91 protein-coding genes and 3 pseudogenes (2 of these 94 cut by a window edge) are annotated in these 115,343 nt (G+C 72.7%); 51 read left to right on the forward strand and 43 right to left on the reverse strand.

Translation table 11 applies throughout. The features are described from left to right. Positions 1-421 carry the 5' portion of a flavodoxin family protein gene (locus ACZ499_RS12055; protein WP_468674174.1) on the reverse strand. Its footprint begins 296 nt before the window's first position, so the window shows 421 of its 717 coding nt (coding positions 1-421); the start codon lies at positions 419-421; the stop codon falls past the left edge of the window. Between the two features lie 109 nt (positions 422-530). After that, on the reverse strand, positions 531-1,031 hold the full coding sequence (locus ACZ499_RS12060; RefSeq protein ID WP_385537628.1) for an Asp23/Gls24 family envelope stress response protein: 501 nt from the start codon (positions 1,029-1,031) through the stop codon (positions 531-533). 281 nt (positions 1,032-1,312) lie between these two features. On the opposite strand from ACZ499_RS12060, the gene ACZ499_RS12065 reads away from it, so the two are divergent. From ACZ499_RS12065 to ACZ499_RS12075, 3 genes are all read left to right on the forward strand, one after another. Beyond that, entirely contained in the window at positions 1,313-2,863 is a 1,551-nt protein-coding gene (locus ACZ499_RS12065; protein WP_468674176.1) for an FG-GAP-like repeat-containing protein, read from the forward strand. 253 nt (positions 2,864-3,116) lie between these two features. Beyond that, complete coding sequence (locus ACZ499_RS12070; protein WP_468674543.1) at positions 3,117-4,283, forward strand: glycoside hydrolase family 64 protein; 1,167 nt, start codon at positions 3,117-3,119, stop codon at positions 4,281-4,283. Positions 4,284-4,414: 131 nt separating this feature from the next. Then, entirely contained in the window at positions 4,415-5,464 is a 1,050-nt protein-coding gene (locus tag ACZ499_RS12075) for a glutathione S-transferase family protein (protein ID WP_468674178.1), read from the forward strand. 16 nt (positions 5,465-5,480) lie between these two features. Here the strand turns inward: ACZ499_RS12075 and ACZ499_RS12080 are convergent. Continuing rightward, positions 5,481-5,957, reverse strand: a pseudogene (locus tag ACZ499_RS12080) (serine hydrolase); the annotation flags it as partial. 92 nt (positions 5,958-6,049) lie between these two features. On the opposite strand from ACZ499_RS12080, the gene ACZ499_RS12085 reads away from it, so the two are divergent. Then, positions 6,050-7,573 carry a beta-ketoacyl-[acyl-carrier-protein] synthase family protein gene (locus tag ACZ499_RS12085; protein WP_468674180.1) on the forward strand — a complete coding sequence of 508 codons (1,524 nt, stop codon included), beginning with the start codon at positions 6,050-6,052 and terminating at the stop codon, positions 7,571-7,573. On the opposite strand, the gene ACZ499_RS12090 is transcribed toward ACZ499_RS12085, so the two are convergent. Genes ACZ499_RS12090 through ACZ499_RS12100 form a run of 3 tightly spaced genes read right to left on the reverse strand, consistent with a single transcriptional unit; the run spans position 7,570 to position 9,272 of the window. Next, the gene (locus ACZ499_RS12090) at positions 7,570-7,905 is read right to left on the reverse strand and encodes a glycosyl hydrolase family 18 protein (protein WP_468674545.1); all 336 of its coding nucleotides are present in this window, start codon (positions 7,903-7,905) and stop codon (positions 7,570-7,572) included. The two genes, ACZ499_RS12085 and ACZ499_RS12090, sit on opposite strands and share 4 nt — an antisense overlap. Beyond that, positions 7,838-8,686, reverse strand: a complete 849-nt coding sequence (locus tag ACZ499_RS12095; protein ID WP_468674184.1) for an alpha/beta fold hydrolase — start codon at positions 8,684-8,686, stop codon at positions 7,838-7,840. The genes ACZ499_RS12090 and ACZ499_RS12095 overlap by 68 nt, the downstream gene beginning before the upstream one ends. Next, positions 8,679-9,272: a TetR/AcrR family transcriptional regulator gene (locus tag ACZ499_RS12100; RefSeq protein WP_468674187.1), complete on the reverse strand. Its 594-nt coding sequence runs from the start codon at positions 9,270-9,272 to the stop codon at positions 8,679-8,681. Before ACZ499_RS12100 ends, ACZ499_RS12095 begins: the two co-directional genes overlap by 8 nt. A gap of 191 nt (positions 9,273-9,463) precedes the next feature. Here ACZ499_RS12100 and ACZ499_RS12105 point away from each other — a divergent pair, with 191 nt between their 5' ends. From ACZ499_RS12105 to ACZ499_RS12120, 4 genes are all read left to right on the forward strand, one after another. Beyond that, positions 9,464-10,513, forward strand: coding sequence for a PP2C family protein-serine/threonine phosphatase (locus ACZ499_RS12105; RefSeq protein WP_468674190.1), 1,050 nt, complete (start codon positions 9,464-9,466; stop codon positions 10,511-10,513). A 223-nt stretch (positions 10,514-10,736) separates the two neighbouring features. Beyond that, entirely contained in the window at positions 10,737-11,093 is a 357-nt protein-coding gene (locus ACZ499_RS12110; protein ID WP_468674193.1) for a hypothetical protein, read from the forward strand. A gap of 34 nt (positions 11,094-11,127) precedes the next feature. Then, a complete protein-coding gene (locus tag ACZ499_RS12115) occupies positions 11,128-12,876 on the forward strand; it encodes a sodium/solute symporter (RefSeq protein ID WP_468674195.1) in 1,749 nt (582 codons plus the stop codon). Further along, on the forward strand, positions 12,873-14,093 hold the full coding sequence (locus ACZ499_RS12120; RefSeq protein ID WP_468674198.1) for a sensor histidine kinase: 1,221 nt from the start codon (positions 12,873-12,875) through the stop codon (positions 14,091-14,093). The genes ACZ499_RS12115 and ACZ499_RS12120 overlap by 4 nt, the downstream gene beginning before the upstream one ends. 40 nt (positions 14,094-14,133) lie before the next feature. On the opposite strand, the gene ACZ499_RS12125 is transcribed toward ACZ499_RS12120, so the two are convergent. Then, complete coding sequence (locus ACZ499_RS12125) at positions 14,134-14,667, reverse strand: GNAT family N-acetyltransferase (RefSeq protein ID WP_385537656.1); 534 nt, start codon at positions 14,665-14,667, stop codon at positions 14,134-14,136. A 67-nt stretch (positions 14,668-14,734) separates the two neighbouring features. Between ACZ499_RS12125 and ACZ499_RS12130 the strand changes: the two genes are divergently transcribed. The 3 genes from ACZ499_RS12130 (at position 14,735) to ACZ499_RS12140 (ending at position 19,002) form a co-directional block, all read left to right on the forward strand. Then, positions 14,735-15,685, forward strand: coding sequence for an SDR family oxidoreductase (locus ACZ499_RS12130; protein ID WP_468674201.1), 951 nt, complete (start codon positions 14,735-14,737; stop codon positions 15,683-15,685). Between the two features lie 225 nt (positions 15,686-15,910). Beyond that, positions 15,911-16,864 (forward strand): phosphatidylinositol-specific phospholipase C, encoded by a 954-nt coding sequence (locus ACZ499_RS12135; RefSeq protein ID WP_468674203.1) that lies wholly within the window; start codon positions 15,911-15,913, stop codon positions 16,862-16,864. A gap of 92 nt (positions 16,865-16,956) precedes the next feature. Beyond that, positions 16,957-19,002: a SpoIIE family protein phosphatase gene (locus ACZ499_RS12140; RefSeq protein WP_468674547.1), complete on the forward strand. Its 2,046-nt coding sequence runs from the start codon at positions 16,957-16,959 to the stop codon at positions 19,000-19,002. 46 nt (positions 19,003-19,048) lie between these two features. On the opposite strand, the gene ACZ499_RS12145 is transcribed toward ACZ499_RS12140, so the two are convergent. Next, a complete protein-coding gene (locus tag ACZ499_RS12145; protein ID WP_468674205.1) occupies positions 19,049-20,650 on the reverse strand; it encodes a phosphodiester glycosidase family protein in 1,602 nt (533 codons plus the stop codon). Between the two features lie 548 nt (positions 20,651-21,198). On the opposite strand from ACZ499_RS12145, the gene ACZ499_RS12150 reads away from it, so the two are divergent. Further along, on the forward strand, positions 21,199-23,250 hold the full coding sequence (locus ACZ499_RS12150) for a SpoIIE family protein phosphatase (protein ID WP_468674549.1): 2,052 nt from the start codon (positions 21,199-21,201) through the stop codon (positions 23,248-23,250). Here ACZ499_RS12150 and ACZ499_RS12155 read toward each other — a convergent pair. Then, positions 23,237-24,250, reverse strand: a complete 1,014-nt coding sequence (locus tag ACZ499_RS12155) for a LacI family DNA-binding transcriptional regulator (protein ID WP_468674550.1) — start codon at positions 24,248-24,250, stop codon at positions 23,237-23,239. The two genes, ACZ499_RS12150 and ACZ499_RS12155, sit on opposite strands and share 14 nt — an antisense overlap. 369 nt (positions 24,251-24,619) lie before the next feature. Here ACZ499_RS12155 and ACZ499_RS12160 point away from each other — a divergent pair, with 369 nt between their 5' ends. The 6 genes from ACZ499_RS12160 to ACZ499_RS12185 all read left to right on the forward strand — a co-directional run bounded on the left by ACZ499_RS12160 (position 24,620) and on the right by ACZ499_RS12185 (position 34,574). Then, positions 24,620-25,906, forward strand: a complete 1,287-nt coding sequence (locus tag ACZ499_RS12160; protein WP_468674207.1) for an extracellular solute-binding protein — start codon at positions 24,620-24,622, stop codon at positions 25,904-25,906. An 8-nt stretch (positions 25,907-25,914) separates the two neighbouring features. Next, positions 25,915-26,886: a carbohydrate ABC transporter permease gene (locus tag ACZ499_RS12165; protein ID WP_468674209.1), complete on the forward strand. Its 972-nt coding sequence runs from the start codon at positions 25,915-25,917 to the stop codon at positions 26,884-26,886. 56 nt (positions 26,887-26,942) lie between these two features. Beyond that, the gene (locus ACZ499_RS12170) at positions 26,943-27,809 is read left to right on the forward strand and encodes a carbohydrate ABC transporter permease (RefSeq protein WP_468674552.1); all 867 of its coding nucleotides are present in this window, start codon (positions 26,943-26,945) and stop codon (positions 27,807-27,809) included. Between the two features lie 75 nt (positions 27,810-27,884). Further along, complete coding sequence (locus ACZ499_RS12175) at positions 27,885-29,135, forward strand: glycoside hydrolase 5 family protein (protein ID WP_468674553.1); 1,251 nt, start codon at positions 27,885-27,887, stop codon at positions 29,133-29,135. Positions 29,136-29,425: 290 nt separating this feature from the next. Continuing rightward, complete coding sequence (locus ACZ499_RS12180; RefSeq protein ID WP_468674211.1) at positions 29,426-31,468, forward strand: endo-beta-N-acetylglucosaminidase; 2,043 nt, start codon at positions 29,426-29,428, stop codon at positions 31,466-31,468. Between the two features lie 58 nt (positions 31,469-31,526). Continuing rightward, positions 31,527-34,574 (forward strand): alpha-mannosidase, encoded by a 3,048-nt coding sequence (locus ACZ499_RS12185; RefSeq protein WP_468674213.1) that lies wholly within the window; start codon positions 31,527-31,529, stop codon positions 34,572-34,574. Here the strand turns inward: ACZ499_RS12185 and ACZ499_RS12190 are convergent. The 5 genes from ACZ499_RS12190 to ACZ499_RS12210 all read right to left on the reverse strand — a co-directional run bounded on the left by ACZ499_RS12190 (position 34,537) and on the right by ACZ499_RS12210 (position 38,315). After that, a complete protein-coding gene (locus tag ACZ499_RS12190; RefSeq protein ID WP_468674216.1) occupies positions 34,537-34,974 on the reverse strand; it encodes an STAS domain-containing protein in 438 nt (145 codons plus the stop codon). The two genes, ACZ499_RS12185 and ACZ499_RS12190, sit on opposite strands and share 38 nt — an antisense overlap. 116 nt (positions 34,975-35,090) lie before the next feature. Continuing rightward, a complete protein-coding gene (locus tag ACZ499_RS12195) occupies positions 35,091-35,816 on the reverse strand; it encodes a GNAT family N-acetyltransferase (protein ID WP_468674219.1) in 726 nt (241 codons plus the stop codon). After that, positions 35,813-36,736 carry an NADP-dependent oxidoreductase gene (locus ACZ499_RS12200; RefSeq protein ID WP_468674222.1) on the reverse strand — a complete coding sequence of 308 codons (924 nt, stop codon included), beginning with the start codon at positions 36,734-36,736 and terminating at the stop codon, positions 35,813-35,815. The genes ACZ499_RS12195 and ACZ499_RS12200 overlap by 4 nt, the downstream gene beginning before the upstream one ends. A 104-nt stretch (positions 36,737-36,840) precedes the next feature. Further along, positions 36,841-37,344, reverse strand: a complete 504-nt coding sequence (locus ACZ499_RS12205; RefSeq protein ID WP_468674223.1) for a hypothetical protein — start codon at positions 37,342-37,344, stop codon at positions 36,841-36,843. A 170-nt stretch (positions 37,345-37,514) separates the two neighbouring features. After that, positions 37,515-38,315, reverse strand: a complete 801-nt coding sequence (locus ACZ499_RS12210) for a uracil-DNA glycosylase (protein ID WP_468674225.1) — start codon at positions 38,313-38,315, stop codon at positions 37,515-37,517. A 303-nt stretch (positions 38,316-38,618) separates the two neighbouring features. Between ACZ499_RS12210 and ACZ499_RS12215 the strand changes: the two genes are divergently transcribed. Then, a complete protein-coding gene (locus ACZ499_RS12215; RefSeq protein ID WP_468674227.1) occupies positions 38,619-39,125 on the forward strand; it encodes a response regulator in 507 nt (168 codons plus the stop codon). Between the two features lie 40 nt (positions 39,126-39,165). Here ACZ499_RS12215 and ACZ499_RS12220 read toward each other — a convergent pair whose 3' ends face one another. Then, entirely contained in the window at positions 39,166-40,560 is a 1,395-nt protein-coding gene (locus tag ACZ499_RS12220; RefSeq protein WP_468674230.1) for a SufS family cysteine desulfurase, read from the reverse strand. Continuing rightward, positions 40,547-41,932 (reverse strand): family 2B encapsulin nanocompartment shell protein, encoded by a 1,386-nt coding sequence (locus ACZ499_RS12225; protein ID WP_468674232.1) that lies wholly within the window; start codon positions 41,930-41,932, stop codon positions 40,547-40,549. The genes ACZ499_RS12220 and ACZ499_RS12225 overlap by 14 nt, the downstream gene beginning before the upstream one ends. 514 nt (positions 41,933-42,446) lie before the next feature. Here ACZ499_RS12225 and ACZ499_RS12230 point away from each other — a divergent pair. Beyond that, positions 42,447-43,073, forward strand: a complete 627-nt coding sequence (locus ACZ499_RS12230) for an LAETG motif-containing sortase-dependent surface protein (protein WP_468674233.1) — start codon at positions 42,447-42,449, stop codon at positions 43,071-43,073. Between the two features lie 78 nt (positions 43,074-43,151). Here the strand turns inward: ACZ499_RS12230 and ACZ499_RS12235 are convergent, their stop codons facing one another. The 3 genes from ACZ499_RS12235 to ACZ499_RS12245 form a co-directional block, all read right to left on the reverse strand. Further along, positions 43,152-45,329 carry a discoidin domain-containing protein gene (locus ACZ499_RS12235; protein WP_468674235.1) on the reverse strand — a complete coding sequence of 726 codons (2,178 nt, stop codon included), beginning with the start codon at positions 45,327-45,329 and terminating at the stop codon, positions 43,152-43,154. A 216-nt stretch (positions 45,330-45,545) separates the two neighbouring features. Beyond that, the gene (locus ACZ499_RS12240) at positions 45,546-46,319 is read right to left on the reverse strand and encodes an ROK family protein (RefSeq protein WP_468674237.1); all 774 of its coding nucleotides are present in this window, start codon (positions 46,317-46,319) and stop codon (positions 45,546-45,548) included. A 123-nt stretch (positions 46,320-46,442) separates the two neighbouring features. Beyond that, on the reverse strand, positions 46,443-46,922 hold the full coding sequence (locus ACZ499_RS12245) for an NUDIX hydrolase (protein WP_468674239.1): 480 nt from the start codon (positions 46,920-46,922) through the stop codon (positions 46,443-46,445). 119 nt (positions 46,923-47,041) lie between these two features. On the opposite strand from ACZ499_RS12245, the gene ACZ499_RS12250 reads away from it, so the two are divergent. Beyond that, a complete protein-coding gene (locus ACZ499_RS12250) occupies positions 47,042-48,211 on the forward strand; it encodes a phosphodiester glycosidase family protein (RefSeq protein WP_468674241.1) in 1,170 nt (389 codons plus the stop codon). A gap of 18 nt (positions 48,212-48,229) precedes the next feature. Here ACZ499_RS12250 and ACZ499_RS12255 read toward each other — a convergent pair whose 3' ends face one another. Beyond that, positions 48,230-49,006 (reverse strand): GNAT family N-acetyltransferase, encoded by a 777-nt coding sequence (locus tag ACZ499_RS12255; protein WP_468674243.1) that lies wholly within the window; start codon positions 49,004-49,006, stop codon positions 48,230-48,232. 517 nt (positions 49,007-49,523) lie between these two features. Between ACZ499_RS12255 and ACZ499_RS12260 the strand changes: the two are divergent. Further along, positions 49,524-49,795, forward strand: a pseudogene (locus ACZ499_RS12260) (response regulator); the annotation flags it as partial. 8 nt (positions 49,796-49,803) lie between these two features. Here ACZ499_RS12260 and ACZ499_RS12265 read toward each other — a convergent pair. The 7 genes from ACZ499_RS12265 to ACZ499_RS12295 all read right to left on the reverse strand — a co-directional run bounded on the left by ACZ499_RS12265 (position 49,804) and on the right by ACZ499_RS12295 (position 56,512). Beyond that, a complete protein-coding gene (locus ACZ499_RS12265) occupies positions 49,804-50,238 on the reverse strand; it encodes a MarR family winged helix-turn-helix transcriptional regulator (protein ID WP_468674245.1) in 435 nt (144 codons plus the stop codon). A gap of 75 nt (positions 50,239-50,313) precedes the next feature. Further along, on the reverse strand, positions 50,314-50,850 hold the full coding sequence (locus tag ACZ499_RS12270; RefSeq protein WP_468674246.1) for a PadR family transcriptional regulator: 537 nt from the start codon (positions 50,848-50,850) through the stop codon (positions 50,314-50,316). A gap of 36 nt (positions 50,851-50,886) precedes the next feature. Then, entirely contained in the window at positions 50,887-52,908 is a 2,022-nt protein-coding gene (locus ACZ499_RS12275) for an oxidoreductase (RefSeq protein ID WP_468674247.1), read from the reverse strand. Positions 52,909-53,098: 190 nt separating this feature from the next. Next, positions 53,099-53,518, reverse strand: coding sequence for a PTS-dependent dihydroxyacetone kinase phosphotransferase subunit DhaM (locus ACZ499_RS12280; RefSeq protein WP_468674249.1), 420 nt, complete (start codon positions 53,516-53,518; stop codon positions 53,099-53,101). Then, positions 53,515-54,111, reverse strand: a complete 597-nt coding sequence (dhaL, locus tag ACZ499_RS12285; RefSeq protein WP_468674251.1) for a dihydroxyacetone kinase subunit DhaL — start codon at positions 54,109-54,111, stop codon at positions 53,515-53,517. The genes ACZ499_RS12280 and dhaL overlap by 4 nt, the downstream gene beginning before the upstream one ends. Before the next feature lie 89 nt (positions 54,112-54,200). Then, positions 54,201-55,193 (reverse strand): dihydroxyacetone kinase subunit DhaK, encoded by a 993-nt coding sequence (dhaK, locus tag ACZ499_RS12290; RefSeq protein WP_468674254.1) that lies wholly within the window; start codon positions 55,191-55,193, stop codon positions 54,201-54,203. A 53-nt stretch (positions 55,194-55,246) separates the two neighbouring features. Beyond that, entirely contained in the window at positions 55,247-56,512 is a 1,266-nt protein-coding gene (locus tag ACZ499_RS12295) for a lipase/acyltransferase domain-containing protein (protein ID WP_468674255.1), read from the reverse strand. A 187-nt stretch (positions 56,513-56,699) separates the two neighbouring features. On the opposite strand from ACZ499_RS12295, the gene ACZ499_RS12300 reads away from it, so the two are divergent. Beyond that, positions 56,700-58,601: an adenosine deaminase gene (locus ACZ499_RS12300; RefSeq protein ID WP_468674257.1), complete on the forward strand. Its 1,902-nt coding sequence runs from the start codon at positions 56,700-56,702 to the stop codon at positions 58,599-58,601. Positions 58,602-58,656: 55 nt separating this feature from the next. Next, positions 58,657-59,766, forward strand: coding sequence for a trypsin-like serine peptidase (locus tag ACZ499_RS12305; RefSeq protein WP_468674260.1), 1,110 nt, complete (start codon positions 58,657-58,659; stop codon positions 59,764-59,766). 219 nt (positions 59,767-59,985) lie between these two features. Here the strand turns inward: ACZ499_RS12305 and ACZ499_RS12310 are convergent, their stop codons facing one another. Beyond that, on the reverse strand, positions 59,986-61,437 hold the full coding sequence (locus tag ACZ499_RS12310) for a multicopper oxidase family protein (protein WP_468674263.1): 1,452 nt from the start codon (positions 61,435-61,437) through the stop codon (positions 59,986-59,988). Between the two features lie 509 nt (positions 61,438-61,946). Between ACZ499_RS12310 and ACZ499_RS12315 the strand changes: the two genes are divergently transcribed. The 5 genes from ACZ499_RS12315 (at position 61,947) to ACZ499_RS12335 (ending at position 65,615) form a co-directional block, all read left to right on the forward strand. After that, on the forward strand, positions 61,947-62,189 hold the full coding sequence (locus tag ACZ499_RS12315; protein WP_283144791.1) for a hypothetical protein: 243 nt from the start codon (positions 61,947-61,949) through the stop codon (positions 62,187-62,189). Between the two features lie 61 nt (positions 62,190-62,250). Continuing rightward, entirely contained in the window at positions 62,251-63,495 is a 1,245-nt protein-coding gene (locus ACZ499_RS12320; RefSeq protein WP_468674267.1) for a flotillin family protein, read from the forward strand. Positions 63,496-63,700: 205 nt separating this feature from the next. Next, complete coding sequence (locus tag ACZ499_RS12325; protein ID WP_468404640.1) at positions 63,701-64,072, forward strand: luciferase domain-containing protein; 372 nt, start codon at positions 63,701-63,703, stop codon at positions 64,070-64,072. A gap of 156 nt (positions 64,073-64,228) precedes the next feature. Then, entirely contained in the window at positions 64,229-64,864 is a 636-nt protein-coding gene (locus tag ACZ499_RS12330) for a hypothetical protein (protein ID WP_468674270.1), read from the forward strand. 145 nt (positions 64,865-65,009) lie between these two features. Beyond that, positions 65,010-65,615, forward strand: a complete 606-nt coding sequence (locus ACZ499_RS12335; protein WP_468674272.1) for a sigma-70 family RNA polymerase sigma factor — start codon at positions 65,010-65,012, stop codon at positions 65,613-65,615. Positions 65,616-65,673: 58 nt separating this feature from the next. Here the strand turns inward: ACZ499_RS12335 and meaB are convergent, their stop codons facing one another. Genes meaB through mutA form a run of 3 tightly spaced genes read right to left on the reverse strand, consistent with a single transcriptional unit; the run spans position 65,674 to position 70,718 of the window. Beyond that, on the reverse strand, positions 65,674-66,675 hold the full coding sequence (gene meaB, locus ACZ499_RS12340) for a methylmalonyl Co-A mutase-associated GTPase MeaB (RefSeq protein WP_468674275.1): 1,002 nt from the start codon (positions 66,673-66,675) through the stop codon (positions 65,674-65,676). Positions 66,676-66,681: 6 nt separating this feature from the next. After that, positions 66,682-68,871: a methylmalonyl-CoA mutase gene (scpA, locus tag ACZ499_RS12345; protein ID WP_468674278.1), complete on the reverse strand. Its 2,190-nt coding sequence runs from the start codon at positions 68,869-68,871 to the stop codon at positions 66,682-66,684. Beyond that, the gene (gene mutA / locus ACZ499_RS12350) at positions 68,868-70,718 is read right to left on the reverse strand and encodes a methylmalonyl-CoA mutase small subunit (RefSeq protein WP_468674280.1); all 1,851 of its coding nucleotides are present in this window, start codon (positions 70,716-70,718) and stop codon (positions 68,868-68,870) included. The genes scpA and mutA overlap by 4 nt, the downstream gene beginning before the upstream one ends. Before the next feature lie 271 nt (positions 70,719-70,989). Between mutA and ACZ499_RS12355 the strand changes: the two genes are divergently transcribed. From ACZ499_RS12355 to ACZ499_RS12365, 3 genes are read left to right on the forward strand one after another with little or no spacing between them, the layout of a single operon-like run. After that, positions 70,990-71,676 carry a FadR/GntR family transcriptional regulator gene (locus ACZ499_RS12355; protein WP_468404858.1) on the forward strand — a complete coding sequence of 229 codons (687 nt, stop codon included), beginning with the start codon at positions 70,990-70,992 and terminating at the stop codon, positions 71,674-71,676. Beyond that, positions 71,673-73,061 (forward strand): hypothetical protein, encoded by a 1,389-nt coding sequence (locus tag ACZ499_RS12360; protein ID WP_468674282.1) that lies wholly within the window; start codon positions 71,673-71,675, stop codon positions 73,059-73,061. Before ACZ499_RS12355 ends, ACZ499_RS12360 begins: the two co-directional genes overlap by 4 nt. Then, entirely contained in the window at positions 73,058-74,902 is a 1,845-nt protein-coding gene (locus ACZ499_RS12365; protein WP_468674284.1) for a GMC family oxidoreductase, read from the forward strand. The genes ACZ499_RS12360 and ACZ499_RS12365 overlap by 4 nt, the downstream gene beginning before the upstream one ends. Positions 74,903-75,082: 180 nt before the next feature. Here ACZ499_RS12365 and ACZ499_RS12370 read toward each other — a convergent pair whose 3' ends face one another. The 3 genes from ACZ499_RS12370 to melC1 form a co-directional block, all read right to left on the reverse strand. After that, positions 75,083-76,483, reverse strand: a complete 1,401-nt coding sequence (locus ACZ499_RS12370; RefSeq protein ID WP_468674286.1) for a pyridoxal-phosphate dependent enzyme — start codon at positions 76,481-76,483, stop codon at positions 75,083-75,085. An 86-nt stretch (positions 76,484-76,569) separates the two neighbouring features. Beyond that, the gene (gene melC2, locus ACZ499_RS12375) at positions 76,570-77,394 is read right to left on the reverse strand and encodes a tyrosinase MelC2 (protein WP_468674287.1); all 825 of its coding nucleotides are present in this window, start codon (positions 77,392-77,394) and stop codon (positions 76,570-76,572) included. A 48-nt stretch (positions 77,395-77,442) separates the two neighbouring features. Then, positions 77,443-77,871, reverse strand: a complete 429-nt coding sequence (gene melC1 / locus ACZ499_RS12380; RefSeq protein ID WP_468674288.1) for an apotyrosinase chaperone MelC1 — start codon at positions 77,869-77,871, stop codon at positions 77,443-77,445. An 860-nt stretch (positions 77,872-78,731) separates the two neighbouring features. Here melC1 and ACZ499_RS12385 point away from each other — a divergent pair. Then, a complete protein-coding gene (locus ACZ499_RS12385) occupies positions 78,732-79,382 on the forward strand; it encodes a TetR/AcrR family transcriptional regulator (RefSeq protein ID WP_468674290.1) in 651 nt (216 codons plus the stop codon). A 102-nt stretch (positions 79,383-79,484) separates the two neighbouring features. Here the strand turns inward: ACZ499_RS12385 and ACZ499_RS12390 are convergent, their stop codons facing one another. Further along, positions 79,485-80,825, reverse strand: a complete 1,341-nt coding sequence (locus ACZ499_RS12390) for a CAP domain-containing protein (RefSeq protein ID WP_468674292.1) — start codon at positions 80,823-80,825, stop codon at positions 79,485-79,487. 353 nt (positions 80,826-81,178) lie between these two features. On the opposite strand from ACZ499_RS12390, the gene ACZ499_RS12395 reads away from it, so the two are divergent. Continuing rightward, entirely contained in the window at positions 81,179-81,379 is a 201-nt protein-coding gene (locus ACZ499_RS12395; protein WP_371650344.1) for a hypothetical protein, read from the forward strand. A 35-nt stretch (positions 81,380-81,414) separates the two neighbouring features. On the opposite strand, the gene ACZ499_RS12400 is transcribed toward ACZ499_RS12395, so the two are convergent. Continuing rightward, positions 81,415-81,834 (reverse strand): CBS domain-containing protein, encoded by a 420-nt coding sequence (locus ACZ499_RS12400; protein WP_468674295.1) that lies wholly within the window; start codon positions 81,832-81,834, stop codon positions 81,415-81,417. A 265-nt stretch (positions 81,835-82,099) separates the two neighbouring features. On the opposite strand from ACZ499_RS12400, the gene ACZ499_RS12405 reads away from it, so the two are divergent. The 4 genes from ACZ499_RS12405 to ACZ499_RS12420 all read left to right on the forward strand — a co-directional run bounded on the left by ACZ499_RS12405 (position 82,100) and on the right by ACZ499_RS12420 (position 88,128). After that, a complete protein-coding gene (locus ACZ499_RS12405) occupies positions 82,100-83,323 on the forward strand; it encodes an acyl-CoA dehydrogenase family protein (protein ID WP_468674555.1) in 1,224 nt (407 codons plus the stop codon). Positions 83,324-83,349: 26 nt separating this feature from the next. Next, positions 83,350-84,261, forward strand: a complete 912-nt coding sequence (locus ACZ499_RS12410; RefSeq protein ID WP_468674298.1) for an oxygenase MpaB family protein — start codon at positions 83,350-83,352, stop codon at positions 84,259-84,261. A 23-nt stretch (positions 84,262-84,284) separates the two neighbouring features. Continuing rightward, entirely contained in the window at positions 84,285-86,498 is a 2,214-nt protein-coding gene (locus tag ACZ499_RS12415) for a serine/threonine-protein kinase (protein ID WP_468674300.1), read from the forward strand. Between the two features lie 70 nt (positions 86,499-86,568). Continuing rightward, positions 86,569-88,128 (forward strand): phytoene desaturase family protein, encoded by a 1,560-nt coding sequence (locus ACZ499_RS12420; RefSeq protein WP_468674301.1) that lies wholly within the window; start codon positions 86,569-86,571, stop codon positions 88,126-88,128. 13 nt (positions 88,129-88,141) lie between these two features. Here ACZ499_RS12420 and ACZ499_RS12425 read toward each other — a convergent pair. Further along, positions 88,142-89,332, reverse strand: a pseudogene (locus ACZ499_RS12425) (serine hydrolase domain-containing protein); the annotation flags it as partial. Positions 89,333-89,625: 293 nt separating this feature from the next. On the opposite strand from ACZ499_RS12425, the gene ACZ499_RS12430 reads away from it, so the two are divergent. Beyond that, positions 89,626-90,735 (forward strand): NAD(P)H-dependent flavin oxidoreductase, encoded by a 1,110-nt coding sequence (locus tag ACZ499_RS12430; RefSeq protein ID WP_468674304.1) that lies wholly within the window; start codon positions 89,626-89,628, stop codon positions 90,733-90,735. Beyond that, positions 90,732-92,291, forward strand: coding sequence for an acyl-CoA synthetase (locus ACZ499_RS12435; RefSeq protein WP_468674305.1), 1,560 nt, complete (start codon positions 90,732-90,734; stop codon positions 92,289-92,291). Before ACZ499_RS12430 ends, ACZ499_RS12435 begins: the two co-directional genes overlap by 4 nt. Before the next feature lie 274 nt (positions 92,292-92,565). Here the strand turns inward: ACZ499_RS12435 and ACZ499_RS12440 are convergent, their stop codons facing one another. Together ACZ499_RS12440 and paaK are read right to left on the reverse strand one after the other, a co-directional pair. After that, positions 92,566-94,935, reverse strand: coding sequence for a penicillin acylase family protein (locus ACZ499_RS12440; RefSeq protein ID WP_468674556.1), 2,370 nt, complete (start codon positions 94,933-94,935; stop codon positions 92,566-92,568). A gap of 180 nt (positions 94,936-95,115) precedes the next feature. Next, positions 95,116-96,417: a phenylacetate--CoA ligase PaaK gene (gene paaK / locus ACZ499_RS12445; RefSeq protein ID WP_468674308.1), complete on the reverse strand. Its 1,302-nt coding sequence runs from the start codon at positions 96,415-96,417 to the stop codon at positions 95,116-95,118. 209 nt (positions 96,418-96,626) lie between these two features. Here paaK and ACZ499_RS12450 point away from each other — a divergent pair, with 209 nt between their 5' ends. After that, positions 96,627-98,153, forward strand: coding sequence for an alpha/beta fold hydrolase (locus ACZ499_RS12450; RefSeq protein ID WP_468674310.1), 1,527 nt, complete (start codon positions 96,627-96,629; stop codon positions 98,151-98,153). Positions 98,154-98,155: 2 nt separating this feature from the next. On the opposite strand, the gene ACZ499_RS12455 is transcribed toward ACZ499_RS12450, so the two are convergent. Continuing rightward, entirely contained in the window at positions 98,156-99,781 is a 1,626-nt protein-coding gene (locus tag ACZ499_RS12455; RefSeq protein WP_468674312.1) for an acyl-CoA synthetase, read from the reverse strand. A 165-nt stretch (positions 99,782-99,946) separates the two neighbouring features. Between ACZ499_RS12455 and ACZ499_RS12460 the strand changes: the two genes are divergently transcribed. The 6 genes from ACZ499_RS12460 (at position 99,947) to ACZ499_RS12485 (ending at position 105,138) form a co-directional block, all read left to right on the forward strand. Beyond that, complete coding sequence (locus ACZ499_RS12460) at positions 99,947-100,747, forward strand: crotonase/enoyl-CoA hydratase family protein (protein WP_468404597.1); 801 nt, start codon at positions 99,947-99,949, stop codon at positions 100,745-100,747. A gap of 41 nt (positions 100,748-100,788) precedes the next feature. After that, positions 100,789-101,733: a Zn-ribbon domain-containing OB-fold protein gene (locus ACZ499_RS12465; protein ID WP_468674314.1), complete on the forward strand. Its 945-nt coding sequence runs from the start codon at positions 100,789-100,791 to the stop codon at positions 101,731-101,733. Next, positions 101,733-102,821 carry a thiolase domain-containing protein gene (locus tag ACZ499_RS12470; protein WP_468674316.1) on the forward strand — a complete coding sequence of 363 codons (1,089 nt, stop codon included), beginning with the start codon at positions 101,733-101,735 and terminating at the stop codon, positions 102,819-102,821. The genes ACZ499_RS12465 and ACZ499_RS12470 overlap by 1 nt, the downstream gene beginning before the upstream one ends. Beyond that, on the forward strand, positions 102,818-103,984 hold the full coding sequence (locus ACZ499_RS12475; RefSeq protein ID WP_468674318.1) for a thiolase domain-containing protein: 1,167 nt from the start codon (positions 102,818-102,820) through the stop codon (positions 103,982-103,984). Before ACZ499_RS12470 ends, ACZ499_RS12475 begins: the two co-directional genes overlap by 4 nt. Before the next feature lie 137 nt (positions 103,985-104,121). Beyond that, positions 104,122-104,361 carry a DUF397 domain-containing protein gene (locus ACZ499_RS12480; protein WP_468674320.1) on the forward strand — a complete coding sequence of 80 codons (240 nt, stop codon included), beginning with the start codon at positions 104,122-104,124 and terminating at the stop codon, positions 104,359-104,361. 159 nt (positions 104,362-104,520) lie between these two features. Beyond that, positions 104,521-105,138: a CGNR zinc finger domain-containing protein gene (locus ACZ499_RS12485; RefSeq protein ID WP_468674322.1), complete on the forward strand. Its 618-nt coding sequence runs from the start codon at positions 104,521-104,523 to the stop codon at positions 105,136-105,138. Positions 105,139-105,150: 12 nt separating this feature from the next. Here ACZ499_RS12485 and ACZ499_RS12490 read toward each other — a convergent pair whose 3' ends face one another. Continuing rightward, the gene (locus ACZ499_RS12490; RefSeq protein ID WP_468674323.1) at positions 105,151-106,212 is read right to left on the reverse strand and encodes an isoafricanol synthase; all 1,062 of its coding nucleotides are present in this window, start codon (positions 106,210-106,212) and stop codon (positions 105,151-105,153) included. Positions 106,213-106,472: 260 nt separating this feature from the next. Here ACZ499_RS12490 and ACZ499_RS12495 point away from each other — a divergent pair, with 260 nt between their 5' ends. The 3 genes from ACZ499_RS12495 (at position 106,473) to ACZ499_RS12505 (ending at position 111,433) form a co-directional block, all read left to right on the forward strand. Then, positions 106,473-109,394 carry an ATP-binding protein gene (locus ACZ499_RS12495; protein ID WP_468674558.1) on the forward strand — a complete coding sequence of 974 codons (2,922 nt, stop codon included), beginning with the start codon at positions 106,473-106,475 and terminating at the stop codon, positions 109,392-109,394. A gap of 57 nt (positions 109,395-109,451) precedes the next feature. Next, the gene (locus tag ACZ499_RS12500; RefSeq protein WP_371650314.1) at positions 109,452-109,952 is read left to right on the forward strand and encodes a hypothetical protein; all 501 of its coding nucleotides are present in this window, start codon (positions 109,452-109,454) and stop codon (positions 109,950-109,952) included. 149 nt (positions 109,953-110,101) lie between these two features. Beyond that, positions 110,102-111,433: an N-acetylmuramoyl-L-alanine amidase gene (locus ACZ499_RS12505; protein ID WP_468674324.1), complete on the forward strand. Its 1,332-nt coding sequence runs from the start codon at positions 110,102-110,104 to the stop codon at positions 111,431-111,433. A gap of 123 nt (positions 111,434-111,556) precedes the next feature. Here the strand turns inward: ACZ499_RS12505 and ACZ499_RS12510 are convergent, their stop codons facing one another. After that, positions 111,557-112,696 carry an aminoglycoside phosphotransferase family protein gene (locus ACZ499_RS12510; RefSeq protein ID WP_468674326.1) on the reverse strand — a complete coding sequence of 380 codons (1,140 nt, stop codon included), beginning with the start codon at positions 112,694-112,696 and terminating at the stop codon, positions 111,557-111,559. Between the two features lie 233 nt (positions 112,697-112,929). Between ACZ499_RS12510 and ACZ499_RS12515 the strand changes: the two genes are divergently transcribed. Next, positions 112,930-114,423 carry a DNA-binding protein NsdB gene (locus tag ACZ499_RS12515; protein WP_468674328.1) on the forward strand — a complete coding sequence of 498 codons (1,494 nt, stop codon included), beginning with the start codon at positions 112,930-112,932 and terminating at the stop codon, positions 114,421-114,423. Between the two features lie 86 nt (positions 114,424-114,509). On the opposite strand, the gene ACZ499_RS12520 is transcribed toward ACZ499_RS12515, so the two are convergent. Continuing rightward, on the reverse strand, positions 114,510-115,343 hold the 3' portion of the coding sequence (locus tag ACZ499_RS12520; protein WP_468674330.1) for a PP2C family protein-serine/threonine phosphatase. It continues 603 nt past the right edge of the window; the window shows 834 of its 1,437 coding nt (coding positions 604-1,437); its start codon lies beyond the right edge, outside the window; its stop codon occupies positions 114,510-114,512.

Below are 115,343 nucleotides of genomic sequence, written 5' to 3' on the forward strand. Positions count from 1 at the left end.
CGCCGTCCTCGTTGCCGGTGATCAGACAGCCGCCGACCCGGCCGTAATAGGCGTACTGGCCCTGCTCGTTGAGCAGGCTGGAGCAGGCGTAGAGCCGCTCCACCACCCCTTTGGCGACGGAGCTGTTGTCGCCCAGCCAGATGGGCCCGCAGAGCACCAGGATGTCGGCCGCCATCACCTTCTCGTACAGCTCGGGCCAGGCGTCGCTCGCCCAGCCGTGCGCGGTCATGTCGGGCCAGACACCGGTCGCGATGTCGTGGTCGACGGCGCGGATCACCTCCGTGGCCACCCCGTTCCCCTCCATCACCGCGCGGCTGCGGTCGATCAGACCTTCGGTGTTGCTGACCTCGGGGGAGCGCTTGAGCGTGCAGTTGACGTAGAGGGCGCGCAGGTCGTCGTAGCGGTACGGGGTCGGGGCCATCGGTTCTCCTCGGGGCGGTCGGAGTCCTCCCCAGCCTCCCGGGTCCGGGGCCGCCGGGCCACCTCGGCGGCCCCGAACGAATGAGCCGGGCCCCGGCGGCCCGGTCCCGCTACTGCACGCGGCCCTCGGAGGCCTCGGAGGCGCCGTCGTCCGGCAGGTGGACGTCGTCGACCGAGATGTTGACCTCCACGACCTCCAGACCGGTCATCCGCTCCACCGCCGCGATCACGTTCTCGCGCACCTCCGCCGCGACCGCCGTGATGCTCACGCCGTACTCCACCACCACGTCCAGGTCGATGGCGGTCTGCCGCTCGCCGACCTCGACCTTCACGCCCCGGCTGACGGCCGCGCCGCGCGCCCGCGGCACCCGGTCGCGCATCGCCCCGATGGTACGGGCGAATCCGCCGCCCAGCGCGTGGATGCCGGGCACCTCGCGCGCGGCGAGCCCGGCGATCTTCTCCACCACGCCCCCGGCGATCGTCGTCCGGCCCCGGGTCGCCGGTGGCTGACCCGCACCGCTCCGCGCGGACTGCAGGGTGGTGCCCGAAGTGCCGGTGCGGTATTCGTCGGTGTCGGGTTTCTCAACGGCCGGGCTGATCGGCTCCGTCATCCGAAGCCACCTCCTGGGTTGGGGGCTGGAGCGCGGAATCCGCGCGTTCTCGTCCTGCGAGTACCGTGCGCGCGGCTTGTCATGCGGGCAAGAGGGCGTTCCACGCCCGTTGTTCTTTGTCCCGCGCGCGTCAACACGGCGTCGTCCGCTGCTCCGGCCGGGTTCTCCTGCTGTACAAGCACGCGCGAGACGGTGGTCCGGAGTGATCCCATGACTGCCGTGACAACTGATGCCCCGTCAAGACAAGGCGTCACCGGCGCCTTTCCGGCTGGAGGAAGATCATGAGACGTATCCGGTTGACCCGCGGTCTCCTCGCCCTCGCGGGCGCGCTCTCCCTGGCGACGCTGCCCGCGAGCCCCTCGGCCGCCGACCACAAGGGCACCCCGGTGCTCCGGGTGATGCCGCTGGGTGACTCGATCACCTGGGGCGGCGGCAGCCCCACCCTCTCCTCCTACCGGCGCCCGCTGTGGCAGATCATGCGGCTCGAAAGCCGCTACACCGTACGGTTCGTGGGCTCCAAGGCCTCCGGCAGCTTCGCCGACTTCTCCAACGAGGGCCACAGCGGCTACGTCATCGACCAGCTGCGCGACGGCATCGACGGCTGGATGGCGGGTGCCCGGCCCGATGTCGTACTGCTCCACATCGGGATCAACGACATCGCCCGGGGCATCGATCTGCCGCACGCCCCCGACCGGCTGGCGGCCCTGGTCGACCGGATCTACGCGGACAAGCCGGGCGTCACCGTCCTCGTGATGGGCCTCATCCCCACGACGAGCGGCCTGGAGGAGCCCGCCAAGGCGTTCAACGTACGGGCCGAGGCGCTGGAGGAGACCGAGAGCCAGGCCGGGCGGAAGTTCCGCTATGTGGAGCCGCCCGCGCTCACCTCGGCCGAGTTCGTCGACCAACTCCACCCCAACGACGCCGGATTCCGGCGGATGGCCTGGTCCTTCTTCAAGCCGCTCGACGCGGTGTGGCGGCGCGGCTGGGAGAGCGGCGGCCCCGCGCTCGGCGCCGGTACCGAGGCGGGCGGGGCGAACTCCGTGCGCTGGGCGGACTTCGACGGCGACCGCCGCACGGACCAGTTCACGCTGGACGGGCACGGCGGTGTGTCCGTCCGCCTCAACCGGGGCGGCGCGGGGCACGGCGGCTGGAAGTCGCTCGGCCGGGTCGTCCAGGGCCTGCCCGCCGCCCCGGCCCGGGTGCGGTTCGCGGACTTCGACGGCGATGGCCGCGCCGACTGCTTGGCCCTGGACACGAACGGCGCCGTACGCGTCTACCTCAACCGGGGCGGCGCCCCGCAGGGCGGCTGGCAGGCACTGGGGCAGGTCACCGAGGGCACCACGGAGGACGCGAGCCATGTGGTGTTCGCGGACTTCGACGGCGACGGCCGGACCGACTACGTCACGCTCGGCGCCACCGGCGAGGTACGGGTGCGGCTCAACCGGGGCGGCGACGGGCACGGCGGCTGGACGGACTGGGGCCGGGTCGCCACCGGGGTGACCGCCGACGCGAGCCGGGTGCGGTTCGCCGACCTCGACGACGACGGCCGCCCCGACTACAGCGTGGTGGGAGCGAACGGCGCGGTCCGCGGCTTCCTCAACCGGGGCGGTGACGGCCGGGGCAGCTGGGTCGACCTCGGCACCACCACGACCGGCTTCACGACCGACGCCGCGCGGGTGTCGCTGGCGGACTTCAGCGGGGACGGCAACGCCGACTACATCCTGGCGGGCCCCTCGGCCACGGCGGCGTCCGTGCACTCCTGGGCGGGCGGCGACGGACACGGCGGCTGGGTGGACCGGGGCCGGGTGGTCTCGGTGGCACCGAGGCCGTAGCCCTGAGGTGACGGGGGCCGCGGCATCGGACAGGGGCGGGGCCGCGACAGCAAGTGAACGATCCGGCCCCGCCAACACCCTTGTTCCTCAAGTTAATTGACGCACACTCATTGACACGGCTCCTTCCGGCCACGATTCTGAGAGCGCTCTCACGAGGTGGAAGAAGTGGTTCCCCCTCGCGGCGCCCCCCACGTACGTCGCCGATCTGATGAGGAGTTGGAGCGTGTCCGCTCTAGGAAAACCGCTGGCGCCCCTGGTCGCCGCGTTGCTCGTCGCAGCGGGATTCACGGCCACCGGCGCGGCATCCCCGGCCACCGCCGCCGTGCCCTCGACCATCCCGCTCACCGTGACCAACAACTCCGGCCGCGGTGAGCCGGTCTACATCTACAACCTCGGAACGCAGCTCTCGACCGGCCGGCAGGGCTGGGCCGACGCCAACGGCACCTTCCACCCCTGGCCGGCCGGGGGCAACCCGCCCACCCCGGCGCCCGACGCCTCGATCGCCGGGCCGGCGAGCGGGCAGTCGACGACCATCCGGATACCCAAGTTCTCCGGCCGCGTCTACTTCTCGTACGGCCAGAAGCTCGTCTTCAAGCTCACCACGGGCGGTCTGGTGCAGCCGGCGGTGCAGAATCCGAGCGACCCGAACCGGGACATCCTCTTCAACTGGTCCGAGTACACGCTCAACGACGCCGGACTGTGGATCAACAGCACCCAGGTCGACATGGTCTCGGCCCCGTACGCGGTCGGTGTGAAGACGGCCGACGGCACCACCAAGTCGACCGGGCATCTGAAGCCCGGCGGCTACAACGGCATCTTCACCGCGCTCAAGGGCAAGCCGGGCGGCTGGGCCGACCTGATCCAGACCCGGCCCGACGGAACGGTTCTGCGCGCGCTCGCCCCCGGCCACGGCATCGAGTCGGGGGCGCCGGCGAAGACCGTCCTCGACGACTACATCAACCGGGTCTGGCAGAAGTACAGCACCTCGACGCTGACCGTCACGCCCTTCGCCGACCAGCCGAACACCAAGTACTTCGGCCGGGTCTCCGGCTCCACGATGAACTTCACCAACAGCGCGGGCGCGGTCGTCACCAGCTTCCAGAAGCCCGACTCCGCCAGCGTCTTCGGCTGCTACAAGCTGCTCGACGCCCCGAACGACCTGGTGCGCGGCCCGATCTCGCGCACCCTCTGCGCGGGCTACAACCGCTCCACGCTGCTGGTCAACCCCAACCAGCCCGACACCGGGTCCGCCGCCTTCTACCAGGACGCGGTGACCAACCAGTACGCCCGCGAGATCCATTCCCGGATGGCCGACGGCAAGGCGTACGCCTTCGCCTTCGACGACGTCGGCAACCACGAGTCGCTGGTGAACGACGGGGATCCGAGGCAGGCGTATCTGACGCTCGACCCGTTCAGTTAGGGCAGGCCCCAGCCCTGGGCCCGCCCCGACGGGGGACACAGGCTCGACCGGGCGGCTCATCCCGTGGGAGATCTCCCGCTTCGGGGGAAGGCTCGCAGAAAGTACGCGAGTCCAGCGGGAAGGAGACGGCGATGAGCCGCCCCGACGACAGCGACACGGCGGGCATGGAGGGCACGGACGGCAACGCGGGATACGGGAACAAGCCGTTCAAGCGCTCCCGCAGCCACTTCGTGGACCGCATCACGCGGGACGGGCGCGACGGCTGGCCCGTCGAGTACGGCCGCTACCGGCTGGTCGTCAGCCGGGCCTGCCCCTGGGCGAGCCGTGCCCTGGTCTCCCGACGGCTCCTCGGCCTGGACGACGCGCTCTCGCTCGCGGTGGCCGACCCGATCCAGGACGACCGCAGCTGGCGCTTCACCCTCCATCCGGACGGCCGGGACCCGGTGCTCGGCATCCGCTACCTCGGCGAGGCGTACGAGGCGCGCGAACCCGGCTACTCGGGCGGCGTCAGCGTCCCGGCGATCGTGGACGTGCCCAGCGGGGAGCTGGTCACCAACGACTTCCAGCGGATCACCCTGGACCTCGCCACCGAGTGGCGCGAGCTGCACCGGGCGGGCGCACCCGACCTGTACCCCGAGGAGCTGCGCGACGAGATCGACGAGGTGATGGACGGTGTCTACCGCGACCTCAACAACGGGGTGTACCGGGCCGGTTTCGCGACCGGGCAGCGCGAGTACGAGGACGCCCACCGCGATGTGTTCCGCAGGCTCGACCTGCTCTCCGGGCGCCTCGCGGACCGCCGCTATCTGGTCGGGGACACCATCACCGAGGCGGACATCCGTCTGTTCACCACGCTGGTGCGCTTCGACGCCGTCTACCACGGGCACTTCAAGTGCAACCGGAACAAGCTGATCGAGGACCCGGTGCTCTGGGCCTACGCCCGGGACCTCTTCCAGACCCCGGGCTTCGGCGACACCGTCGACTTCGACCACATCAAACGGCACTACTACATCGTGCAGTCCGGCATCAACCCGACCGGAATCGTGCCCGTCGGCCCCGATCTGTCCGGCTGGCTGACACCCCATCACCGGGAGCAGCTGGGTGGCCGGCCCTTCGGGGACGGCACCCCGCCGGAGCCGGTGCGGCGCGGCGAGGCGGTCCCGGAGGCGGGCCGCCCCTGAGCGCCGCGCCCGGGGTTCACAGTGCGCTGCAGACGGCCTCGACCAGCGCCATCGTGCGCGGGTCGTCCGCGATGTGGGACCCCATGCGGTTCATGACGCAGCCGAGGGAGATCCCCGCCTCCGGGTCGGCCAGGCCGCCGTAGCCGTCGTGGCCGACCGCGCGCGGACTGGGGCCGCTCAGCCACAGGCCGAGGCCGAGCTCGGTCCCGTGCGCGAAGCCCGCGCCGACCACCCGGTCGCGGCAGGCGCCCTGGCCCTCGCGGACCCGCTCGGCGGCCTCGGGCGCCAGGATGCGGCGGTCGCCGCAGCGGCCCCGCCGGACGAAGATCCCGTGGAGCGCGGCGACCGCGCGGGCGTCGCAGTGGCCGTGGACTGGCGGAACGTGTTCGGTCACGGCGGGCATGGCGGGACCGTACCGACTGGTCGGACTGTACGGAAGCGGGTCGGATGCCTGATGGGGTGCCCGGCCCGCCGAGGTGCTGGTGCGAGGTGGGACGGGCAAGATGTTCCCAGATCGCTTTATCGACTTCTTAGGGTTGAAGTGATGCCCTGGAGCCGTTCACACGTGCGAACCAGGAAGCGGCGATGAGCGAAGAGTCGGTCATGGGCGGGGAGTGCTGCCTCCTCACCACCGGAGAACTCGTACCGGGCGACGTGGTCGCGACCGGCGTGGACAGCTGGCACGTCGTGACGCGCACCGCGCCCGCGAGCGAGGCCCGGACCCGGCTCGTCCTGCGCCCGGTGGGCGGCGGCCCCGACCAGGAGCGCCTCCTGGACCGGCGCGAGCGCCAGGTGGTGCGGGTGGGCCGGGTCGACCCGGCCGACGTGACCGAGCCCGAGGGCCCCGGCACCGGCAGACGGCGGGTCGTGGTGACCGGCCTCGGCGCGCTCACCCCGCTCGCAGCGGACGTGCCCGGGCTCTGGCAGGGGCTGCTCTCGGGGCGGTCGGCGGTGCGGCTGCTGGAGGACGAGGATTTCGACGCGCTGCCGGTACGGCTTGCCGCCCGGGCCGCGGTGGACCCGGCCGACCTGCTGCCCAGGCCCCTGGCGCGGCGGATGAACCGGTCCGCGCAACTGGCCGTGCTCGCCGCGCGCGAGGCCTGGCGGGACGCCGGCCTGGACCTGGAGGGCGCCCGCGAGAGCGGGCTGCTGCCCGCCCGGACCGGGGTGTCGCTGGGGACGATCATCGGCGGCGCGCCGGTGCTCGTCGAGGCCCAGCGGCGGCTTGAGCAGCGGGGCCCGCGCGCGGTCTCGCCGCACACCGCGCCGATGCTGGTGCCGTCCTCGGCCGCCGCCCAGATCTCCATCGACCTCGGCATCCTGGGCGAGGCGAGCACCCTGGTGTCGGCCTGCGCCTCCGGCACCGAAGCCATCGGGCACGCCATGGACCGTATCCGTGACGGACACGTCGACCTGGTGGTGGCGGGCGGCACCGAAGCCGTGATCACCCCGGCGATCCTGGCGTCCTTCGCCGCGATGAGAGCCGTTTCCACCAGCAACGATGAACCGGAGTCCGCGTCCCGCCCGTTCGACAAGAAGCGGGACGGATTCGTCCTCGGCGAGGGCGCGGGCGTGCTGGTCCTGGAGGCCGAGGAGCACGCCCGGGCGCGGGGCGCGCGCATCTACTGCGAGGCCGCCGGAAGGGGTCTCTCGGCCGACGCCTTCCACATGGCGGCCCCCGAGCCGAGCGGACGTGGCATCGAGGTGGCGCTGCGGGCGGCCCTGGCGGACGCGGACGCCACGGCGGCGGACGTGGTCCACGTCAACGCCCACGCCACCGCCACGGTCGAGGGCGACCGGGCCGAGGCGCGGGCCCTGCGCCGGGTCCTGGGCGCCCACACCCCGGACGTCCCGGTCACCGCCAACAAGGGCGCTCTCGGCCATCTCCAGGGCGGCGCGGGCGGCGTGGAGGCCGTCGCCACGGTCCTGGCGCTGCGGGACGGACTGGTCCCGCCCACGGCCGGGTGCGACGACGTCGAGGACGGGATCGCCCTCGACGTCGTACGCCACAGCCCGCGCTCACTGCCGCTGGACGGCGACATCGCGCTCAGCGACTCGTTCGGCTTCGGCGGCCACAACGCGGTGCTCGCGTTCCGGACCATCGGCTAGGGCCTGGCTGCCGGAGCCGCGCCGGGCCCCTCAGCCGAGCCCCCGGCCAGCGCGCTCATCAGGGTGCCGCCAGGTGTGTCGCCGGACATCTCCCAGACCATGGCGCCGAGCAGCCCCTTCGACTTGAGGTAGGCCGTCTTCCTGCCGATCGACCAGGTGTCGTCGAAGGTCCACCACTGCCCGTCGGCCCTGGTGTGGCCGTACGTGGAGGACCAGTCGGTCAACCATCTGGTCCAGACCTTTTTCGTGAGCCCGTCCCAGCCGCTACACCACGTCCTCGGCCATGGCCGCCGCCAGCGTCCGCCGCAGCACCTTCGCGAAACGGACCGGATGCGTGCTCAGACCGACGTGGCCGCCCGGGAATTCGACCAGCCCGGTGCCGAACCGCTCGGCCAGCACCGCCGCCGGGCGGGCGAGCAGCAGATCCCGGGAAGCGCGCCCGCACGCCGGGACCAGCCGCCCGGAGTGCGCCGCCAGCGCGTCCATGTCCGGCATGTGCCCGCTGAACCGGCGCAGTTCGCGCTCCAGGAACTGCGGCATGTTCTCCCGCATCCGCCGGAACCGCTCGGCGCTCGCGCTCACCGAAGTGCCTACGTCCCGCTCGTCGTCCGGCTCGTCGGCGCCCTCCTGACCCGCCGCCGCGCCGAGCGCGGTCATCGCCGCCTCCAGGCCGTCGCGGCCGAACGCCTCGACGACGTCCGCGAAGGCCGCCCGCCACCGGTCCGCGTCGGGCAGCAGCCCCAGCGTCGGCGGCTCGTGGGCCACGACGAGCCGCAGCCGCTCCGGGTGCCGGGCCAGCAGGTCGAGCGCGATGATCGCGCCCGAGCTGCTGCCGAAGACGAAGGCGGGCTCGCCCGGCGAGACTTCGGCGAGCAGCCGGTGCATGTCGTCGCTGTGCACCTCCACCCGCTGGTCCCGGCCCCGCTCACCGGCGGCGCTGCGGGACTTGCCACGCGGGTCGACGGCGACGACGGTGAACCGGTCGGCCAGGTCGGCCCCCACCAGGTCGAAGGAGGCGGCGTCCCCGCCCCCGCCGGGGATCATCAGCAGCACCGGACCGGTGCCGCGCTTCTCGTAGTACAGGGTCGCGCCGGGTACGCGCAGTTCAGGCATGGTTCGCTTCCTCTGTGGGTGAGGCCGGCCAGTGTTCGAGAAGGACGTGCAGGGCCGCGACGGCCCGCCGCCACGAGGTGTCCACGTCGCGTACGTGGTGGAAGCCGCCCTGGGCCTCGATGCTGATGTAGCCGTGGAAGGTGCTGCGCAGCAGCCGTACCGCGTCGGTCAGATCCGGCTCGGCGAGCCCGTAGCCGCGCAGCATCCCGTAGGTGATCTCCACGGTCCGCCGCATCGCGGGCGAGTCGGCGACGGCCGCCGGGTCCACCCGGATCTGGGTCGCCGCGTACCGGCCGGGGTGGGCCAGTGCGTACGCCCGGTACGCGTCGGCGTACGCCATCAGGGAGTCCCGCCCCGACCGGCCCGCCACCGCGACGGCGATCTCGTCGATGAGCTCGCCGCCGGCCAGCAGCGCGACCCGGGTGCGCAGGTCCCGCACGTTCTTGACGTGGGAGTACAGGCTCGCGTCCTTCACGCCGAAGTGCCGTGCCAGGGCCGACAGGGTGACGTTGTCGAACCCGATCTCGTCCGCCAGATCGGCGGCCGCCGCCGTGACCCGGTCGGCTGTGAGTCCCGCACGTGCCATGTGCCCCGTACCCCCGTCGTCGCTGTCTTCCGCCCTGGAACCGACGTTCCTAGGCTTCCTAGGTTAAAACCTAGGATACATAGGCACGTTTGTGTGTGCCATCCATATCGTGGGCGGGGTGATTCGGAACGCCTGTCACCGGGGACGGGGAGGGCACGGCGGCACTCCGTACCGGAAGGGGTGGGACGGCCATGGCGCGAAGAACGGGCACCGGCGTGCTCTACGTCCTCCCGTACGCGGTCATGACCGTGGTCGCCGTCGTCGACGTGGCCGCCGGTCCCGGCGTCGGACTGCTCGCCCTCGTCTCGCTCGGCCCCGCCTTCGCGGGCCTGGTCGGAAGCCGGCGGCGGCCCGTGGCCGTGGGCGCCGTGGCCCTGCTCGCCGGCTGCGGACTCGGCATCCACAACGGCCTGTTCCAGGAGCGCCGCGGCTTCGCCGCGCTCGCCTCCGTCGTCGGGGTGACCGTCGCGGGCGTTGCCGCCGCCGTGATGCGGGCGCGCCGCGAGGCCGAGCTCGCCGGGGTGCGCTCGATCGCCGAGTTCGCCCAGCGCGTCCTGCTGCGCCCCGTGCCGCGCAGCGCCGGACATCTGCGGGCGGCCGTCTCGTACACCTCCGCCGTCGCCCAGGCGAGGATCGGCGGCGATCTGTACGAAGTGGTCGCGGCGCCCGAGGGTGTGCGGGTCATCATCGGGGACGTGCAGGGCAAGGGCCTGGAGGCGGTGGAGACCGCGGCCGCCGTCCTCGGCGCGTTCCGGGAGGCCGCGCATGACGAGCTGGACCTCAAGGGCGTCGGCGCGCGCGTCGAGCGGGCGGCCGAACGGGCCCTGCGCGACGAGAAGTTCGTCACCGCCCTCATCGCCGAACTCGTCCCCGACGGGGGAGCGGTGTTCCTCGACTACGGGCACCCGCTGCCCGCCCTGCTGCGCGCGGACGGCGCGGTCCACTTCCCCGAGCCGCCGCAGTACGCCCCGCCGCTCGGCCTCGGCCTGTCCCCGGGCGACGGACCCGAGCCGCGCCAGGTGGACTTCGGCCCCGGCGACCAGCTGCTGCTCTACACCGACGGGGTCACCGAGGCCCGCGACCGCGCGGGCGCCTTCTACCCGCTGTCCCGGCGCCTCCACCTGCTGACCGGCCCCGACCCGCAAGCCGCGCTCGAAGCACTGCGCGGCGATCTGATGCGCCACGCCGGCAGCCCGCTCCACGACGACGCGGCCATGCTCCTCCTGCGCCACCGGGACTAGGGCCTGTCCGGCGGATCTTGTCTGGGACGCGGGGTCCTGGCACGCCCTCCCCCAAGGCCTCAAGGGCCAGGGGGGACCTGGGACCCCAGTGGCGTTGTCGTAGGTTGCCGACTCCCACCAGGACCCCGCTCACCAGGACCGAAAGACGCAGGCACCTCGCAGGCGACCAGATCCGCCGGACAGGCCCTAGTCTCTGGCGACACAGAGCCTTGGGGAGGCAGCCGTGCCGCAGGATCCGACGGAACGCCGTGTCGTCGTCACCGGGGTGCCCCGGAGGACCCGCGGGTTCACCGGCTACCGCCCCCGGACCGAGATCGACGAGCAGACCACCCTGGGCCACACCTATGTGCGCTCCCTCATGCGCAGCCAACTGCTCGCCGGGCTCACCGTCTTCGCCGTCCTCGTGCTGCTGGTCGGTCCGCTGCCGCTGGTGTTCGCGGTGCGGCCGCAGAACCCCGGGCTCGTCTGGGGCGTGCTCGGCTTCGGCGTCTACCCGCCACTCGTGCTGCTCGCCCGCTGGTACGTGAAGCGCGCCGAGCGCAACGAACAGGACTTCGCCCGCCTCGTCGAGGACCGCTGACCGCCCGCCCGGCGCCGCCGAGGAACGTGAGAACGTGAACCAGAACTATGCCGTACCGGCCGTGGCCCTCGTGGTCCTCGCCACGGTCCTCGTGGGCGCGCTCGGCCTGCGCATATCCCGGACCACCTCCGACTTCTACGTGGCCTCGCGCACCGTGGGCCCCCGGCTCAACGCGGCCGCGATCAGCGGCGAGTACCTCTCCGCCGCCTCCTTCCTCGGCATCGCCGGACTCGTCCTCGTCCAGGGCCCGGACATGCTCTGGTACCCGGTCGGCTACGCCGCCGGCTATCTCGTCCTGCTGGTGTTCGTGGCGGCCCCGCTGCGCCGCTCCGGCGCGTACACCCTGCCCGACTTCGCCGAGGCCCGGCTCGAATCCCGCTCCGTGCGACGGCTCGCGGCCGCCCTGGTCGTCGGGGTGGGCTGGCTCTATCTGCTGCCGCAGCTCCAGGGCGCGGGCCTCACCCTCCACGTGCTCACCGGGGCGCCGCGCTGGTTCGGCGGCGTTCTGGTCGCGGTGGTCGTCGTCGCGACCGTCGCCGCGGGCGGTATGCGCAGCATCACCTTCGTCCAGGCCTTCCAGTACTGGCTGAAGCTCATCGCCCTCCTCGTGCCCGCGCTCTTCCTGCTGCTCGCCTGGCAGGGCGACGGCACCCCGCGCGTCGCCTTCGACGAGCCCGCCGCCTTCCGCGAGCAGCGGGCCGTACGCGTCGACGACACCCTCGACATCAAGCTCGCCGCCCCGCTCACGGTCACCGCCACCGGCACCGTCGACGGCGCCCGCCACCACGCCGAACGCGTCCTCCTGCCCACCGGCACCCACCGCGTCGAGCGCGGCACCCGGCTCGTGTTCGCCCCCGGCGACCCCGTCCCCAGCAGCGACGCGGGCAGCGCGGGCATGTCCACCCCGCTCGCCCACGCCCGCAAGGAACGCCCGCTGTACGCCACGTACGGCCTGATCGTCGCCACCTTCCTCGGCACCATGGGCCTGCCGCACGTGGTGGTCCGCTTCTACACCAGCCCGCACGGTGTCGCCGCCCGCCGCACCACGGTCGTCGTCCTCGGCCTGATCGGCGCCTTCTATCTGCTGCCGCCCGTCTACGGCGCCCTGGGCAGGCTGTACGCGCCCGAACTCGCCCTCACCGGACAGGCCGACGCGGCCGTGCTCGTCCTGCCGCACCTGGTGATCGGCGGGGTCGGCGGGAACCTGCTCGGGGCGCTGCTCGCGGGCGGCGCCTTCGCGGCGTTCCTGTCCACCGCCTCGGGCCTGACCCTGGCGGTCGCGGGCGTCCTCACCCAGGACGTGCTGCCGACCCGGGGCGTACGGCACTTCCGCCTCGCCACCCTGCTCGCGGTCGCGGTGCCGCTGGCGGCCAGCGCCCTGGTCGGCGGCCTTCCGGTGGCCGACGCGGTGGGCCTGGCGTTCGCGGTCTCCGCGTCCTCGTTCTGCCCGCTCCTGGTGCTCGGCATCTGGTGGCGCGGGCTCACCCCGCCGGGCGCGGTGGCCGGGATGGTGGCGGGCGGCGGCTCGGCGCTGCTCGCGGTCACCGCCACCATGGCGGGCCTGCCCGGCGGCGGACCGCTGCACGCACTGCTCGCCTGGCCCGCCCTCTGGTCGGTGCCGCTCGGCTTCCTGACGATGATCCTGGTGTCCCTCGCGACGGCGGCCCGGATCCCGGCGGGCACGGCCTCGATACTGGCCCGCTTCCACCTGCCGGAGGCGCTGTACGCGGGCCGGCGCGGCGGACCTGCCCGAGGCGCCGCACCCCGTCAGGCCCAGGCGTGAACGGCTTCCTGGCCGGGATGTTCGCGGCGGCCCTTCCACTGGTCGCGGCCGGGTTCTGGGCCGGGCGGCGCACCGCCCGCCCGCAGGGGCTCGGCGATCTGGGCACGCCCGTCGAGCACGCCACCTTCCAGACCCTGCACACCGCGTCCCTGGCCGCGCCCCCGCTGCGGGCCGGACTCACCCCCGACACCGCGCGCCGCGCCGCCCGCGGGCTGCGCACCCTGCTCGGCACCGACGCGCTGTGCCTGACCGACGGGTCATCGGTGCTGACCTGGGACGGGGCGGGAGAGCACCACAGCGCGGAGATCCTGGAGCGGCTCGGCCGCATCCGCGAGACCGGCCGGGGCGAGGCGTTCCGCATCCGCTGCGACGACGACGGCTGCGCCCTGCACTGGGCGGTGGTGGCCCCGCTCACCGTCGACGACCGGGTGCACGGCGCCCTGGTCGCCTGCGCGCCGCGCGAGTCGGCGGTCCTCGTACGGGCGGCGGGCGAGGTGGCCCGCTGGGTCTCGGTCCAGCTGGAGCTCGCCGACCTCGACCGGTCCCGCACCCGGCTGATCGAGGCCGAGATCAAGGCGCTGCGGGCGCAGATCTCCCCGCACTTCGTCTTCAACTCGCTGGCCGTGATCGCCTCGTTCGTACGGACCGACCCGGACCGGGCCCGCGAACTGCTCCTGGAGTTCGCGGACTTCACCCGCTACTCGTTCCGCCGGCACGGCGACTTCACCACCCTGGCCGACGAACTGCACGCCATCGACCAGTACTTGGCGCTGGTCCGCGCCCGCTTCGGGGAGCGGCTCTCGGTGACCCTGCAGATAGCCCCCGAAGTGCTGCCGGTGGCCCTGCCCTTCCTCTGCCTCCAGCCGCTCGTCGAGAACGCCGTCAAACACGGCCTGGAGGGCAAGACCGACAAGAGCCACATCAGCATCACCGCGCAGGACGCCGGGTCCGAGGCGCTGGTCGTCATCGAGGACAACGGCGTCGGCATGGAGCCCGACCGGCTGCGCCGCATCCTCGCGGGCGAGGCCGGCCCGTCCGCCGGCATCGGTCTGTCCAACGTGGACGACCGACTGCGCCAGGTGTACGGGGACGGCCACGGCCTGGTCATCGAGACGGCGGTGGGCGCCGGAATGAAGATCACGGTCCGGCTGCCCAAGTACCAGCCCGGCGTCCACTCGGCGCCGGGCCGGCTGGACGCGGGCCGGGCACCGAAATAGGCGCCCCGGGCCGAAGCCGACCAGATCCGCCGGACAGGCCCTAACCCGCGTACTCGGTGAGGTCGATGGAGTGGACCGCCACCTGGTTGCCGTACCGGCGGTCGGTCGTGACCTTCTCGGGGACCATGCCCAGCTTGCGGATCACGTTCTCGGAGGCGCTGTCGCCCACGCGCGCGATGGCGAGGACCCGGTCGAGGCCGCGGTCCTGGAGGGCGAACTCCAGCGCCGCGTGCGCGGCCTCCGAGGCGTACCCCTGCCCCCAGAACTGCCGTCCCAGGCGCCAGCTGATCTCCACGGCGGGCAGCACCTCGGGCAGATAGGTGGGGACGGAGAGCCCGGTGAACCCGGCCAGCTCGCCCGAGCCGAGGAGTTCGACGGCGAAGAGCCCGAAGCCCTCCTCGTCCCAGTCCTCCTCCCAGCGCTCCATCTCGTCGGCCGTCTCCTCCAGATCGAGGACCGAGCCGTCCCCGGTCCAGCGCATGACGTCCGGATCGGCGTTGATGTCGGCCAGGGCGGGCAGGTCGTCCTCGTCCCAGCGGCGCAGGAGCAGACGGGGGGTGTGGATCTCGGTCATGCGCCCATCCTGTCGAATACGGGGCCGAACCGGTAATCCGAGGCCCCGGCGCGGGCAGACTCGGACCGTGGACGGACCTCGGGCCGAACCGGCCGGGCGGGCGCTGCACGGCCGCGTGGCCGTGGTGGCCGGGGCCACCCGGGGCGCGGGCCGGGGCATCGCCGCCGCCCTGGGCGAGGCCGGCGCGACCGTGGTGTGCACCGGCCGCAGCAGCCGTACGCATCCGATCCCGTCCGACTACGACCGCGGCGAGACCGTCGAGGAGACCGCCGAACTGGTCACCCGGCTCGGCGGCACCGGCATCGCGGCCGCCGCCGACCACCTCGACCCCGGCCAGGTGAAGGCGCTGGCCGAGCGGATCGCCGACGAGCACGGCGCCGTGGACGTCCTGGTCAACGACATCTGGGGCGCCGAGCTCCTCAAGGGCGGCCCCGCCGACTGGAACACGCCCGTCTGGGAGCACGACCTCGACGACGGACTGCGCATCCTGCGGCTCGCCGTCGACACCCATCTGATCACCTCCCATCATCTGCTGCCGCTGCTCATCGCCCGGCCGGGCGGTCTGCTGGTCGAGGTGACCGACGGCACCGCCGCCTACAACGCGGCGCACTACCGGCTCTCCGTCTTCTACGACCTGGCCAAGGTCGCCGTGAACCGGCTGGCGTTCTCGCAGGGGCACGAGCTCGGGCCGTACGGCGGCACGGCCGTCTCCCTCACGCCCGGCTGGCTGCGCTCGGAGATGATGCTCGACGCCTTCGGCGTCACCGAGGAGAACTGGCGGGGGGCGGCGGCCACGCCGGACTTCGCGCTCTCGGAGTCGCCGCGGTTCGTGGGACGCGCGGTCGCCGCCCTGGCGGCCGACGTCGGCCGGTCCCGCTGGAACCAGAGGTCGGTCAGCTCCGGCGAACTCGCCCGCGTCTACGGCTTCACCGACGTCGACGGCTCCCGCCCCGACATCTGGCGCTTCCTGGAGGACCGCGAGCGCGGGCTGGAAGCGGACCCCGGCGACTACCGGTGACACGTACGGACAGGCCTTGATGTACTTGATGGGGTTGCCGAAGGTGGTGCGCCCCTGCGACACCCTGCTCCAGGACCGTGAGGTGCTTTTCCGGGCGGTCCCGGACCACCGAGCGGTAATCGGTGCTGCGCGACGCCTGTTCTCCTGCGGCCCGCTGTGCTTCCATGCCACAGCGATGACCGGGTGGGCCCTGAGGGGCCGCCGAGCGGCAGGGGGAGCGTGGGCATGGACCGGCGTGGCTTTCTCAAAGGAGCGGCCGTGCTTCCGGCCGTCGGACTCCTCACGTACGCGGGCGCCGCGCCCGCCCGGGCCCGCACCCTGGGCACCGGCGACTGGATGGCGGGCCTCGGCGGCGCGACCGCGCTGCGGCAGCTGACGATCCCCGGCACGCACGACACCGGCGCCCGGTTCGGCGGCCTGTGGGTGAAGTGCCAGAACGCGGTCGTCGCCGCGCAGCTGAACGCCGGCATCCGCTTCCTGGACGTACGCTGCCGGGCCACCGGCGACGCCTTCGCCATCCACCACGCCGCCTTCTACCAGAACCTGATGTTCGGCGATGTGCTGATCGCCTGCCGGGACTTCCTCGCCGCCCACCCGGGCGAAACCGTGCTGATGCGCCTCAAGCAGGAGTACTCGACGGTCAGCGACGCGGAGTTCCGCCGGATCTTCGACCTCTACCTCGACCAGAAGGGCTGGCGCTCGCTGTTCCGCCTCGACGGCGCGCTGCCCACGCTGGGCGAGGCCCGGGGCAAGGTGGTGCTGCTCGCCGACAACGGCGGCCTGCCGGGCGTGCGCTACGGCGACCCGGCGCTCTTCGACATCCAGGACGACTACAACGCCGAGCCCTTCGGCAAGTACCCCAAGATCGAGGCCCAGTTCCGCAAGGCCGCCGACCAGCCCGGCAAGCTCTGCATCAACTATGTGAGCACGGCCGCCGCTCTGCCGCCCGAATGGAACGCCGCCCGGCTCAACCCGCAGGTGCGCGACTTCCTGAACGGTTCGGCGCTGCCGGGCCGGACCGGGCTGGGCATCGTCCCCATGGACTTCCCCGAAGCGACCTCGGGGCTGATCGACGCGGTGCTGCGGCACAATCCCGCCCCCGGCGCCTCCGGGGCGCGGCCGAACGGGTGGCTGTGGGCCGACCGCACCACGACGGGCCCTTTGGGTGCGGCTCCGTGATGCGGAGGAAAAACCCCCGAAGTTAAGCTGACGCAGTGGCTGGACGCGACCGACGGGAGATCGGGCCGGGCGAGAGGCTGGCCCTCAACCGCATGGGCAGCTTCGACTGGGACCTGGCGAACAACACCCTTGCGTTCGATGACGCAGGTCTGGCCGTCTTCGACCTGAAGCCCGAGGAATACGACGGGAACCCCGACTCGCTGGTCTCCCGGGTGCCCCCCGAGGAGGGCGCGCGGGTCAACGCGGTGATCGACGAGGCCATGCAGACCGGCCGCTCCTCCTACGGCGCCTACTTCCAGCTGCGGCGGCGCAACGGACACCGGCAGTGGACCCATGTGCGCGGGCGGATCCTGCGCGACCAGCGGGGCAGCGCGTACCGCGTCCTCGGGATCGTCCGCAACGCCTCCACCGAGCTCACCGAGTTCACGCTGATCAGCCCGCTGGAGGCGGGCCGAAGACGCATCACCGGCATGGTCCAGGGCACCACCGAGGCCCTCTCCAAGGCGGTGACCGTCGAGGACGTCGCCGCCGTCCTCACCGGCACCGACGGGATGGAACGGTTCGGCGCCGACGGGCTCGTCCTCGGCCTGGTCGACGGCGGCGCGCTCAAGGTCATCGCGACGGCCGGCGATTCGATGGACGCGCTCGACGAGCTGAAGCTGCACCGCCTGGACGACTCGCTGCCGCTCGCCGAGGCCGTGCTGACCGGCCGGCCCCGGTTCGTCACCTCGCTCGGCGAGCTCGGCCGCACCTTCCCCCGGCTCGCCCCGTACATCCAGCACCTCGAACTGGACGCGGCGGCCTTCCTGCCGCTGATCGCCCAGGCCCGCCCGGTCGGCGGGCTCGCGCTGTTCTTCCGGGGGCGCAGCGACTTCTCGGCCGAGGACCGCAACCTCTGCCTGGGCCTCGCGGGCATCCTCGCCCAGTCGCTCCAGCGGGCGATCCTCTTCGACCAGGAGCGCGAGTTCGCGACCGGCCTCCAGGCGTCGATGCTGCCGCGGCACGTGCCCGTGGTCCCCGGCGCCGAGATCGCTGTGCGCTACCACGCGGCCTGGGGCGGCCGGGAGGTCGGCGGCGACTGGTACGACGTGATCGCGCTGCCCCGGGGCCGGGTCGGGGTCGTGGTCGGCGACGTCCAGGGCCACGACACCCACGCCGCCGCGATCATGGGCCAGCTGAGGATCGCGATCCGCGCGTACGCGGGGGAGGGGCACCCGCCCGCGACCGTACTCGCCCGCGCCTCGCGCTTCCTGGCCGAACTCGACACCGAACGCTTCGCGACCTGTACGTACGCCCAGGTGGACCTCTCCTCCGGCGGTGTACGGGCCGTCCGCGCGGGCCACCTGGGGCCGTTCATCCGGCACACCGACGGCCGGGTGGGCCGCCCCAAACTGCGCGGCGGACTCCCGCTCGGGCTGGCCACCGAGTTCGAGGACGAGGAGTTCCCCGAGACCCGGCTCGACCTGGTGCCCGGCGAGACGATGGTGATGTGCACCGACGGGCTCGTCGAGGAGCCCGGCCTGGACATCGCGGCCGGCCTGGACGCCCTGGAGGGAGCCGTCAGGACGGGCCCCGAGGGGGCCGACGCGCTCGCGGACCACCTCTCCGCCACCCTCTGGGAGCGCTGGGGCACCGGTGACGACGTCGCCCTGCTCGTGCTGCGGCGCGCCCCCGACCCGGGCACCCCGCAGGCCCCCCGCATCCACCAGTACATCCACCAGGCCGACCCCGAGGGCCTCGCGGAGTCCCGGGTGGCCCTGCGCCGGGCCCTGGAGGACTGGGGCTTCGGGGAGCTCGTCGACGACGTGGAGCTGGCCGCGGGCGAGCTCCTGGGCAATGTGCTGCTGCACACCGAGGGCGGCGCCGTCCTCACGCTGGAGGTGCTGCCCGAGCCGGTGCGGCGCGTACGGCTGTGGGTCAAGGACCGCTCCAGCGTCCGCCCGCGCCGCCGCACCCCCGGCGAGGCGGCCACCTCCGGGCGCGGTCTGATGCTCATCGAGGCGGTGTCGGCCCGCTGGGGCATCGAGCCCAGGGGCGACGGCAAGGCGGTGTGGTGCGAGTTCGTGCCGGACGGCGCGGAGGCGGACCTGTCGGCCGAGCGGCCGGTGGTGCCGCCGGAGGAGCCCCCGGAGGACTGACCGGCCCGCTGAACCGGTCAGTCCTTCGCGTACGGGACGTACGGGCTCAGGGCTTGATGACCCAGGCGTCGCCGAGCGAGCGCTCGCCCGAGGAGTCCGACGGGTGATTGATGACGCCGTCGGCCGCCGTGGCCATCACGCTGGAGCCGCCGCCGTCGAGGTTGAGCGCCTCACGGGCGCCGAGCTGGCGCATCAGCTCCGCGGTGCGCGCGACGCTCAGCCCCTCGCTGTAGCCCGCCTGGCGGCCGTCGACGACGGCCAGCATCAGCCGGCCGCGGTCGTCCACGCCCATCATCGAGCGCGGATTGGCCCGGTTGGTCCAGTCGTACGTGAACGACTGGTCGGCGCCGAACCGGATGATCCCGTCCGCCAGCGCGTTCACCGACACCTTGCCGTGCCGCACCAGGGTCGGGCCGACCTGCATGATCGTGGTGTCACTGCTGAGCGGGACCGGGCGGCCATAGCTGTCGCTGACGCGGGTGCGGATGCCGAGGCTGTCGCCCACGTGCACATGGCCGAGCAGCCACTCGGCCCTGTCCCCGATGGCCTGGATGGTGGACCCGCCGTCCGGGACGGCCGCCCCGCGCGAGGAGTTCACCGCCACCACCTCGTTGTCGTCGTCGAGGACGGCCTCGGCGCCCGCACCCTTCGGCGCGGCGCCCCACTCGGGGGTGAACTGCACCAGCTCGCTGGGGTCCGTGCACTCGAAGTCGTGCTGCGGCTTCTCGGTCGGGGTGTCGCCGCCGACTCCGCCGCAGTTCCAGACGTCGCCGGGGAAGCGGTTGACGCCGTCGATCTCCTCGATGGCGCCGCCCGGCGTCTGCAGCGAGATGTGCGCCTTGATGGCGTCGACGCGGACGTCCCGCCCGCCCTTGGTGATGAGGATCGCGCCCCGGCCCTGGGTCGCCGAGGCGAGCACCTTGCCGTCCTTGACGTAGAACCCGCCGGGGGCGTCGTTGTAGAACCACTGGCCGTTGATGCCCGCGATCGCGTGCGCGCGGGCGACGAGGTCGGTCGCGGGCTCGGTGCCGTGCAGGGTGGGCCCGAACTCGGTGTCCACCTTGCCCTGGAACTCCCGGAAGTCGACTCTTATGACGTTGACCTTCTGCGGGGCCTGGAGGTCGGTGCCGTCCTGCGCGGTGTAGCGCGTGTCGCCGGTGAACCCGGCGGCCTTCACCTTGGCCAGCTCCGCGGTCGCGTCGGGCCGCTCGGCGAAGCCGCCCACCCGGACCGTCCAGCCCAGCGTGCCGGCCGCGAGGTCGGCGTACGCGGGCGAGCGGACCTCTTCGACCCGCGGTGCGAAGCCCTTCTCGCGCAGGGTCTGTGCGACCTGGTCCGCCGTGTCCTTGGGGCCCAGCTCGGTCGTGGCCTTGTTGACCGGACCGCCGGGCTCGGCGGGCAGGTACACGTGCACGGTCCAGAAGTCGTCCGCGTTCTTCTTCCCGAAGGTGTACGTGGTGAGGGTGACACCGGGGCTCAGGGTCCGGGTCACCGGGGGCGCGGTGGCCGTCAGGGGCGGCTGGAACGGCTTGGCGTCGAGGGCGGGCCGGAGGGCGCCGTGGGGGGCGGCCTCGGCAGTCGGCATGGTGACCGCGGCGGTCAGGGCGACGGCGGCTGACAGCGCGGCGGCGAGGGTGGTTCGGCGCATGTGGCTTCCTTCATGGGTGGGAAGGTGCGTCGAAAATTAGATGGTGTGGACATGACTTGCGCTGATACGTCACACGCTGCCCACATGAAGTGACTCTCACTGATGGGTGAACGAGGCAGCAGGCCAGAAGTAGTTGGCTCCGTCGAAGTTCAACTGCCTTTCACATAAGGGCCGCTGGGGCCCCCACCGGGGCATTTGCCGCACTCGGAGCACTCTCTTCCGATCAGACGATCCGTCAGTTATTTCGTCCGATTTATAACGGAGGCGGAGGGATCTTCCACGCGAATCGCCATCACCCCGGCGGCACTGTCCCCCGGTCGGCTCCCCCGCACGGTCGGCTCCCCCGCTCGGACGCCGCCCCCCCCGGTCGGCTCCCCCGCCCGGACGCCGCCCCCGCTCGCCGTGCAGGGACGGCCGCGAGCGGGCAGCCTGGATCTTCCAGAGGTGTCCACGCGTGGCCGTGGAGGAGGTGGTCCGCCGTGCCCGACCGGGATGCGCCCGGGCCCCCGCCCGACCGCGCGCTCCCGCACCAGGCGGTCCTGTCCCGGGTGCTGACCGGGCTGCTGGACGACGTCCAGGCGCACTCCGGTGCCGTCTATGTGCTCGATCCCGGGGAGAACGTCCTGGTCATGGCCGCGATCGCGGGGCTGCCCAGGGTGTTCGCCGCGCCCTGGGAGCGGGTCGGGCTCGCCGCCCCCATCCCGGTCGCCGACGCGGCCCGCGAGCGGCGTCTGGTCTGGGTCGGCGGCGAGGAGGAGATGGCGGGCCGCTACCCCCGGATCGCGGTCGTGCTGCCCTACCCCTTCGCGCTGGCCGCGCTCCCCGTGGCCACCGCCGACACCGTCTACGGGGCCGTCTACACGACCTGGCCCGGCTCGCACCCGGCGGACCTCTCCCGCCACGAGCGCGAGCGGCTCGGTGCCGCCTGCGACCGGCTCGCCGAATACATGGAGTGGGCCGCTGGCCAGGGCAGACCGGTGCTGCCGGAGCCCGGCGTGCGCCCCGTGGAGCCGCCCCCAGGGGAGACCCGCGCCGCCGAGGCCGCCCGGATGGCCGCGCGCCTGCCGTACGGACTGTGCGCGCTCGATCTCGACGGGCGGGTCGAGTACGCCAACCAGGCGGCGGCCGACCTGCTCGGCATCCCGGTCGAGAGCCTGCTCGGCACCCCGCCGTGGGTGACCCTGCCGTGGCTGAACGACCCGATGTACGAGGACCGCTACCGGGCGGCCCTGCTCAGCCAGCGGATCACCTCGTTCGTGGCGCTGCGCCCGCCCGGCGACTGGCTCTCCTTCCGGCTCTACCCCAGCACCACCGGGCTCAGCGTGCGCATCACCCGGGCCCGCGCCACACCCCGGGGCGGCCGTCCGCCGCGCGACGCGGGGGAGGGGCCGGGGCGGCTGGTGACCATCTCGCACGTCCTGAGCCTGGCCAGCGCCCTGACCGAGGCCGTGGGCGTACAGGACGTGATCGATCTGGTGGCCGACGAGATCATGCCGGCCGTGGGCAGCCGGACCCTGGTCATGCTCGGCTCCTCCGGCGGGCGCCTGCACGTACTGGGACAGCGCGGATACGAGGACCCCGCGGTGGTGGACAGGTTCGACGGGATGCCGCTGACCGCCCAGACGCCGGGCGTGCGCGCCCTGCTCACCGGCGTACCGGGGTTCTTCGAGTCGCGCGGGCAGCTGGAACGCCTCTATCCGGTCCGGCACGCCACCCCCGACGGCATGGCCGCCTGGGCCTATCTGCCGCTGATCGCCTCCGGCCGCGCCGTGGGGACCTGTGTGCTGGGCTACGCCGAGGAGCGCGCCTTCACGGCCGAGGAGCGCGCGGTGCTGACCAGCGTGGGCGGCCTCATCGCGCAGGCCCTGGAGCGGGCGCAGCTGTACGACACCAAGCACCAGCTCGCCCACGGCCTCCAGGAGGCCCTGCTGCCGGACACCCTGCCGGCCCTGCCCGGCCTTGAGGTGGCCGCGCGCTATCTGCCGGCGACCCAGGGGATGGACATCGGCGGCGACTTCTACGACCTGCTGCCCGTCGGCACCGCGGCCGCCGCCGTGATCGGCGACGTCCAGGGCCACGACGTCACCGCGGCGGGCCTGATGGGCCAGGTCCGCACCGCCGTACGCGCCTACACCGCCGTCGGCCAGACCCCCGGCCGGGTCATGGAGTCCACCAACCGGCTCCTGGTCGACCTCGCCACCGAGCGCTTCGCCAGCTGCATCTATCTCCAGCTGGACCCCGCGCGCGGACGCGCCCTGCTGGCCCGCGCCGGGCATCCCCAGCCGCTGCTCAGGGACCCGGACGGCCGAGTGCGCACGCTGGATCTGGCCGGTGGCCCGCTGCTCGGCATCGAGGCCGACGCCGTCTACCCGACCACGGAGGTGCCGCTGCCGCCCGGATCGGTCCTCGCGCTGTACACCGACGGCCTCGTCGAGATCGCGGGCGTCGACCTCGACGAGTCGCTGGCCGCCGTCGCCGACCGGCTCGCCGCCGAGGGCGGGCGCCCCCTGGAGGAGGTCGCCGACAGCCTCGTACGCCATGTCCAGGAGACCCAGGGGCGCAGCGACGACGTGGCGCTCCTGCTGCTCAGGCCCGAGTGAGCGGCGGGGGAGCGGTGCTCTCGCGCTCGATCAGCCGGGGCAGCGGCATCGGGACCGACCGGGCGGCGGCGCCGTCGAGCAGCGCGGTCAGCTCCCGCGCGGCGAGCCGCCCGAATGCGATGGTGTCCCGGGAGAGCGCGGTGAGCCACGGGTGGACCATCCGGCACAGCACCGAGTCCTCCCACGACACGATCGAGACGTCGCCCGGCACCGAGAGGCCGAGCCCCGCCACCACGGCCGCGCCGGCGGCCGCCATCACGTCGTTGTCGTAGACCAGCGCGGTCGGCGCCGCCTCCCCGCCGAGCACCCGGCGGGTCACCGCCGCGCCCTCGGTGTCCGAGTAGTCCGTGGTCACCGAGCGCACCCCGGTCAGGCCGCGCCGTTCGGCCTCGGTGCGCAGGGAGCGGATGCGGCGGTCGGTGTGGGCCAGTGAGTCGAGGCCCGCGATGTGCACGACCCTGCGGTGCCCCAGCTCGTACAGCCTGCCGACGACCGCCGCCATCGCCCCGGTGTCGTCGGCGCGCACCTGTGACAGGTTCGGGTGCGCGTCCGGCAGCCCGCCGATGACGACCCCCGGCAGCCCGAGTTCGTCGAGCAGCTCCGGGCGCGGGTCGTCGGTGCGCGGGTCGACCACCAGGACGCCGTCCACACGGTGCTCGGCCCACCACCGCCGGTACACCGCGCACTCGGCGTTCACATCCTCCACCACCTGGAAGAGCAGGCCGAGTTGACGCTCCGCCAGGACCTCCTGGATGCCGGAGATCAGCTGCAGGAAGAACGAGTCCACCCCGAGGGTCGCCGCCGGGCGCGCCACCACCAGGCCGACCGTGGCCGAGCCCTCGCCGGAGAGCGCCCGGGCCGCCGTGCTCGGGCGCCAGCCCAGCTGTTCGGCGACCCGGCGGACCCGGTCCCGGGTGACCTCGGAGACGCCGGGGCGGTCGTTGAGCGCGAACGACACCGCGCTCTCCGACACCCCGGCCCGCTGGGCGATGTCCTTCATCGTCGGGCGGCGCGCCACAGTGCGCCGGGCCGCCCGGGTGTCCTTGCCGGATGGCGGGCTGTCCGTCACCCGTGCCCCTTTCCCGCTGGATCCGGCCGGTCTGCGGCCGGTGAATGCCCCAGCGTACTAAAGCGCTTGAGCCCTATGACTCTAAAGCGCATTAGTAGATCGCCGCAACTACCCCACCACACGCCGATGACCTGCACATACAGCATCCAAGTAGGGCTACCTATTGACTTTTTGAAGAATCGCACCGCAAAGTCTGCCGATGTGAGCGTCCGGTACCGCGTCTTTCCGGGGGGCCCGGGTCCCCCGCGAGGCCGGCCTCCGCCGTCCGCACGTCTGGTCCGAGCAAAGGAGCCGTACACCGTGCGCATCTCCCGCAGGGCATTCGCCGCTGCCGCCGTCCTCGCCACCGTCCTTCCGCTGAGCGCCTGCTCCAGCGACTCCGACTCCGGTTCGTCCGACGCGTCCGGCAAGGTCGAAGGGAAGATCACCTTCCAGACCTGGAACCTCCAGGCGAACTTCAAGGACTACTTCAACGGCGTGATCGCGGACTTCCAGAAGAAGTACCCCGGCACCGAGGTGAAGTGGGTCGACCGGCCCGCCGAGGGCTATGCCGACAAGATCAGCGCCGACGCCGCCGGCGGCACCCTGCCCGACGTCGTCAACGTCTCGCCCGACCTGGTGGCCCCCCTCGCGAAGGCCGGTCTGGCGCTCGACCTCGACAAGGCGGCGTCCGAGTACCGCAAGGAGTATCTGCCCGGCGCCTGGCAGAGCCACCAGATACCCGGCATGCAGGGCACCTACGCCTTCCCCTGGTACCTCAACACCGGCCCGCTGTTCTACAACAAGCGCCTGTTCTCCGATGCCGGGCTCGACGCGGCGAAGCCGCCCAGGACGTACGAGGAGGTCTTCGCCGACGGGCTGGCGATGGCCCGCAAGAGCAACGGGAAGATCGCGACCTTCGCGAACGTGCCGACCATCGAGGACTTCGGCCGCTACGGCGTCGAGCCGATGAACAAGAGCGGCGACGGCTTCGCGTTCAACGACGCGAAGGGGACCGAACTCCTCACCAAGTACAAGGAGTTGTACGACGCCAAGGCGCTCGACCCGCAGGCGCTGACCGCCACCCCAGAGTCGGCCGGCCACAAGTTCCTCACCGAGTCGGTGTCCATGAACCCCGGCAGCGCCCTGGACCTCGCCAACTTCAGGAAGCAGGCCCCGACGCTCTACAAGAACATCGGGATCACCGACCAGATCACCAGCACCGGCAAGGCGAACATGTACGTCATGGGCGTCATGGTGAACTCCAAGACCAAGCAGAAGCCCGCGGCCGTCGCCTTCGCGCACTTCGTGACCGACGCGACCCGCCAGATGGAGTTCGCCAAGAAGGTCGCCATCTTCCCGAGCACCGCGGGCTCGCTCGACGACCCGTACTTCACCAAGGAGGACGGCACCGACGACACCCGGGTGCGGATCGCCGCCGCCAAGTCCCTGAAGACGGCGGTCAATTACACGCCGGTGCTGTTCAGCGAGCAGATGAAGACCGCGCTGCGCAACGAGGTGGCCAAGGCGCTCCAGGGCAAGCAGAGCCCCAAGGAAGCACTTGACAACGCTGTCAAGGCCTGTGACCAGCTGCTGAAGCAGAGCTGAGCCGTTCGATGAACAGCCCCACCGCCTCCGCGGCGGACCCGTCCGGCGCCCTCGCCGCGGCCCCGGCGGCCCGGAGCACCCGCTCCGGGCCGCTCCGGGCCGGCCGCCGCATCCGGCGCCATCTGCCGTCCAGCCCCTGGCTGTTCGCGGCGCCCGGACTGCTCGTCGTCGGCGTGTTCAGCCTGTACCCGTTCGTCAGCACCGTGGTGAACTCCTTCACCGACCGCCGCACCCTGGTGCCCGGCCACTACGTGGGCCTCGCCAACTTCCGCGAGCTGTGGCACGACGACATGTTCTGGACCGGACTGCGCAACAGCACGCTGTACGTCCTCGGCGTGGTCCCGGCCCTGGTGATCCTGCCGCTGCTCCTGGCGCTGCTCGTCCAGCGGCACATCCCCGGCATCGCCTTCTTCCGGGCGGCGTTCTACACCCCGGTCGTGGCCTCCATCGTCGTGGTCGGCCTCATCTGGGTGTGGATGCTCGACGACCGGGGGCTGATCAACTCGGTCCTTGAGGCGGTCGGTGTCGGCAAGGTCGGCTTCCTCAGCGACCAGTGGCTGCTGCTGGGCAGCGCGATGGCGGTCACGGTCTGGAAGGGCCTCGGCTACTACATGATCATTTACTTGGCGGCGCTGGCCAACGTACCGCGCGAACTGCACGAGGCCGCCGCGGTCGACGGCGCCGGGGCGGTGCGCCGCTTCTTCACCGTCACCGTGCCGGCGCTGCGCTCCACCATGGTCCTGGTCGCCGCGCTCTCCTCGGTCTCGGCCTTCAAGGTCTTCTCCGAGGTCTATCTGATGGCGGGGCCCAGCGGCGGCCCCGCGGGTGAGGACACCACCTTGGTGATGCTCGTCCAGCGCGTCGGCACCGGCCTCACCGGCCGGGTCGGCTACGCCTCGGCGATCTCCGTGGTCGTCTTCGCCGTCACCGTCGTACTGATGCTGCTCGTGCTGCGGGCGGACCGGAGGGAGGACGCGTGAAGGCCGACGCCGACACCGAGACCGGAACCGAGACCCGTCCGGGCCCGGCGCCCGCCGTGCGCCGCCGCAGGGCGGGCGTCACCGACGCCGAAGGGCGACGCGTCCCCCTCTGGCAGCTCGTGCTGCGCTACGCCCTGCTCCTGATGGTCCTGGCCCTCACCGTGGGCCCCTTCCTCTGGCAGCTCTCCACCTCGCTCAAGAGCCCGCACGAGGACATCTTCAGCTCCCCGCCCAAGTTCCTGCCGGGGAAGCCGACCCTCGACAACTACGCGCGCGTGGCCGACACCATCCCGGTCTGGGACTACGCCCTGAACTCGCTGAAGGTCGCCGCCGCCAACGTCGTCACCAACTGCGTCGGCGCCTCGCTCGCCGGATACGCACTGGCCCGGATGCGCTTCCGGGGCCGCCGGGCGGCCACCCTCGCGTTCATCCTCGCCATGCTGGTTCCCGTCGAGGGCATCATCATCGCCCAGTTCACCACCATGCGGGACCTCGGCCTCAACAACACCCTCATCGCGGTCGTCCTGCCCGGCTCCATCGGCGCGATGAACGTCCTGCTGATGCGCAACGCCTTCCTCAACCTGCCGTACGAGGTGGAGGAGGCGGCGTACGTCGACGGCGCCAACGCCTGGCAGCGCTATCTGAGGATCGCCCTGCCCGCCGTGAAGGGCACCCTCGCCGTGGTCGCCATCTTCGCCTTCATGGGCGCCTGGGACGACTTCCTGTGGCCGCTGATCGTCCTCAGCGACCCGGACCGCTTCACCCTCACCATCGGCCTGAACTATCTGCACGGCACCTTCGCCAACGACGAACGGCTCGTCGCGGCGGGCACGGTCATCGCCGTCGCCCCGCTCATCGCGCTCTTCGCCTGCCTGCAGCGGTACTTCTTCCGCGGCGTCGGCGAGGGAGCCGTCAAGGGCTGAGCCCCTGCGGCCACGCCCCTCCGCCCCCGCGGCACGCCCACAGAACGGATCCGCATGCCTTCAGAACAGGCCCGCATGCCTGCCGCCGTACGCTTCGGCGCCAACTACACGCCCGGCCAGGGGTGGTTCCACCACTGGCTCGACTTCGACCTCGACGCCGTACGCGCCGACCTCGACGCGATCGCGGCGCTCGGCCTCGACCACATCCGGGTCTTCCCGGTGTGGCCGTACTTCCAGCCCAACCGCACCCTGATCCGGCCCCGTGCGGTCGAGCAGCTGGTCCAGCTCGCCGACGCGGCGGGCGAACGCGGCCTCGACGTCAACGTCGACGGGCTCCAGGGCCATCTGTCGAGCTTCGACTTCCTGCCCGCCTGGACGCAGACCTGGCACCGGCGCAGCATCTTCACCGACCCCGAAGTGCTCGACGGGCAGGCGGCGCTGCTGCGTACCCTCGCGGAGGCGCTCGCGGACCGGCCCAACTTCATCGGGATGACGCTCGGCAACGAGATCAACCAGTTCGCGGCCGGGCCGCACCCCGACCCCGACCGCATCACGCCCGCACAGGCCGGGGCGTGGCTGGGGCGGATGCTCGCCGCGTGCGAGGAGGGCGCCCCCGGCAAACCGCATGTGCACGCCGAGTACGACGCCGCCTGGTACCAGGACGACCAGCCCTTCACCCCCGCGCACGCCGCCCGGCTCGGCGCCATGACCACCGTGCACTCCTGGGTGTTCAACGGTACGGCTCAGGCGCACGGGCGCACCGGCACTGCCACCGAGCACCACGCCGCGTACCTCGTCGAGCTGTCGAAGGCCTGGGCCGACGACCCGCGCCGGCCGGTGTGGCTCCAGGAGGTCGGCGCGCCCGCCCCCTTGATCCCCGCTGAGCACGCGGCCGCGTTCACCGAGGCGACCGTGGTGAACGCGCTGGACTGCGCGGATCTGTGGGGGGTCACCTGGTGGTGCTCCCACGATGTGGATCGGTCGCTGGCCGATTTTCCCGAACTGGAGTACAGCCTCGGGCTGTTGACCAGTTCCGGGCGGGTCAAGCCGGCGGGCGAGGCCGTGGCCCGGCTGGCCCGGGAGTGGCGGGGGCGTGTCCATGCGCCCGCGCCCCGTACGACCGCGCTCGTCGTCGACGTGGGGGACGACGTTCTGGCGCCGCGCCGGTCTGTGTGTGCGCCCGGGGGGCCGGTCTTCGAGGCGTTCGCGCGGCTCGTCGCGGACGGGGTGCGGCCTGCGGTGGTGCTGGCGGGGCGGGCCTCTGACAAGGATCACCTTGCGCTCCGCGGGATCGGGGAGGTTGTGATCCCGGGAGAGGTCCGCTGAGTGCTGCGGCGGTGTGTTCGGCTGCGGACCGTGCGTGGCTGGTCGCGCCCACGCGGCGGAGCCGCAAATGTCACAGCCCCGCGCCCCTTGAGGGCCATGTGTGCTCAGCCGGCACGAAACCACGGCTCGATGGGGTGACGTGTGCTCAGCACTGCACCAAGCCCCGGCCAAGTGGGGCGACGCGCCCAGCCCGGAGTGATCCCTCGGCCTGATAGAGCGACCTGCTCAGCCCAGCACGACCCCCGGCCCGACAGGGCCACACAAACCCCCGACCCGAAACGGAGAACACCATGCCCCAGTACCTCTCCGGGCCCACCCGTCGCGCCGTCGTCCTCGCGGGGGCCGGGACGGCTGCCGCTGTTGTCGTCCCGTCCGTCGCCGCCCGGGCCGCGGAGGGAGGGCCCGTCGACCTTCAGCCGTATGCCTCGTACTGGTACCCGGACTCGCTGCCCTCCGGCACCCCGGGGACCGGCATCACCTGGCGGAGTCTCAAGGAGTGGCGGGCCGAGGACGACCGGGATCTGGCCTTCAACCGCGCGACCGTACCGCTCGCCCGGCGGTTCACGCCGGTGGCGGTGAACCGGACCGCGCGGGCCGGGCAGGCCCGTATTCAGGCGCTCGTCTCCTTCGAGCACACCGCGGGCAACCCGTCCCAGGGCGCGGCCACCGCCGACTGCTACGCGCTCACCCACTGGGCCTACCTCGACGAGCTGGTCTTCTGGGGCGGTTCGGCGGGGGAGGGGCTGATCCTGGCGCCCAACGCCCCGATCGTGGACGCGGCCCACCGCAACGGCGTGCCCGTGCTCGGCACCGTCTTCCTGCCGCCGACCGCCTGGGGCGGCGAGCTGCGCTGGACCCGCGACCTGGTGCGGCGCGACTCGCTCGGACGCTTCCCGCTCGCCGCGAAGCTCGTCGAGGTCGCGGGCGCGCACGGCTTCGACGGCTGGTTCGTCAACGCCGAGACCGACGGCGGCGACGCGGCCCTCGGCGCCGACATGCTCGCCTTCGTACGGGACCTCAAGGCCCGCAGCGAGGCCGCCGGGCTGCGGATCACCTGGTACGACGCGATGACCGTCGGCGGGTCGGTGGGCTGGCAGGGTGCGCTGAACGACCGGAACCAGGACTTCTTCCGCAGCGCCGACTCGATGTTCGTGGATTTCCGGTGGTCCGCCGAGACCCTCGCGTCCTCCGGCGACCTCGCGGGGCGGCTCGGCCGCGGCCGCTACGAGCTGTGGGCGGGCGTCGACGTCGAGGCCCATGGGTGGGACAGCTCCGTGGACTGGGACGCGATCGTGCCCCGCGACCGGGCGCACACCGTCTCGTACGGCCTCTACCGGCCCGAGTGGACCCGCAACCACCTGCCCGCGGGCCGCACCCCGGCGCAGTTCCACGCGGCCGACGACCGGTTCTGGACCGGCCGTTCGCTCGACCCGGCCCAGCCGGACATGGACGGCTGGCGCGCCCCGGCGACGGTGGTCGCGGACCGTTCGACGGTCGACCGGCTGCCGTTCGCCACCACCTTCAACACCGGGCACGGCCTGCGCTGGTACGAGGACGGCGAGGTGACCTCGGCCGCCGAGTGGAACCACCTCGGCCTCCAGGACCGGCTCCCGGGCCGGCGCTGGGTGGTCCGCACGGGCGGGCGCCGCCCGGACGTGGCCTTCGACTTCGCCGACGCCTGGCGCGGCGGGTCCAGCCTCCTGGTCGACGGCGACTTCGACGCCCCCGCCACGGTCGAGCTCCACGCGACCCGGCTGCCCCTGTCCCGCTCCACGGTCGTCGAGCTCACCCACCGGGCCGACGAGGGCACGGTCACCGTCGAACTCGCGGTCGCCCTGCGCGAGCCCGCCGAACCCGGCGACCCGGTCCCGTACACCTACATCCCGGCGGGCAGACTGCGGGCCGGCGGCGCCGGCTGGACCACCGCGACCCTGCGTCTGCACTCCCTCTCCGGGACGGCCCGTTCGCTCGGCGTCCGGCTCACCGCCGAGGGGCGCGCCAAGTGGCGCCTGGGCGCGCTGGCGGTACGCGACACGGCGGCCACGAGGCCGGCCGCACCGACCCGGCTGCGCGTCACCGGCTCCGCGACCGGCGCCGAGGGCACCTCGCTGCGCTTCGCGTGGGGCCGGGCGCCAGGCGCGGTGCGCCACTACGAGCTGCACCGGGTGCTGCCCGGGGGAAGCCGCCGCTTCCTCGGGGGAACGTGCGGGAATGCCTTCTTCGTTCCCGCACTGAAGCCGGAAGGAGGCGAGCGGTCGGCGCGGTTCGAGATACGGGCCGCCAACGAGCTGTACGCAGCCTCCGCAGCCGTCTCCACCGTCCACCACTGGTAACCCGTTCACCCCTGGTATCCGCACTTCGCACGACCTCGACCCCACGGAGCAGACCCTCATGCATGACGACCGCAGCCTGGTCGAAGCCCGCCTCAGGCGAGTGCTCGACGAGCGCATCCGTCCCGCCGTGTACCCCGAATCCGTCCCGCTGGAAGTGGCGGTGTGGCACGCGCCGGGCGAGCCCGTCCCGGTCGCCGAGGGGCTGGCCGGCGTCCCCGAGCCGATCGCGGTCGGGGACGCCTGGGGTGCGCCGTGGGGCACCAGCTGGTTCCGGGTGACCGGGACCGTACCGGCCGGATGGGCCGGGAAGACCGTCGAGGCGCTCCTCGACCTCGGCTTCGACGAGAACATGCCGGGCTTCCAGTGCGAGGGCCTCGTCTACCGCCCCGACGGCACCCCGGTGAAGGGCCTCAACCCGCGCAACCAGTGGGTGCGGATCGGTGCGCCGGTCGCGGGCGGCGAGGAGGTGCGGCTGCACATCGAGGCCGCGTCCAACCCCGTGATCCTCGACTACCACCCCTTCGTTCCGACCACCCTCGGCGACAAGGAGACCGCGGGCAGCGCGCCGCAGTACCGGCTGGCCCGGATGGACCTCGCGGTCTTCGACGAGACGGTGTGGCAGCTGGTCCTCGACCTGGAGGTGCTGGGCGAGCTGATGCACGAGCTTCCGGTCGAGGGCGCCCGGCGCTGGGACATCCTGCGGGCGATCGGCCGCGCCCTCGACGCGGTGGACCTCCAGGACGTGAACGGCAGTGCCGCGGCGGCCCGTGCCGAGCTCGCCGGTGTGCTGGCCGTTCCGGCCGGGCCCACCGCCCACCGCATCAGCGCCGTGGGGCACGCGCACATCGACTCGGCGTGGCTGTGGCCGCTGCGCGAGACCGTGCGCAAGGTGGCCCGTACGACGTCGAACATGACGGCGCTCCTGGAGGACGAGCCGGACTTCGTCTTCACCATGTCGCAGGCGCAGCAGTTCGCCTGGATCAAGGAGCACCGGCCCGAGGTGTACGCGCGCGTGAAGAAAGCCGTCTCGGACGGTCGGTTCGTGCCCGCGGGCGGGATGTGGGTGGAGTCCGACACCAACATGCCGGGCTCTGAGGCGATGGCCCGTCAGTTCGTGCACGGCAAGCGGTTCTTCCTCGACGAGTTCGGCGTCGAGAACGACGAGGCCTGGCTGCCCGACACCTTCGGCTTCGCCGCCGGTCTGCCGCAGATCATCAAGGCGGCGGGCGCCAAGTGGCTGCTCACCCAGAAGATCTCCTGGAGCCAGACCAACAAGTTCCCCCACCACACCTTCCAGTGGGAGGGCATCGACGGCACCCGGATCTTCACCCACTTCCCGCCGGTCGACACCTACAACTGCTCGATGAAGGGCAGCGAGATCGCCCACGCGGCCCGCAACTTCAAGGACAAGGGCCATGCCCGGCACTCGCTGGCCCCGACCGGCTGGGGCGACGGGGGCGGCGGCACCACCCGGGAGATGGTCGCCAAGGCGGCCCGGCTGCGGAGCCTGGAGGGGTCGGCGACCGTGGCATGGGAGAGCCCCGCCGAGTTCTTCGCCAAGGCGCAGGCGGAGTACCCGAACGCGCCGGTGTGGGTGGGCGAGCTCTATCTGGAGCTGCACCGCGCCACGCTGACCAGCCAGGCGAAGACCAAGCAGGGCAACCGGCGCAGCGAGCACCTGCTGCGCGAGGCCGAGCTGTGGGCCGCGACGGCCGCCGTGCGGGCCGGATTCCCTTATCCGTACGAGCAGTTGGACCGGATCTGGAAGACGGTGCTGCTGCACCAGTTCCACGACATCCTGCCCGGATCCTCCATCGCCTGGGTGCACCGGGAGGCGGAGAAGACCTATGCGGCGGTCGCCCAGGAGCTGAACGCGATCATCGACGGCTCGCAGCGGGTGCTCGCGGGCGAGAGCGCCTCGGGGGCCACCCTGGTCTTCAACTCCGCGCCCCACGCGCGCGACGGGGTGGCGGCGGGCGCGGCCGCACCCGCTCTCCGTACGGGCGTGAGTCGCGCCGCCCCGCGCGAGGGCGGCGGCTTCGTCCTGGACAACGGACTCCTCTCGGTGGAGATCGACGCCCGGGGGCTCGTGGTGTCCGCGTACGACATCGGCGCCGGGCGCGAGACGGTCGCCCCCGGCAAGGCCGCGAACCTGCTCCAGATCCACCCCGACTTCCCGAACATGTGGGACGCGTGGGACGTGGACGCGTTCTACCGCAACACGGTGACGGATCTGACGGACCTCGACCAGCTCGTGGCGGTGGAGGACGCGGGCGTGGCCGCCGTCAGGATCGTGCGGAGCTTCGGCGACTCCAGGGTCACCCAGCTGCTGAGTCTCGCCCCCGGTGCCAAGCGGCTCGACATCGACACCGAGGTCGACTGGCACGAGACCGAGAAGTTCCTGAAGGCCGCGTTCCCCCTGGACATCCACGCCGAGCGGTACGCGTCGGAGACCCAGTTCGGCCACGTCCACCGGCCGACCCACACCAACACCAGCTGGGAGGCGGCCAAGTTCGAGGCCTGCAACCACCGCTTCGTCCATCTGGAGGAGCCGGGCTGGGGCGTCGCCCTCGTCAACGACTCGACGTACGGCCACGACGTGACCCGGACCGTGCGCGACGCCGCCGAGGGCCCGGGCACGACCACCACGGTCCGGGTCTCGCTGCTGCGCGCCCCGCGCTTCCCCGACCCCGAGACCGACCAGGGGCTGCACCGCTTCCGGCACGCGCTCGTCCCCGGAGCCACGATCGGTGACGCGGTGCGCGAGGGCTACCGCGTCAATCTGCCGGAGCGGCGGGTCGCGGGCGGCGCCGAGGTGGCGCCGCTGGTGACGGTCGACGACGACGCGGTGGTCGTCAGCGCGGTGAAGCTCGCGGACGACGGGAGCGGAGACGTGGTCGTACGGCTCTACGAGTCGCGGGGCGGCCGGGCCCGGGCCCGGGTCACCCCGGGCTTCGAGGCGGACGCGGTGGCGGCGACCGACCTGCTGGAGCGGCCGCTCGCCGAGGGCACTCCGCCCGAACTGGCCGACGGGGTGGTGCGGTTGGCGCTGCGGCCCTTCGAGCTGGTCACCCTCCGTCTGACGCGGACCCGTCCGGGGGTCTGAGGGAGTCCAGGGCCTGCTCCAGCGTGGGAGCAGGCCCCAGGACGGCCGTGAGGGCGGTGATCCGCAGGATCCGCAGGGTCAGCGGATGGTCGCAGACGAGCGCCCAGGAACCGCCCCGCTCGGTCACCCTCCGGTGGGCCCGCACCAGCAGGGCGAGGCCGGAGCAGTCCAGGAACCGGATGGGGCGCAGGTCCACGGCCAGCGCACCCACCCCGTCCCCGGTGAGGGTGTCCAGGCGCGGCCGCAGCGCCTGGACGGCTTGGATGTCGATCTCGCCGTGCAGCTCGACGACGGTCACTCCGGCCCGTGTGTGGACCTTCAGGAGCGGCCGCTCGTGGTGCGGGCGGGAGGCCGGCACGAGCTCGCGCGGACCGTCGTCGACGAATTCGTCGCGGAGCACAATCTCTCCCCCAAAGGCAGCGTGGGTGTGACGGCCGGGGGCTTGGGCCGCCGGGGGGAACGTTAGACGCTAGCCGGAGCGCCACAGGTGCAGAAACAATTCACACGACCGTTTCATCACTCGATCGAGTGAAGTGATCTTGTGAAACTTGCCAGTTCGTCCTCCGGCACCCGGGCCGCCATGAACCGGGTGGTACGGCGGAGCCGGAAGCCCAGGGACTCGTAGAGGCGGATGGCGCCGGTGTTGCGTGCGCCCGTGTGCAGGAAGGGGCGCTCGCCCCGGTCCCGGATGTTCGCCGCGACCGCCAGGATCAGCCGGGTGCCCAGGCCCTGGCCGCGGAAGGCGTCGTCGGTGCAGACCGCGCTGATCTCCGTCCAGCCGGGCGGGTGCAGCCGCTCGCCCGCCATCGCCACCAGGACGCCGTCCCTGCGCACGCCCAGATAGGTGCCGAGCTCGATCGTGCGCGGCAGGAACGGGCCCGGCCGGGTCCGCTCCACCAGCTCCATCATCTCGGGCACGTCGGCGGCGGTCAGCGTGACCGCCTCGGCGAACGGCCGGGCGGCCACCCCGTCGTCCACCAGCTGCACCCCGTCCGCCTCGAACGTCAACTTCCATCCCGGAGGTGGCAGATGGCTCACCCCGAGCAGCGGCACCTCGTTGCCGGGGCCCGCCAGCGCGGCGACGTCGGCCCAGTCCTCGGGCCCCGGATCGTCCGAGAGCGCCAGCCACGGCGTCACCCCGGGCGGATAGCGCAGTACCCGCCCCAGCCGCTCGGAGAAGTGGGAGTGCGGCCCGGTGAGGGAGGTACGGGCAGGGTTGTCGAGGGGGTGCGGTGCGCTCACGCCGCCACCTCGATCACGACCTTGCCGCGCGCATGGCCGTCCTCGACCGCGCGCAGCGCCTCGGACGCGCGCTCCAGCGGGAACGTCGCCGTCACGAACGGGCGCAGCGCCCCGCTCACCACGAGCCGCGCCACCTCGTCGAGCACCGCGGCCGTGCGGGCCCGCCGGACCGGCGAGCCGCCGAGCCGGGCGGCCCCGGGCGCGTCGGCCGCCGTGATCAGCTTCGTACGGTCGTCGACGAGCGCGGCGACCGTCTCCAGGACCTCGCCGCCGACGAGGTCGAAGAGCGCGTCGACACAGTCAGGCGCCGCCGCCCGGACGCGCTCGGCGAGCCCGTCGCCCGCCGAGGACACGTGCACCGCGCCCAGCGCCTCGACGAACTCCTTCTTGCCCTCGCTCGCCGTGCCCACCACCCGCACCCCGAAGGCCCGGGCCAGTTGGGCGACGGCCACGCCCACCCCGCCGCCGACCCCGGTGACCAGCAGCGTCGCCCCGGCGGGCAGATCCAGCTGGCGCACACCGTCGTACGCGGTCGCCGCGGCCACCGGCAGGGTCGCCGCGTCCGTGAACGCCAGGCCCTCCGGCTTGTGAGCGGCCACCGGGACCGGCAGCAGCGCGTACTCCGCGTAACCGCCGCCCACCGGACTGCCGAAGACGGCGTCCCCGACGGCGAACCCCGTCACCCCGGGACCCAGCTCCGCCACCACGCCCGCGACCTCGCTGCCGAACACGCCAGGCAGCTCCGGCTCCGGCGCCCCGGGCCTGCGGAGGCCGTTGCGCAGCTTCCAGTCGACCGGGTTCACCCCGGCCGCCCGGACCGCGACCAGCAGCTGGCCGGGGCCCGGACGCGGCCGGTCCCGCTCGATGAACGCCTCGGTCTCCGGCCCGCCGTTGCGGGTGTACGCGTACGCCTTGGGCATCTGCTGACTCCTCGCTCTCAGCAGCTCCAAGGTCGATCCCGGTGTCGCTATTCCCGGGCGTACGCACTGTTCACGCGACCGCAACGAAGGCCGCGGCCTCGCTGCTAGCAGTTCGGCACGTCCCCGCCGGCCTGCATGAACGCCGCGCTGGCCCAGCCGCGGGCACCGCTCAGCCAGTACCAGGTGGAGGTTCCGTTCACGTTCGCACCGTGGGTCCTGCACTCGATGCGTTCCTGGCTGCCCGGGCTCAGGCTGACGACGACCCCGGCGTTGAGGCTCGGGTTGTCGCGGACGTTCAGCTCGATGCGCGAGGTGACCGTGCCCCAGACCCGGCCGCCGTCGTGGTGGTCCCTGGAGTGATCCCTGTTGTGGTCGTCCCGGTTCCGGCCGTCGCGGTGATCGTCCCAGCGCCATCCGCCGCCGTGGTCTTCCCGGATCCAGCCGCTGATGTGGGTGTCCCACGACCAGCCGCTGCCCCGGCCGCGGTCGTGGCCGTCACCCTGGTCGTGAACCGGCGCCGCCGCTGCCGCGGTGGCGAATGTGCCCATGGCGAGACCGCACGACAGCAGGGTCGCGGCGGCCGCTCGACGTATCCGTCCGGTGTGCATACCGGCTCCTTTCGTCGCTCCCACCCCTTGTGACCAACCCCTCCATCACACACCCGGGCCGCTCCGGGTGCGATTTGGGCAGGTGAGAGCCCGGGGAGCGGTCACCGGGAGGCGGTCTTTCGGTCAAGGTTCAACCAAAGTGGGCGGTTTCAGCGGTCCGACGAGTGTGTTCAGAGCCCCGAGAGGCGCGCGGCATCGCGGAACACCTCGACGAGCATGGCGAGCGTGAGCCGTCCCGTCGAGGTGTTGCGCCGGCTCGGGTGGTAGCAGCCGAGCAGATGCAGCGGCGGGCGGCTTTCGTCCGAGGCGGTCAGCGTCACCTGGACGCCGTGCCCGAACTTCGGCCGGGGGCGCGGCACTTGCCAGCCCGCTTCGCTCAGCACCGGAAACAGCGCCTGCCAGCCGAACGCGCCGAGTACGACGACCGTACGCAACCCCGGGCTCAGCAGCTCCAGTTCGGCCGACAGCCACGGGCGGCAGTTGTCGCGCTCCTGAGGGGTCGGCTTGTTGTCCGGCGGCGCGCAGTGCACGGGCGCGGCGAGCCGTACGCCCCGCAGTTCGAGGCCGTCCCCGGCGTGCGTGGCCTCGGCCTGGGAGGCCAGGCCCACCGTGTGCAGCGCGGCGAAGAGGAAGTCGCCGGAGGCGTCCCCCGTGAACATCCGGCCGGTCCGGTTGCCGCCGTGCGCGGCCGGGGCGAGGCCGACCACCGCGAGCGCCGCGTCCGGCGGGCCGAACCCGGGCACCGGCCGCCCCCAGTACTCCCAGTCCCTGAACGCCGCCCGCTTGGTCGCGGCGACCTCCTCGCGCCAGGCCACCAGGCGCGGACAGGCCCGGCACCGGACCACCTGCGCGTCCAGCGCGTCGAGACTGCGGCAGCGCGGCGCCCGGCGGGCGGGGAACTCGGGGTCGTCGGGGCCCGCCGACGGCCCCTTCGCTCCGCTCGGCCCCGCTGCCCCGCGCGCCTCGTCCATGCCCCCACGCTAGGGCCTGTCCGGGGGCCCGGCTCGGCCCGCCGTTCCGCCGAGGCATGCAGAAGAGCCAAAAGAGGGAGTCACAACCGGCCGAATTATTCGCAGGCGGAGAGCTCCGGGAGGCGAAGAGGCGCGGGCGGGGCTTCCGTTTGCGCTGGCGGACGCCCGTAGATGTCCGCCGTCCCGCCACCGGGCCCCTCGGCAGCGGGGGCAGATGCCGTTGGCAGGTACCGGGGGCCTCCTGCGCCCGGCCCCGGTGCGCACTACTGTGAAAGTCCGGCTGCAGGGGAGTGTGGTTGGGACGTGGACAGTTCGTGGAAGATCCTTGTGGTGGACGACCGCGAGGACAACCTCTTCGCCATGGAGAGCGTGCTGCGTCCCGTGGGCCGCCCGATAGTGTGCGCCCGCAGCGGGGACGAGGCGCTGAAGACCGTACTGCGCGGCGGCATAGCGGTGATCCTGCTCGATGTGCTGATGCCGGAGATGAACGGCCTCGAAGTGGTCGAGTACCTCAAGCGCCTGGACCACACCCGGAACCTGCCGGTCATCCTGGTCACCGGCATCGGCCGCGACGACGACCTCGCGGCCCGCGCCTACCACCTCGGCGTCGCCGACTTCCTGGTGAAGCCGGTGGACCAGTGGGCGGTGCGCTCCAAGGTCCGCGTCCTGGCCGACCTGTACGTGGAGAACCAGCTGCTGCGCCGCCGCCTCGACTCGCTGGGTGCGCCGCTGCCGCCGGTGCCGACCGTCCCGACGCAGGCGCATCGCCCGCCGTGGCGGGCGATGCGGGTGACGGACGACAGACGCTGAATCTGCCGTCCTTCACCTGTTGGCCGTGGGCCAAGAGCCGTCAGCCGGACGCCAGTTGCAGCTGACGCAGCGACGCCACCAGCTGATCCACCTCCTCCGACGTGTTGTAGAGCGCCAGCGAGGCACGGGCCGCCGACTCCAGTCCGTAGTGGGCGAGCGCGGGCTGTGCGCAGTGGTGGCCCGCGCGGACGGCGATGCCGTCGCGGTCCAGCCAGTCGGCGACGGCCGCCGGGTCATGGCCCGCCAGGGTGAAGGTGAGCACCGCGATCCTCTCGGGCGCGGCGCCCACCAGCTCCAGACCGGGCACCGTGGCCATGGCCTGCTGGGCGTAGGCCATCAGCCCCTCCTCGTACGCCGTGACGGCGTCGCGGTCGAAGGAGCCCAGCCAGTCCAGCGCGGCCAGCAGCCCCACCACACCGCCGATGTTGCCGGTGCCGGCCTCCATGCGGTGCGGGACGGGCGCGAAGGTGGTGAGGCCGAAGCCCACCGAGTCGATCATGTTGCCGCCGCCCTGCCAGGGCCGCATGCCCGCCAGGACCTCCGGCTTGGCGTAGAGGGCGCCGATGCCGGTCGGGGCGAACAGCTTGTGCCCGGAGAACGCGTAGAAGTCCGCGTCCAGGTCCTGCACGTCGACCGGGAAGTGGGCGACCGCCTGCGCCCCGTCCACCAGCACCTTCGCCCCGTACCGATGGGCGAGCGCGGTCATCTCCTTCACCGGCGGGACGGTGCCCAGGACGTTGGAGGCGTGGCTGAGCGCGACCAGCTGGGTCCGCGAGGAGAGCAGGTCCGCGTACGCGGACTGGTCGATCTCCCCTTCCGGCGTCAGCGGAACCGGCACCACCCGGGCCCGGGTCTCCTTGGCGATCATCTGCCAGGGGACGATGTTGGAGTGGTGTTCGAGGACCGGTACGAGGATGTCGTCGCCGGGCCCGAGGTTGTCCCGGCCCCAGCTCTGGGCGACCAGGTTGACCGCCTCCGTGGTGCCGCGCACGAACACGATGCTGTCGGGGTCCGGCGCCCCCAGGAACCCGGCGACCGCCGCGCGCCCCGCCTCGTACGCCTCGGTGGCCTCGCGGGCCATGGTGTGCGCGCCCCGGTGGATGTTGGAGTTGGCGGCGCTGTAGTACGCGCCGAGTGCCTCGATGACCTGGCGGGGCTTCTGCGTCGTCGCCCCGTTGTCCAGCCAGACCAGCGGGCGGCCGTTGACCGTGCGGTGCAGGATGGGGAAGTCCTGGCGGGCCGTCTCGGCCGAGTAGGCACCCGGCACCGAGGGCCGCCGGGGGAGCCCCGGCTGTCCGGGCACGGCCGGTTGCTCGGGCGCGGTCGGCTGCGCGGGGACGGCCGGCTGCTCGGGCGCGGCGGCCTGCTGGGGCATCGTGGGCAGCCCCGCCACCGGTACCGACGGCACCTGTCGTGTGAGGTCAGGAATAGTCATGGTAGTTGGACACCTCGACGTTCTGGAGGACGGCGACGGCGTCCTCCACCAGGACGGCCGTGTTGAAGTACGCGGTCATCAGGTACGAGGTGATGCCCTTCTGGTCGGTGCCCATGTTCCGCATCGCCAGCCCGGGTTCGAGCTCGTCCTGGACGTTCGACGGGCGCAGGCCCACCACGCCCTGCTCGGCCTCGCCCATCCGCATCAGCAGGATCTCCGTGGTGCCGGAGCCCACACCGCCCGTGAACCGGACCTTGTCGGACGGCAGCAGCGGCACTCCGCGCCAGGTGAGCAGCGGGCTGCCGAATCGGGTGTCGGTGACCGGGGGCACGCCCCGCCGGGTGCATTCGCGGCCGAACGCGGCGATCGCCCGGGGGTGCGCGAGGAAGTACCCGGGCTGCTTCCAGACCTTGGCGAGCAGTTCGTCGAGGTCGTCCGGAGTGGGCGAGCCGGTGCGGGCCTGGACGCGCTGCCCCGCCGAGACGTTGTTGAACAGGCCGAACTCCGGGTGGTTGAGGAGCGCCGCCTCCTGCCGCTCGCGCAGCGCCTGCACGGTGAGGTTGGACTGGGCGCGGGTCTGGTCGATGGGCCCGTTGTAGAGGTCCGCGACGCGGGTGTGGACGCGCAGCACGGTCTGCGCGAGCGTCATGTGGTACTCGCGCGGCGCGTCCTCGTAGTCGACGAACGTCCCCGGCAGATCCGGCTCGCCCACATGGCCGGAGGACAGGTCCACCGGCACCTCGGCGCCCGGCACCATGTGGTTCCCGGCGGAGTAGTCGTCCATGGCGGCCCGCACTCCGGCGTCCCGGTCGGTCAGGGCGGCGAGCGCGCTGCGCTCCGCGACCAGGGCCACGCCGGGCGTGAGCGCCTGCACGCGGTACGGCATCGGCTCGGACCGGGTCCAGCTGTCCAGGTCGAAGAACTGGCCGTCGCCGATGACTTCGAGCAGCGCCTCCTCGCCGTACCGGCCGGTCATGCGCTTCTCGGCGCGGCCGCTCACGATCACCCACAGCCGGTCGGCCGGGTCGCCGCTCTGCACCAGGACCTGACCGGACTCGAAGGACACCTCGGTGAAGGCGCCGGCCAGCTCGGTCAGGAGCGCGTCCTCGGCGTCGCGCAGATACGGCATCTCCCGCAGGTCGCCGGGAACGACGCGGTTGGCGCCGTCGTTGTCCGTGTACGTGGTGATCCGGTCGTCGCCCAGGACGAAGGTGCGGCGCCGGTTGACGCGGTACACCCCGGACTCGACGTCCACCCAGGGCAGCGCACGTAACAGATAGCGCGGGGTGATGCCGCGCATCTGCGGCGTGGTCTTGGTGGCGTTCGCGAGTTGCCGTGCCGCATCCGGGCTGAGGGACATCCGGTCGTTCACCACAGGAACCTCCTCGAAGACATGTGCGGCAGCCGCCGGGGCGGCTGCCGCACAGGAACGAAGACCGATCGTCTGCTTGCCCCCGGGTAGTCCACAAGGCGCCATTCAAGGGCGCGCGGAGCCACCCGGCCTGAAACCCTTCATTCAGTTGATGGATTCCTGAAATGGAGTCGGAGGCTCTCTCGGTAGGCTTCCTGGTGGCTGCCGTCCTGGCGTGACCGGGACGTCTTTTCCTGATTCGTTGAAGGAAATTCAACTTCCCTGGAAAAGGCGCGATATGGCCCAATGGTGACGCTATGAGCGCCTGAAAGTCCCGCTTATGGTGGCGAGTTACCGCGTGGGCGATCCCCAGTGGGGCCGGTGCGGTAGGCGAGTTTCCTGTGTCAGCCGTTGTGAGCGTTGCTCAGGGCAAGACTTACGGGAGTGAATGTGGGGGACCGCTGCTCGGTCGTGGGACGGGAGCGGTACTGTGCGCGCACCGTCAATCCGGCGGTGCGGAACAGTGGAGGATTCTGTGACCGTAATCAGAGGAACGGGGCGTCGTCGTGGAGCGCTGATAGGGGCAGCCGCTGCGGGCCTCATCGGCGTCGGCCTGACCGCGGTGCCCGCGCAGGCCCACACCCCGGTCTGGAAGGTGACCTGCTCGGCCGTCACGGTGGACCTGACCAGGTACTCCGACGAGGCCACCAACACGGTGACCCTCAAGACGGCGGACGGCAAGGACCTGCTTCCCACCGAGGAGTTCAAGGGCGAGTTCCACAAGACCCTCAAGCTCCCCGCCCACGACAAGGAGCTCACGCTCCGGCTCATCGTGAAGGCGGGCGACGGGGACCAGTACTCGCGCGACGAGACCAAGACGTCTCCTGTGTGCGACACGGTGCCGCCGACCAAGCCCACCCCGTCGTCCAAGCCGTCCAAGCCGCCGAAGCCGACCCCGACCCCGTCGGCCAAGCCCAGCAAGCCCGCCCCCGCGCCCAGCACGTCCTCGGCGGCGGCCCCCGCGCCCCAGCCGAGCCCCAACCTGGCGGAGACCGGCTCGTCGAGCTCCACCCCGCTCGTCGCCGGTATGGGCGGTGCGGTGCTCGTCGCGGGCGCCGGCATCGTCTGGGCCGCGCGCCGGCGGCGCACGGCCCGGCACTGAGCCACACACCCCGTGGTGACTGCGCCGGTGACCCGGGCGGGTCTCCGGCGCAGTCGCGTGTCGCAGGGGCAGAGGAGTTCAGGGATACGAGACCAACGTCGACGGCGTCGTCGAGGTGCCCGAGGTGGGCGCCCCGGTGCCGTTGACGACGTGTGCGTACTGCCCCTGGCCGCCGAGTGAGATCACCAGCAGGTCGTGCAGCCGCACGCCCGGCCGGTCCGGCACCTCGAAGCCGTGGTCCTGGACGATCGTCGGATCCACGTTGTAGTAGCAGTAGCTGCCCAGTCCCCAGCCCTCGTGGGTGGTCACCGAGTCGGCCACCTTGTACGCGGCGAACCCGCGCACGCCCCCGTTCTGGACCGCGGCCTGGTTGGGCGCGTCGTATGACTTCTCGTTCTGGAAGAAGACCGTCCGGCCGCGCTCGCCGTTCCACCGCACGTCGTACTTGTTGAAGTGCTCGACGAACAGGCCCGTGGCCAGGACGTCGTCGCCGTTGACCGTCAGACCGTAGTCGGCCCGGTTGGTGTCCCAGCCGACGCCGCTGCCGTGGTCGGCGCGCCACAGCCAGGTGTGGTCGACGATGGTGTGGTTGCTGTTGATCTCCATGCTGGTGGTCGCCCGGCCCGCGCCCGCCCCGCCGATCCGGACGAACACGTCCTGGACGGTCGTCGGGTCCGCCGCGTGGTTCGCGCTCGCCCCGGGCGGCCCGACCTGGAGCAGTACGGGCGAGTTCACCGGCCCCGCGTCGATGAGGAACCCGGCGAGCCGCACCCCGTCGACGTCGGCGACCCGCATCGCGGTGACGCCGTTGTCCGGCACGATGGTGGCGAGCCCGAGGCCCAGGACCACCGTGTCGGGCCGGGTGACCTCGATCGGCCGGTCGACGTGGTAGATCCCGGGCGTGAACAGCAGGTTGAGGCCCTGGGCGAGCGCCTGGTTGATGGTCGCCGCGGTCGCGCCGGGCTTCACCACGTAGAACCGGCTCAGCGGGACCGAGCTGCCCGGCGTCGCACCCGAACCCCAGGAGACATCGCGCGCGTCGGTGCGTTTCGCGGGCACGAACACCTTGTAGTCGTTGCCGTCGAGGTAGAGGAACGGCTTCTCGCGCGAGACCGGTGTGGTGTCGAGCGTGGTGTACGGGGGAGTGGGGAAGCTCTGCGCGGGCGCGCCCCGCACCCCGGAGAAGGTCATGTTCCACACGCCGTTGGTCCAGCCGCCCACCGAGCTGTCACGGGTGTACCACTGCTGCTGCGAGTACGGGCCGACCGTGCCGTCGATCCTGCTGTCCGCGATATAGCCGCCGCTGGCCCAGCCGTAGCCGTTCGGGGCCAGATTGAGCCCGCCCTTCACGTGCATCCGCCGGAACGGCGCGGCCTGCGCGACCGCCCAGCGGTCGGTGCCGCTGACCGGGTTGAGCGCCAGGTTCTCGGCGGAGCGCCAGAAGTTCTGGGTGGCGTTGCCGTTGAACCAGCCCGCGTCCACGGTCACATCGCCGTTGAAGGTCGTGTCGTCGGGGTTGAGCCCGAGCCCCGCTATCGACGTGTAGAAGCCGAGGTTGGCATTGATGCCGTTGTACGTTCCGGGCTTGAACAGAAGGGCGTAGCGGCCGGTGCCGAACTGCGCCGACTCCTGCTGCCGGAACACCTGGTCGAGCTTGCCCTGGATGTCGGGGGTCGACGGGTCGAATACCAGGACGTCGGGGCCCAGGTCCCCGCCGCCGGGCAGGGTGGAGCCGCTGCTGCCGAACACCTGGAACTCCCAGAGGGAGTACCCGTATCCGGTGGCGCGGGCCGTCCCGTACATCCGTACATAGCGGGCGGTGCCCGAGATGCTCAGGGTCTCGGTGCCGCCGGGGCCGCCGGCCGTGGAGTAGGCCGTGGTCCAGGCGGTGCCGTCGGTGGAGAGCTCGATGCGGTACGCCTTGGCGTACGCCGCCTCCCACTTGAGGACCACCTTGCCGAGCGCGGCCGGGGCGCCGAGGTCGACCTGGATCCACTGCGGATCGGAGAACGCGCTCGACCAGCGGGTTCCGTCGTTCCCGTCGACGGCCGCGGCGGCCGGGGTGCCGCCGTTCTCCTGGCTGGACACGGTGACGGGCCGGCCCTGGGAGAGAGGCGGCGGATCGGCGTGGGCGGGGGGCGCGGGGACGAACAGGAGCAGCGCGGCCACCAGCGCGGCGGCCACGGCCGCGGCGAGCCGCCGAGGGTGTGCGAACGGTCTGGGGGGCACCGGCGAACCGGTGGGGGGAGCGTGCATCGAGCCTCGATCCGGGTCGTGGGGGTGAGGAACGGAATCTGAGAGCGCTCTCTGACTGCACCCAGATGGTTCTCCCGTGCTACCGACACGTCAAGAGTTGTACGCATACCGGTTGTTGGGGGCCAGGTTCGGTCGCGCCCGCAGGGCCCTGATCCGGCGGCGCCCTTCCCCCCTTCCTCGCCCCCGCGCCGGTGGGGCGCTCTCCCCGTGTGTCGCTCAGCGGGCGGCGCGCTCCTCGACCGAGGCCCGCCGGCCGGGCTGCTCGGGGACGGCGGGCGCCTCGTCGGCCGGGGCGCGTCGGCCGCCGCGCGCGAAGAAGTCGGCCGGCGGCAGGGGCGCGGCGCCGACCGTGACCGCGTCCGGGCCGAGCCGCCCGAGCTCGATGGTGACGCGCTCGACGGGGTGCCGCAGGGCGTACGCGGTGGCGTGCGCGCGCACCGACTCCAGGATGTACGGGCCGAGTTGGAGCCCCGCCCAGCCGCCGATGAGGATGCGCTCGGGGTTGTAGAGGTTGATGAGGTCGGAGAGCCCGGCGCCGAGGTACTCGGCGGTCTCGTCGAGCACGGCCCGCGCGACGGGGTCGTGGGCGGGGCGGCTTCCGCCCCTTCCGGCAGAAGCGTCCGCCTCGGCGCTGCCCTCCGTCACGGCCTCCGGATACGCCGCCGCCACCAGCGCCGACACCGCCGTCTCCTCCGCGATGCCGTCTCGTACGCTGGCGCCCGCCTCGCGCCAGCGCGCGACCAGGGCCTCCGCCCCCGCGTACGCCTCCAGGCAACCCGGCGCGCCGCACCGGCAGCGGCGGCCGCGCACGTGGACCGTGGTGTGGCCCCACTCCGCGGCGCTGCTGTGCGCACCCCCGTAGATCTGCCCGTCGGAGACGATGCATGCGCCGACGCCCGAGCCGAACAGCACGATCACCGCGTCCTGGGCACCACGTCCGCCGCCGAACCGCATCTCGGCCTGGCCGAGCGTCTTGGCGCCGTTCTCCACGAAGAGGGGGACGCCCGGCGGGAGTCGGTCCGCGAGCGCCGTGCGCAGCGCGGGCAGCGGGCGCCACTACGCCGAGATCATCGCGGGCCACCGCCGCCGCGCCCCGCGCGCGGCCTGCCGCCGTCAGGTCCGGCCCGGCCCCTGGAGGTACGCGGCCAGCCGGTCGAGGAAGACCCGCTGCCCCACCACCAGCCTGGCCGACGCCTGTTCCGGCGCGAGCCAGGCGACGCGGTCGATCTCCGGGAACTCCTGCCGCACGCCGGAGCCCCGGGGCCACTCCATGGTGAAGGTGCCGGGCACGACAGTCGTCAGATCGAGGTCGGCCTCGACCGCCCAGACCGTCACGACCTTCCCATTGGCCTGCCGCGACTCGCCGAGCGGCACCCGGGTGCCCTCGGGGGCGGGCAGGCCCAGCTCCTCCTCGAACTCGCGCAGGGCCGCCGCCTCCGGCGTCTCCTCCGGGCCGTACTCACCCTTGGGGATCGACCAGGCGGCCTCGTCGCGGCCGGACCAGAACGGTCCGCCCATGTGCCCGATCAGCACTTCGACGCCGCTCGGTGCGGTCCGGTAGAGGAGGAGCCCCGCGCTGCGCTTCTCGGCCATGCCGCCCAGTGTGATGGCTGATTAGGTTACCGGCGATCGGGTTATAGCAGAAAGAAGTCACATATCTGGGCATTTCGGATGCGTGTCCGCCCGGAACCCCACCTCGGAGAGGGAGCGCCATGGCCCGTCGCCGGCTGCTGCCGTGGAGACACCGCCGCGATCTGACGCCGCCCCAGCGGCGCCGGCGCCGTCTGGCCGTCCGCTCCACGCTGGCGGTGTGCGTGCTCGGCGCCGGGACCGTGGGCTGGTCGGTCCGCGAGGCCCTGACCTATCCGGGTGACGACAGCACGGCCGCGCGCCTGGCGGGCTGGGCCCGCGAGCACGAGCTGGGCTTCGTCGTCGACGAGCTGGAGAACCTCCAGTACGAGATGGACCCGCCGAAGATCGGCGGGTCGCTGCCCGGCGAGTCGCTGGCCCGGATGCGCAAGGCCGCCGTCGCCCCACCGGTCGCGGCGCGCGGTGGGCCGCCGCTGAGGGCCCCGATGCGGCCGCTGGTCGCCCCGGCGCTGGCGGGCGAAGGCGTCTGGCGCGCACTGGTCTCGGCCCGCGGCCGACCGATCGTGCAGGGCACCTATCTGCGCCCCGACGGCGCCCACACCTCGTACGAGGCGGCCGTCGCCTGGGTCAGCGCCAAGGACTCCCGCTTCCAGCTGCACCCCGGACTGCGCGAGCCGGGCGGGTCCTTCGCCGTCCCGCCCAGCATCCCCAAGGGGCAGCGCACCGGCCTGGTGGCGTCATGGAACGGCGGCTTCAAGATCACCGACGGCGGCTCCCGGGGCGGCTTCTACCTCGCAGGGAAGACCGCGGGCGAGCTCCGCGACGGCGCCGCCTCCGAGGTCTTCTACCGCGACGGCTCGATCCGCATCGGTATCTGGGGACGGGATGTGCGGATGACCCCGGACGTCGTGGGGGTGCGCCAGTGCCTCGATCTGATGGTCGACGGCGGCCGGGTGGTGCCCGACATCGACAACGACGCCAAGTGGGGCGCCACCGACCAGAGCAGGATGTACGTGGCGCGCTCCGGCGTCGGCGTCACCGCCGAGGGCGATGTGATCATGGTCGTCGGCCAGGCCCTGTCGGCCCGTACGCTCGCCGAGCTGATGGAGCGCGCGGGCGCGGTCCGCGCCATGCCCCTGGACATGAACCGCGCCTGGCCGTCCTTCATGAGCTACGACGGCAGCCGCACCCCGGACGACCCCGCGCCCACCAACATCCTCGACTTCGAGAACCCCCCGGAGCGCTACTACAACCAGGCCACCCGCGACTTCGTCGCCGTCTACGCCCGCTGACCCCAACGGGCGCCCCGGCTACGGCTGGTGGACGTACGGCGTGGTCGTGCTCAGCCGCGAGAAGCCCAGGCGGCGCAGGATCGGGGCGCTCTGGTCGGAGGCGTCGACCTGGAGGAAGCGGTAGCCGCGCTCGGCGGCGACGCGGGCGCGGTAGGAGACCAGCGCCCGGTAGATGCCCTTGCCGCGCCAGGCCTCGGTGGTGCCGCCGCCCCACAGCCCGGCGAACTCCGTACCCGGAATCAGCTCCATCCGGGCCGCGCACACCGGCACCCCGTCCGCCATCGCCACCACCGCGACCAGGGTGTCGGGGGCCTCGGCGAGCTGGAGCTCCATGCGCCGGGCGGTCCTGGAGGCGTCGTCGCCGAACGCCTGCTCGTGGACGGCCGTCATCAGCGCGACCCCGGCCGCGTCGGTCACCGGCACCAGCTCGACGCCTTCGGGCAGCGCCACCTCACCGAGCTGGTCCTTGGTCTCCGCGACCATCAGGGCCTCGGCGGGCTCGGCCGTGAACCCGGCCGCCAGCAGCCGCCCGCCGAGGTCGCCCGGGGCGTCGTGCGCGTACAGCTTCCACTCGAACTCGCGGGCCGACGAGGCGAAGTGCCGTACCTGCTCGGCGATCTCGCGGTCGGCGGACGCCTCGTCGAGGTCCGACCAGAGGATCCCGTTCCAGACGGGATCCGGTCCGACCTGCCGGACGACCCGGCCCGCGCGCTCGACCCGGGCACCGGGGCCGTCGGGCGGCGAGGTCTCGCGCATCTGCCGGTCGAACAGGGCCAGCACTTCTTCGTTGTCCATGCGCCCACTCCAACATCGGCGGACGGCGGTGACAAACGGGTTTCGAACCGCTCCGGAAGGAGTGGATCCGTCTGCAACCCCTGCGGTAGTCCGTGCACCGCGACTGGTTGACGCCGCGCGTCTGACCTGCAATCAGGCTGCGGTGACGCGGATCCGCCCCGTTGCCGCCGATGGACTCGTCGCGCTGGCACAGACGGTGTCGCCGTGCTGCTGGGCCGGGGGGAGTCCAGCCAGGGGCAACCCCCGCCCGACCTGGCCGGATACGCGCTCGCCGTGATCATCAACATGGCGTGCGCCTTCCGTTCCAAGGCGCCGGTGGGAGTCTGCCTCTTCGCCATCGCGACGTGGACGCTCTACATCGCGCTGGGGAGCTGGCCGGTCGTCGGCACGTACGGCGGGATGATCGCGTGCTACACGGTGGCCGCCACCCGCCCCGCCCGCATCTCCATCAGCTGCGCCGGGGCCCTCGGCGCGGTCTGGCTGTTCGCGGGGTTCCGGGCCGGGAGCGGCTCCATACGTCGGCGAGGCGAGCGACGGCGAGGAGGCCGTCACCCAGGCGGCGCGTATGCGCCCCCATGTGATCCTGATGGACATCCGGATGCCCGGGATGAACGGCACCACCGCCACCGGGCGGACCTCGCGGACGCCGAGGACCCGGCGCCGCGCATCCTCGTCCTCACCACGTTCGACCTCGACGAGTACGTGTACTCCGCGCTGCGGGCCGGCGCCTCGGGGTTCCTGCTCAAGGACTCGGGGCCGGAGCGGCTGCTCACCGCGGTCGCGGCGGTCGGCAGGCGTCAAGCCCCGTCGGGGGCGGTGCTGTTGTAGCGGAGCAGATACGCGGCGAACCGGTCGAGGTCGGCTTCCTCCCAGTCCGCGAGCCGCTCGTGGAAGGCGTGCCGCCGCAGCACCGCCGCCTCGGCGAGCTTCTCGGTGCCGGCGGCGGTGAGGTGGAGCAGCTGGATGCGGTGGTCGGCCGGGTCGGTGCGGCGCTCGATGAACCCCAGCTTCTCCAGGGCCGCGATCTGCCGGCTGATGGTCGACTTGTCGAGCATGTAGTACGCGGCGAGGTCGGTCGCGCGGCACCCCTGCTGGTCCTCCATGTGGGACAGCAGGGTGAAGGAGACCAGCGACAGCTCGGGGTGCATGCGCGCGGCGGCCGCCCGGGCGCGGCGGGCGAACGCGGTCAGCTCCCGCTGGATGGTGGTGACCGAATGATCTCGGCTGGGCACGGCTGGTCCTCTCACTGGCTAGTTGCATAATACAACGTCAGTGGGGCGGTGTTCATCCGCCACTCGGGGCCGGGCTCACTCCTCCCCGTCCACCGTATCCAGCGCCTGCGTCAGCCAGCGGATCCAGAACGTCTCCAGCTCGATGCCGCCGCGCAGCACCAGGTGCCGCAGCCGGTCCTGCTCGCTGTCCCGCTCCGGCGGGAAGTCCCGCCGTTCGATCCCCTCGTACATCTCCAACTGCTGCTCGTGCAGATCGAGATGGCGGCGCAGCTCGGCGGTGAGCCCGTCCGTGCCGACCACCGCCGCCGCCCGCATCCGCAGCAGCAGCGGGTCCCGCATCGGGCGCGGTTCCTGCCCGGCGGCCGCCCACGCGGCGAGCTCCGCACGGCCCGCGGGCAGGACCTCGTACTCCTTCTTCTGGCCGCGCGCCGGGGCTTCGGACGGCAGCGCGCGGATGGACCCGGACTGCTCCAGCTTGCCCAGCTCGCGGTAGATCTGCTGGTGCGTCGCGGACCAGAAGAAGCCGAACGACCTGTCGAACCGGCGGGTCAGCTCAAGCCCCGACGAGGGCTTTTCGAGCAGGGCGGTCAGGATCGCGTACGGGAGGGACATGACCGCATCCTAGATTCCGCCGCGCCGCCCGGGTCCTCAGAGGGCCGCCGCCAGCCTGGTGCCCTGGTCGATGGCGCGCTTGGCGTCCAGCTCGGCGGCGACGTCCGCGCCGCCGATCAGGTGCACGCTGACGCCCGCCGCCGCCAGCTCCTCGTACAGGTCGCGCCGTGGCTCCTGCCCCGCGCACAGGACCACGGTGTCCACCGGCAGCACCGTGGAGTTGCCGTCGACGGTGATGTGCAGGCCGGCGTCGTCGATCCGGTCGTAGCTGACGCCCGGCACCATCGTCACGCCGCGGTGCTTGAGCTCGGTGCGGTGGATCCAGCCCGTCGTCTTGCCCAGGCCCGCGCCGACCTTGGAGGTCTTGCGCTGGAGCAGGTGCACCGCGCGCGGGGGCTTGGGCCGCTCGGGCGCGCGCAGCCCGCCGCGCTCGCCGTACGAGGTGTCGACGCCCCACTGCCGGAAGTACGTCTCGGGGTCCAGGCTCGCCGCGTCGCCGCCGTCGGTGAGGAACTCGGCGACGTCGAAGCCGATGCCGCCCGCGCCGACGATCGCCACGCGCTCGCCGACCGGGGCGCCGTCGCGCAGCACGTCCAGGTAGGTGAGGACGCTGGGGTGGTCGGAGCCGGGGATCTCGGGGGTGCGGGGCGTCACGCCGGTGGCGACGACGACCTCGTCGTAGCCGCCCGCGGTGAGCTCCTCGGCGGTCGCCGTGGTGTTCAACCGGACGTCCACGCCGCGCAGTTCCAGCTGCGTACGGTAGTAGCGCAGCGTCTCGTCGAACTCCTCCTTGCCGGGCACCCGCTTGGCGATGTTCAGCTGGCCGCCGACCTCCGCGGCCGCGTCGAAGAGGGTGACCGCGTGGCCGCGCTCGGCCGCCGAGACCGCGAAGGCGAGCCCGGCCGGGCCCGCGCCGACCACGGCGAGGCTCTTGCGGCGCTTGGTGGGGGAGAGGATCAGCTCGGTCTCGTTGCAGGCGCGCGGGTTGACCAGGCAGGAGGTGATCTTCCCGCTGAAGGTGTGGTCCAGACAGGCCTGGTTGCAGCCGATGCAGGTGTTGATGGTCTCGGACCGTCCGGCCCGCGCCTTGGCGACGAACTCGGGGTCGGCGAGGAACGGCCGTGCCATCGACACCATGTCCGCCCGGCCCTCGGCGAGCAACTGCTCCGCCACTTCCGGGGTGTTGATGCGGTTGCTGGTGATCAGCGGGATGGAGACGGACCCCATCAGCTTCTTGGTCACCCAGGTGTACGCGCCGCGCGGCACCGAGGTCGCGATGGTGGGGATACGGGCCTCGTGCCAGCCGATGCCGGTGTTGATGAGGGTCGCCCCGGCCGCCTCGATCGCCCGCGCGAGCGTGACGACCTCCTCCAGGGTGGAGCCGCCGGGCACCAGGTCCAGCATGGAGAGCCGGTAGATGAGGATGAAGTCGTCGCCGACGCGCTCGCGGGTGCGGCGGACGATCTCGACGGGGAAGCGCATCCGGTTCTCGTACGAGCCGCCCCACCGGTCGGTGCGCCGGTTCACGGCGCCCGCGATGAACTCGTTGATCAGATAGCCCTCGGAGCCCATGATCTCGACGCCGTCGTACCCGGCGGACTTGGCCAGCTCGGCCGCGCGGACGAAGTCCTCGACCGTCTGCTCGACCTCGTCGTCGGTCAGGGCGTGCGGCACGAAGGGGCTGATGGGGGCCTGGAGCGCGCTCGGCGCCACCAGGTCCTGGTGGTAGGCGTACCGGCCGAAGTGCAGGATCTGCATCGCGATCCGCCCGCCCGCCGCGTGCACCGCGTCGGTGACCGTACGGTGCTGGGCGGCCTCCGCCTCGGTGGTGAGCCTGGCGCCGCCCTCGTACGGGCGGCCCGCGTCGTTCGGGGAGATGCCGCCGGTGACCATGAGGCCGACCCCGCCGCGCGCCCGCTCGGCGTAGAACGCCGCCATCCGCTCGAACCCGTTCTCGGCCTCTTCGAGCCCGATGTGCATGGACCCCATCAGCACCCGGTTGGGAAGCGTGGTGAAGCCGAGGTCGAGGGGGCTCAGCAGGTGGGGGTAGTCGCTCATGGGGGCGCCTCCAGGTACGGCGGTGTCGTCGCTCCAGTTGTAGAGCACGGGACGCGGTTGTGCAACAAGTTGCATAAAGAGGCGTGGCGATCCCTCGACCGCTCGTGGGCCGGACGCCCGAGGGCCCGGCGGGAACATTCCGCCGGGCTCTCGCTCACGTGCCGCGGATCACACCCTCCGCCACTGCGGATCACACCTTCCGGTAGCCGTACGCCTCCGAGGCCGCCGCCTCCACCGCGTCCAGATCCGCCCCGGCCGAGGCGGTCACGACGGCCGCCACCGCACCCTCCACGAAGGGGGCGTCGACGAGCCGCGTCCCCGCCGGGAGCTCGTCGCCCTCGGCAAGGAGCGCCTTCACGGTGAGCACCGCGCTGCCCAGGTCCACCAGGACCGCCACGCCCGCACCCCGGTCGACGGCGGCCGCCGCCTCCGCGATGAGCTCGGAGCTGGTGCCGAGGCCGCCGTCGGGGGTGCCTCCCGCCGCCGCGACGGGAGCGGTCGCGCCGCCGCCCGCGAGACCCGTCGCGAGCGCGGCGACGGCGGAGGCGACCTCCGCGCTGTGGGAGACGAGCACGACCCCGACGAGTCCGTTGGCCTCGCCCCCGCTCATGCGACGGCCTCCTGGAGCCCCGCGATGAGCAGCGCGGCCGAGGTCGCGCCCGGATCCTGGTGGCCGATGGAACGCTCGCCCAGATAGCTGGCCCTGCCCTTGCGGGCTTGGAGTGGCACGGTCGCGAGCGCCCCGGCCTCCGCCGCCGCGCCCGCCGCCGCGAAGGACTCCCCGAGCGCGTCGACGGCCGGGATCAGCGCGTCCAGCATCGTCTTGTCCCCGGCGGCGGCCCCGCCCAGCTGCGCCACCGCCGCCACACCCTCGCCCAGCGCGGTGGCGAGCTCCTCCCGGCTCACCTCGGCCCGGTCGCCGAGCGCCTTGCCGGTGCGGCGCAGCAGCGTCCCGTACAGCGGTCCGGACGCGCCGCCCACAGTCGAGATCAACTGCCGTCCGGCGAGGGCGAGTACGGCGCCGGGGGTGTCCGGGGCCTCCTTCTCCAGGACGGCGGTGACGGCGGTGAAACCGCGCTGGAGGTTGGTGCCGTGGTCGGCGTCGCCGATGGCCGAGTCCAGTTCGGTCAGCCGCGCCGCCTCCCGGTCCACGGCCGAGGCCGTCACGGTCATCCAGCGACGGAAGAAAGCGGCGTCGAGCACGAGCCCTCCTTGAGGCGTGGGTGTAGGTGTAGGTGTAGGTGTAGGTGTACGGATGGGATGCGGGCCGGGGCCGGATCGGGCCACGGTGGTCAGCAACCCCACCGCAGGGCGGGCGTGTTCACCGGCGCGTCCCACAGCCGCAGCAGCTCCTCATCGGCCTGACACAGCGTCACCGAGCAGCCCGCCATGTCGAGGGAGGTCACATAGTTGCCCACGAGCGTGCGGGCCACCGGGACGCGCCGCTCGGCCAGCACCCGGTGCACCTCGGCGTTGAACCCGTAAAGCTCCAGGAGCGGCGTCGCCCCCATGCCGTTGACAAGGAGCAGGACGGGACTCGACGGCTTGAGGTCCTCCAGGACGGCGTCCACGGCGAAGTCCGCGATCTCCCGGGAGGTCATCATGGGCCGCCGCTCGCGCCCGGGCTCGCCGTGGATGCCGACGCCGAGCTCCAGCTCGCCGGGCGGCAGATCAAAGGTCGGGCTGCCCTTGGCGGGGGTGGTGCAGGCGCTGAGCGCGACGCCGAAGCTGCGCGAGCTCGCGTTCACCCGGCGGGCGATGGCCTCGACCCGCTCCAGGGGCGCGCCCTCCTCGGCCGCCGCGCCCGCGATCTTCTCCACGAAGAGGGTGGCTCCGGTGCCGCGCCGCCCCGCGGTGTACAGGCTGTCGGTCACGGCGACATCGTCGTCGACGAGCACTTTGGCGATCTGTACGCCCTCGTCCTCGGCGAGCTCCACGGCCATGTCGAAGTTGAGGACGTCACCGGTGTAGTTCTTGACGACGAACAGCACCCCGGCCCCGCTGTCCACGGCGGCCGCGGCCCGCACCATCTGGTCCGGCACGGGCGAGGTGAACACCTCACCGGGACACGCGGCGGCGAGCATCCCGCGCCCCACGAACCCACCGTGCAGCGGCTCGTGCCCCGACCCGCCCCCGGACACCAGCCCGACCTTCCCGGCGAACGGCGCGTCCCGCCGCACGATCACCCGGTTCTCCACGTCGACGGTCAACTCCGGATGCGCGACCGCCATCCCGCGAAGGGCGTCGGCGACGACGGTTTCGGCCACGTTGATGAGCATCTTCATGGGGTGCCTCCGGGTGAGGTCAGCGGAAGTTGCGCCGGTCGCCGGTGAAGTGTTCACCGGCCCGCCGGGCAGTGCGTGCGTGGGCGGCGCAGGTCGGTGGTGAGGCGGGTCAGGACGTTGGGGTCGCCGGGTAGGGCGAAGTGGTCGACGCCCGGGTTGTCGGTGAGGCTGAAGTGGTGGCAGGGCATCGCGCGCCAGGCCAGGACCGCGTCGTTGGTGAGGTCTTCCTGGTTGCCGTCGCCGTCGCGGTGGAGGAACTCGGCCCCGCTCGCGAGCCGGCCCACCGTCAGGTCCGGCAGCCGCGCCCCCACGGTGGTGGGCAGGCCCGAGCCCTTCTCCGCGTACACGTCGACGTTCGGGAAGTCGCGCGGGTCGGTGAACCGTACGAAGCCGATGTAGTGGTCGGCCAGGGCGCGGGCCGCCGGTGGGAGTCCGGCGTCCGTCAGTAGTCGGCGGTAGCCGCGCGGGGTGTAACTGCGGCCGCTGGAGCGGTCGTTGAGTACCGTCTCCCGGTCGCCCATCACCCCGGGGTCGGACGCGCTCATGTACGTCGACGGGGCGCTCAGATACATACGGGCGCTGCTCTCGGCGTTCTCCTTGGTGGTGGGGTAGCCGAAGTCCTGGATGTTGAGCCCGGTGAACAGCGTGGGGTAGAGCAGGCCCTGGCCGGGGAAGTTGCCCGCGATCGGGGTGAAGCCGTGGATGTAGGTGTCCCGCCAGGCCTGTGAGGTGTGGGTGAGCAGGTACTGCGCGTACAGCGGCCCGTTGGAGTGGCCGATCAGGTGGACCGGGCGGTTGCCGTTGGCGCGGTAGGTGTTCTCGACGAGTTCGCGCGTACGGGAGAGGAAGCCGCCCAGGTCCGGAGTGAGCCGGGAGTCGTACCCGGCGACCCGGATGCCCCGGTCCCGCCGCAGGCCGGCGGCTTCGAGGGTGCGGTAGAGAGGCTCGTAGAAGGGGGCGCTGCGGGTGCTGCCGTACTCCTTGATCCGTACCGTCACGCCCTGCTGTTCCGAGAGGCGCGACGGCACCGGTCCGGTACGGTCCGCGTCGTAGCGCAGGGTCAGCAGCCGGTCCTGGCAGACCTGGCTGAAAACGGTGCTCGGACGGTCGTTGAGGTACCAGTCCTCGAAACTGCCGGAGCGGGGGCAGCCGGGCGCCGAGGTCTGGCCGCCGACGTTCACCGTGAGCTTGGTGAGGTGGAAGGCGGGGAAGAGGACGACGGGTGCGGGGCGGGGGCTCGCCGCACCGGCCGTGGCCGGAGCCGCGACGAGAAGGAGCAGCGTCGCGACGAGCACCCGGAGCCAGGACGTACCGCGCATACGGGAGTACTCCCTTCGGCGTTCGGCGGGGAACGCGGATCACCGTAGTCACTGCCGGGCTCCCCGGCGCGGGACGACCGCCGCGTGTCGGCCACACGGGGGCCTGCCGTGCGCGCGTCGGGCGGTTCCGGTGTGCCCCGTAGTGAGTATGGGCCGGGAGGGTGGAGGGAAGGGAGAGGGACAGGCCATGGAGAAGAAACTGCGGCTGCGGTGGTCGGTGCTGGCCGGGGCGACCGCGCTCGGGCTGGCCGTGAGCGTGCTGCCGGTGGCGGCGGTCGCCGGGCCGGGCCGCGTTGGCGTCGCGGGCGGGACCGAACAGAGTGGCATTGAACAGATCGGGGCCGATCAGAGCCGCAGCGAACAGAGCCAGGTCGACCCGAGTCAGGCCGGGCTGCGTCAGGTCGACCCGAGTCAGGCCGGGCTGCGTCAGGCCGACCCGAGCCAGTCCGACCCGGCCCGGGTCGACCCAGGCCAGGCCCACTCGCCCCGGGTCGACCTGAGCCAGGCCCACTCGCCCCAGGCCCACTCGCCCCAGGCCCACTCGCCCCAGGCCCACTCACCCCGGCCCGACCTGAGCCAGGCCCACCCGCACCAGGCCCAACCAATCCACCCCCAACATCACTTGGCGCCCGCCACCGGCACCCCCGCCTACCTCGCCCGCCTCCTACGGGACCTCCCCAAGGGTGGTGACCTGCATCATCACCTCGGCGGTGCCGTCCGCGCGGAGTCGCTCATCGGGTACGCCGCCCGTGACCGCAAGTGCGTGGACGCCACCACGTACGTCGTCACCCCCGGACCCCAGCCGTGCGGCCCCGGACAGCGGCCCGCCCAGGACGCCACACGTCCCGGGCCGTTCCGCCGCGAGGTCGTCCGGGCCTGGTCGATGCGCGGCTTCGTGCTGCCGCCCGACGGTGACCCGCAGCCCGGCCACGACCACTTCTTCGCCACCTTCGGGAAGTTCGCCGAGGCCGCGGCGGGCCACGACGCGGACATGCTGGCCGAGGTGGCCCGGGATGCCGCGCGGGAGCGGACCACGTACGTGGAGACGCTGGTGACCGTGGCGGCCGAGCCGCTCCGGCGGCTGGTCGACCGGGTGCATCCGGCGGACCCAGGGCCGTCCGGCCTGGCGGAGTTCCACGACGCCCTCACCCGGGACCCCCGGTTCCAGGAGATCGTTCAGCAGGCCGCGGCCGCCTACGACCAGAGCTTCACCGACTACCGCAAACTCCTCGGCTGCGACCGTGCGCCCGCGCCGCGCGGGTGCTCCGTCGTCATCCGCTTCGACTACCAGGTCGGCCGCGCCCAGGCCGCCCGCCATGTGTTCGCCCAGCAGATCCTCGGCTTCGAGCTCGCCCGCCGCCGGATCGGCCGGGTCGTCGGCGTCAACATGGTCCAGCCCGAGGACGCCCCGGTCGCCCTGCGGGACTACACCCTGCACATGAAGATGATCGGCTTCCTCAAGTCCCGGGCCCCGTCCGTGCACGTCAGCCTGCACGCCGGTGAGCTGGTCGAGGGCCTGAACGGGGTCAGTCGTCGCGATCTCGCCTTCCATATCGCCCAGGCCGTCGACGTGGCGGGCGCCGACCGCGTCGGACACGGTGTCGATCTCGTCCACGAGCGCGGCCACCAGGCCCTGGCGGCCCGGATGCGCAGGCGGCACGTCCTGGTCGAGGCACCCCTGATCAGCCATGCCCAGATCCTCCGGGTCGACGGCGACCGCCACCCCCTGCACACCTATCTCGATGCCGGGGTGCCCCTCGCGCTGGCCACCGACGACCCGGGCGTCAGCCGCAGCAGCCTCACCGATGTCTTCCAACTGGGCGTCACCGACCAGGGCCTGGGCATCGAGGAGCTGCGGACCTCCGCGCGTGCCTCGCTGGACCACGCCTTCGTCGAGGGGGCGAACCTGTGGCAGGAGCAGGACCGGTACGACAGCTTCGCCGCGCCCTGCCGGAGCGACACGCCCGACCCGGACCGGAGGCCCGGTGCCGTGTGCCGGACGTTCCTGGCCGCCAGCCCCAAGGCCGCCCTCCAGTGGCGGCTGGAGGCGGACTGGCGGGCGTTCGAGCGCCGCTGCGCACGCGACTGAGCACATCCGTTGAGCCTCAGGAGCACATGCGGATGATTCGGGCAGGATGTCGCTCATGAATCTTCTCCGACTGCGGCCAGGTTCCGGCTCCGGCCCAGGATCAGGGCTGGGCCTGAGCCTGGGCCTGAGCCTGGGGCTGCGGCTGGGGCTCAGCCTCACCGCCTCGGGGGCGCTCCTGCTGACAGGCGGGGCCCCTGCCGACGCGGCCCAGGCACCCGGCCCGGCGCCCGATGTGACGTCCCGTACGGGCGAGGGGGCCGCTCCCGGCGACGACGGCTGGTCGGACGCCGACGTCCTCGGCTTCTGGACCCCGGGGCGCATCTCCTCCGCCACCGACCCCGGACACCCCGACTCGGACGGCGCCCCGGCCGGTACGCCCGGGCCCCCGGCCTCCGTGCCCGGCATGCCGAGCGCCGAGCACATCCCCGGGATCGCCTCCGTCGGCGTGCTGTTCACCTCCGCGGGCCCGGACCCGACGACCGGCGAGATGCGCGCGCACAAGTGCTCGGCGAGCGTGGTGGAGAGCGGTGGCCACGACCTGATTCTGACTGCGGGCCACTGTGCGGGCGGGCGGGCCGTCTTCGTACCGCAGTACCGCTCGCGCAGTGGGCTGGCCGACCAGCCGTACGGGTTCTACCGGGTCACCGACTGGTTCGTGGACGACCAGTACGTCCGCAACAGCAAGGGGGCCGTCTCCGACCTGGACTACTCCTTCGCCCGGCTGGCGCCGTCGGCCGACGGCAGGGACGTACAGGACGTCGTGGGGGCCAACCACCTCGTCCGAACGCCCGGTTACCGTCAAAACGTGACGATGCTCGGCTATCCCCGGGTGGGGCGCAATCCGGCGGACCGGCCGGTGCGCTGCGCGGCGCGGTCGGGGCCGCTGTCCGGGTTCCGGCAGATGCGGGTCGTGTGCGCCGGGATGTGGGGCGGGGTCTCCGGCGGGCCGTGGTTCTCGGACGTCGACTGGGACGCCGGCACCGGCGTGATCATCGGGAACGTCGGCGGCTACCACGGCGGCGGTATGGACGTGCCGGAGTCCGATCCCCGGTACAACCAGATCACCTACAGCCCCGTCTACGGCGACCGCTTCTTCCGGCTCTACGCCGACGCCCAGAACGGCAGACGGCCGCACTACGGCTCGTACCGCCAACCCAAGTCGTAGAACGCCGGGGTGGGCGGACGGCGGGCGGATCCGGTGAACCGGTCCGCCCGCCGCCCTGACCGCGCCGCGGCCCGCTGCCATGGGTACCCTCCGGGCTGCCTGGCGGGGGCGCAGGAGCCAGCAGGGGGCGGGGTCGCGACACGGCCGTACCAGGGGCGGGCGGGGACGCCCCGGGAGGATTCCCGGAGTGCCCCCGCCGCTGGGTGACGGGCGTCGGACTCAGACGACTTCCATCGTCGCCATCATGCCCATCGCCGCGTGGTCGAACATGTGGCAGTGGTAGACGTACTTGCCGCGGTAGCCGGTGAAGGTGGCCTGCACCTTCACCTTCTCGCCCGGCATCAGCCGGACCGTGTCCTTGAGCCCGGACTCGGGCCCGGACGTCACCGGCACGCCGTTGCGCTCCAGCACCCGGAACTGGACCAGGTGGATGTGGAAGTTGTGCGGCACCCGCTGGTTGACGTTGCTGACCGTCCACACCTCGGTGTCGCCGTACTTGATGGTGTTGTCGACGCGGTTGCCGTCGTACACCTTCTCGTCGATGTACCCCATGCCGTCCGCGACGCCCTCGTCCACGCGCAGGACGACGTTGCGGTTGACCGTCGGCGTCGGCAGCGCGGGCAGGGTGCGCAGCTTCGCCGGGACGCGGCTGTAGTCCGCGGCCTTGCGGGTCACCCGGAACTGGAGCACCGGCGTGGGGGGCACGCCCACGGGCACGTTCTCCGTGTTGACGATCTGCAGGGTGGTGCCCACCGGGTACTTGGAGAAGTCGATGACGACGTCGGCGCGCTCGCCGGCGGTCAGCGAGATCGTGTCGGTGGTCACCGGGGCCTCCAGCAGGCCGCCGTCCCCACCGATCTGCTGGACGGTCGAGCCGTCCGACAGCTTCAGGGTGAAGAACCGCATGTTGGCCGTGTTGTACAGCCGGAAGCGGTACTTGCGCGCCGCGACCTCGAAGTACGGCCACGCCTTGCCGTTGGCGAGGATGACGTTGCGGCCCCGGAAGTCGTTCATCTGGTAGACGAGCTGCCCGTTGTCGTCGAAGCGGGCGTCGCGGATGGCGATCGGGACGTCGTACGCGCCCGAGGGCAGCCCAAGCGCCTTCTCCGGCAGGTCCATCAGCGTGTAGAAGCCGGTCAGACCGCGGAAGACGTTCTCCGACTCGACGTGGTGCGCGTGGTCGTGGAACCACAGGTTCGCGTTGGGCTGGCTGTTCGGGTACGTGTAGGTCTTCTCGCCGCCCGGCTGGATGAGGTCCATCGGCGTGCCGTCGCTGGACTCCGGGACGTGGCCGCCGTGCAGATGGATCGAGGTCGGCGTCGGCAGGTCGTTCTTCTGCGTCACCACCACGCGGTGGCCCGAACAGGCCTTGATCCACGGGCCGGGAAAGTGGCCGTCGAAGGTGCGGACGGTCGTCTGCCTGCCCGGGATGATCTCGGTCTGGACCTCTTTCATCTCAAAGCTGTAGTACGACGTCGTGCCCGATATGCGGTCCGGCTTCAGGGTCTCCGGGACCGGCATCTCCAGGGCGAACTTGGGGATGGTGGTCGGGTCGATGTCGGTGGCCTGAGCCTGCGCCTCGCTGCTCAGGGCCGGAATCAGCAGTCCCGCGCCCCCCACGGCACCGGTGAGCGCGACGCCGGCCTTCATCGCATTTCTGCGTGTGATCATCAAGAACTCTCCCAGCGAGACATGCTGAGGACGCCCCCGCGGCGTCCTGGCAGTGATCGTGCGGGCGGCGTGCAGGCACTCCCGCAGGCGCCGCCGGCCTGTCACGCGGTCCGGCGAGTGGATCGGCTCGCCGCCGCCTGACCGGCAGTCCCGGGGAACAGCCCCACCTGGTTCATGAAGCTCGGCCTCGGGGTGTCGCATGGTGCTTCGGCGCCCTTCCGGGGTGGGGCCCGGCGTGACGCAGTAGATCTTGTCTTCCAGTCTCCCGGTGGCACTCTGGCCGAACAAGACACTCTGGTTTCAGGGTTGTGTCAGATTTCGCAAATAACTTGCCGGTTGTGTAGGGGCTCTGGCATCCGAACGTCAGACTCCGTCAGGCACCCGAGATGGGCTGCCCGGGGGGCGGGGAGCTATCGTCAGAAGTCCGGATCGGTCGCGCGTCCGGAACATGTGGGCGGCCCCGGACCGTAGAGGGCCGGTTCCGCGGTGACAAGGGGGGCGGTCCAGCCATGGAGCAGGACGATGCCGTGATCGGCTGCACCGGCGAAGTGCTGATCGGAACCCGTGGTTCCGGCGGCCCCGGCGAGGTCCTGGTACGGGTCCGCGGTGGCTCGGAGACGTTCCTCGCCTGGTCCGAGGAGCCGTTGCCGCGCGGGGCGAGGGTCCTCGTCGTGGAGTCCCGTGGCACGCGTCAGGTCGACGTCATCGAGTGGGCCGACCCGCTGGACGAACTGGGCCTCGGCACCGGCTGAATCCGCCCGGCCCCTCGGGACCGCTCATCAGCACATCAGGCAACAGACAAGGGAGACCCAGATGTTCGGTTACCGCGTGCCCGCCCCGGACGAGGCGATGCTCATCTCGGGCGGCAGACGAGGCCTCGGGGGAGCGCCGTTCCGGGTCGTGACGGGGCACGGCAAGTTCGTGCTCCCCGTCTTCCGCAAGACGCGGTTCCTGACTCTCGCGATGTGCGAGGCCGAGGTCACCGAGACCTGTGTGACCAAGCAGGGCATCGCGCTCACCGTACGGGCCGTCATCGCCTTCAAGGTCGGCAACGACGACGAGAGCATCGTCAACGCCGGTCAGCGCTTCCTCTCCGACCAGGACCAGATGTCGGTGCTCACCGGCCGGATCTTCGCCGGTCATCTGCGGGCGATCATCGGCTCGATGACCGTCGAGGAGATCGTGACCGAGCGCCAGAAGCTGGCCGCCGAGGTCCTGGACACCTCCAAGTCGGAGATGGCGAAGATCGGCCTGATCGTCGACTCGCTCCAGATCCAGTCGATCGACGACGGCGACACCGGCTACATCGAGGCGATGTCGGCCCCGCACAAGGCGGCCATCCAGCGCCAGGCCCAGATCGCCCAGGCGCAGGCCACCCAGGCCTCGGTCGAGGCCGAGCAGGTGGCGGCGCGCAACCAGGCCGAATACGCCCGCCAGACCGCCGTCGTCAAGGCCGAGTACTCGGCCGAGGTCGACCGTGCCCAGGCCAAGGCCGCCCAGGCCGGCCCGCTCGCCCAGGCGCACGCCCAGCAGGAGGTGCTCGCGGCCCAGACCGAACTGGCGCTGCGCCAGGCCAAGCTGCGCCAGCAGCAGCTGGTGGCCGAGATCGTCAAGCCCGCCGAGGCGGAGGCCGAGCGGATCAGGGTGCTGGCCGTGGCCGAGGCCGAGCGGATGAAGATCCAGGCCGAGGCGGCCGCCTCGTACGACCGGGTCGCGCTCGACCGGATGCTGATCGACCAACTGCCGCAGATCGTCAAGGAGGCAGCGGGAGGTCTCGCGGGCGCCAACGTCAACGTGCTCAACGGGGCCGACGGCCTGGGCGAGATCGCGGCGGGCCTGGTCGGCCAGGGCCTGACGATCCTCGACTCCGTACGGCAGAACCTGAGCGGATCCGGCCAGGGCCAGGACCGGCGCCACGGCTCCGCCGAGGGAAGCGGTCTGCTGGAGCTGCAGAGTTACCTCGGTGCGCCCGGGAAGCCCGCGCGGGGAGAGGGAGAAGGGTCGGCCGAGGGCACCTCGCAGGCCAGGACCGGCGACGGTCCGGTCACCCTGGACTGAATCCGGCCATCGCGGTTCGGGCACGGATTGGTCAAGCGGCCCGGGAGAAGCGTGATAGGGGGTGTCCTGCGGGTGAATCGTGCGCGAGGATGGGGTTATGACCGCGGCCCATCGCGCCATGGCTCAGTTGGAGACATGGCCGAATCTGGTAAGTGGCCCGCCCCGGTGCGCCGTTGGGCAAGCCTTCCGCACGACGGAGTACGAGGTGGTGCACTTCCACTCCGACTACGCCGCCGATCTGCATCTCACCCACACGGCGATAGAGCGGCTGCTGCCCGAGCTCCGGCGCAGCACCGCGATCCGGGTGACGCCCGGATCCGCCTGGCTCACCGTGCTCCTCGACTGCGACGCGGACGTCGAACTGCTGCTCAGTCTGATCAGTGTGGCGCTGAAGGCGCAGGGCGACGCCCGTCAGTGCCAACCCGGGCCGCCGTGCGAGTGGTACGGCTCGGCCGCGCCCTCGCCGCGCGCCACGGTCGGGGTCGGGGCGGCGCCCGTAGCCACCCCCCACGGTCTGGTCCCCGCCGCCCGGCGGGCGATGGGCCGCCTCATCCCGCACGGCCACCGGCCGGGCTGACACCCCTGGGCTCCCCCCAGTAGTCGGCGCGAACAGGCACCGGGTTCCGGCGCGTTGGTGTGGGGTGGATCACGCATGTTTTCAGGGTGGAATCGGCGGATCAATGTGCGAACCCGCCGGTGAAATGCCTGGTGCGGATGCGAGGATGAGCGCGCCATGACTGCCGGAGACGCTTGCCGCACTGTGCGGGCCGCGATGTTCGCGGCCCTCTGCGTGCTGCTCACCGCGCTCGGGCACGCCCTCATGTCCCAGGCTCCGGTGCCCTGGTGGGCGCTGGGGTGCGGGTTCGTCGCGACCGGCGCCACGGCGTGGGCCCTGGCGGGGCGCGAGCGCGGGTTCGGGCCGGTCGTGGCCGTCGCCGTGGGGGCGCAGGCGGTGCTGCACGAGCTGTTCTCGTGGGCCCAGGCCACCGCGCGCCCGGCCGTGCCACCCATGGACATGCCGATGAGCGGGATGTCCACGGGTCATATGAGCCATATGGGTTCCATGGGCCACGACATGACCGGTACGCCCCTGGGGATGTCCTCCACCGGCATGCTCGCCGCCCACCTGCTCGCCGCGCTGCTGTGCGGCCTGTGGCTCGCGCACGGTGAGCGCGCAGCCTTCCGGGTCCTGCGGGCCTTCGCAGGCTGGCTCTTCGCCCCGCTGCGGCTGACCCCGCTCTCGGCCGCGCCGCCGCGGCCCCCGCGCCTGCGCGCCCGCCGCGATCGTACGGTCCGCTCGCCCCGGCAGCTCTTCCTCGTCCACGCGATCACCTCACGGGGTCCGCCCGCCGGGACCGCTGTCGTCTGACGACAGCAGGTTCCCCGCGGCGTCCCCGGAGTCCTCTCCGGCGCCCCGGGCATCGGCCGCACACCTTCGTGCCGCCGTACCCCTTCACCGGACCCGCCCGCCTCGCGGGCCGGTCCGGATCCCGGATTCCCGAGAAGGACATCAGGTGATCACTCCTGCCCTGCCCCGCTCGCGTGACGAGTCGACGGACCAGGCGATAACGGCCTGGGCGCTCGCCGCCCGCACGGGCGACCCCGAAGCCGTCGAGCACTTCGTCCGCGCGCTCCACCGTGACGTACGCCGTTACGTCACCTACCTCGGCGCCGACCCGCAGGCCGCCGAGGATCTGACCCAGGACACCTTCCTGCGGGCCCTCGGCAGCCTGCACCGCTTCGAAGGCCGCTCCTCCGCCCGCACCTGGCTGCTCTCGATCGCCCGCCGCGCAGTGATCGACAACCTGCGGTACACCGCCGCGCGGCCGCGGGTGTCCGACACCGACGACTGGCAGTCGGCCGCCGAGCGGGCCCAGCCCCGGGGGCTGCCCGGGTTCGACGACGGGGTGGCCCTCGCCGACCTCCTCGCGGCGCTCCCGGACGAGCGCCGGGAGGCCTTCGTCCTCACCCAGCTCCTCGGGCTGCCCTACGCGGACGCGGCCCATGTCAGCAACTGCCCCGTGGGGACGGTGCGCTCCCGGGTGGCCCGGGCCCGTCAGGCGCTGATCGAGCGGCTGCACGCCGCCGAGGGCGCCGAGCTCGCGGCCGTCCCGGCCTGAGCGACACGGAAGGCCCGGACCGTGTGCGGTCCGGGCCTTCCCGTTACGGGCGGTACGGTCACGCGCCCTCCGGCGCCCCCGGCTCCCCCTGGAACGCGCTCAGGATCCGCTCCGCCGCCAGCGTCGGTGTCAGCTCGCCGTCGCGGACGCGCCGCTCAAGGGCGGGGGCGAGGTCGCGTACCGCCGGATGGGAGCGCAGCCGGTCCAGCAGCTCGTCCTGGACCATCGTCCACGTCCAGTCGACCTGCTGGTCACGGCGTTTGGCGGCGAGGCGCCCGGTGGAGTCGAGGAGCGTGCGGTGCTGGTCGATGCGCTCCCAGACGGTGTCCAGGCCGCTGGACTCGCGGGCGCTGCAGCACAGCACCGGAGGGGTCCAGGCCGCGTCGACCGGGTGCATCAGGCGCAGCGCGCCCGCCAGTTCGCGCGCTGCCGACTTCGCGTCGCGCTCGTGCGGCCCGTCCGCCTTGTTCACGGCGATCACGTCCGCCAGCTCCAGGACGCCCTTCTTGATGCCCTGGAGCTGGTCGCCCGTACGCGCGAGGGTGAGCAGCAGGAACGAGTCGACCATGTCGGCGACCGTCGTCTCGGACTGGCCGACGCCGACGGTCTCCACCAGGACGACGTCATAGCCCGCCGCCTCCATCACCACCATGGACTCGCGGGTCGCCTTGGCGACGCCGCCCAGGGTGCCCGCGCTCGGCGAGGGCCGCACGAACGCCGCCGGGTCCACCGCGAGCCGCTCCATCCGCGTCTTGTCGCCGAGGATGGAGCCGCCGGTACGGGTGGAGGACGGGTCGACGGCGAGCACCGCCACCCGGTGGCCGAGGCCCGTCAGCATCGTGCCGAAGGCGTCGATGAAGGTGGACTTGCCCACCCCCGGCACCCCGCTGATGCCGATCCGCCGGGCGTTCCCGGCGTGCGGCAGCAGCTCGGTGAGGAGCTGCTGGGCGAGCGTGCGGTGGTCGGGGCGGGTGGACTCGACGAGGGTGATCGCGCGGGCGACGAACGCCCGCTTCCCGTCGAGCACACCCTTGACATAGCTGTCGAGATCGATGCGCACGGGCGGCTACAGCTCGTCGTGGCCCAGCGCCGCGCCGAGCCGCGTCACCAGGTCGTACGCCGCGTCCGGGATGACCGTCCCCGGCGGGAAGACCGCCGCGGCGCCCATCTCCAGGAGGGTCGGGACGTCCTGCGGCGGGATGACACCGCCGACGACGACCATGATGTCCTCCCGGCCCTCGGCGGCCAGCTCCTCGCGGAGCGCCGGTACGAGGGTGAGGTGACCGGCGGCCAGCGACGACACACCGACGATGTGCACGTCCGCCTCTACCGCCTGCCGGGCCACCTCGCCCGGCGTCTGGAACAGCGGGCCCACGTCGACGTCGAAGCCGAGGTCGGCGAAGGCGGTGGCGATCACCTTCTGGCCCCGGTCGTGCCCGTCCTGCCCCATCTTGGCGACCAGGATGCGCGGACGGCGGCCCTCCGCCTCGTCGAAGCGGTCCACGAGCGCCCGGGTGCGCTCCACGGAGGGGGACTCGCCTGCCTCGTTGCGGTACACGCCGGAGATCGTACGGGTCTGCGCCGCGTGCCGTCCGTACACCTTCTCCAGGGCGTCCGAGATCTCGCCGACCGTCGACATGGCGCGTGCCGCGTTCACGGCCAGCTCAAGGAGGTTGCCGGTGCCGGATGCGGCGGCGTTCGTCAGCGCGCGCAGGGCGTCCTGGCAGACCGCCTCGTCGCGCTCCTCGCGCAGCCGCCGCAGCTTGGCGATCTGCTGGGCGCGCACCGAGGAGTTGTCGACCTTGAGCACGTCGATCTGCTCGTCGGTGTCCACCCGGTACTTGTTGACGCCGATCACCGGCTGGCGCCCGGAGTCGATGCGCGCCTGGGTGCGGGCGGCCGCCTCCTCGACGCGCAGCTTGGGGATGCCCGCGTCGATGGCCTGCGCCATGCCGCCGGCCGCCTCGACCTCCTCGATGTGCTGCCAGGCCCGCCGCGCCAGGTCGTAGGTGAGCTTCTCCACGTACGCGCTGCCGCCCCAGGGGTCGATGACCCGGCAGGTGCCCGACTCCTGCTGGATGAGCAGCTGGGTGTTGCGGGCGATGCGCGCCGAGAAGTCGGTCGGCAGGGCCAGCGCCTCGTCCAGGGCGTTGGTGTGCAGCGACTGGGTGTGGCCCTGGGTGGCGGCCATCGCCTCCACACAGGTGCGCGTGACGTTGTTGAACACGTCCTGTGCGGTCAGCGACCAGCCAGAGGTCTGCGAATGGGTGCGCAGCGAGAGGGACTTGGTGTTCTTCGGGTCGAACTGCTTGACCAGGCGCGCCCACAGCAGCCGGGCCGCCCGCATCTTCGCGATCTCCATGAAGAAGTTCATGCCGATCGCCCAGAAGAAGGAGAGTCTGGGCGCGAACGCGTCGACGTCCAGGCCCACTTCGATCCCGGCCCGCAGATACTCCACACCGTCCGCGAGCGTGTACGCCAGCTCCAGGTCGGCCGTCGCACCCGCTTCCTGGATGTGGTAGCCGGAGATGGAGATCGAGTTGTAGCGCGGCATCTTCTGCGAGGTGTACGCGAAGATGTCGGAGATGATCCGCATCGAGGGCTTGGGCGGGTAGATGTAGGTGTTGCGGACCATGAACTCCTTGAGGATGTCGTTCTGGATGGTCCCGGCCAGCTTCTCGGGCGGTACGCCCTGCTCCTCGGCCGCCACGATGTAGAGCGCGAGAACCGGCAGCACCGCGCCGTTCATCGTCATCGACACCGTCATCTTGTCCAGCGGGATGCCGTCGAAGAGCTGACGCATGTCGTAGATCGAGTCGATGGCCACGCCCGCCATGCCGACGTCACCGGTGACCCGCGGGTGGTCGCTGTCGTAGCCGCGGTGGGTCGGCAGGTCGAAGGCGACCGACAGGCCCTTCTGCCCGGCGGCGAGGTTGCGCCGGTAGAACGCGTTGGACTCCTCGGCCGTGGAGAACCCGGCGTACTGCCGGATCGTCCAGGGCTGGTTGACGTACATCGTCGGGTACGGGCCGCGCAGATACGGCGCCACGCCCGGGTACGTACCGAGGAAGTCCAGGCCCTCCAGGTCGCGCTCGGTGTAGAGCGGCTTGACCGCGATGCCCTCCGGGGTCTCCCACAGCAGATCGCCGTCGGCCTTCCCGGTGGACTCCTTCACGGCGGTGCGCCACTGGTCTTCGGAACCGTCGGCGCCGGCGCCCGGAGCCAGCGGCAGCTCCGAGAAGTCGGGGATCGTCATGACGCCACTCCCATGCGGTCGAGGGCGGAGGAGAGCAGGGCCACCGCGTCGCAGCCGGCGAAGACGTAGCTGTCGACACCGGTGAACTCGCCGCGGCCGGCGAGGTAGACATGCGTCGCGCCGGCCGACCTGAGGGCGGCGGCGACCGCCTCGGCCTGCTCGTCGTAGAGCGCGTCGCTTGAGCACAGGCACGCGACGGTGGCGCCGCTGGCGGCGAACGCCTCGGCGGCCGTGGCCGCGTCCACCGACACCGGGTCGTGCACCGGCTCGATGCCGCCTGCCTGGAACAGGTTGGAGGCGAAGGTCGCCCGGCCCGTGTGCGCGGCGGCCGGGCCGAGCGCGGCGAGGAAGACCCGCGGGCGGGTCCCGGTCGCGGCCAGCTGGGCGTCCGAGCGGGCGCGCAGCTCCTCGAACGCCTCGTCGCGGCGCACCTTCGGCAGTCCGCCCGAGGGCTCGGCGGGGGCCGCCTCGCGCTCGACGGCGCGCTCGGCGAGATGCGGGAACTCGCTGACGCCGGTGACCGGTTCGCGCCTCCGCGCCAGCTTCGCGCTGCGCTCGGCCCAGGTCGCGGCGAGCCGCTCGCGGATCAGCCCGGAGCGCAGCGCGGCGGCCTGGCCGCCCGCGCGCTCGATCGCCTGGAAGAACCCCCAGGCGCTGTGGGCGAGTTCGTCGGTGAGCCGCTCCACGTACCAGGAGCCGCCGGCCGGGTCGATCACCCGGGCCAGGTGCGACTCCTCCAGGAGGATCGAGGAGGTGTTGCGCGCGATGCGGCGCGCGAAGCCGTCCGGCAGGCCGAGCGAGTGGTCGAAGGGCAGCACGGTGACGGCGTCCGCGCCGCCGACGCCCGCACCCAGACAGGCCACCGTGGTGCGCAGCATGTTCACCCACGGGTCGCGGCGCGTCATCATCACCGGCGAGGTCACCGCGTGCTGGCGCTGCGCTCCGGCGGCGGGGGCCCCGCTCGCCTCGGCGACCCGCGCCCACAGCCGCCGCGCGGCGCGCAGCTTGGCGATGGTCAGGAACTGGTCGGCGCTCGCCGCGTAGCGGAACTCCAGCTGGGCGCAGGCCGCCTCGACGGACAGGCCCGCCTCGGTGAGCGCGCGCAGATAGGCGACACCGGTGGCCAGCGACGCACCGAGCTCCTCGGCGGCCGAGCCGCCGGCCTCGTGGTACGGCAGCGCGTCCACCGTGAGCGCGCGCAGCCGCGGGAACCGCTCGTCGCAGAGCCGGGCGAGCCCGGCCGCGGGCGCCACGTCCAGCGCCTCGCCGGTACGGGCCTCGTGGCCGAGCGGGTCGGCGCCGAGGCAGCCGCGCGCGGAGTCGGCGGGGACGCCGCGCTCCTCGTACAGGCGGAGCAACTCCCGTGCGGCGGGCTCGAAGTCGGCGCCCGCGTCGAGGACCACGGGTGCGAGGTCGAGGTAGACGCCGTCGAGGGCGCGGGCGAGTCCGGAGACCGGCACGCCGCCCCGGCCTACGGCCAGCCAGAGCGAGGTGACGCCGTTCTCAAGATCGGCCAGCACGGCCTCGTTGACCCGGGCGGGGTCGGTTCCGGCGTGGCGCTGTCGTACGCCCCAGCCGTCCGCCGCGTTGCCCTCGGCCCGGCTTCCCCGGACAAAGGGGGCAAAGCCCGGGTAACCGGCATCGGGCGCGGAGTCTCGCGCGGTGTACAGGGGGCGGGTGGTGAGCCCGTCCTCGACCGGGGTGGACAGTGCCTCCTCGGCAGCCGTGCCCGAGACATCTTTACCCGATTTGCGCAGCACGCCTTCCACGAGGCGCTGCCACTGCTCATGGGTTGCATCAGGGAACTCGGCGGCCAGCGAAAGCCCGTCGTCAGGCAGGACCGTCATGCTCAGATGCTAGGGCAGTGGCGCAAAGGTGCAGCAGGGGGAAGGGCTGTGACCTTGCCCTCTCCGGAACGCTCTTGATCCTTTATGGGCGGTGCCGTATCCGGCGCGGACACGGGGGCGCGTTCATGGCCGCAACGGTCCGTATCGCCTTCTCCGGACGTATCGCCCCCTCTCGTCGCGCACCTCTTGACGGTGTCGCAGCGCCACTGGTTCAGTGGCTCAGCCACTGAGCCACGCCGCGACCTTCGGCACCACCCTGGGGAGGGACTACGTGGAGACGCTGCCCCGCGAGACCATCGTCGACGTCCTGGAGAACCGGCTGCGCGAGGACATCCTCACCGGCCGCCATCCGGCGGGCAGCTATCTGCCGCCCGAGCGCAGCCTCGCCGACGGCTACGGCGTCACCCGCACCACCCTCAAGCACGCCTTCGGCCGACTGGTCCAGGCGGGACTCCTGGAGACCCGCCACGGCGTCGGCACCCGCGTCCGCGACTACGCGCGCCTGGGCGGCGCCGACCTGCTGCCGATGCTGGTGCGCCACAGCCCGGACTGGATCGGCGAGATCTTCGAGGTGCGCCGCAGCATCGGCGCGCTGATCGCCGAACGCGCGGCGGCCCGCTCCGACGACAGGGCCGTTGCCGAGCTGCGTCAACTCCTCGACGCCGTACGGGAGTCGCAGGGCGGCGACGCGGTGCAGCTGGCCGACGCCGAAGTGCACCGGGCGCTGGCCCGCGCCACCGGCAACCGGGTCTATGCGCTCCTCACCAACACCCTCTTCAACGCCTACCTTCCCGTACGGGCCGCGCTGGTGGGGCCGTTCACCGACCCGGAGGCGGCGTACGCGCGGCTCGCCCCGGTCGTCGAGGCGGTGGCGGCGTGCGACCCCCGGGCCGCGCATACGGCGGCGGACGCCTACCTGACCGCCACCGAGCGGATCATGCTGGAAGGCCTGGCATGAGCGGGCGGGGCACGGAGTTCCGGGAGACGCTGCTCGGCACGTTCCGGCTCGACGGCGAGGGCCGTACCCGTGCGGGCCGCCTCGACCTGCGGGCATCGGCGGACACCGTCCTGCGCCCGGCCGGGACGACGGAGGCCCGCCTCACCGGCCGGATCCGGATCGCGGGCTGGGCCGACGACCCCCACGCGGTGGGGGAGTTGGAGATCTCCCCGCTGACTCGCCGCCGCATCCGCTACCGCCTCGCCTTCACCGCGGACGGGCGCCGGCTGACCCTGGACGGCTGGAAGTCCGTCACACCGCTGCGCCCGGTCCGCTCGATGACGGTCCTGCCCTGCACCTTGTACGAGGAGGGCGAGCGGGTCGGCGTGGGCACCCTGCGCTTTCCCCTGGGCACCGGCCTGGCCCCCTTCCTGGCGAGCTTCCGCTTCCCGCGCCGCGAGGGCGCCGACGCTCTGGCCGCACCACGCTGGAAGGGCGAGCCCGGCCGTACCGAGGTCTGGTACACCACCGCGACCGACCCGGCCACCGGCGACGGCCTCTGGCTCCACCACGAACTGGTCGCGCCCACCGACGGCTCGGGCGGCTACGCCCACGGCTGGGTCGCGGTCTTCCCCAAGGACGGCCCGGTCGAGCACGCCCGCTTCGGTCCCGAGCCGTGGCAGGGCGACGCGGACGGCTTCAGCGCGGAAGACGTCTCGGTCCGGCCGGGCCGGCTGACCGGAATGGCGGGCGCGTTCACCTGGGACCTGACCGAACAGCCGCAGGACGCCCCGCTGTTCACCTTCCCGCGCTGGTCCTGGCGGCGCCCCCTGCTGCCCGCCGCCCAGATCCTCCCGGCCGCCCGCGCCTCGTACGACGGCACGGTCAGCCACGGCGGGCGCACCCTGACGCTGAAGGGCGCGCCGGGCGCGTCGGCCCGTATATACGGACACGGCAACGCCCGCCGCTGGTCCTGGCTGCACGCGGACCTCGGCGGCGGTGACGTCCTGGAGGTCGTCGCGGCGGTCTCGACGCGGCCCGTCCTGCGCGGCCTGCCACCGCTGGTCTTCCTGCGGCTGCGGCAGCGCGGGCGCACCTGGCCCCGGCGGGCCGAACGGGCGGCCGTGGGATGGGCAGGCGCGCGCCGTTTCCGGGCGGAGATCGGGCTGCCGGTGTGGACGGTGACCGGATGCTCCGGCCTGCGACGCATCCGGGTCGAGGTCACCCAGCCGGAGGCGCGCACCCTCACCCTTTCCTACACGGACCCCGACGGGAGCGAGGCCGTCTGCCGCAACAGCGAGGCGGCGGACGCGGTCGTACGCCTGGAGCGCTGGTGGGGGAGGTGGCGGCCGGAGGCCGAGTGGACGCTGGAGGGCACCGCCCACGCGGAGGTGGGCGGGCGATGAGCAACGACGGCACGCGGACCGTGTCCGGCCTGGTGGCCGCTCTGCTCGCCGACGACGGCACCCGGCCTTGGACGGCGAAGGTGCCGCTCAGGCTCGACAGCGTGCTCGCCTCGATGCCCGCGCCCGCCCGGGCGGGGCTGCGGGGCGCGGCGGCGGCCGTGGACGCGTACGCGGTCGCCCGGACGGGACGGCGGCTCGCCGCGCTGGGCTCCGAGGAGCGCGAACAGGTCATGGCGGCGCTCGGCGCACGCCCCGCCCTCGCCCCGGTCCTCGACCTCCTCAAGGTGCCGGTGCTGCTCGCAGCCGGGACGGAACGGCTGCTCCACGAGGGCGGGCGCGGGCCCCTGTTGGCGCCGCAGGACGATCCGCCGCTCGACTGCGTACCGGCCGAGGAATGGCCCGCGCGGACGACGGCCGACGCGGTGGTCATCGGGTCCGGCGCCGGGGGAGCGATGGCGGCGCGCACCCTCGCTCGGGCCGGGCTGCGCACGGTCGTCCTGGAGGAGGGACACCACCACACCACCGCGTCGTTCGGGCGCCGGCCCCCGCTCGACCGGTTCGCCGAGCTCTACCGCGACGGCGGGGCGACCGTCGCGGCCGGCCGCCCGCCGCTGCTGCTCCCTACCGGGCGGGCCGTCGGCGGCACGACCCTGGTCAACTCCGGTACGTGCTACCGCACTCCGGACCACGTCCTCGACCGCTGGCGCACCTCCTTCGGCTTCAGCCTCGCGGAAGGCATGCCGGGCCGTCTCGACGAGGTCGAACGGACACTGCGCGTCGCCCCGCAGCCCCTCGACGTGCTGGGCAACAACGGCCTGCTGGCGCTCACCGGCGCCGAGCGGCTCGGCTGGCGGGCCGCGCCCCTGCGCCGCAACGCCCCCGGCTGCAAGGGCTCCTGCCAGTGCGTGGTCGGCTGCCCGGCCGGCGCCAAGCAGAGCGTGCAGCTCTCGGTGCTGCCGGACGCGTGCGCGGCGGGGGCCCGGATCGTGACGGGCGCGCGGGTGCGGCGCATCCTGGTGGACGCCGACCGGCCGGGCGGGCCTCGGGCCGCCGGGGTACGGGTGCGGCGGGTCGACGGCACCGAGCTGGAGATCCTCAGCCCGCTGGTGGTGGTCGCGGCGGGCGCCCTCCAGTCCCCGCCGCTGCTGCGCCGCTCGGGCCTCGGCTCCCACCCGGGCGTGGGCCGCAACCTCAGCGTCCACCCGGCGACGAGCGTGGCGGGCCGTTTCCCGGAGCCGGTCACGGCCTGGGAGGGCGTGCTGCAGAGCGTCGGGGTGGAGGAACTGCACGGACAGGGCGTCCTCATCGAGGCGACGGCGACCCCGCCCGGCATGGGCAGCTTCGTCCTGCCGGGCGTGGGCCGCGAGCTGCGCCGCGAACTGGACGGCGCGGGTCATCTGGCCACGCTCGGCGCGATGATCGCGGACCGCCCTTCGGGCAGCGTCCACGGCCGCGACCGCACCCTGATCCGCTACGACCTCGACCCCCGCGACGCGGCCCGTCTCATGACGGCGGTACGGGCGATGGCCCAACTGCTGTTCGCGGCGGGCGCGGAGGAGGTGCTTACGGGGATTCCGAAGGCACCGAGGGTGCGGGGTCTGCGTGAGCTGGACGGGGTGCTGGCGGGGGTGACCGCTCGTCAACTCCACCTCTCCGCCTTCCATCCCACGGGAACGGTGGCCGGGGGCGCCGACCCGGCCCGCTTCCCGGCGGACGGGGAGGGGCGCCTGCGGGGCGTGGAGGGTGTCTTGATCGCGGATGGGTCGCTGCTGCCGGGGTGTCCGGAGGTGAATCCTCAGGTGAGTGTGATGGCGGGGGCGTTGGGGGTGGCGGGGGGCTGATTCCCCGCCCCCGCCCCCCGCCCCTTCCCGAAAGCCCTCTGGCGGGCGGCCGGGTGGGCTGAGACCTGCTCGCCGGGGGCGCAGCCCCGCCCCGGGGTCCGCGGGCGCAGCCCCCGGGAAACCCATCTCAACCCCCATCCACCCCCGGAGGGTTCAGGGAAGGGGCGGGATGGGGCCGAATCACAGCAAGGCGCGCAGCGCGTCCCGCCCCACCAGCCCCACCCCGTGCCCATCCCGCACCGCCACCGCAAACTCCGCCCCCCGCTCCTCCAGCTCCGCGAGCACCACCTTCGCCCCCTCGCCCACCCCGAAGTGCGGGAGCGGTGCGCCGAGGTGGTCGCGTACCGGGGTGTCCGGCTTCAGGGTGCCGTCCTCCAGGGCGGCGGCCAGCACGTCCAGGGAGAGGGAGCCCGCCAGCTCCGGGACGGTCGGCGCGCGGTCCGGGCCCACCGGGCACGGCCCGGCCGGGACGACCGGCGGCAGGCCGAGGTCGTGCAGGGACCGGAGCACGGCCAGCGCCTCGGCGGCCGTGCTGAGCCGGTTCACATACGGCAGCGGGGAGTCCCGTACCGCGTCCCCGACCCGCGCTGCCCCCTCCTCCCCGTCGAGGAACCCCAGCCGCAGCAGCCACGCGTCGTTGAAGTACTTCGAGAGGTACTGGCGCCCCGAGTCCGGCAGGATCACCACGACCAGCGACTCGGGTCCGAGCCCGGCGGCCACCCGCTGTGCGGCCGCCACCGCGAGACCGGCCGAGGCGCCGACCATCAGGCCCTGCTCCCGGGCGAGTTGACGTACAGTCAGCAGCGAGTCCCGGTCGCTCACCGGGAGGAGCTCGTCGACCACGTCCTGGTGGTAGGAGGTGGGCCAGACGTCCTCCACAGTCTCCGGGTGGCGGACGTGCCCGGTCGCCTCGACGAAGTACGGGCGGCCGTCGCCGCCCGAGTAGACGGACGCCACCGGATCCGCCCCGGTCACGCGCACCGCGCCGCCGCTGACCTCCTTGAGGTAGCGGCCCGTACCGCTGATCGTCCCGCCGGTGCCGACGCACGCCACCAGATGCGTGACCCGGCCGTCCGTCTGGCGCCAGATCTCGGGGCCGGTCGTGGCGTAGTGCGCCCCCGGGTTGGCCGGGTTGTCGTACTGTCCGGCGAGCCAGCTGCCCGGAGTCTCCTCGGCGATCCGCGCCGCCGTGTTGAACACGTTGTCCGGGTCCTCGGCGGGCAGCCCGCTGCGCCGGACGACCACCTCCGCGCCGTACCCGCGCAGCGTGGCGATCTTCTCGGTGCTCGTCTTGTCGGGGACGACGAGGACGGCCCGGTACCCCTTGGCCGCCGCCACCATCGCGAGCCCGGCCCCGGTGTTGCCGGAGGTCGCCTCGACGACGGTGCCGCCGGGGCGCAGCAGCCCGTCCCGCTCCGCCTGCTCGATCATGTGCAGACCGATCCGGTCCTTCACGCTGCCGCCGGCGCTGAGGTATTCGAGCTTCGCGTACAGGGCGGCCGACCCGTCGCCCCCGGGTGTGCGCAGCCGTACCAGCGGGGTGCCGCCGACGAGTTCGAGCACTGATTCGTGAACGTCCATGGGGCCGAGCCTACGAGGCGCGCGCACCCGGACATGCCGGTGCGGCCCCGGCGGGGACCCGCCCGCCGCGGCCGCACCCGCGCGCACTACGCGGCGTCGAACGTGTAGAACTTCTTGTGGTCCAGCATGTCCGCCGGCGTCACGTTGTTCCACGGGCGCATGGTGTCGCGCAGGTCCACCACGTTCGCCGTCCCGGCCGCCGGGAGGTACGGCGAGGTGGGGTGGCGCTCCTGCCACTGCGCCCAGAGCCTGTCTATGAACGCGTGGTGCAGCCAGAACACCGGGTCGTTGGGGGAGACACCGGTGGCCATCTGGCCGCCGACCCAGACGTGCACCCGGTTGTGCAGATTGACCCCGCGCCACCCCTCCAGGTGGTTGCGGAAGCCGTCCGAGGCGCTGTTCCAGGGGGCCATGTCGTACGTGGACATGGCGAGGACGCCGTCGACCTCGGCCTTGGTGGGCAGCTGCGGGACGCTCGCGCCGAGCGCGCGGCGCAGGTAGTTGCGGCCGTCCACCCGGACGTTGATGGCCCACTTGCCGCCGCTGGAGGCGAACGGGCCGTCCATCACCTGGCCGTCACGGCTGCGGCCGGTGCCGCCCAGGAAGTCGGCGGCCCAGAGCGAGGAGGCCGTGGTGCGGTCGGCCGTCCAGTCCCAGTAGGGCAGGGCGACGGTGGAGTCCACCGACTGCAGGGCCTGCTCGAACTCCAGGAGGAATCTGCGGTGCCACGGCAGGAACGACGGCGAGCGGTGGCCGACGCGGTCGCTGTCGTCGGTGTCGCTCATGATGAACTCGTTGTGCGTGGTGACGAACGCGTCGTACTTTCCATTGCGCTTCAGCGTCAGGATCGCGTTGACGAAGCGCCGCTTCTCGTCAGCGGTGAGCGTCGCCTGGTTCTTGCGTACGGTCATGGAAATGCTCCAGATTGTGGTGCTGTGCGGGTGCGGTGCCGGGACGGGTCAGGCGAGCGGGACGAGCGTGGCGCCCTGCAGCTCCACCACGGCCGCGCGGGCCACGGCGCGCGGGTTCGCGAACGTCTCGTAGTGGTTGACCACGCTGATCCAGGTGCCGTCGGCGTTCCGCATCACATGCAGCTCCTTGCCGTCTATCTGCACCGCGTATCCCCCGTGGTGGCCGCCGTGGGCGCCGCCGTGCGCGGGCGCGCCCTGTATGCGGCGGCCCTGGTAGACCTCGTCGAACGGGGCGGGCGCGGTGTGCCCCGTGTGGTCCATGCCGTCCATACGACCGGTGCGGCCGTCGCCCGCGGCGGGGACGACGCCGTTGGCGGGTCCGCTCGCGGTCGTCGCGTACGCGGTACCGGCCAGGCCGAGGCCGGCCACCGCGGTCGCGGTGAGGCCCAGCGCGCTGCGGCGGGTGAGTCGGGACATGGGTAACCCCCAGTGGTTCGGCATTGCTCGGTAGTGGTCCAGCGGCGTCGAGGGCGCGGATGTGTGAAGTCGCGGCCTTGTCAACGCGCTTGACGGGTCGTTGACGGACCTTCGTCCGGCTTGGTCATGGCCGGGGGACGTCCGTCGGGGACCGTCCTGACAAATGCCTACAGCCCGGCAACGGAACGGCAAAGCGCCACCCAAGTGGTTGGGCTCAATGCGGACATGTCCAGATTCGAAGTGCAATGTTGAACAAGGATGATCTTGCTGTCCGCGCCTCCCCGGCTCACCGAAAGTGCAGATCCTTCATGGAATCTGTCGGTCCTGTGAAGATTCTGTTGTCCAGGCGGTGAAGGTGTGGTGGCCCTCACGTGAGAAACCTGGCCGGTTTCGCGCCTCGTTCTCGGCATGTGACGAGGTGGGGAACGCGCGCCGCCGCCCACGCCGGAGCGGCAGGCGTGGACGGCGGCCGGCGCCCCCGCGGGGACGGGGGATCGGGGGCCGCCGACGGCCGAGCGGGCCGGGGCGGCGGTGTGGGGAGGAGGCCGTGCGGGGTGCGGTGTCGGGGCAGGGTGGCTCGGGGGATGGGCCGGTCGGGGTCGGATGACGATCCGGAGTGCGCATGGCGGTCTCCTCGGTGCTCGGAAGCGCCCGGAGGCCCGGACGGGGTGTGGGCTCGGTGGGTGGCGGTTGGCGGGCGGGAGGCGGCGGGCGGTGGATCGGGCTGCTGAGCCGGTGTGCATGTTGTTGAGCGATGCTCAATAACGTTCTGCGACTGTTGTTGAGCGCTTGTCAACAGCGTTGTCCGTCCACCGCCCCGCCTCGGCGCGCGGCGCCCCGACCGCTCGTACACTGCGGGCATGTCCGGAAAGCGCATCACCCGCCTGACCTCCGACCAACGCAGGGCCCAGCTGGTCGACATCGGACTGGAGATGCTCGCCGACCGCTCGCTCGACGAGCTGTCCACGGACGAGGTCGCACGCCGGGCCGGGATCTCGCGGGGCCTGCTCTTCCACTACTTCGACTCCAAGCGCGACTTCTATCGCGCGGTGGTGGCCAAGGAGTGCGCACGCTTCATCGAGGCGGTGGAGCCGGACCCGGCCCTGCCGCCGGTCGCCTGGCTGCAAGCGTTCATCGACGGGTTCGTCGCCTACGTACTGGAGCACCGGCAGGTCTATCTCGCCATGGTCAGAGGCGCGTCCGGCAGCCATCCGGCGGTCGCGGACATCCTGGGCGAGACCCGTGAGGCGGTGGCCCGCCATGTCGTCGACGCCCAGCGGCGCACAGGCATGCCGGAGTCGCCCCGGCCCGACATCGCCTCCCGCGCCTGGATGGCGTTCGCCGAGGAGGCGGTGACCGGCTGGCCGGTGGGGGAGCCGGGCGCGCGTGAGGAGCTGACGGCGTTCCTGGAGTCCAGCTTCGTCAGCCTGCTGGGCACGCTGGACCGCCCCGTGGGCCTGGTGGAGGCGGTGGCCCGGCAGGCGGGCGCCTCAGCCGACGCACTCCAGTAGCCAACGGGCCCGCACGGCCGTCGGGCGAGACCGGACGGGTCTCTCAGCAGGGTCCCTCCGCAGGGTCGGCGTCGACCAGTCGGATCCGTACGGCCACGGCCGTCAGGCGAGGCCGAACAACTGCGTCCAGTACGTGCCCGCGCGGCCGCCGCCCGCGAAGCCGACGCCTATGTGGGTGAAGCCGGGCTTGAGGATGTTGGCGCGGTGGCCCGGGCTGTTCATCCAGCCCTCCACCACCTCGGCCGCCGTGCGCTGCCCGCACGCTATGTTCTCGCCGATGCCCCGGTGCGCGGCCCCGGCCGCCCGGGCCCGGTCCCACGGCTCCAGGCCCTCCGGCGAGGTGTGGGAGTAGAAGCCGCGGGTTGCCATGTCCGCGCTGTACGCCTGGGCCGCCGAGGCCAGACGGGTGTCGTCCGCCAGCGGGCGCAGCCCGGCCGTGGCGCGGCGGCCGTTGGTGAGCGCGACCACTTCGGACACCGTCCGGTGCAGCCCGTCCCCACTGAACGGCCTGGCCCACAGAGCCGTCCAGTACACCTCGCCCGTACGGTCGTCGGTGGCGCGGCCGATGCCCGCATCCGTGAAGGCGGCGTCACGCAGCGGGCGCCGGGTGTGGGCGTCCTCCAGGCAGTACGCCAGGAACTCGGCCGGGGTGCGCGGCCCCGACACCAGATGCTCGGCGATGCTCAGATACGCGTACCCCCCTGTGGTCACCCGCTGGAAGACCGACACACCGTCCGGGCTCTCCACGCTGAGGCGTCCCTGGGCGGCCATGGTCGCGGCGTGCGACTCGGCGGCCGAGGTCAGCCGTCCGTCGACCGTGACCGGCGGGGCCCCGGCCCGGACCCGCTCGGCGTTGACCAACCCGCCGAAGCCGTCGCCCTGTTCGGCTTCCGGCCGTCGCGCGGCGGGGACCGATATCGCCGCGGTGGGCAGCTGGACGGTGGGCGCGTGCGGCGGCGGGTCGTCGTCGGCCACGTCCACCCCGAAGTCGCGGGCCACCCCCGCGAGGCCGTCCGCGTACCCCTGCCCCAGCGCCCGCACCTTCCAGCCGGTGCCCCGGCGGTAGATCTCGGCCAGCAGCAGCACGGTCTCCCGCTCCGGCTTCGGCGGTGTGAACCGGGCCAGGACCTCGCCGCCGGGGCCGCTGAGCCGCAGGCTCGGCACCGGCAGCCGGCCGAGCGGAACGCCCGGCTCGGCGGGGCTGACGACCACGGTCAGCCGGCTCGCCCCGGCCCGCAGCCGGTTCGGGTCGACCGTGATGACGTCGTCGTCGAGACGGGTGCCGGGCGCGGACGGCTGGTTGTAGAAGACGAAGTCGGCGTCGCCGCCGACCTTTCCGGTGTCGTCGGTGATCAGCACCGACAGGTCGAAGGGCCCGGGGACGCCGATCGTCAGAACGCCGTCCGGAAGGGGCCGGTTGCCCCCGGGAACCAGCTCGCTCATCGACACCACCTGTCCACGGGCCCGCCGCGGTCCGCCACCGCGCCGCGCTCCTGCGTTGTGCTGCGTTGCTGTGAGGAGAACGCGGTGAGCGCGGCGGCTGGTTCCCGGCTCCGGCGTGTCGTACGGGTGACTTTCGCGGACGTGGCCGCGCGGCCCGCCGAGGGGCCCGCGGCGGGCCCCCGAAGGGCCGGGAATACGGTTCACCCGGTCCGCGAGCGTGCGCGGCGGCAGGGCCCGTAGGACGCCACCGGCCGGGCCGGGGACTGGCCCCGACGGGTGACGTTTCTGGGGCGGATGCGTTCTGCGGGACCGGGTACCAGAATGGAGCCACGCCGGACTAATGAGGAGGCGGCATGAACGCTCAGTCCGATCCCGCGCCGAAGCGGGAGGGGATCACCCCGGACGCACTGCTGCACACCGGTTCGGGCGGTGAGGTCACCGCCGAGGACCTGGTGCTCGCGTCGGGGCGCGACATCAACCCGAAGAGCATGGCGTGGGCAGAGCGCCGACTGGCGGAGGACGGTCGCGCGGCGATCGACAAGCTGCTGCCCTGACCCGCTCGCGGAGGCCCCGGCTCGGCGCTTCGGGCTCAGGCCTCCGCGTAGACGCTGCTCGCGAACGAGGCGAACTGGTCCGCAGGGAGGTGCCGGGCCAGATCCGCCTCGGTGATCACACCGACCGGCTCGCCGTCGTCCACGACGACGAGGCGGCGGATGCGCGCGTCGCTCATCACCCGCACGGCCTCGGCCGCGTCCGCGTCGGCGGAGACCGTACGCGGCTTGCCGTCGGCGAGGTCGCCCGCCGTCACGTCGGCCGCGTCCTTCCCGGCGGCGAGGACCTTCACCACGATGTCGCGGTCCGTGACGATGCCCGTCAGCGTGCCGTCGCTGCCCTTCACGGGCAGCGCGCCGATGTTGTGGTCCCGCATCAACTGGGCGGCGCGGTCGAGGGTCTGGCTCGCCGGGATGCAGCGGACGTCGACGGTCATCAGATCGCGGGCGCTGGTCATGGGGGGCCTCCGGGGTCCTGGGTGGGGGCGGCCCGTGGGATCTGGCGGGCGGCCTCGGGTACGCCCTCGTCATGCTGGCCGCGCCCCGGGCGCGGGGCGAGCGTATGGAGACGAACGGGTGACCAGCCGAGGGGACGGCCCCACTCCCCACCGCACCGCCCTTCCAGATTCTTGGAACACGTTCTACTGTGTGCCCGCTCGCACGACGTACAGCGACGGACAGCCACGCGCACAGCGACGGACCGTGACCAGCCTGGAGGGGCCCGTGCACCTCGAATACACGCCCGAGCAGCAGCGGCTCCGCGCCGAGCTGCGCGCCTATTTCGCCGAGCTGGTGCCCGACCACGCGTACGCCCGCCCCCATGGCCCTGAAGGCATGGGAGCTGCCCCCCTCACGGACCCCGCCACCCAGAAGCGCTTCTACCGCGACACCGTGCGCCGCCTCGGCGCGGACGGCTGGCTGGGGGTGGGCTGGCCCGAGGAGTACGGCGGGCGCGGGCTGAGCCCGATGGAGCAGTTCATCTTCTTCGACGAGGCCGCCCAGGCTGGGGTGCCGCTGCCGCTGATGACGCTGAACACGGTCGGCCCGACCCTCATGCGGTTCGGCACGGACGAGCAGAAGGCGTACTTCCTGCCGAAGATCCTCTCCGGCGAGATCGACTTCGCGATCGGCTACAGCGAACCCGACGCGGGCACGGACCTCGCCGCGCTCAAGACGAGGGCGGTGCGGGACGGCGACGAGGCCACCGGCCACTACACGGTCAACGGCCAGAAGATCTGGACCACCAACGGCGACACCGCCGACTGGGTCTGGCTGGCCGTGCGCACCGACCCCGGTGCGCCGCCGCACAAGGGCATCTCCATGCTGCTCGTGCCGACCTCCGACCCCGGCTACTCCTGCACCGTCATCAACACGCTCGCCTCGCACGACACCACCGCCAGCTACTACCAGAACGTCCGCGTCCCCGTCTCCCGCCGCGTGGGCGAGGAGAACAACGGCTGGCGGCTGATCACCAACCAGCTCAACCACGAGCGCGTCACGCTCGCCGCGCACGGCACCATGGCGATCCGCGCCCTGCACGACGTCCAGCGCTGGGCCGCCGGCACCAAGCTCGCCGACGGCCGCCGCGTCATCGACCTCGGCTGGGTACGCGGCCGCCTGGCCCGCACCCACACCAGGCTCGACGCGATGAAACTCCTCAACTGGCAGATGGTGAACGCCGTCCAGGAGGGCACCCTCACCCCGCAGGACGCCTCGGCCGTCAAGGTGTACGGCTCGGAGGCCCGCCGCGACGCGTACGCCTGGCTGATGGAGATCGTCGGCGCCGCGGGCCCCATGAAGGAGGGCTCGGCGGGCGCGGTGCTCCACGGCGAACTGGAGCGCGGCTACCGCTCGGCCGTGATCTTCACCTTCGGCGGAGGCAACAACGAGATCCAGCGCGAAATCATCTCCTGGATCGGTCTGGGGATGCCGCGAGTACGCCGTTAGCCTGGCCCTACAGGAGGTGGCGCCGCATGCCCGAACCCAGCCCCCAGCCCGGCACACCCGACCCCGGCTACTTCGGCCCCGAGTCGGTGACCTGGCAGATGCACGGTGACCCGATCATGTGGGTCGCCGGGGTGCGGGCGCTGTACCTCCAGGCGCTGCATCCGCGCGCTGTGCGCGGGGTCATGCAGAACAGTGACATCCGCACGGACACCTGGGGGCGGCTGCTGCGCACCGCCCGGTTCGTGGCGACCATCTCGTACGGGACGAAGGACGACGCGGAGCGTGCGGGGGCCCGGGTGCGGCGCATCCACGGGTTTCTGAAAGCCGACGATCCAGTGACCGGTGAGCGGTTCCGGATAGACGAGCCCGCGCTGCTGCTGTGGGTGCACTGCGCGGAGGTCGACAGTTATCTGCACGTGGCGCGCCGCTCCGGGTATCCGCTCAGCGACGCGCAGGCCGAGCGCTATGTGGACGAGCAGCGCGAGGCCGCCCGGCTCATCGGGCTCGACCCGGCCGCCGTCCCGGCGTCCACCGCGCAGCTCGCCGCCTACTTCGCGGACGTACGGCCCCAGCTCGCCGCCGGTGGCGACGCGCGCGACGTGGACGCCTTTCTGCGGCGGCCGCCCGTCCACCCGCTGCTGGCACCGGCGCGCGCGGTGCTGTGGCGGCGCGTGGCGGGACTCGCCTACGACGCGCTGCCCCCGTACGCCCACGAGTTGTACGGGCGGCCCGCGCCCGCTCCGCACGAGGTCACCCGGCGGCTCGTCGCCACCGGGCGCCTGCTGCGCCGCATCCCGCCGACCGTGCGCTGGCAGCTGCCGCCGAAGCACATCCTGCGCGCGGTCGACCGGATGGGGCCGGGAACGCGCCCGTCGCCGTACACACTCCGCAGACAGGCGGCCATACTGGAGGGAGCCGGGGAGGGCGCAGCGGAGTGACGTGACGGGGGCGACATCGCGCGATGGCGGACACCAGGCTGATCCACGGCCGGTACCGGCTGCTGGAGCTGATCGGGCGCGGCGGCATGGGCGAGGTGTGGGCGGCCCGCGACGAGTCACTGGGGCGGCGGGTCGCCGTCAAGTGCCTCAAGCCGCTGGGGCCGCTGCACGACCAGTCGTTCGCCCGCGTGCACCGCGAGCGCTTCCGGCGCGAGGCGCGGGTCGCGGCCGTGCTCCAGCACCGCGGCGTCACGGTCATCCATGACTTCGGGGAGTACGAGGGCGGGCTCTATCTCGTCATGGAGCTGCTCGACGGCCGCAATCTGAGCCAGCTCCTCCAGGACGGCAGGGGCCATCCGCTGCCGGTGCCGGACGTCGTGGACATCGCCGAGCAGCTGTCCTCGGCCCTCGCCTACACCCATCAACAGGGCATCGTCCACCGGGACTTGAAGCCGGCCAACATCATGCGGCTGCCGGACGGCACGGTGAAGCTCCTGGACTTCGGGATCGCCCGCCTCGGCGCCGACATCGGGTTCACCTCCCGGCTCACCGGCACCGGCATCGCCATGGGGACCCCGCACTACATGTCACCCGAGCAGATCGGCGGTGCCCCCGTCGACCACCGCAGCGACCTGTACTCGCTGGGGTGCGTGCTCTACGAACTGGCCACCGGGGCACCGCCGTTCGACCTCGACGACGCCTGGGCGATCCTCGTCGGCCACCGCGACACCGCGCCCGAGCCCCCGCGCGCCACACGCGCCGAACTCCCCGTGTTCTTCGAGGAGATCGTGCTCGACCTCCTCGCCAAGGAGCCCGGCTCGCGACCCCAGGACGCGAGGGAGGTGGTGCGGCGGCTGGCCGCCGGGCGCGGGCTCGTCCCGGCCCCGGCCGCCCCGTCCACGCTGGCGCCGCCGCCCGTGCGGCTGCGCGGGCTGCCGTCCTGGGCGCGCGGGATGACCACCGGCCACAAGGCGACCGGCTCCGCGCCGCCGGATCCCGCCCCGCCCGACCCCGACGCCAGCCTCACCGGTGCGTGGACGACCGCCCTGCCACCGGTCCCGCCCGCACCCGACCGGCCGCCGCCGCCCCCGCCCGAGCTCCTGGCCGAGCTCGACGACCGGCACCGCGAAGGCCTGGGCCTGGGCCGCGCCGGCCGCTGGGCGGAGGCGGGTGAGGTGCACCGCGCGGTCGCCGCCGAACGCGCCCAGACGCTGGGCCCCGACCACCCCGACACCCTGGTCAGCCAGTACGAGGTGGCCTTCGCCCTGAGCCGGACCGGGCGCGAGGCCGACGCGCTGCGCGAGTTCGGCCTGGTCGCCCAGGCCCGGGCCCGCGCGCTCGGACCCGACGACCCGGGCACGCTCGACGCCCGCCAGGAGACCGCGTACGTCCTGGGCCGCCTCGGTCGCCACTTCGAGGCCCACCAGGTGTACACGTCGGTGCTCGCCGCCCGGGAGCGCGTCATCGGAGCCGACCACCCGGCCACCCTGCGCTGCCGCCACAACCTCGCCTTCAACCTGGGCCGCCTCGGCCGTCTGGAGGACGCGCACCGCATGGCGCGCGACGTGGCCGCCGACCGCGCGCGCGTGCTCGGCGCGGGCCACCCCGACACCCTGGTTTCCCGGTCCGAAGTCGCCTATGTGCTCGGTCAGTTGGGGCGCTGGATCGAGGCGTTGCAGCTCTACCGCGAGGTCGCCTCCACGCGCGCGACCGTGCTGGGGGCCGACCATCGCGACACGCTCGCCACCCGGTACGAGGTCGGCATCGCCCTCGGCCGCCTCGGCCGCAGCGCCGAGGCGCTGGAGCTGTTCCGGGTCCTCGTCGACGACCGCACCCGCGTCGACGGCCCCGAGGACCCCGAGACCCTGCGCGCCCGCCACGGCCTGGGCGTCAACCTCGGGCGCCTCGCCCGCTGGGAGGAGGCCCTGGCCGAGGCGCGCGACGTGGGCGCACTGCGCGAGCGCGTGCTCGGCCCCGACCACCCCGACACCCTGGTCAGCCGGCGCGAGATCGCCGTCGGGCTCGGCTGGCTCGGGCGGTGGGCGGCGGCCCTGACGGTCTACCGGCAGGTCGCGGACGCCCGCGAGCGGGTCCTCGGCGCCGCCCACTCCGACGCCCTGGCCAGCCGGAACGACGAGGCCCACTGCCTGGAGCGGCTGGGGCGCGGCGCCGAGGCGGCGGCCCTGTACCGGCGGGTCGCGGTGCTGAGGCAGGAGAGCGGGCGGCCGGGGCGGTAGCGGGCGGCGCGGGCAGCGGAGCACCGGCGCCACCCTGGCCGCCGGTGATCGGCGCGTGCTAGGAAGGGCCATGCCCGCACACCAGGTGTACGACACCGTGATCGTCGGCGGAGGCCACAACGGCCTGGTGGCCGCCGCCTACCTCGCCCGCGCCGGCAAGTCGGTGCTGGTCCTGGAGCGCCTCGGCCACACCGGCGGCGCGGCCGTCTCGACCCGCCCCTTCGCGGGCGTCGACGCCCGGCTCTCGCGCTACTCCTACCTCGTCTCGCTGCTGCCGCAGAAGATCGTGGACGACCTGGGGCTGCGCTTCGCCGTCCGCAAGCGGACCGTCTCCTCGTACACGCCGGTGGTACGCGACGGACGCCCCACCGGGCTGCTCGTCGGCGGCGGCGAGGAGCGCACCCGGGCCTCGTTCCGCCGCCTCACCGGCTCCGACGCCGCGTACACGGCCTGGGAGGCGTTCTACGGGATGACCCGGCGGGCCGCCGAGCGGATCTTCCCCACGCTGACCGAGCCGCTGCCCACCCGCGCGGCCCTGCGCGAGCGCCTGGGGGACGACACGGCGTGGCGGGTGCTCTTCGAGGAGCCGATCGGCGTCGCCGTGGAGGAGCGGTTCGGCGACGACCTGGTGCGTGGCGTCGTCCTCACCGACGCCCTGATCGGCACCTTCGCCGACGCCCACGACCCCTCCCTCGCCCAGAACCGCTGCTTCCTCTACCACGTGATCGGCGGCGGTACCGGTGACTGGGACGTGCCGGTGGGCGGGATGGGCGCCTTCACCGACGCGCTCGCGGGCGCAGCGCGGGCGGCCGGAGCGGAGATCGTCACCGGGTACGAGGCGACCGCGCTGCGCACCGACGGCCGCGCGGCCGAGGTCGACTTCCGTACGGCCTCGGGCGAGGGCACGGTCGCGGCCCGCCACGTCCTGGTCAACGCGTCGCCCGAGGCCCTGGCCGCGCTCACCGGCACCACGGCCCCGGAGCGCGCCGAGGGCGCCCAACTCAAGGTCAACATGCTGCTCACCCGGCTGCCCCGGCTGAGGGACACGTCGGTCGACCCGCGCGAGGCGTTCGCCGGGACCTTCCACATCGGCGAGGGGTACGGGGCGCTGGCGGCCGCGTACGCCCAGGCCGCGGCGGGCGAGCTGCCGACGGCGCCGCCCTCCGAGATCTACTGCCACTCGCTGACCGACCCCTCGATCCTCGGCCCGGACCTGGCGCGGCGGGGCTACCAGACGCTGACCCTGTTCGGGCTGCACACCCCGGCGCGGCTGTTCGCGGGCACCGCCAAAGACCACGACAGGACGCGCGAGGTGCTGCTGGAGGCGACGCTGGCCCAGTTGGACGCGCACCTGGCCGAGCCGCTCGCGGACTGCCTGGCCACCGACGCCGACGGGCGGCCCTGCATCGAGGCGAAGACCCCGCTCGACCTGGAGCGGGAGCTGCGGCTGCCCGGCGGCAACATCTTCCACCGCCCGCTCGCCTTCCCGTACGCGCAGGAGTCCGTCGGCCGCTGGGGCGTGGAGACCGCGCACCCGAACGTCCTGCTGTGCGGGGCGGGCGCGGTCCGGGGCGGTGGGGTCAGCGGCATCCCGGGCCACAACGCGGCGATGGCGGTGCTGGGAAGGTAGGACCGGCCCGTCAGAGCGGGATCGCCCGGGCCAGGGCGTCGGCCAGGGCCACGCGCGGCGCCGAGCCGGAGCGCCAACTCCGCACCGGATGAACGGAGTTGGCGAGGACCACCAGGAACGTGTCGGTGTCCGGGGCGATGATGAGGCTGGTGCCGGTGAAGCCCGTGTGGCCCGCCGTGCGCGGGGAGGCGAGCGCGCCCATGTACCAGCGCTGGTCGAGCTCGAAGCCGAGGCCGTGCGCGTCGCCGGGGAAGGCGGTGTTGAAGTCGGTGAAGAGGAGCTCGACGGAGGCGGGGCGGAGGATGCGGGCGGGGCCGTACGCGCCGCCGTTCAGGAGCGTGCGGGCGAGGACCGCGAGGTCCCAGGCGGTCGAGAACACCCCGGCGTGCCCGGCGACCCCGCCGAGCGCGGACGCGTTCTCGTCGTGCACCTCGCCCCACACCAGCCCCCGCTCAAGCCCCGACCAGGGCTTTCGGGCGTCCTCGGTCGCGGCGATCCGGGATCGCCAGGAGGCGGGCGGGTTGTAGCGAGTGCGGTGCATCCCGAGTGGAGCAGTGATCTCGTCGTGGAGCAGGTCGTCCAGAGTGCGAGCGGTGATCCGTTCCAAGAGCAGCTGAAGCGCGAGGAGATTGAGGTCGGAGTAGCGGTAGGCGCTCCCCGGAGGCCGCTCGGGCCTCTCGTCCCACAGCAGCCGCAGCTTCCCCTCGTACGTCGGTTCGTCGTACAGCGGGAGCCAGGCGCGCAGCCCCGAGGTGTGGGTGAGCAACTGGCGCACGGTGACGGCCCCCTTGCCCGCCGCCGCGAACTCCGGCAGATACGTGGCCGCCTCGGCCTCCAGCTCCAGCGCGCCCCGCTCGATCTGCCGCACCACGAGCAGCGAGGTGAACAGCTTGGAGGCGGAGGCGAGGTCGAAGACCGTGTCCCGAGCCATCGGGGTCCGCCGCCCGGGCGGGAGTTCGACGCCGGCGTCCGTCCGCTCGTCGTACGCCGAGTAGCGCACGGCCGTGCCGACGGCGTGGTGCAGTGCCACCGTCGGGCCGCGCCCGGCGAGCACCACCGCGCCCGCGTACCAGGGGTGGACCGGCGAAGGCCCCAGGAACCGCTCGGCCACGGCGACCAGCTTGCCCAGCGGCCCCGGCAGCAGCCCGGCCTCCTCGGCAGTGCCGTACCGCAGCACGGGCCCCGTCTCGTCGCTCCGGATCATGGCCGCCACCTTAGGGGTCTGTCCGGTGGATCTGGTCGGCACGCGGGGGTCTGGCACGCCCATCTGCCGCGTTGTCGTCGGTTGCCATGGCTCCGCCATGTCGCTCTCCTCCGCCTTGCAGCTGGACGCACCAGACCCCCGCTCACCAGCACCGAAAAGGCGTCCCGGGCCGAAGCCGACCAGATCCACCGGACAGGCCCCAACCGGCTCGGGTGCGCCGCCCACGTAAAGAATCTGACGAAGCATCAGAAAATCTCTTCCCTCGTCGCCCGGGCTGCGGCATCCTGCGCCCCATGCAGACGGAGCTGAGCAGAAGACTGGGAGTGGAGCACGCCATCTTCGGCTTCACGCCGTTCCCGGCGGTGGCCGCCGCCATCACCCGGGCCGGCGGGTTCGGCGTGCTCGGCGCGGTCCGCTACACCGCCCCCGACGACCTCGCGCGCGACCTCGACTGGATGCAGGACCACACGGACGGGCTGCCCTACGGCCTCGACGTGGTCATGCCCGCGAGGAAGGTGGAGGGCGTCACCGAGGCCGACGTCGAGGCGATGATCCCCGAGGGGCACCGGCAGTTCGTGCGCGAGACGCTCACCAAACACGGCGTCCCCGAGCTCGCCGAAGGCGAGGCGTCCGGCTGGCGGATCACGGGATGGATGGAGCAGGTCGCCCGCAACCAGCTCGACGTCGCCTTCACCTACCCGATCAAGCTGCTCGCCAACGCGCTCGGCTCCCCGCCCGCCGACATCGTCGACCGGGCGCACACCAACGAGGTCCTGGTCGCCGCGCTGGCCGGCAGCGCCAAGCACGCCCGCCACCACGCCGAGGCGGGCATCGACATCGTCGTCGCCCAGGGCTACGAAGCCGGCGGCCACACCGGCGAGATCGCCTCCATGGTGCTCGTGCCCGAAGTCGTCGACGCGGTCGGGCCGCTGCCCGTGCTCGCCGCCGGAGGCATCGGCAGCGGCGCCCAGGTGGCCGCCGGACTCGCCCTCGGCGCCCAGGGCGTCTGGCTCGGCTCCCTCTGGCTCACCACCACCGAGGCCGATCTGCACTCACGCGCGCTCACCCGCAAACTCCTCGCGGCGGGCTCCGGCGACACCGTCCGCTCGCGCGCCCTCACCGGCAAGCCCGCCCGCCAGCTGCGCACCGAGTGGACCGAGGCCTGGGACGACCCGAGCGGCCCGGGCACCTTACCGATGCCCCTGCAGGGGCTGCTGGTCGCCGAGGCGCTGTCGCGGATCCAGAAGTACGAGATCGCGCCACTGCTCGGCACGCCGGTCGGCCAGATCGTCGGCCGGATGAACTCCGAGCGCAGCGTCCAGGAGGTCTTCGACGACCTCACCCGCGGCTTCGAGCAGGCCGTCGACCGTATCAGCCGCATCGCCCGAAGGAGTGGGGCATGACCGACTCCCAGCAGCCGCCCAACGGGTTCTGGGCGCAGGCCGCAGCCGATCCCGACCAGGTGGTGCTCACCGCGCCCGACGGCGAGCGCTGGACGGCGGGACGGCTGCACGCCGCCGTCAACCAGCTGGTGCACGGGCTGCGCGCGGCCGGACTCGAACAGGGCGACGCGTTCGCCGTCCTCCTGCCCAACGGGGTCGAGTTCTTCACCGCGTATCTGGCCGCCTCCCAGGCCGGGTTCTATCTCGTCCCCGTCAACCACCATCTGGTCGGGCCCGAGATCGCGTGGATCGTCGCGGACTCCGGCGCCAAGGTCCTCATCGCCCACGAGCGGTTCGCAGACGCGGCGACCGCCGCCGCCGACGAGGCGAAGCTGCCGGGCAGCCACCGGTACGCGGTGGGCGAGGTGGCGGGATTCCGCCCGTACGGCCAACTCCTCGACGGGCAGCCCGAGTCCGTGCCCGAGGACCGCACCCTCGGCTGGGTCATGAACTACACCTCGGGCACCACCGGCCGCCCGCGCGGCATCCGGCGCCCGCTCTCCGGCAAGCTCCCCGAGGAGTCCTACCTCGGCGGGTTCCTCGGCATCTTCGGCATCAAGCCGTTCGACGACAACGTCCATCTGGTCTGCTCGCCGCTCTACCACACGGCCGTGCTCCAGTTCGCGGGCGCGTCCCTGCACATCGGGCATCCGCTGGTCCTGATGGACAAGTGGACGCCCGAGGAGATGCTGCGCCTGATCGACGCGTACCGCTGCACCCATACGCACATGGTGCCGACCCAGTTCCACCGGCTCCTCTCGCTGCCCGAGGGGGTCAGGGCGCGCTACGACGTGGGCTCGCTGCGGCACGCCATCCACGGCGCGGCCCCCTGCCCCGACCATGTGAAGCGGGCGATGATCGAGTGGTGGGGGAGCTGCGTGGAGGAGTACTACGCGGCGAGCGAGGGCGGCGGGGCGTTCGCCACGGCCGAGGACTGGCTCAAGAAGCCGGGCACGGTCGGCAGGGCATGGCCCATCAGCGAACTCGCGGTCTTCGACGACGACGGCGACCGGCTGCCCCCCGGCCAGCTCGGCACCGTCTACATGAAGATGTCGACGGGCGGCTTCAGTTACCACAAGGACGAGACCAAGACGCGGAAGAACCGCATCGGGGACTTCTTCACCGTGGGCGACCTCGGCTACCTCGACGAGGACGGCTACCTCTTCCTGCGCGACCGCAAGATCGACATGATCATCTCGGGCGGGGTCAACATCTACCCGGCCGAGATCGAGGCCGCGCTCCTCACCCACCCGGCCGTCGCCGACGCCGCCGCGTTCGGCATCCCGCACGCGGACTGGGGCGAGGAGGTCAAGGCGGTCGTCGAAGCGGCGCCCGGGCACGAGCCGGGGGACGCGCTCGCCACGGAGATCCTCGCCCACTGCGAGGAACGGCTCGCGGGCTACAAGCGCCCCAAGTCCGTCGACTTCATCGCGGCCATGCCGCGCGACCCCAACGGCAAGCTCTACAAGCGACGGCTGCGCGAGCCGTACTGGGAGGGCCACGAGCGGGCGATGTGAGCCGCCTGCCCCAGGGGGCGCCGTACGGTGCCCGACGGGGCAGGCGGCGACCGTCAACGCACGGCGGGTCTCACCCGCCCTGATGCCGAACCTCTTCCGGGGCCGTGCACGGGTCCGGAGAGCCGACCTCAGAAGGAACCCCGTGCGTGTACTCGTCGCCGGAGCAACCGGAGTCATCGGGCGGGCCCTGGTCCCGCTGCTTGCCCCCCCGACAAGCTCGGCCACGTCCCGGCGCAACCTCCGGCGCGGCCCGCCCGGGCGGACCGCGTGGACGTCAGCGGTGCTCGCGCACCCGGACGACCCGCAGGGCGGGTGAGGAGAGGATGTCCCGCTCGCAGAAGCGCGAGCTGACCCAGCGCTGCTGTGAGTAGAGCTTCGTCTGGTCGCTGTAGTGCGGGGAGAGGACGTTCTCCGACTGGGAGTACGTCAGGAGGGTGCGGGCGACGGGGCACTTGCCGCCGTCCCAGCCGACCGCCTGGATGTGGCTGGATCCGGTGGACACCTCGGAGTAGCCGCGGGCCGGGTCCCATATCCCCTCGACCTTGTTCCAGATGCCGAGGGCCTCCGTCCCGCCGGAGACGGGCAGGCGCCTGCCGTCGCGCACCACGTACTGGTGGTCGCCCAGCGCCGAGTCGAGCGGGATGCCGGCCGCGCGCAGCTCGCCCACCGCGTCGGCGAGTGCCCGGGCGACGCCGGGCGAGGCGGTGTTGAGGGTGTTCGGCGTGTGCACCGGGTCGGCGGCCGAGAACGGCACCTTCCACAGCTCAGCTGCCGGAACCGTCGCCGTGAGCTTGCGCCAGTAGCGGTCGAAGAGCAGTGCGCCCCGGCTCCTGGCATCCACCGTACGGTCCCAGCCGGCCAGGACCGCGCATGCCCCGGACACGTCGACCACCTTGCCGGTGCTGTCCGTCGCGGTGCCGCCCGGAAGCGCGGCGCAGGCCCCGGCCGTGTCGGCCGCCGCCAGGTTCCCGGCGGGCGCCCGGTCGGCGAACTCCTGGCGCTGGAGGTCGGCGACGGTGAGCCGTCCCTTCGCGGCCATGGCGGAGACGTCCTCGACGGCGCCGCGCGTACGCAGCGAGCGCGGGGTCGCGACGGTGCCGAAGATCCGCTCGTAACCGGTCAGCGGGTGGTCGGCGTTGGTCAGCCAGGCGCTGTCGTTGGAGTTCTCCGCGTACACGGCGTCCTTGAGCGCCGGCATCCGGGCGGGCCCGAAGACCCCGGCCTGGACCGCGTCCGGGTCCGATCCGAGGGCGCAGTCGCCGCGCGAACCGTCGAGGACGGCCACGCCCGACGCCGGGTAGAGCGCCTTGCCCAGCGGGGTCGAGCAGCGCGCGGCCAGCTCGTCGGTGATCCGGGGGAGCACCTGCGACTGCGTGAAAAGGGAGTGCCCGTGCGCGTCGGCGGCCACGGTGTTCACCCAGGGCAGGCCCTGGGTGCGGCGCAGCGCCTTGAGGACGTCGTCGGTGCTCCCCGCCTTGGAGAAGCCCAGGCCGGTGTCGGCGGCGCGCAGATTGACGGCGTTGGGGTCGTTCAGCGCGAACGCCGTGGTCCTGGTCCAGGCCAGTGGCACCGTCGGGCCGAGTGCGGTGACCACCGGCCCGTACCGCGTCCACCACTGGGTGCGCGTCACCGGCGCGCCGCCCTTCACCGGGACCGTCACCGTGCGCCGGGCCATGCGCTCGCGGGTGCCGTCCACGAGGTACGCGGTCGGGTCGGCCGGGTCGAGGGTCAGCTGGTGGAGGTTGAGCGTGACGCCGGTGGCGACGGTGTGGCTCCAGGCGACCTTGTCGTTGAAGCCGATGCTCATGGTCGGGGTGCCGAGCAGGGCCGCGCCGGAGACGTTGAGCTCGCCGGGGATGGTCTGCTGCATCTGCCAGAAGCGCCGGCCGCCGTGCCAGGGGTAGTGCGGGTTGCCGAGCAGCAGACCGCGCCCGCCGGCCGTGGCGGCGCCGCTGAAGGCGACGGCGTTGGAGCCCATGTCGGCCTGGTCGGCGGCGAACAGCCGCTGGGCGGCCCGCGCGCTGTCGTCGGGGTCGGGCGCCGTGGGCGTGGCCGCGGCGGCCGGCGGCTGTGCGGCGGTGATGCCGTCGGTGACGCGCCCCTGCCCGCCGAGCACGGATATCGCGAAGCCGCGCGCGGCCACGTCGGTGAGGGTCACCGGGCGCACCCAGGCCGCGCCCTTGCACGCGGGGTCGGTGCTGCGGTGCTGCTTCAGCCAGGCGTTGTAGCCCGCCGCCCAGCCGCGCATCAGCTCCTTGGACCGGCGGCTCGGCCCGGCGGGCGCGGGGGTGGCCAGCAGTTTCTCGACGGTGCCGGAGCCGCGTACCGAGGTGAAGTACAGGTCGCTGGAGAGGTTCTTGGTGGCGGCGGAGAGCGAGCCGTCGGGAGCCGCGTCCGGGCCGAACCACTTCGACCGCTCCCCGCGCAGCGTGACGAACCCGTCGGCGAGGGTGCACACCTGGTCGGCCGCCTGGGCGTAGCCGGTGCCGAAGCCGAGGTCGGCGTAATCCTTGGCGAGGATGTGCGGAATGCCGTACTCGGTGTACCGGATGACGGCGGAGAGGCCGCCGCCGGAGGGGTGGTGCTCGCGGTCGCCGGACGCGGCCGAGGCCGTGGGGGACAGCGACGCCGAGGCGGTCAGCATGGCGATGCCGACCAGCGCGAGGCGCCTGATCCGGGTGTGGGCGTGGGTATGGGCGCGGGTGGCGGTGCGGGCGCGGAGAGCCAACGTTCCTCCCAACTCAGGGGGTGACACAGGTGGTTGCGCGTGACACATGAAGTGCCGCCAGCCACTCAGTCAGCCCGGGCGCACGCCTGTCAACACTCATGCCCCACCCGCAGGGCCCTGGCGCAGATCCACGATCCGTTTGAACTTGCCCACCGACCGCTCGATGGTGTCGGGGTCGACGACCTCCACCGCCACCGAGACCCCGATGCCGTCCTTCACCGCCGAGACGATCGACCGCGCGGCCGTGTCACGCTGCTCGGACGAGGTACCGGCGCGCGCCTCCACCCGTACCGCCAGCGCGTCCAGTCTGCCCTCCTTGGTGAGCCGCAGCTGGAAGTGCGGGGCCAGGCCGGGCGTGCGCAGCACGATCTCCTCGATCTGGGTGGGGAAGAGGTTCACCCCGCGCAGGATCACCAGGTCGTCGCTGCGGCCCGTCACCTTCTCCATCCGCCGGAAGACCCGCGCCGTGCCCGGCAGCAGCCGGGTCAGGTCCCGCGTCCGGTAACGGATCACGGGCATGGCCTCCTTGGTGAGCGAGGTGAAGACCAGCTCGCCCCGCTCGCCCTCGGGCAGCACCTCGCCGGTGAGTGGATCGACGACTTCCGGGTAGAAGTGGTCCTCCCAGATGTGCAGCCCGTCCTTGGTCTCCACACACTCCTGCGCCACACCGGGCCCGATCACTTCCGAGAGCCCGTAGATGTCGACCGCGTCGATGGCGAAGCGCTCCTCGATCTCGCGGCGCATCTCCTCCGTCCACGGCTCGGCGCCGAAGATCCCGACCTTGAGCGAGGTCGCCCGGGGATCGACGCCCTGCCGCTCGAACTCGTCCAGGATGGTCAGCATGTACGAGGGGGTCACCATGATGATCTCGGGCCGGAAGTCCTGGATCAGCTGGACCTGGCGGGCCGTCATGCCGCCGGACGCGGGGATCACCGTGCAGCCGAGCCGCTCCGCCCCGTAGTGCGCGCCCAGGCCGCCCGTGAACAGCCCGTATCCGTACGCCACATGTACCTTGTGGCCGGGTCTGGCGCCCGCCGCGCGCAGCGAGCGGGCCACCACGTCCGCCCAGATGTCCAGGTCGCGCTCGGTGTAGCCGACCACCGTCGGGCGGCCGGTGGTGCCGCTGGAGGCGTGGATGCGGCGGACCTCGGAGTCGGGGACCGCGAACATCCCGAACGGGTAGTGGTCGCGCAGATCCGCCTTGGTGGTGAAGGGGAAGCGCGCGAGGTCCGGGAGCGAACGGCAGTCCTCGGGCCGTATCCCCGCCTTGTCGAACGCCTCCCGGTAGAAGCCCACGTGGTCGTACGCATGGCGCAGCGAAGCCCTCAGCCGGTCGAGCTGAAGCGCCTCCAGCTCGGCCCGGTTCAGCCGCTCCGCCGCGTCCAGCAGGGGTTCCATGGGCCCGCTCCTTTCCTCGCCGGTCGTCACTCCGCCCGAAATCGGACGACCGATCATTCGGTAGATCTGCTCGGGTTCAGTAATCCAGCCACCGAACCGCACCGTCAAGGCCTGTGGACAACGCGCTTCACCGCGCCGGCCGTGCCGCCGTTCGCGCTCTCCGCGAAATCCCCTTGGCCCGATCGCCACCGGCTGTGAGGATCACGATCATGCCGAAGTTCACCGCGTACGACGGGACCGAGCTCGCCTACCACCTGGTGGGGGCGGGGAAGCCGCTGATCTGTCTGCCCGGCGGGCCCGCGTGGGCCTCCGCCTACCTGGGCGACCTGGGCGGCCTCGACATCCACCGCCAACTGGTCCTGCTCGACCAGCGGGGCACGGGTGACTCGGCGGTGCCGGACGACATGTCCTCGTACCGCTGCGACCGGATGGTCGACGACGTGGAGGCGCTGCGCGAGCACCTCGGTCTGGCGGAGGTCGACCTCCTCGGGCACTCGGCCGCCGGCAACCTCGCCACGCTCTACGCGGCCGCCCACCCGCACCGGATCAGCTCGCTCGTCCTGGTCACGCCCGGCACCCGGGCCGTCGGCCTGCCCGTCACCGAGGACGACTGGCGCGGCGCCGTGGCGCTGCGCGAGGGCGAGAGCTGGTATCCGCAGGGACGGGCCGCCTTCGAGGAGATCTGGGGCGGGCGCGACTTCGGCGAGGTGAGGTCCGCCATCGAGCCTTTCATGTACGGGCGTTGGGACGCGGCCGCCCGGGCGCACGCGGCCGCCGCCGGCTCCCGGGCCAACCGGGAAGCGGCTGCCGTCTACTACGAGGACGGTGTCTTCGACCCGGCCGCCACCACCGAGGCGCTCGCGGCCGTGGAAGCGCCCGTGCTGGTCCTGGCCGGGGAGTACGACGGCGGCCCCACGCCCGGGCTCGCATCCCGGCTCGCCGCGCTCTTCCCGCACGGCGAGGCCGCCGTGCTGCCGGGCGCCGGGCACTTCCCGTGGGTGGACGCGCCCGGCGACTTCGCCCGTACGGTCGCGGCGTTCCTGGAACCCGGTGTCCACAGCGTGCGGACCAACTCCGGCATCCGGCTCGCCTACCGGACCTGGGGCGACGCCTCCGCACCGCCCGTCGTGCTCGCGCACGGGCGCGGCGGATCGGGCGCGCACTGGACGGAGGTGGCCGAACGGCTCGCCGCGACACGCCGGGTGTACGCGCTCGACCTGCGCGGGCACGGCCTCAGTGACTGGCCCGGCCGCTACTCGTTCGAGGGGTTCCGCGACGACCTGCGCGGCTTCATTGACGCGCTCGGCCTGGCCGGCGCCGACGTGGTCGGCCACTCCATGGGCGGCGCGGCCGCGCTGCTGCTCGCCCAGGACGCGCCCGAACTGGTCGGGCGGCTGGTCCTGGAGGAGGCGCCCACGTTCGTGCCGCTGGATCCGCCGCGCGGGTTCGTGGCGCGGCCCGACGAGGAGCTCGCGTTCGACTGGCCGGTGGTCGCCGACACCAACGCCCAGCTGAACGCGCCCGACCCGGCCTGGCGCGAGCGGCTCGCCGAGCTCGCCGTGCCGACCCTGCTGGTCGCGGGCGGCGAGTCCGGCGGCATCGAGATCCAGGACCGGATCGCCGGGATGGCCGCCCGCATCCCCGGCGGCCGCCTCGTCACGATCGACGCCGGCCACTCGGTCCACACGGCCCGACCGGACGAATTCGTCGCGGAACTAAGGGAGTTCGGGATCTGAGGTCACCCGGCCGTGGACTCCGCCACGGCCACCGACCGCGCCCAGCGGTAGTCCGCCTTGCCGCTGGGCGAGCGCTGGATGCTCGGGGCGATCACCAGCTGGCGCGGCACCTTGTACCCCGCGAGCCGGGTGCGGCAGTGGCTCTGGATGTCGTCGAGGGTCGGTTCCTCGGCGCCCTCGCGCAGCTGCACCACGGCAGCGACATGGTTGCCCCACGTAGTGTCCGGCACCCCGGCGACCAGCGCGTCGTACACGTCCGGATGGGACTTGAGCGCCTGCTCGACCTCCTCCGGATACACCTTCTCGCCGCCGGTGTTGATGCACTGCGAGCCCCGCCCGAGGACCGTGACGATGCCCTCCTCGTCGACCGTGGCCATGTCGCCGAGCAGCACCCAGCGCTCGTCGCCCCGCTGGAAGAACGTCTCGGCGGTCTTCGCCGGATCGTTGTAGTAGCCGAGCGGCACATGGCCGCGCTGGGCGATCCGGCCGGGCTCGCCGGGCTTCACCGGCTCGTGGGTGGCCGGGTCGACCACCGCCGTACGGGAGTTGACGCGCAGCCGGAAGCCCTTGTCGGGGCCGGAGTCGTCGGTGGCGGTGCCGTTGAAGCCGGACTCCGACGAGCCGAAGTTGTTGAGCAGCATCGCGGTCGGGACCAGCGCGCTGAACTGGGCGCGGACCGTCTCCGACATGATCGCGCCGGACGACGAGACGCTGAACATGGACGAGCAGTCGGTGCCCTTCATCGGGCCGCTCAGCGCGTCGATGAGCGGGCGCAGCATCGCGTCCCCGACCAGCGACATGCTGGTGACCTTCTCCTTCTCCACCGTCCGCAGGACTTCCTCGGGCACGAACTTGCGGTGGATGACGACGCGCTGGCCGAAGTTGAAGCCGATGAACGCGGTGAGCGTGGAGGTGCCGTGCATCAGCGGGGGAGTGGGGAAGAAGGTGATGCCCCCGCCGCCCGCCGCGACCCGCTCGGCCAGCTCCTCGGGGCGCGCGACCGGCTCGCCCGTCGGGGCGCCGCCGCCGAGCCCCGAGAAGAACAGGTCCTCCTGGCGCCACATCACGCCTTTGGGCATGCCGGTGGTGCCGCCGGTGTAGATGATGAAGAGGTCGTCGGGCGAGCGGGGTGCGAACCCGCGCCCGTCGGACCCGGCCGCCTCGGCCTCGGCGAACGGCACCGCGTCCAGCGCGGGCGCACCCCGGGGCGGTTCCCCCACCCGTACGAGGTGGCGCAGCTTCTCGGTGTGCGGCAGCGCGCCCGCCACGCGCTCGGTGAACTCCGCGTCGAAGACCAGCGCCGCCAGATCGGCGTCCCGGTAGAGGTAGACCAACTCGTCTTCCACGTAACGGTAGTTGACGTTGACCGGGACGATCCTGGCCTTGAGGCAGCCGAGCACGGTCTGCAGGTATTCGACGCCGTTGTACAGATGGAGCCCCAGGTGCTCGCCCGGCCCGATGCCGATGTCGATCAGGTGGTGGGCGATCCGGTTGGCGGCCGAGTCCAGCCGCGCGTAGGTCAGCCGGCGTTCCGCGCCCGTGCCGGGGTGGTCGAGGTAGACCAGTGCCTCGCGGTCGGGGACCACGTCGACGACCGACTCGAACAGGTCGGCAAGGTTGTACTCCACCGCTCCTCCTGACCCCGGCGCCATCCGTGTGGCCGTCATCAGAGCAGAGCCGACCACAACTGGGAAGGGGCTCCACCCAAAGAATCTGACTGTCTGTCAGAAAACTATTGAACTGCGCCCCCCGCTCCTGCAACCTGTTCCAGTCCGACGACGGGAGGCATACGCATGGGTGGCACCGAACACCTCACCGTGCGGCGCGAGGGCGCCACACTCGTACTCACGCTCAACCGGCCGGAGGCCAGGAACGCGCTCTCGCTGTCGATGCTGGTCGGCCTCTACGACGGGTGGCTGGAGGCCGATGACGACGACGCGGTCCGCTCGGTCGTCCTCACCGGCGCCGGCGGCGCGTTCTGCGCGGGCATGGACCTCAAGGCCCTGGCGGGCAAGGGGATGGAGGGCGACGGGTACCGGGACCGGCTCAAGGCCGACCCGGATCTGCACTGGAAGGCGATGCTGCGCCACCACCGCCCCCGCAAACCAGTGATCGCGGCCGTCGAGGGGCCGTGTGTGGCGGGCGGCACCGAGATCCTCCAGGGCACCGACATCCGCGTGGCGGGCGAGAGCGCCACCTTCGGGCTCTTCGAGGTCAAGCGCGGGCTCTTCCCGATCGGCGGCTCGACCGTCCGGCTCCAGCGCCAGATCCCGCGCACCCACGCCCTGGAGATGCTGCTCACCGGCCGGGCCTATAGCGCGGCCGAGGCGCGGGACATCGGGCTCGTCGGGCGCGTCGTGGCCGACGGCACCGCGCTGGAGGAGGCGCTCGCCCTCGCCGAGCAGATCAACGCCTGCGGGCCACTCGCCGTCGAGGCGGTCAAGGCCTCGGTGTACGAGACCGCCGAGATGACCGAGACCGACGGGCTCGCCGCTGAACTGGGGCGTGGCTGGCCGGTCTTCGACACCGCCGACGCCAAGGAAGGCGCCCGCGCCTTCGCCGAGAAGCGCCCGCCCGTCTACCGGCGCGCCTGAGCGCGTCCACTCCCGCCGCGCGCCCGAGAAGGAGACCCCCGATGCCCGAAGTCCTCAGCGCCCCGCTGGTGGTCGAGTTCCCGTTCACCCGCTCGCTGGGCCCCGTGCAGAGCGCATTCCTCACCGGGCTGCGCGAGCGGACCGTCCTCGGTGTGCGGACCTGCGACGGCAGGACGCTCGTACCGCCCGTCGAGTACGACCCGGCCACCGCCGAAGAGCTCCGCGACCTCGTCGAGGTCGCCGCCACCGGCACCGTCACCACCTGGGCCTGGAACCCGTCCCCGCGCCGGGGCCAGCCGCTGGAGCGCCCCTTCGCCTGGGTCCTGGTGCGGCTCGACGGCGCCGACACCGCGCTGCTGCACGCCCTGGACGCACCGGGCCCCGACGCCGTGCGGACCGGGATGCGGGTACGCGTGCGATGGGCGCGGGAACGAAGTGGCGCCATCACCGACATCGCGTGCTTCGAACCGTACGAGAGCGAGGCGGCGGGCCAACCGAGCCCGCACAGCGGCGAGTTCGCGGACCCGGTCACCGGGATCGTCGCCCCGGCCCGGCTCGACTACACCTACAGTCCGGGCCGCGCCCAGACCGGGTACATCGAGGCACTGGCGGAGCGCCGGACCGTCGGTGAGCGCTGCCCGTCGTGCCGCAAGGTGTACGTGCCGCCGCGCGGGGCCTGCCCCACATGCGGGGTCGCCACCGACGAGCGGGTGGAGGTCGGCCCGGCCGGCACGGTCACCACGTATTGCATCGTCAACATCAAGGCGAAGAACCTCGATATCGAGGTGCCGTACGTCTACGCGCACATCGCCCTCGACGGCGCCGACCTCGCCCTGCACGGCCGGATCGGCGGCATCCCCTACGACCAGGTGCGGATGGGGCTGCGGGTCGAGCCGGTGTGGACCGAGGACAGCCGCCACCCCGACCACTACCGGCCCACCGGGGAGCCCGACGCCGACTACGACACGTACAAGGAGCTGATCTGATGGGCCCCGCACGGGATGTGGCCGTCGTCGCCTTCGCACAGACCGACCACCGGCGCCGTACCGACGAGCTCTCCGAGGTCGAGATGCTGATGCCGGTGCTGCACGAGGTGCTCGACCGGACCGGGCTGAGGACCAGCGACATCGGCTTCACCTGCTCGGGCTCCTCGGACTACCTCGCGGGCCGCGCCTTCTCCTTCACCATGGCCCTCGACGGTGTGGGCGCCTGGCCGCCGATCGCCGAGTCGCACGTCGAGATGGACGGCGCCTGGGCGCTCTACGAGGCCTGGGTGAAGATCCTCACCGGCGAGGCCGACACCGCGCTCGTCTACTCCTACGGCAAGTCCTCGCCCGGCGAGGTCCGGGACGTACTGACCCGTCAGCTCGACCCGTACTACCTGGCGCCCCTGTGGCCCGACTCCGTCGCGCTGGCCGCGCTCCAGGCGCAGGCCCTGATCGACGCGGGCGACACCGACGAGCCCGCGCTCGCCGCGATCGCGGCCCGCAGCCGGAACTCCGCCACCGCCAACACCCACGCCCAGGTGCGCGGTTCACGGCCCCAGGGCGACTACCTGGTACGCCCGCTGCGCACCGGCGACTGCCCGCCGGTCGGGGACGGTGCCGCGGCCGTGATCCTCGCCGCCGGGGACACCGCGCGCGGGCTGTGCGAGCGGCCCGCCTGGATCCGGGGCATGGACCACCGCATCGAGGCGCACGGCCTGGGTGTGCGCGACCTGACCGACTCGCCGTCGGCCCGGCTCGCGGCCGAACGCGCCGGGGCCTTCGAACTCCCCGATGGCCTGAAGGGCATGGGAGGTGCCCCCACCGTCGACACCGCCGAGCTGCACGCCCCCTTCAGCTCGCAGGAGGTCGTCCTGCGCAAGGCGCTGCGGCTGGACGACGGGGTACGGGTCAACCCGTCCGGGGGAGCGCTGGCCGCCAACCCCGTGATGGCCGCCGGTCTGATCCGGATCGGGGAGGCGGCCGCCGCGATCCACCGGGGCGAGTCCGACCGGGCGCTGGCCCACGCCACCTCGGGGCCGTGCCTCCAGCAGAACCTCGTCGCCGTCCTGGAGGGGGAGCCGTCGTGAGCAGGGAACCCGTGGCCGTCGTAGGAATCGGCCAGACCAAGCACGTCGCCGCCCGGCACGACGTCTCGATCGCGGGACTGGTCCGCGAGGCGGCCCAACGCGCCCTGGAGGACGCCCAGTTGGTATGGGCGGACATCGACGCGGTCGTCATCGGCAAGGCCCCCGACTTCTTCGAGGGGCTGATGATGCCGGAGCTGTACCTCGCCGACGCGCTCGGCGCGGTCGGCAAGCCCATGCTGCGGGTGCACACGGCGGGCTCGGTCGGCGGCTCGACCGCGCTGGTCGCCGCGAACCTGGTGGCCGCCCGGGTCCACGGCACGGTCCTGACCCTGGCTTTCGAGAAGCAGTCCGACTCCAACGCCATGTGGGGACTGTCGCTGCCCATACCCTTCCAGCAGCCGCTGCTCGCCGGGGCGGGCGGCTTCTTCGCGCCGCATGTGCGCGCGTACATGCGGCGCACCGGCGCCCCCGAGACGGTGGGCTCGCTCGTCGCGTACAAGGACCGGCGCAACGCGCTCCTGAACCCGTACGCGCATCTGCACGAGCGGGACATCACCCTGGAGAAGGTGCAGGCGTCCCCGATGCTCTGGGACCCGATCCGCTACTCGGAGACGTGTCCGTCCTCGGACGGGGCGTGCGCGATGGTCCTCACCGACCGTACGGGGGCGGCCCGTTCGCCCCATCCGCCCGCCTGGGTGCACGGCGGCGCGATGCGCAGCGAGCCCACGCTCTTCGCGGGCAAGGACTTCGTCTCCCCGCAGGCGGGCAAGGACTGCGCCGCCGACGTCTACCGGCAGGCGGGGATCGCCGACCCGCGCCGCGAGATCGACGCCGTCGAGATGTACGTGCCGTTCTCCTGGTACGAGCCCATGTGGCTGGAGAACCTGGGGTTCGCGGCGGAGGGCGAGGGCTGGAAGCTCACCGAGTCGGGCGTCACCGAGCTCGACGGGGATCTCCCGGTGAACCCGTCGGGCGGGGTGCTCTCCACCAACCCCATCGGCGCCTCCGGCATGATCCGCTTCGCCGAGGCGGCCCTACAGGTGCGGGGCCGGGCCGGGGAGCACCAGGTGGAGGGGGCCCGCAAGGCACTGGGGCACGCCTACGGCGGCGGCTCGCAGTTCTTCTCGATGTGGCTGGTCGGGTCCGAGCCGCCGAGCCGGTAGGGGTGCGGGCGGCCGGTCGGCGGGGCCGTGCGGCCGTCGTCGCGGGTGGGCCGCGGTACTCCTTCCGTGGCCTGTCCGGGACCGGACGCGATCGCTAGTCTGGCCCCGGACGACAGGGAACCGGGAGGAGCAGGGACGTGGCCGAGAGCATCACCCAGCAGACCCTTGTGGGCTGGGACAAGCCGGATCTCGATCTCAGCAAGGCCGACTGGAGGTCGAGCAGTCAAGGGACGGGAGACGTCCAGATCGCGTTCGTCGAGGGGTTCATCGCGATGCGCAACGGGGGCCGCCCCGGCAGCCCCTCGCTGATCTTCAGCCCGGGTGAGTGGCGTGCCTTCGTGCTGAACGCGCGCGACGGGGAGTTCGACCTCACCTGAGCGGCGGGACGGACGGGGTCGCCCCGTCCGGTCGCGAGCGTCCGCGCACCCGCCCGGCCCGTGGGCCGGGCGGGGCCGGAGCGCGGCGAGCGCCCGCGCCCCGGGGGCCCCGGATGCCATCTCCGTCTAACGCTTGCCGCCGTGGTTACCATTAGCCGCATGGCCGACCACTCCCTCGTTCTCGATCTCGCCCTCACCGTCCGCCACGACGGTCACGGCGGGGTCGCCGACGACCTGAGCGGGCCGGAGGGGCTGACCACGTGGGTGCGCGAGCACGCGGCGGCGCTGGATACGGATACGGATGGCTTCACCGCCGGTGCCTTCGCGGCCGACGACGACGCCCTCGCGGCGGTGCGCGCGCTGCGGGCCGCCGTGCGCGCCCTGTTCGCCCGGGCGGTACGGCCGGACCCGCCGAGCCCCGCCGACGCCGAGCGGCTGCTCCCCGCCGGAATGGCCCTGGAGCTGCTGAACTCGGCCGCGGCCGCGGTACCCACAGCGCCCCGCCTGGAATGGCCCGAGGACCGCGACCCGTACGCCGTCCACCGCGCCATCGGCACCCCCGACGCCGTCACGGCGCTCTGCACCTCACTCGCCCGCGCCGCCGTCGACTTCCTGGCCGGGCCCGACCGGGCGAGGCTGCGGGCCTGCCACGCGCCCCGGTGCGTGCGGTACTTCCTCAAGGAGCACCCGCGCCAGGAGTGGTGCAGGCCCTCCTGCGGCAACCGCGCCCGCGTCGCCCGCCACCAGCGGCGCCAGCAGCTCCACGCCGAGCCGTAGCCGCCGGGGGCGTCAGGCTTCCAGTGCGTCCTCCTCCTCGAACAGATGGGCCCACGGCCGCTGGCCCCGGCCCGCGGCCTCGATGCCCGTCTTGCCGTACCGGGCCGTCGTGCGCGACCACGCCAGATTGCCGCTCATCAGCGCCCGCATGCCCGCCGCATAGTCGTCGACCTGGGCGCGCAGCTTGGCAGAGACCCCGGAGACCGCGAGCGCCTCGGACAGCTCCACCGCGAGCGTCTGGAAGCGCTCCACCCGGGAGTTGGCCAGCCGGGCGACCTCGCGGGCGGCCCGGTCCACCGAGAGCCCCGACCCCTTGTGCAGGATGATGACGCTGTTGTTGACGTCCCCGGCGGCCAACTCCTTGTCCGCGGACACGATGTCGTTGACGAAGATCACCACATCGGCGGTGATCCAGCGCATCTCGGCCAGCGGGCTGCCCCGGTGCAGCTCGTCGGGGAGCGTGTAGCGGCCGCACCGCTCGACGAGATCCAGACAGGGCTGTACGCCGATGGAGTCGCGGCGGCCGCGCAGGAACCCCGGCAGCGACGGCGGTCCGGTGCGGGTGCGGTTGAGGGCCTCCCAGTGATAGGCCGTCAGATACTCCCGCCAGTGCCCGCGGAAGCGCTCCTGCCACAGCCGCGGAGTGCCTTCGCCCAGCCGCTTCCACAACTCCGCGAGCGTGCCCGCGAGATGGTTGGTCGGGTCGCCCGGAGCCGGGCCCCGGTCGCTCATCGTGCGCAGCATGACGTCGATCTGCCGGGCCACCGCGTCCGGCTGCCGGCCGATCGGGCCGTCGAACTGGTCGTCGAACACGAAGAACCAGGCGTTGAGGTCGGTCGCCAGCGCGAGATCCGAGTCCGTGGCGTCCGGATAGAAGTACGCCATCAGACGTTCGAGCCCCATCGCGTCGTACTCATTGGTCGCGCACTCGCCCGAGAGCATCCCGAACCGGTGAAGCCAGTCGAGCGTGTGCTGACGCGCGACGGCGTGGCGCGGATGACAGCGAGCGGGGAACGGGATGTCGACGAGCCTCGTGCGGTCCTCCGACAGCTGTGAGCCTGCTGGGGACGACATCGCTCCGCCTCCTGTGCGCCGAAGGGTGAGCAGCCTTGGGCGGAGCTGCTGTCCGAAAAGCTCATAGTGCGCCCGTGGCCGGAACTGCACAAGCGGCGTGTGCACCGGTGCTTCGCGCCCCCCTGGAGCCGCGTCAACCCCCCAGCAGATCCTGGCGAGTCAGTCAAGCCGGGTTTGCGAGACGGTCACATCGGTGTCACGGTGCGTGTCCGAAAGCGTAGGCTCGGCCCTACTGCCAAAAGGGGACGGTCGTGGCGGACATGAAAGGCCGGCGGACCAGTGGTGCGCGCAGGCGGCTGTTCGAACGGGAGAATGAACTCCTGCTTCTCGAAGGCATGTTGGACGACCTGTGCGGCACGGGAGCAGAGGGGGTCACGGGCGCGTCGAGCGGCGGGCTGCTCGCGGTCTCGGGAGCGTCCGGGCTCGGCAAGACGAGTCTGCTCGCCGAGGTCCGCAGGGAGGCCGCCGCCCGGGGCTGCACCCTGCTGACGGCCCGCGGCGGCGAGCAGGAGAACCGCGTGGCCTTCCACGTGGTGCGCCAGCTGGTGCAGCCCGTGCTGGCCGCGGCCGGCGAGAGCGAACACCGGCGGATACTCGGGACCTGGTACGACATCGTGGCTCCCGCGGTCGGCCTGGTCTCCGTCCCGGGCGGCGCGCCCGACCCGCAGGGCGTGCGCGACGGCCTCGACTGGCTGGTGACCCGGTTCGCCGTCGAGCACACGCCCGTCGTGCTCATCGTCGACGACGCGCACTGGGCGGACGAGGAGTCCCTCACCTGGCTGAGCTCGTTCGCGCTGCGCGCCGCCGAGCTGCCGATCCTGATCGTGGCCGCCTACCGGCCCGAGGAACTACCCGTGCAGGCGAGCGAGTTCCGCAGGCTCGCCGAGCGGCACGGCTCGCGGCCGGTGACCCTGGCGCCGCTCTCCCCGCACGCCGTGGGCAGGCTCGTCCACGACGTGCTGCAGAACGGCGCCGACGACCTGTTCTCGCGCGAGTGCTGGGCGCTGACGGGAGGCAACCCGTTCGAGGCGGTCGAGCTGATCGCCAAGATCCGTGAGCGGAACATCAAACCGCAGTACACCAACGCCGCCGAGCTGCGCGAACTCGCGTCCTCGGCACGCGGCAGCGGACTCGTCGAGCGCCTGGAGCGGCTCGGCCCCTCGCCGGTCAGGCTGGCGTGGGCCGTCGCCATCCTGGGCACCGCGGTCGACCCGCACATGGCGGGCAGCGTGGGCAACCTCGGCGCCGAGGAGTCGGTCGACGCGATCCAGCGGCTGCGCGAGGCCCGCATCCTGGCCGGCCGCACGGGCGACCCCGACCGGCTGGACTTCTTCCACCCGCTGGTCGGTACGGCGGTCTACCGCGCCATTCCGCCCGCCATGCGGGTGGCGATGCACGGCCAGGCCGCGGTCTGCGTCACCGAGGCGGGCCTCGGCCCCACGGTCGCTGCCCGCCACCTCCTGGAGATGCATCCCGAGAACGACCGCTGGGCGGTGCAGCAGCTCAGGGCCGCCGCGCGCGAGTGCATGCGGGCCGGTGCTCCCGAGGCCGCCCGGCGCTGTCTGGCCCGGGCCCTGCGCGAGCCGCCCGCCCTTGAGGAGCGGGCAGAGGTGCTGTTCGAGCTCGGCTGCTCGGCGCTCCTGAACGAACCGGCCACCACGGTCAACCACCTCCAGGCCGCCCTGGAGGAGCCGGAGCTCGACCCCACCCTGCGCGAGGCGATCACCTACCGGCTCGCCCAGGCGCTGGCCCACATCGACCGGATGGGCGAGGCGGCCGAGCTGGTCGCCGTCGAGGGCAGGAGCTCCACCAACCCCCGCACCCGGCTGCGCATGCAGGCCGAGGCCTTCAAGTGGAACGCGTTCCGGGCCGACGAGGAGGACTCGGCCGCCCGCTCGCGCAGGCTGGCGCGCCTCTCCGGCCACCTCACCACCCGGGGCATGGCCGAGCGCTACATCCTCGGGCTGCGCGCCTGGGACGCCATGGTCCGCGGCGAGCCCGCCGCCGTAGCGCTCGCCCACGCGGAGGAGGCACTGGGCGACGGGCTCTCCTGGACCGACGAGGAATGGGGCTTCGAGGTCCCCGTCATGGTCGCGCTCACCTTCATGTACTGCGACCGGCCGGGCCGCGCGGACGAGCTGTTCAGCAGGGGCATCGCGGAGTGCGAGAACCGCGGCTGGCGCGGCGCCCACCTCTCGTTCGGCCTCACCCTGCTCGGGTACATCCGGTTCTGCCGCGGCCGCCTCGCCGAGGCCGAGGACCTGGTCCACGGCGGGCTGCGGATCGCCGACCGGGTCGGCCAGCGCATCCCGGCCCAGTGGTTCGCCCTCGGCATCCTGATCGAGATCCTGCTGGCCCGGGGCCGGGTGGACGAGGCGCAGGACCTGTCCGACCGGTACAACTACGGCCAGGTCGTCCCCAACGCCGTCGTCTACCCCGACTCCGAGACGGTCTACAGCGAGCTGCTGCTCGCCCGGGGTCTGCGCAGCGACGCCGAGCAGCGGCTGCGCGCGGTCGGCCGGCGCCTGGACCGCAGGGGCATGCGCAACCCGGCATGGTGCTCCTGGCGGCCGCTGCTCGCCGAGGCGCTGGCCCAGGGGGACCCGGCGGAGGCCCAGAAGGTGGCCGACGAGGCAGTCGAGCTGGCCCGCCGGTTCGGCACCGCGGGCGCCATCGGCCGGGCCATGCACTCCGCCGCCAAGGTGGCCACCGGCGCGAAGCGCCTCAAGCTCCTCGCGGAGGCGGTGCAGCACCTGGAGCGCTCGCCGTCCGCGTACGAGCTGGCGTGCGCGCTGGTCGACCACGGCACGGCGCTCAGCCGGGCCGGGCTGCCCCAGGACGCCTCGGAACTGCTCGTCCGGGGCATGGAGAACGCGGTGGTCTGTGGCGCCGACGCACTGGCGGCCCGGGCGCGCGACGAGCTGGCCGCGTCGGGGCTGCGCCCGCTGCGGCTGCGTGCGGTGGGCACGGACTCGCTCACCGCTCAGGAGAAGACGGCGGCCGACCGGGCGGCGCGGGGCTGGGAGAACACCCGTATCGCCGAGGAGCTGGGCATCCGGGAGCGGGCCGTCGAGCTGCTGCTCTCGGGCGTCTTCCGAAAGATCGGCACCGACCGGGCCGGGCTGCCCGAGTTCCTGCGGCACACCGAGAGCCGCCCGGCGCCGGGCACGCCGCTCCGCTGAACCGCCGGACGCGGGCCGGGGCCCGTCGAGGTGCCCCGGCCACGTACCATGGGCGACATGTCGTTCCTCCGCCGCCGCAGCTCCGCCACTCCCGCGGGCCCGGACTTCGATGTCCTGGCCATGGACCCGGGCGACTGGCCCGGAAACCTCGGTGCCGGGCTGCTGCCCGCGCCCGACGGAAGCTGCCAGGGCGTCTTCCTGCGCTACGACCTGTTCGGCGGCCGCGGCCCCGCGATGGTCATCGGCAATCTGCCCGAGGGCTCCCCGGCCAGGGAGCTCGACGAGGGCCAGGTGCCGTTCGAGGTCTCCCAGCTCCTACTGGCGCTGGAGAACGACGAGCCCGTCGAGGTCGTCGGCGCCGAGGACATCCCCGTGATGCAGGGCGACAACCTGCTGATCGTGCGGCGCCTCAAGCTCTCCGAGAGCCGCGTCTCCTGTGTGCAGTTCGACCGCAGCGACAAGGTGCTGGTCACCATCGCCAGCTGGGACCGGCCGATCACCGACGACCTGTACGCGCTCCTGAAGCCGCTGCCCGCGGAGCTCTTCCAGCAGGGCTGACGGCGTCACCGGCAGGTCAGCGGCCTGCCACTGGTCTGATCCACTGATACAACTCACCTTTCTGGCGGCGCTCTTGACGCGCCCTCACCTGGGGTCACACAGTGTGCGCGCACCGCACCCGAGGTGAACTCCCGGCAGGAAGGGTTGTCATGACATCCCATCAGAGGACCAGGCTCGCACTCGCGCTGACCGCCACCGGGGCCTTCGGCCTCACCCTGCTCGCCCCCGCGTCCCCGGCCGGCGCTCAGGACCGCGCCACCGAGTGCCCGCGCGTGCTGAAGTGCGACTGGATCCCGGCGGCCTACCAGCAGAACGGCGATCCGGCCAACAAACAGGCGTACGGGAACTACGACATCGCCGACCGGCCGTCCACCAACCGGATCAAGTACATCGTCCTGCACGACACGGAAGAGGACTACGACGGTACGATCCGGATCTTCCAGGACCCCAAGAGAGCCGTCTCCGCCCACTACGTCGTGCGCTCCTCGGACGGCCATGTGGCGCAGATGGTGAAGACCAAGAACGTGGCCTGGCAGGCCGGGAACTGGTACATCAACACGCACTCCATCGGCATCGAGCAGGAGGGCGTCGCCGTCGAGGGCGCCAAGTGGTACACGCCCGAGATGTACCGCTCCACGGCCGCGCTGGTGCGCCACCTCGCCGCCAAGTACGACATCCCCCTGGACCGCCAGCACATCATCGGCCACGAGAACGTGCCCCCGACGACGGCAGGGGGCACCCAGAAGATGCACTGGGACCCGGGTCCGTACTGGGACTGGAACCGGTTCATGGCCGTGCTCGGCGCACCCACCCGTCCCACCGCGCGGCCGGGCAGCCAACTGGTCACCATCAGCCCCAAGTTCGACTCCAACCAGCAGGTGTTCCGGGACTGCGAGAAGAACACCGACCTGCCCGTCCAGGGCAGCAGCGCCGTCCCGCTGCACACCGAACCCTCGGCCACGGCCCCGCTGTTCGCGGACCCCGGCCTGCACGCGCCCGGTGAGCCCGGCACCAACTGCGCCAACGACTGGGGCAGCAAGATCAGCGCCACCCAGCAGGCCGTGGTGGCCGAGCGCAGGCCGGGCTGGACGGCGATCTGGTGGTACGGCCAGAAGGCCTGGCTCCAGACGCCCGAGCACACCCGCACGACCACACCGACCGCCGGCTACGTCGTACGGCCGAGGGCGGGCCTGACGGAAGTGCCGGTGTACGGCGTCGCCTACCCCGAGAAGGCCGACTACCCGGCCGACTTCACCGCCGTGCGCGTCGGCACCCCGCTCGCGTACACCATCAAGGCGGGCCAGTCCTACCCCGGCGGCGGCGAGGCCCCCACCGGCTACTTCTACGCGCCGACGATCGACTCGTCCCTCCCGTACGACCACACGTACTTCCCCGGGGCGGCGAAGTACGTCACCGTGCAGATCGGCCACCGCATCGCCGTGGTGAGGGCCGCCGACGTCGACGTCGTACGGGTGCGCTGAGCGCGGCGCGCACACAGCGGCGCGCCGCGCGTCCGGTGTGTCGGCACCGGGCGCGCGGCGCGCACCTTTCCCCGGGGCCCCTCCGGCGGAGCAGGTAGCCGGAACGGGCCCTTCACACGGCGGTCAGCGGGTCCCGACCGCCGCACGCACGGCCCGACGCGCCAGCGCGCAGTCGTCGTGCAGCCTGCGCAGCAGCAGCCGCTGCTGCTCCCCGGCCGAAGGCACACCCGGCTGCTGCGACGAGGCCGCGCCCGAGGGCGCAGACTCGCGCATGGTGCGCTGCACGGCCGTCTCGTACGTCCGGATCTCCCGCGTCAGTACGAGCATCAGGTTCACCAGGAAGGCGTCCCGCGCGGCCGGCCCGGCCGCCTGGGCCGCCTGGCTGATCTGCCGCCGGGCCACCGGAGCGTCCCCGAGCACCGCCCACAGCGTCGCCAGGTCGTACCCTGGCAGGTACCAGCCGGCGTGCTCCCAGTCGACGAGCACCGGGCCCGCGGGCGACAGCAGGATGTTCGTCAGCAGCGCCTCGCCGTGCGAGAACTGCCACGTGACCGGGCGGCCCGAGTGGGCCAGACCGTGCAGCAGCTTCTGGAGGTCGCTCAGATCCCGGTCGGTGAAGAGCCCGAGCTCGTGGTAGCGGGTGATCCGCGGCGCGTACTCCAGCGGCCGGGTGAACATCTCGGCCGGCGGCCGCCAGGCGTTGACCCGGCTGATCGCCCCGAGGGCCGCCCGGACATCGGCCCGGGGCGGGGCCTCGACCGGGTGCCGGGACAGGGCCGCCGCACGTCCGGGCATCCGCTCGATCACCAGGGTGCAGTTGTCGGGGTCCGCGGCGATCAGCCGCGGCACCCGCACCGGTGGGCGGTGCCGGACGAACGCGCGGTAGACCGCTATTTCGTGCCTGAACCGCTCGGCCCAGACGGGCGAGTGGTCCAGGAGGCACTTGGCGACGGCCGTGGCGCGCCCGGTGGATCCGACGAGCAGCACGGACCGGCCGCTGCGCCGCAGCACCTGCACCGGATTGAACTCAGGACAGATGCGGTGCACCGAAGCGATGGCCATCCGCAGCTGCGCGCCCTGCGGGCCGGACAAGTCGATCCTCCCGCTGGGCGGTTGGACGCCCGACCCGGGCCGGCGCGCGGTCCGGCCGACGCCGAGCGCCGCCGGAGCGGCGTGCGAGGGGTCGAGGTACGGTCCGCCGCCCGCCACCAGGTGACGGTGCGGCCGGGGCGGGGCTGACACGGAGGACGATGCTGTGTACATGGGCGAGACAGATCCCTTCGTGCGCCGACGAGTTGCTGGCCAGCCCGGCCCGGTGGCCCTGATCCCACCCTGGGGAATGGGGTCCGCCTGCCGGGACGGGGTGGCGCCTTCTTACCTGACACCCGACTGCGGGTGGCACACCATCTGGCGCACCCTGGCGAACCGTGGCGAATAGTCCCACCGCTTCTGACAGGGGGTTACTGTCAACTCAGCCGAGAACCTGGGGGCTTGAAGTGAACGGACAACCCAACACCCGCCTGAACGACCTCTTCGGCCTCGCCGGCTGGTCCAAGGGCGAACTCGCGAGGCTGGTGAACCGGCAGGCGGCGGCAATGGGCCACCCCCAACTGGCCACCGACACCTCACGGGTGCGGCGTTGGATCGACATGGGGGAGTCCCCGCGCGATCCGGTGCCGAGAGTGCTGGCGGCTCTGTTCACCGAGCGGCTCGGCCGTGTCGTGACCATCGAGGACCTCGGTTTCGACCGGCAAGGGCGCGCCGGGAAGCGGCGGGACGTCGGACCCAAGCAGAATCCCGACGGCCTGCCGTGGGCGCCTGAACGGACGGCGGCGGTCCTCACCGAATTCACGGGAATGGACCTCATGCTCAACCGACGCGGTTTGGTGGGCGCGGGCGCCGCGCTCGCCGCAGGCTCCGCACTCAGCAGCGCCATGCACGACTGGCTGCACACCGACCCCGTACTCTCGGCCGACGCCCCCCACCTCGACGATCCCCTGTACGCGGACCCCGCCGGGTACGACCGCTATGAGGCCGCCCCCATCGGGTCGCAGGAGATCGGGGCGCTGGAGCGCTCGGTCGAGGTCTTCCGTGCCTGGGACGCGTCCCGGGGCGGCGGACTTCAGCGCAAGGCCGTGGTGGGTCAGCTCAACGAGGTGGGCGGCATGCTCGCCTACCGTCACCCCGACCATCTCCAGCGGCGCCTGTGGGGCGTCGCCGCCAACCTGGCCGTCCTGGCCGGCTGGATGTCCCACGACATCGGCCTCGAACCGACCGCCCAGAAGTACTTCGTCATCGCCGCGCACGCGGCCCGCGAGGGCGGCGACCGCCCGCGCGCCGGCGAAGCACTCTCCCGCGCCGCCCGGCAGATGGTCCATCTGGGCCGTCCCGACGAAGCGCTCGACCTCATGAAGCTCGCCAAGTCAGGTTCCGGCGAGGAGACCCTGCCGCGCACGCGGGCCATGCTGCACACCATCGAGGCCTGGGCGCAGGCGTCGATGGGGCAGGGCCAGGCGATGCGGCGCACCCTCGGCGAGGCCGAGGAGCTCTTCGTCTCGGACCGGGGCGACGTGCCCGCGCCGAGCTGGATGCAGATGTTCGACGAGGCGGATCTCCACGGCATGCAGGCCCTGGCGTTCCGTACGTTCGCCGAGCACGACGCGAGCGCGGCGGGCATCGCGGCCCGCCATGCGAAACAGGCGCTCGAACTACGGGTCAACGGGCGCCAGCGCTCGAAGATCTTCGACTACATCTCGCTCGCCTCGGCCTGCTTCATCGCCGACGACCCAGAACAGGCGGACCGCTACGCCCGGCTGGCCCTGGTGTCGATGGGGGAGACCTCCTCCCACCGCACCTGGGACCGGCTGCGCGAGATGTACCGGCTGACCGGGCAGTACTCCGGCTACCAGAAGATCCAGGACCTGCGCGAGGAGATCCAGCTGGCCCTGCCGAAGGCACCGACGCGCCGGGGCAGGAGCATGGACCTGTAGCGGGCCCGGTCAACCGGGCCCGCTCACAACCGAATTCCGCTCAACCGATCCGTACCGCTGTCAACCGATCCCTGCCGCCGGGGGGTTCACGACCCGATGCGTGCCACCAGCACGCACGCGTCGTCCTCGCGGTCCGTCTCGCCGAACTCCTCGACCACCGTACGCACCCCGTCCTGGGCCGTACGGACCGTTTCGAGGCGGGCGGCGAGCTCCAGCAGCCTGCGGCACCCCGGCTCATTGGAGGTGCCCCGGCGGGTCAGCCCGTCGGTGTGCAGGACCAGCAGATCGCCGGGGATCAGCTGTACCTCGGCCTGTCCGTACCCGGCTCCTGACGTCGCTCCGAGCAGCACCCCGTCCGGCGGCGTCAGGGCGCACCCCGTCCCGCCGCGGAACAGCAGCGGGGCGGGGTGTCCTGCTTGTGCCCAGGAGAGGATGCGGGTGGCCGGGTCGTACTGGCAGCAGACCGCGCTGCCGAGCGCGGGCTGGACCGAGTGGTCGAGCAGCTGGTTGAGGTGGCCCATCAGGTCGCCGGGGCGGATGCCGGCGACGGCCATGCCGCGCAGCGCGCCGAGCAGCATGGCCATGGCACCGGTGGCGGTGACGCCGTGGCCGGTGAGGTCTCCGACGGTCAGTAAAGACCTGCCGTCGGGCAGTTCGAGCGCGTCGTACCAGTCGCCGCCGATGAGCGCGCTGGTGGCCGACGGCAGATAGTGCGCCGCCACGTCGAGCGCCGCCGGGCTGCCCTGGGGCAGCTGCAGCGAGCCGCGCCACGGCGGTAGCACGGCCTCTTGCAGCTCGACCGCGAGCCGGTGTTCGGTCTGGGCGATGTGCTGCTCGCGCCGCAGCGAGTCGCGCGACTCCCGTACGGCACGCTGGCTGCGGCGCAGCTCGCTGACGTCGCGCAGCACAGCCCACATCGA

The sequence above is a fragment of the Streptomyces sp. NPDC031265 genome (genome assembly GCF_055570295.1).

Coding starts and splice junctions, on each gene's coding strand:
- ACZ499_RS12430 (WP_468674304.1), top strand. CDS start 89,626: ATGCAGACGGAGCTGAGCAGAAGACTGGGAGTGGAGCACGCCATCTTC.
- ACZ499_RS12360 (WP_468674282.1), top strand. CDS start 71,673: ATGAGCGGGCGGGGCACGGAGTTCCGGGAGACGCTGCTCGGCACGTTC.
- ACZ499_RS12095 (WP_468674184.1), bottom strand. CDS start 8,686: ATGCCTGAACTGCGCGTACCCGGCGCGACCCTGTACTACGAGAAGCGC.
- ACZ499_RS12400 (WP_468674295.1), bottom strand. CDS start 81,834: ATGACCAGCGCCCGCGATCTGATGACCGTCGACGTCCGCTGCATCCCG.
- dhaK (WP_468674254.1), bottom strand. CDS start 55,193: ATGAAGATGCTCATCAACGTGGCCGAAACCGTCGTCGCCGACGCCCTT.
- ACZ499_RS12155 (WP_468674550.1), bottom strand. CDS start 24,250: ATGAAGGACATCGCCCAGCGGGCCGGGGTGTCGGAGAGCGCGGTGTCG.
- ACZ499_RS12320 (WP_468674267.1), top strand. CDS start 62,251: ATGTTCGGTTACCGCGTGCCCGCCCCGGACGAGGCGATGCTCATCTCG.
- paaK (WP_468674308.1), bottom strand. CDS start 96,417: ATGGAACCCCTGCTGGACGCGGCGGAGCGGCTGAACCGGGCCGAGCTG.
- ACZ499_RS12495 (WP_468674558.1), top strand. CDS start 106,473: ATGAAAGGCCGGCGGACCAGTGGTGCGCGCAGGCGGCTGTTCGAACGG.
- ACZ499_RS12300 (WP_468674257.1), top strand. CDS start 56,700: ATGGAGAAGAAACTGCGGCTGCGGTGGTCGGTGCTGGCCGGGGCGACC.
- ACZ499_RS12330 (WP_468674270.1), top strand. CDS start 64,229: ATGACTGCCGGAGACGCTTGCCGCACTGTGCGGGCCGCGATGTTCGCG.
- ACZ499_RS12390 (WP_468674292.1), bottom strand. CDS start 80,825: ATGAGCGAGCTGGTTCCCGGGGGCAACCGGCCCCTTCCGGACGGCGTT.
- ACZ499_RS12500 (WP_371650314.1), top strand. CDS start 109,452: ATGTCGTTCCTCCGCCGCCGCAGCTCCGCCACTCCCGCGGGCCCGGAC.
- ACZ499_RS12465 (WP_468674314.1), top strand. CDS start 100,789: ATGCCCGAAGTCCTCAGCGCCCCGCTGGTGGTCGAGTTCCCGTTCACC.
- ACZ499_RS12410 (WP_468674298.1), top strand. CDS start 83,350: ATGCCCGAACCCAGCCCCCAGCCCGGCACACCCGACCCCGGCTACTTC.
- ACZ499_RS12395 (WP_371650344.1), top strand. CDS start 81,179: ATGAACGCTCAGTCCGATCCCGCGCCGAAGCGGGAGGGGATCACCCCG.
- ACZ499_RS12295 (WP_468674255.1), bottom strand. CDS start 56,512: ATGCGCGGTACGTCCTGGCTCCGGGTGCTCGTCGCGACGCTGCTCCTT.
- ACZ499_RS12440 (WP_468674556.1), bottom strand. CDS start 94,935: ATGCTGACCGCCTCGGCGTCGCTGTCCCCCACGGCCTCGGCCGCGTCC.
- ACZ499_RS12420 (WP_468674301.1), top strand. CDS start 86,569: ATGCCCGCACACCAGGTGTACGACACCGTGATCGTCGGCGGAGGCCAC.
- ACZ499_RS12100 (WP_468674187.1), bottom strand. CDS start 9,272: ATGGCACGTGCGGGACTCACAGCCGACCGGGTCACGGCGGCGGCCGCC.
- ACZ499_RS12250 (WP_468674241.1), top strand. CDS start 47,042: ATGGCCCGTCGCCGGCTGCTGCCGTGGAGACACCGCCGCGATCTGACG.
- mutA (WP_468674280.1), bottom strand. CDS start 70,718: ATGACGGTCCTGCCTGACGACGGGCTTTCGCTGGCCGCCGAGTTCCCT.
- ACZ499_RS12140 (WP_468674547.1), top strand. CDS start 16,957: ATGGGCAGCTTCGACTGGGACCTGGCGAACAACACCCTTGCGTTCGAT.
- ACZ499_RS12165 (WP_468674209.1), top strand. CDS start 25,915: ATGAACAGCCCCACCGCCTCCGCGGCGGACCCGTCCGGCGCCCTCGCC.
- ACZ499_RS12510 (WP_468674326.1), bottom strand. CDS start 112,696: ATGTACACAGCATCGTCCTCCGTGTCAGCCCCGCCCCGGCCGCACCGT.
- ACZ499_RS12270 (WP_468674246.1), bottom strand. CDS start 50,850: ATGTCCCTCCCGTACGCGATCCTGACCGCCCTGCTCGAAAAGCCCTCG.
- ACZ499_RS12205 (WP_468674223.1), bottom strand. CDS start 37,344: ATGCACACCGGACGGATACGTCGAGCGGCCGCCGCGACCCTGCTGTCG.
- ACZ499_RS12175 (WP_468674553.1), top strand. CDS start 27,885: ATGCCTGCCGCCGTACGCTTCGGCGCCAACTACACGCCCGGCCAGGGG.
- ACZ499_RS12065 (WP_468674176.1), top strand. CDS start 1,313: ATGAGACGTATCCGGTTGACCCGCGGTCTCCTCGCCCTCGCGGGCGCG.
- ACZ499_RS12255 (WP_468674243.1), bottom strand. CDS start 49,006: ATGGACAACGAAGAAGTGCTGGCCCTGTTCGACCGGCAGATGCGCGAG.
- ACZ499_RS12435 (WP_468674305.1), top strand. CDS start 90,732: ATGACCGACTCCCAGCAGCCGCCCAACGGGTTCTGGGCGCAGGCCGCA.
- ACZ499_RS12125 (WP_385537656.1), bottom strand. CDS start 14,667: ATGACCGAGATCCACACCCCCCGTCTGCTCCTGCGCCGCTGGGACGAG.
- ACZ499_RS12085 (WP_468674180.1), top strand. CDS start 6,050: ATGAGCGAAGAGTCGGTCATGGGCGGGGAGTGCTGCCTCCTCACCACC.
- ACZ499_RS12310 (WP_468674263.1), bottom strand. CDS start 61,437: ATGATCACACGCAGAAATGCGATGAAGGCCGGCGTCGCGCTCACCGGT.
- ACZ499_RS12490 (WP_468674323.1), bottom strand. CDS start 106,212: ATGTCGTCCCCAGCAGGCTCACAGCTGTCGGAGGACCGCACGAGGCTC.
- ACZ499_RS12245 (WP_468674239.1), bottom strand. CDS start 46,922: ATGGCCGAGAAGCGCAGCGCGGGGCTCCTCCTCTACCGGACCGCACCG.
- melC1 (WP_468674288.1), bottom strand. CDS start 77,871: ATGTCCCGACTCACCCGCCGCAGCGCGCTGGGCCTCACCGCGACCGCG.
- ACZ499_RS12305 (WP_468674260.1), top strand. CDS start 58,657: ATGAATCTTCTCCGACTGCGGCCAGGTTCCGGCTCCGGCCCAGGATCA.
- ACZ499_RS12415 (WP_468674300.1), top strand. CDS start 84,285: ATGGCGGACACCAGGCTGATCCACGGCCGGTACCGGCTGCTGGAGCTG.
- ACZ499_RS12485 (WP_468674322.1), top strand. CDS start 104,521: ATGGCCGACCACTCCCTCGTTCTCGATCTCGCCCTCACCGTCCGCCAC.
- ACZ499_RS12180 (WP_468674211.1), top strand. CDS start 29,426: ATGCCCCAGTACCTCTCCGGGCCCACCCGTCGCGCCGTCGTCCTCGCG.
- ACZ499_RS12210 (WP_468674225.1), bottom strand. CDS start 38,315: ATGGACGAGGCGCGCGGGGCAGCGGGGCCGAGCGGAGCGAAGGGGCCG.
- ACZ499_RS12315 (WP_283144791.1), top strand. CDS start 61,947: ATGGAGCAGGACGATGCCGTGATCGGCTGCACCGGCGAAGTGCTGATC.
- ACZ499_RS12135 (WP_468674203.1), top strand. CDS start 15,911: ATGGACCGGCGTGGCTTTCTCAAAGGAGCGGCCGTGCTTCCGGCCGTC.
- ACZ499_RS12470 (WP_468674316.1), top strand. CDS start 101,733: ATGGGCCCCGCACGGGATGTGGCCGTCGTCGCCTTCGCACAGACCGAC.
- ACZ499_RS12235 (WP_468674235.1), bottom strand. CDS start 45,329: ATGCACGCTCCCCCCACCGGTTCGCCGGTGCCCCCCAGACCGTTCGCA.
- ACZ499_RS12275 (WP_468674247.1), bottom strand. CDS start 52,908: ATGAGCGACTACCCCCACCTGCTGAGCCCCCTCGACCTCGGCTTCACC.
- ACZ499_RS12220 (WP_468674230.1), bottom strand. CDS start 40,560: ATGACTATTCCTGACCTCACACGACAGGTGCCGTCGGTACCGGTGGCG.
- ACZ499_RS12460 (WP_468404597.1), top strand. CDS start 99,947: ATGGGTGGCACCGAACACCTCACCGTGCGGCGCGAGGGCGCCACACTC.
- ACZ499_RS12450 (WP_468674310.1), top strand. CDS start 96,627: ATGCCGAAGTTCACCGCGTACGACGGGACCGAGCTCGCCTACCACCTG.
- ACZ499_RS12365 (WP_468674284.1), top strand. CDS start 73,058: ATGAGCAACGACGGCACGCGGACCGTGTCCGGCCTGGTGGCCGCTCTG.
- ACZ499_RS12505 (WP_468674324.1), top strand. CDS start 110,102: ATGACATCCCATCAGAGGACCAGGCTCGCACTCGCGCTGACCGCCACC.
- ACZ499_RS12060 (WP_385537628.1), bottom strand. CDS start 1,031: ATGACGGAGCCGATCAGCCCGGCCGTTGAGAAACCCGACACCGACGAA.
- ACZ499_RS12185 (WP_468674213.1), top strand. CDS start 31,527: ATGCATGACGACCGCAGCCTGGTCGAAGCCCGCCTCAGGCGAGTGCTC.
- ACZ499_RS12385 (WP_468674290.1), top strand. CDS start 78,732: ATGTCCGGAAAGCGCATCACCCGCCTGACCTCCGACCAACGCAGGGCC.
- ACZ499_RS12105 (WP_468674190.1), top strand. CDS start 9,464: ATGGCGCGAAGAACGGGCACCGGCGTGCTCTACGTCCTCCCGTACGCG.
- ACZ499_RS12075 (WP_468674178.1), top strand. CDS start 4,415: ATGAGCCGCCCCGACGACAGCGACACGGCGGGCATGGAGGGCACGGAC.
- scpA (WP_468674278.1), bottom strand. CDS start 68,871: ATGACGATCCCCGACTTCTCGGAGCTGCCGCTGGCTCCGGGCGCCGGC.
- ACZ499_RS12370 (WP_468674286.1), bottom strand. CDS start 76,483: ATGGACGTTCACGAATCAGTGCTCGAACTCGTCGGCGGCACCCCGCTG.
- melC2 (WP_468674287.1), bottom strand. CDS start 77,394: ATGACCGTACGCAAGAACCAGGCGACGCTCACCGCTGACGAGAAGCGG.
- ACZ499_RS12200 (WP_468674222.1), bottom strand. CDS start 36,736: ATGCCCAAGGCGTACGCGTACACCCGCAACGGCGGGCCGGAGACCGAG.
- ACZ499_RS12145 (WP_468674205.1), bottom strand. CDS start 20,650: ATGCGCCGAACCACCCTCGCCGCCGCGCTGTCAGCCGCCGTCGCCCTG.
- ACZ499_RS12280 (WP_468674249.1), bottom strand. CDS start 53,518: ATGAGCGGGGGCGAGGCCAACGGACTCGTCGGGGTCGTGCTCGTCTCC.